This window comes from Streptomyces sp. NPDC015171, from assembly GCF_043079545.1.
Taxonomy (GTDB): Bacteria; Actinomycetota; Actinomycetes; order Streptomycetales; family Streptomycetaceae; genus Streptomyces.
In genome coordinates this window covers 129,406-242,078 of the sequence record NZ_JBIBUO010000007.1, presented here as the reverse complement: position 1 = coordinate 242,078, position 112,673 = coordinate 129,406, and the positions used below count along the sequence as shown (strand labels likewise).

Sequence of the window (112,673 nt, the reverse complement as noted above, 5' to 3'; positions counted from 1 at the left end):
GCGATCTGATGCCTCCGTCGACCACCCGCGGGCAGGTGGAGAAGGCTGTGAGGACAATGATCGAGCGAGGCCGGCGGGTATCGGATCCCGGGCGCCGGATCCAGACCTTCGAGAAGAGGATGACCGTGAACGGTATGTCGGCCCGGTATCGGCTCATCGTCGACTCCGGGGACGGAAACCGCGTCATCACCTTCTTCCCGGTAGGAAAGAGCTACACCCCGTGATCACTGTGCAGTTCACCGTACGGCCCGGCCAGAGCGACGCCAGCGGGTTCGACCTGGGCGACATGGCCGTCACCGGGGAGCATGGCACGGCCGACTCGGCCGGCCACGTCCCCGATCAGGGCATGATGATCTACCTTTCGGTCGTCCAGTTGCTGGACAGCCTGGGTGCCTTCATCCGGGGCGACGCCCGTGTGCTGACCTTCACCGGTGCCGACACCTCCTTCGGCCTTGTCGTGCGACGGACCAAAGACGGCCTGTCGGTCGCCGACGAGAACGGCGTCGTCGCGCGGACGGCGGCGCCGGAGCTCGCTTCCGCCGTGCTGCGCGCGGCAGAGGACCTGCGGCCCGCCCTCCCTCCGGAAGATCCGGTCGCATCCGACTGGGAAACTGCCCTCGCCGCATTCCGTCCTCTCGTACCGAGCAGGAAGGGGTGAGTGCCGGCCGCCTGGATGGCGAAGGCCAAGGAAACGTCGAGCACGCTGCCCTGGACTTACTGATCGTTTCAGAATGAGGTCCGAAGGCGGCGGAGGCAGATGAGGCTGCAGGCCAGGTCGAGCAACCCTTGGTGGAGATCGGCGCGGCGTTCGTAGCGGGTGCGGAGCCGTTTGAACTGGTGCAGCCAGGCGAATGCGCGCTCGACCACCCAGCGGACCTTGCCCAGTCCGGAGCCGTGGGCGACGCCCCGTCGGGCGATCATGGGCTTGATGCCGCGTTTCCACAGCAAGCGGCGGTACTTGTCGAAGTCGTAGCCACGGTCGGCGTACAGACGCCTGGGTTTGAGGCGGGGACGTCCCCGAGCTCCCCGAATCGGCGGAACCGAGTCGAGCAGGGGCAGGAGCTGGGTGATGTCGTGCCGGTTGCCGCCGGTGAGCGTCACGGCGAGCGGGGTTCCGTGGCGGTCGACGATCAGGTGGTGCTTGGAGCCGGGACGGGCACGGTCGACCGGCGAGGGGCCAACGTGCTCCCCCCTTTGAGGGCCCGCACGTGTGATCCGTCCACGGAGCAGTCGTCCAGGTCCAGCAGGTCGGCGCGGCGAAGCTCGGCCAGACACCGGCTTCGGTCCAGTCCCGCAGCCGGCGCCAGGCCGTCACGCCGGAACAGCCCACGGTCTCCGCCGGGACGTCCCGCCAGGCGACACCGGTCCGCAGCACGAACAGGACGCCAGCGAGTGCCGTTCGGTCAGGGAACACGCAACCGCCCGGGATGTCGGTGGCGTCGTTCGGGAGCGGGTGGCAGCAAGGGGGCCACCCGCTCCCACAGCTCGTCCGGAACAAGATCAGCACGCACTCGGACACCTTTCCGACCAAGATCGTCGAGTGCAAGTCCCGCGGCGTCTCATCGTGATTTGAGCGCAGGGTCTGGCGTCGTTCGCCGGTTCGAGCTCTCAGCCTGAAGCGCCCTCCAGCGGCAGGTGGTCTCGGTAGTACTGCGACTCCAACCACTCCTCCTTCACGAAGAGCGGACGTGTCAGGCGCGCTGCCCCGACCGGCTGCGAACGCAGAAGAACCCCGAGGTCAGTCAGGGAAAGTGAGTCATCAGGCGTGTAGAGCAGGCAGTTCCCATGCTCCGCAGCGTGGTCCAGCAGGAACTGCTCGCCCTGCTCCGGATCGCTTCCTGCCAGCGGGAAGCCAGACAGGAAGACCTGCGGACCGGTGACGGCATCCAGCGCAACGCAGGCGAGCTTGCCTGCATCGTAGAACGCTTTGACCCCATCCGGGAAGTCCTCCTGCGCATACGGACCGCCAACCCGTTCCCGCGGTCCAGGGACCAAAAGTGCTTGGGCGACCTCGGCTGGAGACATCCCGAACTGCAACGGACCCACGCCGGCTCCCGACCGCAGCTCCCAGCACCCCCGCTCCGTATCCGTGCCCATCCACCCACTCCTACGTCCGACCAGTCCGACTTTGCTTCTGTTGCTCAGACCGCATGCGTACGGCCATGGGCCAAGATGCCAACTCAGCTGTCCAAGTGCCAACGGGAGTGCTGCTCTCGGCCGGAGTCATTCTGAAACGACCAATAAGTGGATCAGACCCCTGATCTAGTACTACAGCGTCGGGGTGGCGGGATTTGCACCCACGACCTCTCCGTCCCGAACGAGGTTCGGTTGGCGATCCTGCCAGCCGCGATGGCGTTCCCGCAGGTCAGATGGGTGGGCTCGGTTGGTGTGGCGTGGCTTGGAAGGGGCTCGGGGAGCAGCTTGGCTCCCAGGTGGCTCCCAGCAGGAAGCGGTCAGCGTGTGCCGTCGAGCTTGCGCATTAGCTCGGTGACCAGCGCGTGGTCGCGAGCGGCGTCGAAAGGCTCGGACGGATCACGCAAGATACGGCCTTTCAGGGACCACTCGTTTCGTTCGGTCTCCCTGGCTGCGAACGCGCTCGGCCCTGCGGTACACCACAGAGAGCACCTCCGGGAGGTCCTACGGGGCCGGTGCGATGGCCTGCGGCTGCTCCGTGATCACGTCCTGCGAGCTCGGACGCATTTTGACAGCCAAGCCTCGCACCCAATCCATCCTGAGACGATCAATCAGGCGACTGGGAATAATCATTCTTCAACGTCGAGGGGAGTGGTGCCGCCGGGCGGCCGGGCTGATCGGTGACCGCCGCGTAGCGCCGCGCCAGCAGGACGATTCGGTTGGTCAGTTTTCTCGGAGCTTCCAGCCTCGCGGCGGCACTCTGTCACTTGCCAACGCTGACGTCGGTGTTCGAGGACGGCCTTCCAGAGCTCCAGGCGGTGGCGAGAGTCCTTCGGGAACGTGAAGCGGAGGACCCCCAAGACAACGGCAGCCACCAGCACGGGTGCGGACCCCGGGTGGGCGGTGAGGAACGGCATGGATCAGCCCTTCCCATCGCAGAGGTCGAGCGAGGCGGTGCCCAGCACCACCCGGTAGGTGTCACCGTGGCGGGTAAATCGCGCGCCCTTGACTCCGGCCTCCCGGTGGGTCAGGGCCATAGCCAGGTCGCGGGGTTCTGGATAGCCGGTCCACCGGTACTCCCATGAGTCGCCGGCGCCCCAGAGTCGACGTACGGGACCGTGCTGGATGACTTCTGGTTCCTTGCGGCGTTCGACTCCGGGGCGCTCCAGAGGGTCCCAGGACAGACTGGTCGCCCAGTGGCCACGCCGGTCAACCAGGTTGTAGCGGGAAACGAGACCTGCCAGCAGAGTGGTCGCTTCCCCCGAGATCGGGGGGACCGCTGCCAGTGCGCGACGCTCCTGCGCGGTGAGGTCGTTGTCCAGCGTGAGATAGGGGTGCCGGGGCACGAGGCTGCGCCTGTTGCCGCGCCGACATCCGGCCGGGTCACCGGTGATGGTCAGCAGTGCACCGGTGGGCAGATGGCGCAGACAGACGGAGCGCTGCCCATGGCACGTGTAGCTGGCCTCGTGCCGTAGTCCGGGGACGCCGCGTGAGTCGGCCCCCTCGTTGGCCAGCAGCCGGGTGGCCACGTTCTCCGGGGCGCGCTCCGCGACCATCACCAACTGGTCCCTGCGGGGCGACATCACTGGGTCGTACGAGGCGACAACCGAGTAGTTCCACTTCGCAGTCGGACCGGTGTACACGTTGCCGTTGAAAAGCGCGAGCGCTAGTAGGGCCCGGAAGGCGCGCTGGTCGTCCGAGCAGTCGTCCAGGCCCAGTCCGCGGGTGTCGCTGCTGATCGCGGATCGGGCAGCGGCTTTGCTCTCCCCGGTGTACTGGACGCGAAGTGAGATCCGCTTCTTGGGCGCCATGGTGTGGACGGGGAGTCCGCCCAACTCGCGCGCGGCGGTCAACCGTGCCTGCTGGAAGGGGATGACGTCCCCGGACTCGCGCCGGATACGGCGTGCGAGTGCGGCGATGTCCCTGTCGAGCGTCATGTCCGGCTCCCGGTGGGCGCGTATCAGTGCTCCCGCCCACTGCGCCCCATAGGAGGAACGGCAGTTTTCAATCACGCGCGCCCGGCGGCACTTTGCGCCCTCAACCCTGGGTAGTTGCGGGAGGAACCCAGGTCCGACGTAACGGCGAGCGTGGTCGCCTGAGACCGGAGCATAGCGCCTTGAAGGCGTGTGGGCGAGGTATGAATCGGAGACCCCAACCGCACCGTCATCGGCGGCCCACCTGCGCGCAAGGGCGTCAAGTGAGGAGATCCGGCTGAAAGCCTGCTATCGCTGAACTCAGTTACGTGCATTCAGTGGCAGCGGGGGCGCCTGCGCCGCACTGGAGGCGGAACGCGAGGCGGCCGCCAGGGAAGGCTGCTGCCTGCCTGTCGCTCGTGCTGCCCTGACCGACCGACCCGCATCTGCTCCAACCGCCCCTTGCGCCCGTGGCTACGGGGGGCGGAGTCGCGCCCGCGCGACCCCCTTCGTGCTCTTCGTATTGGAAGTAGCTACGAGATAAAGTAATTTGACATGCTATTAGTAAGTCGCAGGTGGGGGAACCGCGGCTGGCCGAGGGGGAGGGACCAGGGCATGGCTTATCCACGTGCGGTGGGTTGGCTCCTGGCCAGTCTCGGCTGGGTTCCGGCGAGTCTTGAGGCTGACGCATAAGCATGCAGGCCCCAGGCACGTTTGAGCGTGGTCAGAGAGTAGGGGTCCAGGCCGCTGGCGTCCCGGAGTTCGCCACGGTCAGGTTCGCCCTGCCCGGAGATCACCCGGGGTCATGGGACCTCATCCTGGTCGACGACGAAGACCGTCGTCACGAAGTGAATCTGGCAGCTGGAGACACGGAGACCGGGAGCAGCTGAAGGAGCGCACGGGGTCGGAGCACCTCGGGTACGACGGGTTCTGCCGGGACCGAGGGCTGGCCTTCGACGAGGGGCGGGCGCTGCGGTTCCGGACGCCGGACGAGGGTGAGACCGTCGTGGTCGACCTGGTCCGCGGGGAGCCGGCGTTCCCGAACAGCGCGATCGAGGACTTCGTGATCGCCCGTGGCGACGGGTCCCCGGTCTTTCTGATCGCCAACGTCGTGGACGACCTGGACGAGGGAATCACGCAGGTCATCCGAGGCGAGGAGCACCTGTCGAACACCGCGAAGCAGCAGCTGCTGTGGGAGGCGCTCGGTGCCGAGCCGCCCGTGTGGGCGCACCTGCCGGTGATCGTGAACGAGAAGCGGCAGAAGCTGTCCAAGCGCCGGGACAAGGTGGCGCTGGAGGACTACCTCGCCGAGGGTTTTCTGCCCGAGGCGATGGTGAACTACCTCATGCTGCTCGGCTGGGGCCGGGTGACGACCGGGAGATCAGGCCGTACGAGGAGCTGGAGCAGCTCTTCCGGATCCAGGACGTCAACACCGCGCCGGCCTTCTTCGACGTGAAGAAGCTGACGGCGTTCAACGACGAGTACATCCGTGCCCTGTCACCGGAGCAGTTCGCCGCCGCCTGCGCGCCGTGGCTCGTCGCCCCGTACGCGCCGTGGCGGCCGGAGGCGTTGGACAAGGACGTCTTCGAAGCGGCGGCTTCCCTGGCCCAGACCCGGCTGGCGCTGCTTTCCGAGATCACCAGCTATGTGGACTTCCTGTTCCTCGACGAGCCGGTCGAGGACGAGGCGTCGTGGAACAAGGCGATGAAGGCAGGCGCCGACGCCATCCTGTCGGACGCCCGCGCCGAGCTGGCCGACGTCGCGGAGTGGAAGGCGGACGACCTGAAGGCCGTCCTGCTCGCCGTCGGCGAGAAGCACGGGCTGAAGCTGGGCAAGGCCCAGGCGCCCATCCGGGTCGCGGTCACCGGCCGGACGATCGGACTCCCGCTGTTCGAGTCCATGGAGCTGCTCGGCCGGGACCGCGTGCTGGCCCGTCTGGACGCGGCCAGCAAGAAGCTGGCCGCGCAGGCTTAGCCGCTGCTCAGGCGACCTGCGCCAGGAGGTTGCCCCAGGCGTCGCCGAAGTAGGTCAGGTCGAACCGGGCCAGGGCCTCGTACCCCGCCTTGGCCTCGGCGTGGCGTGTCGCCGCACGCTGCCGGACCTGTGCAGTGAGGCGGCGGAGGTCCGGGGCCGGCTGGCCAGCCAGCGCGGCGAGGTCGCCCAGGCCGGCCACCGGCCGGATGAGGCAGGGCAGGCCGAGGAGTAAAGCCTCGGCGGCGCAGCGGCTCCAGCCCTCCCGCATCCGTGGGAGGAAGACACCGACGTCACAGGCGCGCAGCAGACGCAGGTACCGCTCGCGTTCGACGTCGTAGTGCGCGCTGTCGAGGCCGATGGTGTTGCTGCCGCTGGTGATCACCCGCAGTCCGGGAACGCTGGCCAGTGCTGCGGAGACCTCCTCGGTCCCTTTCCAGTGCACGGCCTTGCCCGCGTAGACGCCGATCACGTCGGGTCGTAGGCCGAACTCGGCGTGCACTCGGCCCGGTCGTAGCCGCGTGCCTGCTCGATCTCGGTCATGTCGAAGGCGTTGTAGATCACCCGTACGTTGCGGACGCCTCGGGCGCGGAGCTGGTCGGCCCAGTACGGGGCGACGCACACGACGGCTGCGCACTGTGGCAGAACGCGGAACAGCCTCTCCCAGAGCATCGCTTCGATGGGGGCGGAGTTCGTGTTGGAGCGGTTCGTAGTGGTGCAGGAGGAACACCGTGCGGGCGCGCATTTCGGGTGTGAACAGCAGCAGGCTGAGGTCGTCCCATACGCAGGTCAACGATCTTCTGCGCGCCCGCGCTCCGATAGCACCGCCTCTTGCGGTATGAGGGCGGCGTACTCGATGCCGATGTGCTGGCCCGCGCCCCTCGGCATCACATGCTGATCAACAACGCGCCACGCGAATCCCGGCCGGTGCCTTGCTCTCAGTCACCCGACGAGCGCCCTCGGGCGAGGGCAAAGGTCAGGATCCGCAGCCCTGTGGGAATCTCCGTGGTCTCCACATGCGCCAGACCGGCGGCAGAGGCCAGTTTCTGGTACTGGCCGAGGGTGCGTTCCCGGCCGCCCAGGAAGAGGAACACGCCGAGGTCCATCGCGGTCATCGCATAGGGATCGCCCTCGTCCAGCAGCCTCTCGACCACCAGGACGAGAGTGTCCTGCGCAGCTGCACGGGCGCAGTTGCGCAGGATGCGTACCGCGTCGTCGTCGTTCCAGTTGTGCAGGACGTTCACCAGCGTGTAGATGTCCCCTGGCGGCAGCGGCTCAAAGAAGCTCGTGGCCATGGCCGTGAACCGGTCGCCGTGGTCGGCGGCGGTCGACCTTTCGGTGGCCAGGCGGACGGCGTCCGGCAGGTCGAGCAGGGTCGCGCGCAGGCGCGGATAGGCGCTCATCAGTACGTCCACTAGGACGCCGGTACCGCCGCCGAGGTCCACCACGTGCCCGTCAGCGGGCCATGGGTACGACTTGACCAACTCGGCTGCGAAGCTTTCCGCGTGGTCGCTGCGGAGCCCGTCGAAGGGCGTGCCTGCGGCGTGGGACGCGAGATGCTCGTAGAACGGCTTGCCGTGCAGCTCCGGGTAGGGCGGGCGACCGGTGCGCAGAGCCTGGAGCAGGTTCGTGGCCGCGGCGTCCAGGTGGGCGCCGATGCCGGACTGGTCGAGCCAAGATCGCAGGCGCGATGGGTGACCGTGCAGTAGGGCGACGGAGAGACTCGTCAGCCCGTACACGCCGGGCCGGGGTTCGTCGAAGACCTGGCGGCAGACGAGGAACCGCATGAGCCGTTCGAGGAGGTCTGGGTCGGCCCCGGCCTGTTCAGCGAGGGCCGGCAGACGGTCGTGGCCGGCGATGATGCGGTCCGCCAGTCGCAGAGTTGCGGCGGATCGCAGGGCGACGGGGGCCAGTCCGCTCACGGCTTCGGCGAACTGGTGGGCGGCGAGATCGTCGTTCATTGCGTGGCTCCAGGGGGACTGGTGACGGATGGCTCGCCTACGAGCGGCCCCTCGATCCGGCCGCCCGGCCGTTCGCGGGTCTGCTCGCCGAGCAGCAGGCAGTAGCGTCGGCTGGTGCGGACGAGCTCGTCGTGGTCGCCGGCCGCCACGATCCGGCCGTCGTCGACGACGAGGATCCTGTCGGCGTCGCGGACGGTGGAGAGCCGGTGGGCCACCACCAGCACGGCGGTGTGCTTGTGCAGGCCGCGCAGCCCGGTCAACACGGCGGTCTCGTTCTCGGTGTCGAGGCCGGAGGTGGGCTCGTCGAGCAGCAGCAGCGCGGGCCTGCTGAGCAGCGCACGTGCGATGGCCAGGCGCTGGCGTTCGCCGCCCGACAACAGTGCGCCGTGTTCGCCGACGGGCGTGTCGAGGCCCTGCGGGAGTTGGTCGACCAGCCGGTGCAGGTTCACCTGCCGCAAAGCCTGATCCAGTGCCTTCGGCGAGGTTTCCCCACTGAGGGCCAGGTTGTCGCGCAGCGTGCCGTGCAGCACGGCAGGGTTCTGTTCCACCAGGGCCAGCAACGAGCGGGACTGTCGTAGCGTCAGATCCTCGGCTTGGTGGCCGAGATAGCGGATCGAGCCGCGGTCGGCGTCGTGCAGTCGGCAGATCAGGGACAGGATGGTGGACTTGCCCGCGCCGGACGGCCCGACCACTGCGGTCCGGGTGCCCGGCGCGAGTGCGAAGCTGACCCCGCGCAGCGCCGGTCGTCCGTCGTAGGCGAAGTGCACGTCGTGGAACTCCAGGACCGACGTCCCCGGGGATGCAGGGCGCACCTCGGCGCGGGTGGCGGGCTCGGCCGGCTCGGCGTCCCAGGCGAGGCAGTCGTCGATGCGTTGCAACGCCCCCATGGCCCGCTTCAGCGTGGTGAGGCCGTCCAGCAGGTTGCCGAGCGGCATCACCAGATAGGTGGCGTACAGCAGCAGGGCGATCAGGTCGCCGAGCGCGAGGCTGCCGTCCGCGACCCGGGCGCCGCCGAGGACCAGGACCAGTAGGAAGGAGCCGCTCGCGGCGAGCTGGGTGACCGGCGCCGCCGCCGCACCGAGGCGGGCGCCGCGGATGCCGGCCCGTCGGGCGGCCTCGGCGGAGGCGAGGATACCTGCGGACTCGGACTCCTCGACGCCACTGACCCGGATGGTGCGTACGGCCGTCAGCCCCCGCTCGAGGTCGGCCGCGAACGATCCGACGGCCGTCTGCGCCTGCTCGCCCGCCGCCCTGATCCGGTCCAGGGCGGTGGTGACGCCGAGCCCGGCGACCACGAAGACGCCCAGCACGGCGAGGAAGAGCAGCGGGTCGATCCTGAGCATGAGGACGGTGGCGCCGACCACGGTGAGCACGCCGACGGCAATCTCGACCAGGCTGCGGTTGACCGCGTCCCGCAGCGCGGCGGTGTCGGTGGTCGCCCGTGTGATCAGGTCACCGACGCGATGCCGTTCCAGGACAGCGATGCGCAGCCGCAGCAGGTGGCCCACCATCTGTCGGCGCATGCGCAGGACGACGTTCTCCCCGGCGCGTTCCAGCAGATAGCGGCCGAGTGTGTCGACGACGGTCTGGGCTGCGAAGAGGCCGAGCAGCACGGCTACCGGGCCGGTCAGCCCGCCGCCGGTGCGGACCCGGTCGATGACGGCGCCGGCCAGCAGCGGCTGGGCCAGTCCGAGCCCGGACGCGGTGACGACGAGCAGGCCGGCCGCGCCGATGCCGCGGGACTCCGGACGGACCAGTGCGAGGAGACGGCGCAGACCGGCTCGTGCGTCCGCGTCGGCACCGGCGTCCGCACCGGAAGCAGTGGCCTGGCCGGTGCTAGCCATGGCCCGCTCCGACTCGCATGAGTGCCCGGTAGTCGTCGGGGGTACCGGGCTCGGCCACGATGCGCCCGTCGGCCTCCAGCCACGCGTGCGCGGCGAACGGCGGGGTGGCACGCACGCCGACGCACCACTGTGGCCAGGCGCCGCCAAGGCGGCAGAGCAGGGCAACCGCGATCGAGCGGGGCAGGCAGCCCTGCCACCCGGCACAGCGGGCACTGGCTCCGACCACCTCGCGGTAGTACTCCTCCACCTGCCGGTGGGGGACGGGACGTGCGTCGGTGGCGAGCCGTTCCAGGACGGTGCGCAGCCGACGGGGTGACAGCCGGGCCAGGAGCAGTCCGCTGACGACGGCCGCCCGGACGGTGACCGCCCGACGGGGGCCGCTGGGGCGGGCCGTGGGCACGGTCATGCCGACGCTCATGAACCCGCCAGTCCGGCTTGACGCAGTTGGTCGACCAGGGCCGTGAGATCCTCTCTCGCGCGCTCCTCTGTCACGTCGTACTCAGCAGTGATCGCGGCCACGACATCGTCGGTGTCGCCCCCGGCGAGGAGGCGCTCGGCGGCCACTCGGCCGGTGGGATTCAGCTGGAAGTAGCGCCCGGCACGCTCGTCGAGGAGGACGGCGCCGTAGTCGGTGGCCACCAGGGTCACGTCGTCACGTAAGCGAAGGGGCATGGGTGTTCTCCTGAGGGGTTGTGGTGCGGTCGACGGCCCGCAGCCAGAGTTCGCAGGCCACCGTGGTGAGCAGGGCGCCGTCGTCCAGCTGGGGCGCTTCGGGTTGATCGCACAGTGTGGTGAGCCGTTGCGCGTCCACCAGCCCGCGAGCGGCAAGGCGCGAGTCCGCCCAGAGACCGGCGAGGTCGGTGGCGTGCTCGCGGACTCCGAGGGCGAGGTCCAGGTCCCCGACGCCTTTGGTGGTCCGGGCGAGCAGCCGCTCCGGGAGGATGCCGGCCATGGCCCGGCGCAGCAGCGGCTTGTAGACGTGTGGCTGGACCCGGTCCTCGATCCGTATCGAGAGCGCGGCCTCGATTACCCGGTCGTCCAGGAAAGGAGCCGAGATCGGCAGGCCGGCGCGGCCGGTGATGTCGGTGAGGGCCCGGACCAGCCGGGCGCCGTCACGGATGCCGTCCAGTTCAAGGTGCCGGCCGGGTGTCGGCGCCAGTGGACGGGCGGTGGCCGCGGCCCGGCCGAGTTCACCCCGCACCAGGTCGGCGGCGTACGGTGTGACCCAGTCCGGGAGGGTTGCCGGCACGCCCCAGGTAAGTAGCGGGGTGCGCCAGTCCGCAACCCGTCCGCAGCTGACGGCGGAGCGGGCCAGCCACCGGCGGTAGGAGCCACGCCGGGCCAGCTGACGGGCCGTGTCCGGCCAGGGCCAGCCGAACATGCTCCGGTAGGCGGCGATCCGGTGAGCGGCGGCCATCGGTCGGGTGCGCAGCAGGTCGATGGAGAGGGTGGGCAGACCGACGAACAGGTGGTCTCCACCGTGGCCGGTGAGGTGGACCTGTGAGCCGGTCTCGCGGGCCAGCGCGGTAACGGCGAGCACCCGCGACCGCTGCGCGATCGCGATGGAGGGCTCGTCGATGCGCTCGGCCGCGGCGTCCGCGAGGCTGTCGTAGGTGAGCGGGAGACGTTCGGCGGGCAGGATCCGGTGGTCGAGGGCCGGATTCAGTCGCGCCGCGAGGGCTGCCCAGTCGTGGTCGTCGTCAAGCGGATCCCGACTACCGGCCGTGACAGCCAGTACTGCCGGGGCGCTCAGCCGTGTGCGCTCGCGCTGGGCGAGGTAGCTGACCGCGGTCGAGTCGAAGCCGCCGGAGAGTTCGGTGCTCACCGTCGCGCGGCCGGCCAGATGGAGGCGGACGGAGGAATCCAGGGCCTCGCGCACCGACGTGGCCCCCTCGGTCGCCGGGCGGCTCGGGAGAGGCGGCTGCCACCACCGACGTGTCGTGACGTACTGCCGACCGTCGATCCGCAGGTAGCTGCCCGGCGGTGTGGAATTGATGCCGTGCCAGGTGGTGCGTTCGCCGAGCGGGTGCGGGAGGGGCTCCAGCAGGCGCAGGGCCAGGGCGGCCTCGTCCACGGGGGAGCCGACCAACTCGGCCAGTGTCTCGGCCCGGTCGCCGACCAGCAGGGTCGCACCCCGGCGGGCATGGAAGACCCGACGCACGCCTGAGGCCGTGCCCTGGACTCGGATCACGCCGCCGATACAGGCCATCATGTGAAACACGCCGGGGAGTGAGGCCAGGAGGCGGTCCAGCTCGGCGATGTCCCGGCAGCGGCCCAGTGCCGCCTCTAGCGGCTCGCGCTCGACCGGGCCCGGGCCGATGAGGACCAGGGCGTCGGCGCCGGCACGTATGTCGGTGAGCCGGCCGTGCGGGAGCTCGGCGAGGATCCAGGGGCGTCCGGACGGGTGGGACACCAGATGGGTGGGCCGGAAGGGAAGGCACCCGGCAACAGCGGATGCCGCCTCGTGGTCCGGCAGCATCACGAAGCGGTCGGTGCTGCCACCGAGTGCCTTTGTCACGCTAAGCGCCCTCTCACGGGATGAGTCGGCCGACCAGCTGGTCGGCCTTGAACCTGCCGAACCCGGCGGTGGCGGCGGCGAACGCACCGCGTGCCGTGAGCTTCGGAGCCTGGTAAGGCTTCTTCATCGCAATCACCCCCTCTGCATGTTCGGGCCATTGGCGGCGACATCCATCCTGCTGGTCGATTCCCGCTCCGCCCACTGTCGTCTGCGACAGTCCTTGGGCGTACGCCGCAGCCGCGAGGCAGACTTTCAGGCGAGTGCGCAACCCGAGCTTCGCTTGAATGCTCATAATGTGCGCACGGACCGTTCGCTCTGTGACAAAGATTTCCCTGGCGATGTCCATGTTGGTCGGACCCTCCGCCAATAGCGCGAACACTTCTCGCTCTCGCTCGGTGAGTCGGCCCACGCGCCGAAGGGCGGTCATCCACTGGGGCGCGTCCGTTGAATCCCAAGAACTCATCGTTCCCCCTTTGGTCTCAGATCGAACGGTATTTCGATCATCACAGAGGGATCCGGAGTGTCGGGATCCGTGGTAAAGATTTCGCCAAGCCTGAGCCGACGATTTTTCGCCACGCGGTAGCAGTGCATGGCGGGAGCAGAGCAGAGGCAGGTGTTGGAGGTCGTCCGAAATTCGTGCGGTGGACGCCCGGGCTGAGAAAGGAAAATGGCGCGGCCGGTCCCCTGTCGGTCGTTGTTCCACAGGAAACCGGCCAGCGCCGGATCAGGAGCCGTCGTCTGCGTGCGAGCGCGACCGGGCCACCCAGTACGCGCCCTGGCTGATCATCAGGATCCCGACGAGCTGCGGTCCGTGCCGCACCAGCGAGTTTTCGCCGAAGGGCAACCAGCCCAGAGTCGCGACTGCCACCAGCGCGATCCCAAGTAGCGCGAGTGCCGCTCCCCGCACCAATAACTGGCGCGCTGTACGTGGATCTGTGGACTTACTCCCCCTGTCGATGCCGTCGGGCAGGTCAGGATTTCGCGAGGTCATGCCGCGATCCTACTTTTCGGTTGGTGATCGACCTTCGTTATCGGCCACCGAATCGTCGTCGAGGTAGCCGGCAGCCTGGAGCGTGAAGAGCCGCGCGTACGCCCCGTTCAGCCGCATCAGCTCCCGGTGGCTACCCCGCTCGATCAGCGCCCCTTGTTCCAGAACCAGGATCTCGTCGGCCATCCGGACGGTGGAGAACCGGTGAGCGATCAGGACGGCGGTGGCGTCGGCGGCGATCTCCTGGAGCTTGCCGAAGATCTCGGCCTCAGCCTCGGCGTCGATCGACGCGGTCGGCTCGTCGAGCACCACCAGTGGCGCCCTGCGCATGAACGCGCGAGCCAGTGCCACCTTCTGCCACTGCCCGATCGACAACTGTCTACCGCCCTCGAACATCTTCCCCAGAACAGAGTCGTAGTCATCCGGCAGGCGGCTGAGGAAGGCGTCGGCGCTACTGTCGCGGCCAGCCCGGCGTATCCGTTGCCTGTCCGCCAGGTTCGTGATCGACCCGAAGCCGATGTTCTCCGCAGCGGTCATCTCGTACTGGACGAAGTCCTGGAAAATGACGCCGATGTTGGCTCGCAGGTCCGCAAGGTCGTACTCCTGGATCGGCACCCCGTCGATCAGAATCTCCCCGGATGTCGGCTCATAGAGCCGGCCGAGGAGCTTGACCAGCGTGGTCTTACCGGCGCCGTTGTGCCCGACGATAGCCGTGCAACGGCCGGCCGGGATCATGCAGGACAGCCCGGAGAACACGGGACGCTCCGTCCCGGGATAGGTGAAGCTGACGTCACGGAACTCGATCCCGTGTTCCAGCTTGGCCGGGAACCTGCGGGTGCCACCGCTGATCCGGGACTCGGGCAGGTCAAGATACTCGAAGACGTTGCCGACGAACAGCACGTTCCGGTACAGCTCACCGATACCGAACAGCACACTGTGCGCGGACGTCTGGACCAAGTTGATCGCCTGGGTGTACGCGGCGAGCCGGCCCACCGCCGCAGCCGTCGCCGTGGTCGCCAGCGCGTACACCAGTGCGCCGGAGGAGACCAGGACGCTGACCAGGCCGAGCGGAAACGCCGCGAACGCCTGCTTCCTGGCCAGCACCCGGTCGGTCCCGTAGAACTCCTCGCTCAGCGCCCGGTACCGGCCGACCAGTTCGTCGCCCAGGTTGAACAGCCGGACCTCTTTGAAAGTCCGGTCGGTGGTGGTCAGGTACTGCAGGTACTGCATCATCCGGCGCTTCGACGTGCGCTCGCGTTCCACCGTGTAGCCGCGCCGCCCGTAGATCAAAGACGCCGCGATCGACGGCGCGGGCGACACCAGAATGAGCAGGCCGACCCAGATGTTCCAGGACAGCAGCACGCCCGCCACCGACGCCAGTTGGACGGTGTTCTGTCCGACCTCGATGATCCCCTGGAAGATCTGGAACGGACGGCTCGAGCCCTCCCGGTTGGCCCGCTGGAGGACGTCATAGGTGTCGGCGTTCTCGTACTGCTCCAAATCCAGCCGGGTCGCCTTGCTCATCAGCCGTTCGTTGACCCGGTAGGTGAACTGCAGTTGGAGCAGCATCCGGGCGTACTGCTCCCAGGTGCCGAACAGGTGCGCAAGGACCGCGAGCAGGGCCAGCAGACCACCGTTGACCAGCGCTGTACGGGTGGTATCGCCACCGACGCGGATCGCGTCGACGACGCTCTGTACCGCTGCCTGCGTCACCTTGATCTGCAGCGACGGCAGCAGTCCGGTGATCAGCGTGAGACCGAGCACCACACAGACCGTCCGCGGACTGATGCGCCAGAACAGCGCGACCACCCGCATGCCTGAGCGGACACGCGGCCAAGAGGCCGCTGCCCTTCCGGTGCCGCTCATCGGGCCTCCACCCCGGCCGGTACGCCTGCGGGCCTGGCCCGGATCGCGTCCAGGGCGAGGCGCCACAACCCGTAGCAGTACTCCTCCTTCTCCCGGTCCACGCCGAGCAGCCGGTTGCTCTGCATGTGCGTCAGGCTGACCAGCACTGCTTGCTCGACCGCCGCACCCCGTGGCCCGGGGTGATGCCGGCGCACCGCCTGCCGCATCCCGGCCACCACCGCCCGCTGCACGTCGAACAACGGCGCCAGCGCCTCGCGGTGGGCCGCAGCGAGCGGGTCCGGGTGCGCCGCCCAGGGCGCCAGCAGGTTGGTGAGGTAGCGCCGGTCGCGCCGAAAGCCGTCGCGCATGGCTGCGGTCAGTTCCGGCAGCAGCGGCGACCGCTCGGGCGGTGTGTCGTACCAGTCCTGGTACAGCGCCTGGTGGGCGTGGACCATGAGGTGTTCCACGGAGGGTGGACCGTCCTCCGTCCGGGCCCGCAGCAAACCGATGGTCAGGTCGCTGTTCGCGGTGAAGAGCCGTTCGGCGTCCGCGATCACCTCGATGCCGCCGTAGCGTTCTATCTCCCGCTCATAGGTGTCGAGTTGCACGTGCCGGGCGGTTCCCGCGCCGACCAGCTGGTGCCCCCAGCGGACCGCCTCCAGCAGCACGTCCTCCCGGGCGTCCTCGTCAGCCGCGTGGAAGCGCACCCGCAGATGGGCCTCGGGGTCGACATACCGGACGTAGAACCAGCGGTCGATCAGTGCCCGCTCCCGCAGCCCGTCGACCAGTTCGGCCAGTGGGCCCGTGATCAGGTCGTCCTGGGACGCGCCGTCGCAGTAGACCTTCAGGTACGTCCACTCTCCACCGGGCGGGAACCGCCGCAGCGAGCTGCGCAGGCCGACCCGCTCCCCGGACTGCACCAGTCGCCGGTGCGCGGCCTCGGGGGTGCGCGGCGTCCCTGGTGGAATGCCGGCCTCCTTGCTCAGTACGACGGGCACCACCAACTCGCTGACGTAGGGTCTGCCGTCCGTGTCCCGCAGCCACAGACCGTCCATCGTCGGCAGCATCTCGTGCAGCTCCAGGAAGGCGGGCGAGCCGTCGCGCAGCGCCGACAGCGCCTCCCGGTGCAGTTGCCGCCTGCCCAGCGGGCTGTCCAGGTCCACCAGCAGCCGGTTGTCCAGCTGGACGACATACACGTACCGGTCGATGGTCCAGCGCTCGCGCAGCCCCGCCAAGGTCGCGTCGAAGCGCGCGCTGTCCTGGTCGTCCGGGCCGGCGACCAGCTCACCGGGTCGCAGGTTCCACTGCGCCGGGCGGAGCACCACCCTGCCCCGGCACACCTGCGGCAGGAACGGCAGGGTGTCCAGGTCGTGCCACTGGAAGCCGGACGGTAGTGCGAAGCCGTCCCAGGATGCCTCAAGAACGAACCGGGCCGCGTTCGGCGCGCTGGTCCCGACCAGCATGTGCGTCTGGTGCGCGACCACCTCCCGGCCGAGGCGCAGCGAACGCAGGTAGAACCGCTTCGGGGTGGCGCCCACGACGATGTCCGAGAGAGGGATCTGCCGCTCGGGCTCCATCGTCGGCTGTGCGTTGACGAGGATCTCGTACTCCCGCGTGACCGGGTGGGCCGCCACATTTGCTCCGACGGCGAAGGCCGGATGGTAGTTCACCTCGGCGTGTATCGCGTCGCCGTCCCGGTCCTGTGCGTCGGCCAGGTACCGGCGAAGCTCACCGACTGCCTCTGTGCCGAGGACGCCGCCGAAACGGCCCAGTGACCGGCCACCGAAGGCGACGCCGTCGGCTGCCACCACCAGCTTCCACTCCCCGGCGTCCAGCGCCGCCGGGGAGGCTGCCTGCACTTGGCAGAACAGGTCGACGGCGGACAGTGGGGGTTCGCCCGAGGCGCTCGGCTCCCAGACCGTCAGCCGTGCCAGATCTTCGTCGGAGAGGGTGAGGGTGCGGCTGCCCGCGCGCAGACAGTCGGCGAGGAGCCGGGACAGGTGGCGCTGCTGAGTCTCGGGCCGGCCCGGGTAAGACGGGACGCGTGGGCTGCGCTCCGGGGCGGGCCGGGTGTACGTCGCCGGGGCGCCCAGCCCGGTACGGGCGTCGAGCAGTTCCAGCAACGGCACCTCGGTGTCGGTGCCGTACCGCTCGACGAACCGCTCGTGGTACTCGGCCAGGTGCGGCTGCCGGACGGGGTGACAGCCCAGCCGCATCAGCGTCTCGACCGCCTCGGCGGCAGCCGCCCCGATCGCCCGGTGCACGGCCGGCTCACGCACGCCGAGTCGGGTGTCCACGTGGAACGGAACAGCCGCCTCACCCTCGTGAATCTCCCGCTGCCGGTCCGCCGCCTGCCGTAGCAGAGCGGACCGGGCACCGGCCATGGCTCGATCGCTGCGATCGAGGAGGTCCCGCAGTTCCGACCACGCGTCAACGTTTCCGGGTGCGGCGCGCTCGGCCAGCAGCCGGTGCAGATGTTCCTCGGGCCGGAACTCGGTGTGCGGCGGCCGCAGATCGGTCAGCAGGTAGCGGGACTCGTGCAGCATCAGCAGGAAACCGCGTGCGGCCTCCCGGTACTGCGGGCCCGTCTCGGTGGTCAGCGTCTCGACGAGTTCACCGAACGGGACGGGCCGCGCGCACAGCTGCGCGATCCGGCGCAGCATCGGGGTGGAGGCGATGGTGATCGCACGGCTGTCGCTCTTGCCGTAGACGTCCGCGTAGGGGAGTACGAAGCGGTCGTCCAGATCGGCGATCAGCGGGTTCCAGAACAGCCGCGACCGGGCCAGCAGCTCCTGGTCGGACTCCAGGACGCTGAGGTGGTCCAGTAGCCATCGCATGTCCGAGCGGGTCTGGGTGGCCGCCTCGGCCGGAGCGAGGACCGCGGTGGTCGAGGCGGCCAGCGGCACCAGGGCCACTCCCGCAAACGCGCCGAAGGGTGTCGGCCGGCTGCTCATCCGGCCGATGTAGCGAGCCAGGCTGGACAGCAGCCGCTCGGTTCGTCGCCCGCGTTCGGCCGGGTCGGCCGTGTATCGGTCCAGTGCCCGTACCAGGTCGGGGCTGGCGATCTGCAGGGCCTCCCGCACCTCGGGGCGCCTCGCGATCTCCAGGATCCGGTCCCGGCCGCCGCTCAGCTCCGTGAAGGTCTCCACGCTCTGCATCGGTGTCCTCAGCAGGGTGAATCCCGTCGGCTCGTACAGGCTGTGCTTCACCGTCCTTGTCCTTCCCCGCTGCTCAGCCATGGAGCATCAGGCCGTTCCACCACGTCTGCCGTCCGCCGCGCGCGGACAGCAGGCTCAGACCCACGCCGGCTGCGCCGGTCAGGAAGCTCGGATCGTCCACGAAGTTCCCCGTGGACTCCTCGTCCCGCACGATCAGCGGCTGCGCCGAATCGCAGTGCGTCAGCAGTCGCTCGGTCAGCCACCGGACGTCGTCCCGGGCCGCCGCGTCGCCGGTCTGTTCCTCGACGAAAGCGGCCACGCAGAGCAGGCCCGCCACGCCGTGGCAGATCGTCGGCGAGGACACCGACTCGGGCACAGCTCGGACACGGGCCATAGCCGCGCGGTGGGCGGTGATCGCGGTGGACCGCAGATCGGCGTCAGCAAGCGCCGCACCCGCCTGTAGCAACGCGACCACCACGCCGGGAGTGCCGTAGCACCAGGCGGTACGGGTCGGCACTGACTCGACCGGGTTCGGCGTGCCGGCCTCAGTCAGCGGCACCCCGGCGGGCCAGTCGGGCCCGAGCCGGTCCGGCGTCGACCATTCCAGCAGCCGGTCCGCGAGCCGACGCAGGGCGGAGCGGACACCGGGGCCGTCGTACCCGGCGCGGTAGGCGGCGGAGAGGGCCGACAGCACGCCGGGGATGCCGTGCGACAGCCCGGTGTTGTAGTAGCCAAAGGGATACTGTTCACGGTACTCCGGGAGCGGGAACAGCTCCGGCGGGATCCGGCAGGCCAGATCTTCCCCGTCCGAGGGGCCGACCACCTTCAGGAGATAACTCACCAGGATGTCGACGGCGTCCCGATGCCCGGAGAGGGCCTCCGGGGCGGAGAGCAGCGCCACCAGCACGCCGGCCGCCCCGTAGACCACATCGTAGTCGGTCGCCGCGTAGCCGCTCTCGCGGACCGGCCATGGGTGGTCACGTACTTGTTCGGCCACTTGCTGCCAGAGTCGGCTGGCGCTCGTCGCGTAGCGGTCGTCGGTCTGCTGGAAATCCTCGACGGCCAAGGCCAGTCCTGAACTGCCCAGCAGGACCGAGGTGTTGGTGAGTGGATGGGTGTGGGTGCTGCCGACCGCGCTGTGCAGCTGGGCCTGTGCCCGGGCGAGCCACTCCTCGGACGACACGCCGCCTGTCGCGATGGCGGCGTCGGCCACGCGCTCCGCGGCTTCCGCATGCCTCGCCAGCGCGAGTTGGAGCAGAGCCACCCCTGTGTGTCCCTTGCCGAGCGATGCTCCGCCCCACTCGAAGGGGTTCCTCGCGCGTGTGGCGGCTCGCTCCACGGCGTTCGCCACCAGCTTCTCCTGGGAGAGACGCTCCCCGATCAGGGCGGCCTGGGCGTGGGCGGTGGCGTACGGGTCAGGGCGACTTGGGAAATTGAGATGGTTCGACAACATGGCCACCCGTTCTCTGGTGCGTGTTCCTGGTCCCGGAGGTCAGCACAGGCGTGCCGGCCACCCCGGAGGGGCGGCCGGCACGCCTCACAGGTGCCTCAGCAGCCGATCGGGCACTGCGTCACACAGCTGAGGAGGGTGCAGTGGGCCTTGACCGAGGGGCACTTGGTGGTGCAGCCGAGGCAGGTGGCCGTCGGCCACGGTTCCGCCGCGCTCTCGCCCTGCGAGGTCACCTTGACGTCGAGCACGAAGGGGTCGGCGACGGCCTGTGCAGTTGCAGACATGGTGCGGTTCCTTTCCAAGAAAAAGGGACGTTCGATGCTGCTGCCGGACACCCGGAATCTAAGCCGACGTGCGTATTCGGATCAACGGAAGAACGTGCCTGGAAAGGGAATTGAGAAACTCGCCATATGCCGCTTTCGACAATAGGCCGCAGATGCCGGACCATGTTAGTGCGAAGCAGTGCGACCGGCCCAACGATCCAGCATCGCCTTGGCCCTGGACGATGCGGGCGCGGGCAGCGCGGCAAGGGATGCCGTACCATGCGTCGCACCTGGGACGGTGAACTCCGCCGAGTCCCGGGTGCAGGTACCCACGGTGAACCGCTCGGCGCCCCAGGGGTCCTCCTGCCCGTAGACGAACATCAGCCGTTCGCCGTGGCGGTCGATCCAGTTCTGGATATCGCGCATCGCGCCACTGTCAAAGGGCCGACCTCGTAGCCCCGGAGGCAGGAAGTTCCGGATCCGGTACACGTCGGGGTAGCGGCGCAGGTCCGTCAGCCAGGAGAACGCCGGTGACGGGCTGCCGAGTTGGGTGGCTGCCTGGTAGTAGTAGCCGACGTGCGCGGAGATCCGCTGGTCGGTGTATCCGTCGAGGCCGTCGAGGCTGAAGTTCAGCCAGCCCCACAGAGTGTCGACGGAGGCGCTCGGTGCCGGCACCAAACCGCACTGCCGGTCCCCCCAGAGCATCCAGAACGAGAAGACCGACTCCATCGTCAGGTATTCCACCGCCCGGTCGGTCGTCCTGAACGTCCGGGAGAAGGTGAGTCCCTGGGAGTGCGCCCAGGCATCGAGCCGCGCCCCCAGTTCGGCGCGGTGCTGGAGCAACTGGCGACTCACCCGCTCCACACCGGCCCGGCAGGTCGGCTTCCCGACCGTGGCCAGGAAGCGGTCATAGGCACTGTCGTCGGCATCGTCCACGTCATTGGGGGCGACGTACGCGACGGTGCCGGCCACGTCCCTCGGGTGGAAACGGCGGTAGTAGACGGACGCCATGCCACCCTTGCTCATCCCGGTGCTGATCCAACTGCCCTGGTACACACGTTTCAGAGCCGACACCACTGCGTGGTAGTCGTTCGCCGACTGCCTGATGGTGAGCGTGCTCCAGTCGCGTGAGCGCGGTGTCGAGGGCCCGAAGAACCGGTGCTCGATCTTGAGTTCGTTACCGTCCAGTAGCCGGGTTGGCTCGCTCAGCGCCTGGCTCTCATCGAGTTCGTACCCTGTTGAGTAGAGGACGGTCGGCGCGGAGAGCGAGCGATGGATGAGGTTCAGCCGCTGCTGGAACGTTCCCTTCCTGTGGTCCCGGTGGTCGACCCACTGCCGGAAGTCCATCAGGTACTGCCGACGGCCGCCGTCCAGAGGCCGTTGCTGCCTCACCGTCAAGCCGGGCACCTTCGCAAGCAAGGGCGCGATGTCTGACGGCACCCTGGCAGTCGCAGCCGCCTCGGCGGCGGGTGCCGGGACGGCGACGGCGAACTGCACCACGGCCAGTAATAAACCGACCACCATGGATATCGGACGGATTCTCGTCCCGATGTGTGTCACAGCTTTCCTTCCCTGAGGTGTGCGCTGACGGGAATGAGGGTCCGACTCTACGAAATGAGCCGCCCCCACCCTGCTTCATTTCCGGGACGTGCGTGGAGGACGGGAGGGAATTGATGGACGCAGGTGGCCGAAATGGACGCTGTCGCCGAAAGGAGATCCGAGCGCGCCGACCCGGTCGCCGTGTGGGCCGACGGGTTGGCTCGTGGCGTGGGGGAAGCGCGCGTGAGGGCTCCGCCGCCGCGTCGCCAGTCACCGCAGTGTGGCGCACTTCACTCACTGCGATATTCGAAGGATCCCCTGGCGCCTCAGGCGATAGCCCCCGTGTGGGCGGCGGTGGGAGCCGCCTGGGAGCCGGATTCCGAAGTTGGCTCCCAAGCGGCTCTCAAAGTGACCCCAGGAACCACTCAGGGGCCCGACCCGCTAAGCGGATCAGGCCCCTGATCTAGTACTACAGCGTCGGGGTGGCGGGATTTGAACCCACGACCTCTTCGTCCCGAATGAGGTTCGGTTGGTGAGACTGCCAGCCTCGATGGCGTTTGCGCAGGTCACAAGTGTCGGATCGGTTGTTTTTGGTTGGCCTCGATGGGGCGTAGGGAGCGGGTTGGCTCCCAGATGGCTCCCAGCGGGGCCAACACTTCACGTCTCAGGTACTGGCCGGACTGCGGCTTCCTTGCACGCTTCGAAGGGAGCGCGGTCAGCTCTCAAGCAGACGTTGGAGTGCTCCAAGGACAGTCGGGCATCCGGAGCTGCGGCTCTGCCGTCGAACCGTCACCTTCCTCGGCCGCGAGGACGTTCTTACGTCCGATCGGTCCATCGGAACCCTTACTGACGCGCCCTACCACCGTGAGCACTCGCCACGGGGCACTGGCCGCTGGCCGCCAGATAGGTGCGGACCGGAACAACGTGCCGGCAAGCAGATTGACCATTTACCCTTCGGGCAGCATAGGCAAGCGAATACGGACCGTCGCGCCGCCCAGCTCGCCGTAAGCGTCAGCTGAGACGTCACCCTCCTCGACCACAGGCCATCGACCGCACATATCGGATACCGCATCCCTTACTACAGTGAGCCCGAGGCCGGTACTCTTTCTCCCCTCGCCGGTCACGCCAGGTCGCCACATATCGGCGAGATCAACGTCGATGATACCTGGGCCCGAGTCCGAAAATTCTAGCACTGCGCGATCTCCGGCAATGCCAGTTCTGACCAGAATATTTCGAACATCAAGGTCGTTAGCCTGCGCCAAAGAAGTAACGGAGTTGATGGATAGGTTCCAGACGATCGAGTTCAGGTCTGAGGTGGAGCCGGCCACAAGGATCGACTCGTCTCGGATTTCTTCGATTAGGGTAATTCCTTGTTTTTCCAGTAGGGGGCGTAGAGCGCTCAGAGAGCGCTTGACCGCCTCATTGAGATCGAGAGCTTCGACTCGAAACCTCTCGCTGTGGATCGCCGATGCTGCGCTGGTGAGTGCCTGACTCTCTGCTGCGCCTACTGCTTCGGCTAGGGGCAGAGTAGCGAATGCCGAGGAAAGGATGCCCCTGGTAGCGAGCCACCTGTACAGAAGGCGTTCCAGTGGGACGACCGGCAATACTGGCTCGTGCCGCCGGATAAGCGGGCTCGGCGCCAGGGGAAGAAGTTCTGCCTGTCCCTCATGCTCTGTAACTGTGCTGTGGTTCCTTGAAGCCTTGTGTGGTGGCTTATACTGAACGCTAGGACCGGACTCGCTACGGCTTGTAGGTGCGGGCTTCCCTAGCCTTTCGCTATCCCGGATCCTCTTCCTTTCCCTGGCTGCCCAGTCTGTGGCGCTCCGGGCAAACTCTCGGAGTTCGATAAATGCAGAGTTCTCCTGGAACCCCATCCGGTCCGTCTTAGGGATGAGGAGTCCGTCCGGGTCTTCTACTGATACTCGTCCGACACTAGTGTTCGTTGATGGCCTCAGCTCAGGGCTGCGGGCGCGGAGTAGGTTGAGATCCAACCAGTCGAATCCCTGATCTCCATAAGGGTGCACGCGTAGCCCTCGGTGGAACAGGTGAACACCACCTACAACTCGAAGCCATGGCCGCAGGTCTGTATACCGTCGTTTTGATCCGCGAAGCTCGAAGGATCGCTTGTTCAACAGGAACATCCACAGCTCGAAGGATGCGGCTGGTGCCTGATAGCGGAGAGGAGATTGCAGGCGCCCGCTGCTCGTCTCTGGTGCAACGTCGATGTGGTCGCCCCGAGTGATTACCTGACCTCGCCAATCATAAAGGACAGCACTCGCGTATCCATCTTCGTCGAGATGGGCCTCCAGCTTGTACTCGCATTCGTCGAAGAAGCTGTGGTTCACTGCGCTGGATACTTGCTCGAATTGTGGAGCGATAAGCGTTGCAGTGAAATTTGTGACCTCGTCGTTGAAGAAGCCAGTGAGGAGTCGCATGGCGCGTGCGAGGCGCTCCATCTGCTCCTTGTCGAAGCCTTGCTTGAGACGATGAACGGTGAGCGACGTGCCAGCAGCCTTCGAGGTTGGTCGGCTCACGATCTCAAGCTCCACCTCCTCGACGGACCGGACCGCTTCGTAGTCAGACCAGTCAATGACCAGGGAGTGCTCCACGCCGGGCTCACTGCGGGGACGCGACACCAGCTCTACGCGGCGCCCAAGACGGAGTGCTGCCAGCCGGCCGAGGCCCTTCTCTCCAATCCGGCGTCGACTGGAGCGACTGTCTGGCGTTCCAGGCTTGGACGACCTCCCGATGAGAAGAAATCCTTCGCGGATCTCTTCGGCCGTCATGCCGTCACCGTCGTCCTCAACCACGAGGGTGCCGCCAGGTTGCGTGGCGTTGTGAAGCTGGACGACGCTCCTCGTCGCGTCCGCGTCATATGCGTTACGGACCAGCTCGATCACGCCGAGGTCGGGATGCGGAATCAGCTCCTCACCCAGACGAATCAGAATTTCCGGTGCAAAGCGCAGGTGAGTACTCAAGCTTCCCCCTTCATGACAGATCCGCCTGGTTCACAAGATCTCTGGAAGCATGCAGCGTAGCTATCTGAAAGCACGTAGCAGGACTCGTGGCCAGATAACTCCCGTACGCGCGGGCACAGTTGGCCGATTTTCGACTGTGGCGCACCCTGTGGTATGGACACGACACGGCCGGAGATGTGCTTGCGCCACCCGGTGCTGACCCGAAAGTCGGGGCGTATGCCCCATGAGCGTCTTTCGAGCGGCTCTTCGTAAGACGCCGCCTTTGTTGCCGGCATCTGCGGCGGTACGGCAAGCAGGTTAGCGAGTGCCGCGACATCCATCCGATGTGTGCCCCAGGCAGACGAAGGAACGTGCGACCTCTACGAAGGTTCCGTCTGCGCGCTGACTTATGGCGGCCCAGCGACGAGTAGGTGATCGCGGTACTGCATTCGCTGATCACCGACGCACTCGCCGGCACTGCTGATGGAACGCTCGCCGGTGACCGGCCCGGTGTGGCGCTGCTCGCGGCAGTCAAGGGATAGCGGATGGCGGTGCCCTGTACCCGGCTCCAATCCCTGGGTGCAGGGCACGCGCAGTCCGGCTCGCGGCTATGCCGCTGAGACTCATGCGTACAGCCCCTGCTGGCATACATGACGCACTTGGCTAGCTGGGACCCAGCCTGGCTACGGGCCAGGGCTTGCGCGCGGCTAGCCAAGCTCAATCTGGCCCACGCTCGCCGTCAGCACTCTCGATCACCTGTATGATCGTGGCGTGAAGTCACCCGCTGAGAGCGGGTGCCAGCAAATTTTCGGTGACCACAGCGGTGGGGAAACGCCCGGCAACATTCCGAACCCGGAAGCTAAGCCTGCCAGCGCCGATGGTACTGCGAGGGGGACCTCGTGGGAGAGTAGGTCGTCGCCGATCTATCGTTGAGGGCCGTCCCGCCTACATGTGGGACGGCCCTCGTCATTCAGCCTAGTCGTCGTAGGGGCCCAGGAAGCGCTCCCCGTTGAAATGCACCATATGTGTGCTATCTTCTGCGACCCAGACCTCTGTCTCCCAAGCGATATCGGCAGCGAACTGCCGAAACTTCTTCTTGGTCTGGAATGCCGTGACGAACACGAGCCCCGGCCGGGCGCCAGCGAAGAGGTCCTTGAGCTGTGCAACTCGGAGGCTGTTGACCGGTCCGGTCGAGGTGACGGCCTCGACCAGCACCAGCCAATCCCTCTCCGTGTAGTGGATCACCACGTCTGGCATCTTGCCGTGGGGGTCTACGGCCACACCTAGCTCGGCGAGGTACTCCGGTCTCTCGACGATCCACTTCGACCCAGTGTCTCCCAGGTACACGACTTCGCCCCCCGGAGTAAATTGGGGTGCGAAGGATTCAACGACAGCTCGGATCAGTTCGCTATGATCACCAGGACTCAGAGACCTCATGCTGCCGTCAGGAAGCACGACCGGGACACGATGAGCCTCTCGTTCGGCAGCCCATTTTTCGCGCAGCTTGCCCCATTCTTTATGGAACTCTTCTAGGGCGTCATTCCATGAGGGCGTGCCAAAGGTGGCAAGCGCCTTTATGGCTAGAGGGCTAGGGTGGTAGCGGTTATTCTTATCGTTGGTTGCCCTATCTGGGGCATCGGAATTCTTGAAAAGTATGCCTGCAGAGACCAGTTGATGCACAGATTCTTTGCGGACCGACTCTCGACTGTTCGGCGCATACCTGGTCGGGTCTTTCGTGCCCTTTGGGATGTCAGGATAGTGCTCGGCCATCCAGTCCATGCATTCAGTGATTCCGAGAGTATTGATCTTGACCTCCGCCCAATCCTGTGTGGGGCTGAGGTCGAACATCGCGAGCAACACAAGGGCAGTCCGGGTGTTCTGCTGTTTTAGCGGCATTCCAAGAGCCGCCAAAATTTCCTTCGCTTCCCCCAGCTTTTTTTCCTGGTCTTCTCTCGTCACTTGCTCGCCCTCCCCAGGCAATCGAGTGCATAAGCCGGGGTTACCCTACAGGGCGCTTCGGGCGGGGCTGCCCACAGGACCCGCCAGTCTGCATGTATCGACCGATATAGTTCGGCCAACTCGCCGCGAATCAGCCAGTGGCCACCAGGGGTCGCCAGCTCGATGCGGCGCTTGATCATTACTGCAGGTGGTGCTCAACCATGTCGTCGATCCTCTCTTGGTGTGGCAAGGCCCCGTGCGGCCAGTCGCGACCGATGGCCTCTAGCTGGCTCTTGCTTGGATAGCGAAGGTTTCTGAGATCGGTTGCGTTCACCTGAGTGTGGCCGTTGAACCGCCTGATGAAGCGATCCAGGAGGGTGGAATTCAACCAAAGGCATAGACCGCGTGCGAAATCGCGAGAAAGTCCTTCGCCGTTACTATGGAATACATTTACGTGATTTTCGAACCCGATCCGCTCACATCGTGTGTTTTCTGGATCGAACGCTGCGGCGACAACGCGACGCTTTTCCTCCTTGGAAGATAGGCGCTTCACGACGACGTAGTGGCCGGGCGGAAAGGTCAACTTTCTGGTGTCATCGTTGAGCACGATGGCATTATTTTTTTTCGCCTCGGGAACGGGCCAAGCGATTTCACCGTCACGCATGTGGAGGGGGTAGATGAGAGGTACTGCTCCATCAACTGGATTGGGTCGCAGATGCTCCTTGCTGCGGAAATCTACTACGCGTCCTGTCGATACTTGGCAGCTAATTTCTGGCAGTGTAGCTTGAAGGCTCGCATGGGCTGCGGCGAGTTGGACGTCTTCCTCGTCAGCACTGATGTGGATGAAATGCTCCGGATCTGACGGGTGCACCATGTCCTCGTACAGGACTGTGCGGCTGCGGACCTCACTTGAGTAGCTGCGACTGCTCGAAATCGTGACCGGTCCTCGGTCGGGAGAGTCAGTGCGAGTGGCTGAAAAAATAACATTCTCTTGAAGTACGTCCGTGTCGGCGAATACCTTATTTCGAGCCTCGAATACATGTACATGGTCGATGTGCATGCGATCAAGGAAGTATCGACGGAATGGCCGGAAGTAAGGGCCGTTGGCAAAGCTACGGGGCGTGATCGCCATCAGCTGCCCACCCGGTGCAAGCAGGTGAGTCCCGAGAGCCATGAACGCCGAGTACAGGTTGGACGTCTCTGTGCAGGCGGCTGTCACGGCCTTGCGCTCGCGGGAGTTGGCGGCGAGCTTCTTGTACGGGGGGTTCATGATTACCAGGTCGAATGGGCCTCGGCGCTCACCGAAGATCCCTTCCGCTTCCGTCGCCCAGGTAATGAAGTCACCTCGCACTAGGTTCACCTCAATGTGGCTGTCGACCGCGTGTGCTGCATTGACGCAGTCTTCCAGCGTGGCTACCAGGCTGTCGTGCAACTGGGGGTCGACTTCGCAGACGGTGACGTTGATCCGCGCGCCGGGCAGATCGCGAAGGATTCGTGTCACAAGGGACGCTGTGAGCGAGCCAACGCCAGCACCAGGATCCAGGATGCGGATGGTATCCGCAGCTTCTAGCCGGGCCAGTGAGGCAATGAATTCCGCAGCGGGCGCTGGTGTGAAGTACTGGCCCAGCTTCGCGCGCTGCTTGGCATCGAGCGCGGAAGACAGCTCCTGCCTGCGAGCTTCGGTGCGGAGTACGAGATCCGTTGCGACCTCTGGTGCTTCTGTTGCCATGCGGCACAGCCTAGCCATCGGAAACCGGCACCGATGGCCCTGTGGATAACCGCATCAAGGTGATACCCCAGTCCTGCGGCTAAGACGTGTTACGTGCGGTCACGGTCTTCTCACCATCGGATGACTTCATGATCTCGCCGGTGTGGTGTCCGCAAGGTCTCGTTAGTCGCGGCACGAGGTGGCACCGGGAGCGCTGAACAGATCCGAGCTGGCCACTGCCGTCAGGGACGAGACAGAGGTAGCTAGGACGGCCAAAAGACGTCCGTGCCGACGTACGTTGGATGGTCCTAGGAAGAGGTCCCGCGTCGGTACCCTGGTGCGCATGTCTACTGCCCCGGTTCGCGTTCGTTTCGCCCCGTCCCCGACCGGCATGTTCCATGTCGGTGGTGCACGGTCCGCTCTCTACAACTGGGCGGTGGCGCGACAGTCCGGCGGCAGGTTCGTGCTGCGGATCGAGGACACCGACGCGGCCCGGAACAAGCCGGAGTGGACCGAGGGCATCATCAGCGCGCTCGCGGCGATCGGTATCCATGGCGAGGATGCGGCTTTCGAGGGGCCGTACTTTCAGTCGCACAACGCCGAGCGGCACCGGGAAGCGGCTCAGCAGCTCTTCGCGGCCGGCCGGGCGTACTACTGCTACTGCACCCGGGAGCAGCTGAAGGAGCGCACGGGGTCGGAGCACCTCGGGTACGACGGGTTCTGCCGGGACCGGGGGCTGGCCTTCGAGGAGGGGCGGGCGCTGCGGTTCCGGACACCGGACGAGGGGGAGACCGTCGTGGTCGACCTGGTCCGCGGGGAGCCGGCGTTCCCGAACAGTGCGATCGAGGACTTCGTGATCGCCCGCGGCGACGGATCCCCGGTTTTTCTCATCGCTAACGTCGTGGATGACCTGGACGAGGGAATCACGCAGGTCATCCGGGGCGAGGAGCACCTGTCGAACACGCCGAAGCAGCAGCTCCTGTGGGAGGCGCTCGGTGTCAAGCCGCCCGTGTGGGCGCACCTGCCGGTGATCGTGAACGAGAAGAGGCAGAAGCTGTCCAAGCGCCGCGACAAGGTGGCACTGGAGGACTACCTCGCCGAGGGCTTCCTGCCCGAGGCGATGGTGAACTACCTCATGCTCCTCGGCTGGGGCCCGGGCGACGACCGGGAGATCAGGCCGTACGAGGAGCTGGAGCAGCTCTTCCGGATCGAGGACGTCAACACCGCACCGGCCTTCTTCGACGTGAAGAAACTGACGGCGTTCAACGGCGAGTACATCCGCGCCCTGTCGCCGGAGCAGTTCGCCGCCGCCTGCGCGCCGTGGCTCGTCGCCCCGTACGCGCCGTGGCGGCCGGAGGCGTTCGACAAGGACGTCTTCGAGGCGGCGGCTTCCCTGGCCCAGACCCGGCTGGCGCTGCTTTCCGAGATCACCAGCTATGTGGACTTCCTGTTCCTCGACGAGCCGGTCGAGGACGAGGCGTCGTGGAACAAGGCGATGAAGGCAGGCGCCGACGCCATCCTGTCGGACGCCCGCGCCGAGCTGGCCGACGTCGCGGACTGGAAGGCGGACGACCTGAAGGCCGTCCTGCTCGCCGTCGGCGAGAAGCACGGGCTGAAGCTGGGCAAGGCCCAGGCGCCCATCCGGGTCGCGGTCACCGGCCGGACGATCGGACTCCCGCTGTTCGAGTCCATGGAGCTGCTCGGCCGGGACCGCGTGCTGGCCCGTCTGGACGCGGCCAGCAAGAAGCTGGCCGCGCAGGCTTAGCCGCTGCTCAGGCGACCTGCACCAAGAGGTCGCCCCAGGCGTCGCCGAAATAGGTCAGGTCGAACCGTGCCAGGGCCTCGTACCCCGCCTTGGCCTCGGTGTGGCCCTGCCGCCGCGCGCTGCCGGACCTGTGCCGGGAGGTGGCGGAGGTCCGGGGCCGGCTGGCCAGCCAGCGCGGCGAGGTCGCCCAGGCCGGCCACCGGGCGGATGAGGCAGGGCAGGCCGAGGAGTAAAGCCTCGGCGGCGCAACGGCTCCAGCCCTCCCGCATCCGTGGGAGGAAGACACCGACGTCACAGGCGCGCAGCAGACGCAGGTACCGCTCGCGTTCGACGTCGTAGTGCGCGCTGTCGAGGCCGATGGTGTTGCTGCCGCTGGTGATCACCCGCAGTCCGGGAACGCTGGCCAGTGCTGCGGAGACCTCCTCGGTCGCTTTCCAGTGCACGGCCTTGCCCGCGTAGACGCCGATCACGTCGGGTCGTAGGCCGAACTCGGCGCGGCACTCGGCCCGGTCGTAACCGCGTGCCTGCTCTACTTCGGCCATGTCGAAGGCGTTGTAGATCACCCGTACGTTGCGGACGCCTCGGGCGCGGAGCTGGTCGGCCCAGTACGGGGCGACGCACACGACGGCTGCGCACTGTGGCAGAACGCGGAACAGCCTCTCCCAGAGCATCGCCTCGATGGGGGCGGAGTTCGTGTTGGAGCGGTTCGTAGTGGTGCAGGAGGAACACCGTGCGGGCGCGCATCTCGGGCGTGAACAGCAGCAGGCTGAGGTCGTCCCACACGAAGGTGCCGGTGGTGCCGTGCAGCGCCCGTATGGAAGGTGCCAGGCGGGCGAGGTGGCGGAGCTTGCGCCAGCGGCGGACCCGGTAGGTCCGCTTGTGGTCCGGGACCGTGCGCCATTCCACGTCGTCGGCCGTCACCTCGTGGAGCATCCGTAGGTAGACCCGGCCGCCGGTCCGGCCGACCGGCTCCATCGAGTAGACGACCCGTTTCACGGACGTACCTCCTGTCTGTGGTGGACGTACTCGGCGTGCAGGCGCGCGTGCATGGTCTCCAGATGGGGGTCGAGGTCGCGGGCGGCGTCGGCGAGGGGGAGGTGGAAATCGCCCAGGGTCTGGAGGAACCGTCGGCGTCGGTCGAGGTTCGGGGACGCGGCGAGGTCGCGCAGGTTGTGCAGGCGGTCGGCGAGCCGGACGAGGAGGTCCTCGGGCGGGAGTGCGGCCTGTTTCGTGCGCCAGCGGGTCTCGTCGCCGACGGACTTGGGGCGCTGTTCGAGGCGGTGGTCGGCAGTCATGGCACGCAGGCGGGCGGTGAACGGGCCGCCGAGGTGATGGACGAGCAGTGCCTCCGACTCAGGGGACACCTCCAAGGCGTCATGGAGGAGGGCGAGGAGGAGGGTCTCGGGGTGCCGGACGCCGATCTCCGTTCGCAAGAGCCTGACGACGGCCAGCGGGTGCTCCAGGTATGGCGTGCCCTGGTCGCGGGTGTGGCCGTCGTAGACCGTGAGAGCGAGGCCGGCGGCCACGCGGGCGCGGGACTGCTCGTCCGGGCTCCACGCGGCGGCACCGAGCACAGTCAGGACGTGGTCGAGATCGATGGGGTCCATCCGCCTCACCTAGTACGAAGGGACGCGGCACGGGGGTCAGGGACGTGGTCGGCGAGCAGCAGGGTGTCCCCGACGGCGAGGGCGTCGAGGCGCAGGTGCACCGCCGCTGCCACGGCTTGCTCAGCGGTCCGCAGGATCGGGGTGCCTTTGCCGTTGAAGGATGTGTTCAGCAGCAGCGGCAGTCCGGTGAGGTCGCGGAACTGCTCAAGGAGATCGCGCAGGCCCCGGTGGGCGGCGGCGACGGACTGGACGCGGGCGGTGCCGTCGTGGTGGGTGACCGCAGCGACTCGGTCGGCTCGGCACCGTCGGACGGTGGCGACACGGTTCATGAAGGGGTCGCCCGCCGACATGAACCATTCCGTGGCGTGCTCGGCGAGGACGGCCGGCGCGAACGGGCGGTACGCGGCTCGCTTCTTGATCGCGTTGAGCCGGTCACGCGTGGCGGCGTGACCGGGGTGCGCGAGGATCGAGCGATGGCCGAGGGCACGCGGCCCGAATTCGAGCTGCCCCTGCACCCAGCCGACGATGCGGTGCTCGGCGAGCAGTGCCGCCACTGTGGGCGCCAGCCCGAGCCCGAGGTGGGGCAAGGCGTGATAGCCAGACGGCACCGTTGTCGTCGGCAGCGCGCCCGGATCGGGGCCCCAGGCCGCGTCGGTCGGCACCGGCACGCGCTCCTGCCCCAGCTGGTAGTGCCAGCCGTAGAGCGCGGCGCCCAATGCTGTGCCGGCGTCGTGCGGGGCCGGTGCCACGAAGAGGGTGTCGAAGCCGCTGTCGGCGGCCAGTTGGCCGTTGAGGTGGGAGTTCAGGGCGCATCCGCCCGAGAACACCAACGCTGAGGCTCGAGTGAGCCGTTGAAGGTGGCGCGCGATGTGGACGACCGATTCGGCGAAGACCTCCTGGACAGCAGCGGCCAGGTCGGCACGCTTGTGCTCCGGCTGTTCCGCGACGTTGTCGGCGGTCCAGGCCCGGCCATTGAGCAGCAGCGGTGTGCTGCTGTCCGCCGACCCCCACGGGTGATCGATGCGGATCTCGCCCTCGTCGCCGAGCCGGACCAGTTCGCGGACGTGTGCTCCGTAGCGCTGAGGATCGCCGAAGGCCGCGAGCGCCATCATGCTGCCCTCGGGCTCGTCGCCGGGCGGGATCACCCGCCGGGCGAGGTTCCGGTAGAAGTGCCCTAGGGAGGAGTGGACGCGCCGGGGCCCGACCGGGCCCGGCACGACGGCCGGCATCCCCTGGTAGAGGCGATCGATGCGATCAGGCCACAGGTCATACCCCGTGATGCGCTCTCGGCCAGGGCCGAAGTCGGAGCCCAGGGAGGAGCCGCCGGCGTCGATGACGAGGCCCGCGGCGTGCTCGTGCCCGGAGAGCAGGTAGCCGGAGAGCACGTGGGCCGTGTGGTGGGAGAGGAGACGGAGGTGTTCGCCGAGCGGCGCGGGCAGGAGGGCGGCGAGTTCCTCCCGCTCCTCGGCCAGCCACCAGCCGGCCGCGGGGTGGGGACGCATGGAGGCCGCCCAGACGGCGTCCACATCCTCCGGTTCGATGCCGGCCGCCTCCAGGCACCACTGGAGCGCGCGGGTCGGGGCCGTGAGGGTGCCCTTGCGGGCGGGGTGGTTGTGCTTGACGCCGCTCCAGCGCTCCTCTTCGGCCGCGTAGATGCGGCCGTCGACGACTAACGCGGCGGCCGTGTCGTGGTGGAAGTTCAGTCCGAGGACTGCGGGCATGGTGGTGTACCTCCCGATCAGACGGTGAGGGCGGGGACGAGTGCGGCGCCGGAGTCGGTGTACTCGTGGCAGCGCAGGCAGAACCGGAAGTGGTGCGCGCGCGGCGCGAACACCTTGGCCGCGAAGTCCTCGTCCCAGATGCTGAACTCGCTGTCGTCCTTCGCCATGGCGTTGAAGCAGCGGTAGCAGGACCCGTCCATCTCGATCATCAGGTGCTGGTCGAGGTAACGGTCGCAGAGGCCACGCAGCTCGTTCGCGGGCTGGCCGACGTCGACGTGGTGCACGTGGTTGGTGACGTGGACGGCGCCGTACTTCTCGCACAGCGTCCCGAGCTGCGTGAGCCGGGTGGCACTGATGCCTTCCAGGACGCTGTTGACGACCACGGTCTTGCCGGCTTCGCGGAGGCGGGGCACGACGGCGTGCACCTCGTCGTAGTTGCCGTGTTCGTCGTCGCAGCCGATGAGGATCTGGTCGTAGGAGCGGAGCGTCGCCTCCATGATCGGCTGGTTGCGGGCCAGCGTGATGGCGTTCGTGCCCAGGACCATGACCTTGTCCGGCAGCCGCGAGCGGGCGGCGTCGCTGAGCGCCGGGAAGTCCCGGTGCACGGTGGGTTCGCCGCCGTTGATGTGCAGCTGCTGGAAGGGGATGGTCTCCAGCCGGGTCAGGATGGTGGAGAACAGATCCAGGGACATGTTCTCGCCCTGGGCGCCGTCGGCGAAGATGCAGAAGTCGCAGTGCCGGTTGCACTTCGTGGTGATCTTGACCTTCGCCGTTTTGAGAGTGCGAGGATCCGGCGCACGCGCGGTCATGGCGAATCTCCTTGGGTCAGAGGTGGACGTCGTCGGGCGTGAGGCTGAGGAAGTCCTGGACGGTGGTTTTCTGCTGGTGCCAGCGCGTGAGGGTTGCGCGCAGGGTGTCGACGGTGGTCGGTCCGGTGGGGATCAACGCCGCCATCCGGGCGGCCAGCCGCTGGGCGGCAGTCGCCTCGTCTGCCGCGAGCACGGTCAGGGTTTGCGCGGCGGAGCGAAGTTCCTTGGCCTCCCGCCGGATCAGGTACTCGGTCGCCACGCCGGGCGGCGGATCGAGGTAGTACAGCCAGCGGGCGACGCGTACGCGGAGCATCCCAGCGGTCATCACCCAGTCGGTACGGGCGTGCTCCTGGCCCTGGCCGTCGGCCCGGTCGCTGTCGGGAACGCGGCGCATGGCCGCTTCCAGGGCGACATGGGCCGCGCGGAGCAGGTGGCGCGGACTCCGTGGGCGGGTACCGGAGAGGTGCTCCGGGTGCCGGAGGAACAGCTCGGCGTATCCATCCAGTCCCTCCGGGCGCCACTGGGTGAGAGCCGCCGTCTTTCCGGGGCAGCGGGTCCGTGTCGCGAGCGCGGCGGCGGCGAACCAGCAAGGGGCGAGGTAGTGCCAGGCCACGCAGTGGCGCCGGTACGCGGCGATGTCCTCGACCACGTTGTCCGTGCTGTCCGCAGCGAGCTGGTACCGGCCGCCCATCCGGGCTCGGAGGATGCCCTGGTAGAACCGCTCATCGACCTCGCACCAGGGCGCCATCTGGGCGCGTGACTTCCAGCGCTGGAAGTCACGCGCGCTCCCGCTGATCAATGACCAGGTCGCGAGTTCGGGCGCGGACACGAGCCGCCCGTCCGCCTCGGTCACGGTGAACGCGAAGCCAGGCGGGTGCTCCAGAAGACGTCGATGGAAGACTTCCCGGCCGACCGCGGCGGCGTGTGCGGCGGCCAGGCGGTGGTTCCAGTCTTCCCAGTCCGCCGGTGCCTGGGGCAAGAGAACGCGTACATCGATGTCGGAGTGTGGAGCCATCAGGTCGGCCAGCTGCCACTTGTGGGTGAGCATCACGGCCCCGACGCCGTGAGCGTCCAGCTCCCCTTCGTACAGAGCGCCGAGCTCCTGGTAGAGAGGCGGCGCGTCGACCACAACCATCACCGCTCCCCGGTGGAGGCGCGGGCGCAGGAGGGGCCGGCTGCCCCCGTGGGGAGGACGGGCAGCAGGGGCAGGACCGGGGTGCCTTCCGGGCGCTCCATCCGGTCCCAGCGCAGGTCGTAGTCGACGTAGTGGAAGCCCTGCCAGGCGTCGTTGGTGTTGCGGTCGAGCATGGCCTGGAAGAGGTGAGCGAAGGCGTCGCCGAGGGTGCCGTCGGCGAGGTGGGGCTTCAGGGGGATGTCGCGGTTGTGCAGGATGCAGGGTCGTGCCACTCCGGTGGGCGTGATCTTGATCCGGTTGGCGTCGGAGCAGGTGGCGCAGCTGGAGTTGGAGATGAAGCCGATCGACCCTGCCCAGCCATCGGGACGGAGGTACTGACCGGGGCTGCGGACGCCCAGCTGGTCCCGGGGGACTACGCCGGCGTCCGCGAACCACTCGTGGAGACGGTCGCGGACCTCTGCCTCGGTGATGAACTCGGTGTCGAAGAGCGCCTGGGCAGGGCCGATGTTCTGGAGTTCGATCAGGCGGACGGCGACGGGCAGGTCGCGGGCGAGTTGGGCCACGGCGAAGGCGTCGTCCAAGTAGGTGCGCTGAAGAACGCAGTTGATCTTCACTCGCAGGCCGAGGGAGAGGGCGGCGTCGAGGGTGCTCCGGGTGGTGCGCGGGTCGCCCCCGCCCATGATCGCGGTGGACCGCGCCGGGTCGAGGCTGTGGAGGCTGAGGTTGAGGTAGGTCAGGCCGGCGTCGTGGAGCTGTTCGACGCTCAGCCCCCGGCGCAGGTTGCCGTGGCTGGTCATGCCGATCGCGGCGTCGGGCCCGAGGCCGTCGGCGAGGCCCGCGATGACGTCGAGGATGTCGGCGCGGAGGGTCGGTTCACCGCCGGAGCAGTGCGCCTTCCTGATCTCCCAGGCCCCGGCCTCGGTGGCGATGGCCGCGTAGTCGGAGGCGGTCAGGGGCCGGTCTTTGTGCCCGTAGTCCGGCATGCACCGGGGCTTGCAGAAGACGCAGTCCAGGTTGCACAGCGAGTTCAGGGTGAAGGCCAGGTAGGGATGGTTGCGGCCTGCGGCGGCGAAGGCGGCGGCCAGGTCGTCGTGGTCTGCGGTGGGCATTGGTCAGCCTCCTACGAGCGGAGAGCGGGTGGCGGGCGCCTCGGACAGGCCGTTGAGGGGCTGGCCCGAGAGATAGCGGTGCAGGTTGTCGGCGAAGAACGACACCGCCTCGTCCATGTACGCGCGGCAGAACACCGAGCTTTTCGGGGTGAGTACAACCCGGGGGTGGAGCCGCAGCGGATGGCGGGCGGGAAGCGGTTTCGGATCGAACACGTCCAGGGCCGCGCCGCGCAGGTGGCCGGTGTCGAGGGAGGCCAGGAGGGCCGATTGGTCGACGGTCGCCGAGCGGCCGAGGTTGAGGAAGAGAGAGCGGGGCTTGCACGCCGAGAAGAGGTTGTGGTCGAAGTAGCGATCCGTCGCCGGGGTCGCGGGCAGCAGATTGACCACTACGTCGGCGACGGACACCGCCTGGTGCACCGCCGTCGTGTGCACCCACGTGATCCCGCCCTCGGAAGCCGCAAGTGGTGTGCGGCGCACTCCGATGACGTTCATGCCGAAGGCCCGAGCGGCCTGGGCGAGGTGGCGTCCGACGCTGCCGCAGCCGACGATGGCCATCGTCGCCCCCGCCAGGTCGAAGAACTCCTCGGCCAGGTCGTCCTTCCACCAGCCACGGTTCCGCTGGACTCGCTGGCTGATGAACAGCCCGCGGGAGAAGCCCAGGACCAGGCCCATGGCGTGCTCGGCCATGGGCCTGCCGTGGAATCCGTACGAGCGGGTCAGGGCCACCCCGACGGAGTGCGCCTCGGCGACCGGCAGATGGTCGGTGCCGGCGGCCGGGGAAGCGATCCACTTCAGATGTGGCGCGGCGAACAGCCACGAGGGCGCGAATCGCCACCCGAAGTAGACGTGTGCGTCGGCCAGCTGGTGCGGCACGGCATCCTCGGTCGCCCTGCGGAACTCGACGCCGGGGAAGGCGGCGGACAGCGCACGCTCGTGCTCGGAGGACAGCCGCCAGAAAGAGTGCGGGGACTCCAGGCTGATCAGCACCACCGGCTGTCTCATCGCGCGCGGCCCTCCGCCGTGGCTGACCGCGCCAGCGCCCAAGGGGCGATGCGGTCCATGACGGAACCGACGCTGGCCTCGTAGTCGTGGCGGGAGCGAACCAGGGTCGCCCCGGCGCTCCGGAGCCGATCGCGTTCTCGGGGCAGGACGGTCAGGGCCCGGTGCAGGGCGAACGCCAGGGACCTGGGGTCCTGCGGAGCGGCCGTGAAGCCGGTCTCGCCGTCGATGACGGTCTGAGCCAGGCCGCCGGCCGTGGTCGCGACCACCGGGCCCGCACCGGCTGCGAACGCCTCCAGGGGTATCCGGCCGAAGGGCTCCTCGCGAGAGGGAACGATGACCGCGCGCAGGGCCGGGCTGTGCAGCCAGGCACGGATCGCGGGGGTGAAGCGAGTGATCAGAGTCGCGTCCAGATCGTGTGCGCGGATGTGGGCCGCCAGGTCCTGCTGGTACGAGGAGGGGGGCTTGTGTTCCTCCGAGGTCACGGCAGCCAGCAGCAGGTGAGGAAGGGGGACACCGCGTTCCTTCAGCAGGCGCAACGCTTCCAGCAGGTCTTCGAAGCCTTTCGTCGGGACTGCGCGGCCCATGGCGAGAAGGAATCCGGCGCGGGCCTTGGAAGGCAGCGGCAGAGCCGTGGTCGGCCTGACCATCTCCTCACGGATCAGTCCGTTCGGGATGCTCACGATGCTCGACCGAGGGACGGCGTAGTTGACGACGAGGTGGCCTCGCATGTGGGAGGAGATAGCCCCGACGCGCGCACCTCGGAGTGTCGCCGCCCGCAGGGCGTCCCGCTCCCAGCGGACGCGGGAGACGTCCTTGGGCCGCGTCAGCGCGGTCGTGGAGCGAGGCACGAGCAGCAGGTCCGTGGTTGGCGACGTGTAGGGGGCGAGCCCGAGGAACGGGATGTCGAGGCCGACGAGGAGGCACCGGCCCGCCCGCGCGGCGATGCGTATGGCCGCCTCGCCCGCCAGGTCGCACAGCTGAACCGAGCCGCGGACCGAGTCCGGCGGCGCGTTGACCTTCGGGATCGTGATGACCTCGGCTGCGACCTGTCGCAGCATCTGCCGCACCTCGCCGGCCCACCGCTGATCGTGCGCTCCTGCGGTCTCGGGCACGTGCGGGGTGATCACTGAGAGGCGGCCTGTCGGCAGGAGCCGGGCCAGTGCCGTGAGGAAGGCGCGGTTGCTGAAGCCGGTGCCCGACTCCGCGCCGTAGAAGCCCTCGTGGAGAGCGACGACGACCCTGGGCTGGCGAGCGGCCTCCGGTGCGGCCGTGGGTGGGGGTGGTGGGGTCGCATGGTCGATGCGCACTGTGTGGTGCCTCCTTGGAGGACGGGTTTGGGCAGGCGTGGACATCAGGCGCCGGCGGACGAAGAGCACGGCCTGTGGGTGAGTCGGCACCAGGCACGAGACCTGTTGGCGCCAGTCGTCAGTGACCAGGCATCGGCCAAGGCATCGACGATGACCAGCCCCCGTCCTGATTCGGCCTGCTCGTCAGGAGCGGTAGGAGAAGCGGGTGCGGGTCGGGAACAGCCGCCGTCGGTGACGGTGATCTCGATCTCCAGGCCGCCACTGGCCAGACTCCTGCGGTCGACGCACAGAACCAACGGCGGACTGCCCGAGACGAAGGCGTTCGTCGCGAGCTCCGACCCGATCAGGCGGGCATCGGCAAGTACGTCCGTCTCAGTGCCACGCAGTGCCAGCGTCACGGCGCCCCGGGCGACCTCGGCCGCTTCCGGTCCGTACGGCAGATCCGTGATCAGGGAGGTCGTGCCCTCTCCAGCGACAAGCCCGTCTCCGGGGGCGGAGGTTGGTCGTCCGGCGTCACGGTCCAGGACACCGCCCGGTCGGCCTGGGGAGGTGCTCGTGTGCTGTCTCAAGGCCCACCTCTTTCTCCGTCGGCTCGGAAGACGGGCGCCTCCGCCGGGATCCAAGAACACAGGAGAGGGAAGGTCAGACAGGACCCGATCAGTGGGTCAACTCGGTCAACTTCCGTGCGGCGGTGGTGAATCGTCCGTCCAGGGGCATCACCATGGGGCTCGCGAAGTGATGGACGAACCACTGGAGCGAAGGGTGGTCGCACGTGGCACCGCAGACAGGCGAGCCCAACGTCGTACTGGCGGGGTGCCTCGACGAACTCGGGTGGAGCCCGAAGGCGCTCGCTCGCAAGCTCAACCGGGTCTTCGGCGCAGGGACGGTGGCCGAGTCGGCGCCGTACCACTGGCGGGACGCCGGCTCCCTGCCGCGCTCGCCGTTGCCGATGATGGCCGCCTACGTGCTCTCCCAGGAGCTGGGTAGGAATGTCTCGGTGGCCGAACTGTGGCAGGGCCGTGTGGGCGACTCGTCAGCGCTGGTCCCGGCGGACACGGATCTCGCGCGGCCTTGGACCGCGCAGGGCATGGAGGCGATCGTGGAGGACTGGGTGATGGGAGGGCTTGTCGACCGTCGTCGGTTCCTCGCGATCTCGGGCGCGGGACTCCTCGCGATCGTCGCCCAGTACCTCGACGGCACTGCGGGACGCGGTCAGTACACGCCTCGAATGACGTCGTCGCTCGGCACCGATCCGCTCGTGGACCAGGTCGAGCAGCACCTTCCCATGCTCCAGTTGCTCGATGACGAGCACGGAGGGGCACGTCATCTGCCGTACGTTGGAGCCCAGTTCCGGGCCGTCGGGCTGCTGATTCGCGAAGGCGGCCACCCTCCGGCTGTCGCGAGCCGTCTGATCCGCGCGCTGGCGGAGATCGGCCAGTTGGCCGGCTGGATGGCCTTCGACGCGGCCGACCACGGACTGGCTCAGCGCTACTTCGTCACGGCGCTCCGGGCCGCTCATCAGGTCAATGACCTTCCCCTGTGCGCCCACATTCTGGGCGACCTGTCCTTCCAGGCGGCGAGTCGAGGACACCCCGCGGACGCCATCGCCCTCGGAGAGGCCGCCCGCCGTGCGAGCGATGCCGCTCCGCTGGCCGTCCGGGCGTCCGTCCTGTCCCGGCTCGCCTACGCGTACGCCGCCGCCGGCCGTGACAACGACTTCGCCCACACTCGTGGCGCTGCCCGCGAACTGATCGCAAGCCGGGACGGCAGCCAAGAAGAGCCGCGCTGGATGTACTTCCTCACCGACAACCACCTGGACTGCCAGGCTGGTTACGGCCTCATCCAGATGGGTCGTGCACAGCAGAAGGCGGAGAGCGGAAAGAAGAGCCGTCGCTTCCTCGCCCAGGGGACCGAGATGCTCAGGTCCGGGGCGTACGACGTGCCGCGCGGCGACCCAAGCCAGCGCCGAGCCATGTTCGAGGGAGCCTGGCTGGCCCTGGGGCACAGCGCGCACGGAGACCTGGAGGCAGCCTGCGAGATCGGCCGGATCGCCGCCGACCGCCTCGATGCCGTCCGCTCGCCTCGCAGCGCGGCGCTGCTCCACCATCTTGCCGCCGACCTCCGTCGCCGACAGCGCAACCCTCACGTGCGCGGCTTCCTGCCAGCCCTGGAGAACGCCCTCGCCCAACACGCCCCATCGACGCAACCCGGCCGTTAGGGTCAGGTTCATGACCGCAAGGGAGCGCGTTGTCGTCGTCGGGGCTGGGGTGGCTGGGCTCACCACGGCCGTCGTTCTCGCCGAGGCCGGGGCTTCGGTGCACGTGATCGCCGAGCAGGTGCCGGGGGGCACGTCGCTGGCGGCCGGGGCGATGTGGGGGCCATATCTGGTCGAGCCGAAGGACAAGGTCGACCAGTGGGGACAACGGTCCCTGGAGGTCTTCCGGGAACTGGCCCAGGACCCGGCGACGGGCGTCCGGCTCACCAGTGGCATCGAAGCGTCCCGCACGGCCGAGGCCGCGCCGGACTGGGCCACAACCTTGCCAGGTTTCCGACCGTGCGAGCGGGCCGAACTCCCGGCCGGGTTCACGGCGGGTTACCGGTTCACCGTGCCACTGATCGACATGCCCACCTACCTCGACTACCTCCTGCGCCGACTCCGCGATGCCGGGGGTGTGGTCGAGCGGCGACGGCTGACCTCGCTATCGGACGCCGGTCCGGCTTCAGTGATCGTCAACTGCGCGGGCTTCGGGGCACGCGACCTGGTTCCGGACCCTGACCTCCGGCCCATCCGCGGCCAGCACGTCGTCGTCACCAACCCCGGGCTGACCGAGTTCTTCTCCGAGGACACCGGCCTCTCCCCGGACCTCCTGTGCTTCTACCCCCATGGCGACACCGTCGTCCTGGGCGGCACGGCGATGGACGGCGAGGGCGATCTGGCCCCCGACGACAAGGCGGCTGCCGGCATCCTCGCCCGCTGTGCCGAGGTCGAGCCCCGCCTCGCCGAGGCCCGTGTCCTGGAGCACCGGGTCGGCGCTCGACCGACCCGCGCCACGGTCCGTGTGGAGGAAGAGGTGGGGGAGGACGGCACCGTGGTCGTGCACAACTACGGGCACGGAGGTGCTGGCGTCACTCTGTCGTGGGGGTGCGCTGAGGAGACTCGGGATCTGCTGTCGATCGCGTGATCTGCACGTGGAGGAACAGACGTTGCGACGTCCGCAGCGCGGGATCGCTCAGGGCGCCCCGACACGCTTGTAGCCGAACCACAACCGGCCACCGGTCTGCCCGAGCACCTCGTCCACGACGGCCACGAGGGTCTCGACTCTCCCGTCCAGTACCTCCTGTAGGCCGTGGTGGAGGCGTGTGCTGAGCCCTGGCGCGGTTGTCTCAAGGCGGCGTGCCAGCCACTTCCCACCGCCACCCCACGAACCGCCAACGGCCAGTGCCAGCTCACCGGTGCGTCGCACCAGTTCGGTCGCGATGAACAGGCGCTCGCTCTGGTCGTCGCTTCCCGCGAGGTCGTCGAGGAGGTCGGTGATCGCGTAGCGGCGGTCGTCGATCTCTTCCGACGACACCGGGGGTGGTCCGGCGGCGGTCAGCTTCCGGGCCTGTGCGGCGAGGCGGGCTCCGAGTCCATCGGTGTCGAAGAGCAGCAGCCCGTCGGCACACATCCACAGCAGCGGCGATCGGCGCTTGCGCAGCTCCCTTTCGACGTAGGCGTGCCACGTCGCCTCGGTGTGAACGAACATTTCCACCGGCCAGTCGGCGTACTGGAGGCTCGCCCGGTAGGGGGCTGGGGCTCCGTGGAGCAGGACCACGACGTCGAGGTCCGACGTGGCCGTTCGGCGGCCCGTCACGACGCTGCCGCCCAGGAACGCGGCGCGCGCTTCGGGGTGCTGTTCATCTACGACGGCGCGTGCGGCCTCGATCGCCTCCATGGGGCAACTATCAGCACTGCCCACACCGGGCGCACGCCGTTTTCCGCAGCTGGACAGTGAGGTCTCGCGCTCTGCGTCTCAGTTCGCCGGGGGCAGACAGCAAAGATCCACGAATGACTGGTCAGCGCCGCAAGGGCATGTGAACCTGGACGACCTTCTGGCAAAAAGACCAGTTCAGAGAGGTGATTACTCGTGACTGCGGCACCCCAGGGCCCCGGATTCTCCACCAGCGTCGAGGCCCTGCGGCTGCGTGAGTGGCTGCTCGGACCAGGCCAGGCCACGCTCGTGATGGATCAGTTCTCCGCCGACGACTTCCACCTGGTCGTCGACGACCGCGCGGACGTACACGTCAACTCGAAGGATGGATCCTTCTATCTCGGATGGTTTCCGTCCGGCCGTCCTGGTACCGACGGGTTGGGGTGGAAGATCGCCGTCACCGGTACGGCCAAGGTGCGCGGCTACCAGATCTCCTTCGACACCGAGACGCCGGCCGATGTCGTCGCTGCCGCAGTCGCACGCGTGCTGGAGACCTCCCAGCAGCTGTGACTGCCAGAGGCTCCAGCCCCTCGGGCACCCTCGACGTGCGCGCTAGCGGCATCAAAATCACCAAGCTCTTGGAGGCGTTCCTGCATCCCGACTTCCCGATCAGCCCACCCAGCCCGGCGAACGTCCCGTCCGCGTACTGGGTCGGTCCACGGCACCTGGCCGGTGACGACGGACGCCTGTACGACGCCGTCGCCGATACGTTCGCCGGCCTTGGCTGGACGAGCCTGACGATCGTCCGCGGGCGCCAGCAGCCGGACGAGGCGCTGGAGGACCGACAGGTCCTGCGCAGCACCGTCCTGCACATCAGTCCCGACTCCCTGCGGTGGGCGCAGTGGGTCTTGCTGGACGAGCCATTCCACCTGGGGAACCTGCCGATCGCCTGGCAAGTGTCCGCTCGTTCGGACCTGCGCAGCCCGCTCGCCCAGTGGTCGGCCTACTTCACCCCCGAGGTCCCCGGAGAGGTCCTCGGCACCTTCCTCACCGCGCTCGACGCCCGCGATCAGCCTGCCCTGCCGCTCGGTGGCCCCGAGCTGGTCCTCGACGCGGTTACGGCGCACGGGTGGCTGCGGGACGTCGACCAGCCCGGCACGGGCGCGGTGGACCCGACGTTCGCCTCCCACGTCCGCCTCGGCGAGGTGCCGCCCCTCATCCAGGACGGCGACCCCCTGGCACTGGTGGCTGAGGCGGACGAGGCGGCCCTGGCCGGGTGGCAGGCGTGGGCGGAGCCGGTGCTCGGAGCGGGCTACCTGTGGGCGGCGTCCTTCGGCCCCAGCGTGCCGCACGACCTCGTCGCCGCGTTCGTCGGCTCCCTGCCGAAGAGCACGCGCGACCGGCTCCTGCGCGCTCCAGCCAGCTGAGGGCTATCCAACGCATCGAAGCCGGGCCTCCTCTCGGGGAGGCCCGGCTTCATGCTGCTATGCCTTGGTCGACGTCCTCGTGGCGTCACGGCCTGGGGTTGCTGGGAGCGGTCCGTCCCCGCGCCCGGTGTGTCATTCAATGTGACGAGTCGTACCGGCTATCGCTTGGCACGCACCCGCCTCTGTGTCAGATGCCGGCTCGGTCTCGGGAGCCGGTAACCAGCGCGTTGGGCACGCGCCGGCGTGGGGCCCACGGGCAGAAGGCGTAGGGGGTGAAGGGACGGACTGGGTCGACGATGAGCCCGAGGAGGTGATCGAGCTCGGCTCGCTCGTCCTCATTCATGAGCTCGACGGCGTTGCCGAGCCTCTTCACGGCGAGCCGCTCCCAGAACGGGGCCAGAAACTGGTCGAGGGCATCCGGAGCTTCGTCCATTGAGCGCAGGTAGTCCCGGTATCGCTTGAGCTGTATCTCAATCTCTTCGAATTCGGCGTGAGTAGCCCTGCGGAGTCGGCTCAGCTCGTCCTTGCTGAACGGGCGTCCGTTGAGGTGGCACCACTTGCTGTTCTCACGCTGGCGCTCGACGTCCGTGTCGCAGAGTAGGACGACGATCTCCGGTCGGGCTTGGGTCTTGGGCATACGGGTGCTCCTCATGGGAGTGGGTGGGTGGAGGCATCAATGGTCCGGAGGATCGCCGCTTTGCCCAACCGGCGATCGTCGGCTATGTTGCGCCGCTTTCCGGTCAGCGGCGGCGGTTGGAATGCTTCACAGTGCCCTGCGTCAGCGGCGTGCTGGGCGCCGAGGGCCCCTGGCGTCCACTGCCTTGGGCGGGCGTCTCGTGGGAACTTTCGGGCAGGGCGGGCAGGTGGGCGCTGCGTCGCAGGCGCCAGACGAGGACATCGCTGATGGAGGTCGCGGTGTCGACCTCGCGCCTCCGGGCAGCGTCAGCCAGCAGAGCTGCCGGGTCGTGGCCGGCTCTGCGGGCGTCGTCGAGTGTGGCGGCCAGGGCAGGCCAGCCGTCCTCTGTCCGGATGCGTTCGGCCAGCTCCGGCAGCACCTAGTGGAGAAGGTCGGCTTGCCGTTGCCGAACACGCGGGGCCATACGGCGGCCTCGCTGTGCGAGGGCGGCCATGGATTCACCTGCGGCGGCCTGGTAGGCGGCGCGCAGATGTTCGGCGGCTCGTCGGGCTGCTGCGGCCTGCTGGCCGTGGTGCTTCTTCGCGTGCCAGTTCGCCGCGGCCATGGCGAGGAAGAACGCCATGTCGATGAGCATCGCGGTGGTGGCGCCATCTTCCCCTCGGCCCAGGGCGGGCCCGCTGTGGACGAGATCGCGGGCGGCCTGGCGCAGGGCCCGGTCATGCCCACGTGCGGCTCTCACGTGGGAACGGCTGGCCCGCTCGAACGCGAAGGCTGCCTCGCGGAGTTCAGCGCGGGTGTGGGCGGCGGAGGTCTTGGCGAGCGCGTCCAGGATCTCGCCCGCCGCGGCGATCTGGGCAGCTGCCGTGCCGTCGTCGCCGTGGTCGATGATCATGAGGGCCTGCCAGGTGGCGGCGGAGGCTCGGCGCCGCGCGAACGCGGGGCCGGTCACGTCCGGCAGGGCAGGCCGCTCCGGCCCTGAGCCGTCCGCCGAAGCGGCCTCCGGGGGCAGCGCCCAGCGTTCACGGATGCGGGGCAGGGACAGATCGGGCGCCAGCGTGGAGCCCGCGTAGAACACCGGCTCCTTCTCACCGTTGTGGTCGTCGGGCAGGGCGACCTTGTAGCCGAGCAGGTCGCCGGAGGGCGCGATGCGCTTACGGATCAACAGACCGGCGGCGGCCAGCCGGTCGAAGAACTCCTCCGTGGAGGCGGTGCCGGCGACGGCGCGGCGCACGGTCTCACGCAGTTCCTCACGCGCGGTGCGCTCGCGGTCTTCCCGTTGGGCTTTGTGGCGTTCGGCGCTGGTGGGCCGCTGGGCGGCGGTGCCGTCGCCGGCGTGGAGGCGGCGCAGCCCGTAGTCGTTCTCGATCTTGCGGGCTTCGGCCTGGGAGCGTCTGCCGTCCTGGCGCAGGCGGGCCTGGCGGCCGTCCTCGCGGACGATGGTGGCGATGATGTGGATGTGGTCGTCGGCGTGCCGGACGGCCGCCCAGCGGCACGCGGCGTCGTCGCCGTCGGGGGCGATACCGGTGGCGGCGACCATCCTGCGGGCTATCTCGCCCCACTGCTCGTCCGACAGGATCGGGTCCTCGGGGGCGGCGCGTACCGACAGGTGCCACACGTGCTCGGCGGGCCGCCGGCTCTCGGGCAGGGCCATGACCGGCTGGTCGAGCAGCCGCTGGAGATCGCCGTACGTGGCGTCGGGGTCTCGGCCGGGGTCGGGGGCAAGGCCGTCCCATGCGGCCACCAGGTGCGGGTCGATGTGCTCCTCGTGCGTGCCGGGCCCGTATAGGTAGTGGAGCAGGCCGATGGTGCGCGTGCCCCTGGTGTGGACGCGCGGTATCACGCAGCCGTCCTGTGGTCCAGGTGCTGCTGGGTGAAGGCGTCGACCCGCTTGGCGGCGCGCTGGACGGCGGCGAGGACGGCTGCGGCCTGCGGGGCGTCGGCGCCGGAGTTCAGCGCTTTGGCCACCTGGTTGAGGTTGTTGCCGATCTGCCCGAGGTGCCGCCGCAGCGCGAACAGCTCCTGCAGCATCTCTTTCTCACCCGCGATGTTCGCGGCGGTGCGGTTGAGGTCGCGGGCAGCGTCGAGAGCCGCGCGGGCAAGGAACCCGGCGACGCTCATATGGCACTCGGCGGCTGCTCGGACGAGGAGTTGGTACTCGTCGTGGTTCATGCGGCAGCTGGGCTGGCGCACGCGTTTCTTCTTGTCGCGCAGACGCTCACGCTGCTGCACACGGGGCTTCGACGAAGAGGCGTGAGCGCAGTCGGTGCTGTGGCACGTGCGCGGTTCCTCCCTCTCAGGATGCGATCCGCCCTCGGTCGCATCCTCAACGATCGGCGTCCCCCGGTGCCGATCCGCTCCTGCCACCCCCGGGGCGGGGGAGGCAGGAGCATTGCTCCCGACGGGAGCAATGCTCCTGCACCAACTTGCTCCCGATGGGGCAGGGGTGATCAGCAGGGATTCCTCGTGGGGCCTGGGGTCTTCGTGGTGCGGGGCGTGCATGGGGCCCTTCGGGTCGGGGTCTGGTCGGAAGTGCTGGTGCTGCGGGGATCAGCGGAGTGGATCGCCGGCTGCGGCCTTGAGCTGGGCCTTGAACTCGCGGACGACTCGTCCGACGCCGTCGCTGGAGACGGTGTAGCCGGCGGCGCGCAGGGCGTCCTCGACCCGGTCGCGGCCGACGCTGCCGGTCTCCTCGTGCATGCGGCGAGCGTGCTTGAGGATGACCTCGTCGGAGGCACGGGCTTTGCCGGCGTCGCGCTTGTTCCGGGCAGCCCCCTTCCGTTCGCGCTTGCCCGACACGCTGCCCGAGCTGTTGCCCGTGCGCGGTCGGCTGTCCTGCGTCTCTGCCCGTGCGGGCAGCCCGGGCACCGGGCGGGCAGGCTGCGAGCGGGCAGCCGGAGGCACCTCGTCGTCCCCCGGGTCTGATGGGTGCGGTCGGGCAGCGTCCTCTGCCCGCGGCAGTGCTTCCGGGCGGGCGGCGCGCGGGCGGTTGTGCCCGGATTCAGGGGCAGGGGACGAGGCCGGGATGTGCCAGCGCGGCGGCAGTGTGATGAAGGCGAGGCCGAGGGCCTGCTTGCGGGTGGCGAGCTTGCGCAGCAGCAGCTCGTCCTGGAGCGGATCTCCGTCGACGCCGGCCCGCTCCAGCGCCTGGTGCAGTCGCTCTGTCAGGCGTCGTTGCCGTCGCTTGCCGCGCTGTCGGTCGGTCATCGACTCGGCGCGCAGGATCAGGGCGACGGCTTCGCTCAGCGCGCGCTCGCGGATGAGGCGGGCGGCATCGGCGTCCTGGTCGGCGATGCCGAGGCGGGCGAGCAGGCGCTCGCGGGCCTGGCGGACGAGGACGGCGGCCAGGCCGCGCGAGGCGGCGTCAGGGGCGCGGTGGCGCAGCTCGATGCCCATGGCCAGGTGCCACAGCATCGCGGCCATGACGGGGCCGACGAAGGCTCGCACGGTGCCGCCGACGAGCCCGGACTCGGCGTAGGCGGGCAGAACCTGGACGGCGGTGATGACCCAGGTGAGTGTGCCGGGCAGGCCGGGAGCCCGCTTCGGGCCGTTCAGGTTCTGCCGCGCCATCAGGGCGGTGGCGAACAGGGCCAGCTCGGCGGCGGCGAACATCGCGACGCGCTCGGCGGTGCCGTCCATGTCGAGGTAGTCGGCGGCGAACCGCCAGCTGGTGTCCGCGCTGTAGGCGGTGCAGCCGAGCGCGGCCATGGCCGCGACGGGCACCGCGACGGTCCCGCGCCAGCGTTTGCTGCCGGGCGGCCGGCGGCGCTGCTGGCGAATCAGCCATCCGGCGAGCAGGCCCAGCAGCACGAGAGAGATGAGGAGCGCCAGGGTTGTCACCGGGGAGGTAACCCAGTCCGGGCGGAGCGGCGTGTCGCTGTTCCGGGTGGCCAGGGAAACGAGGGTCAGAGAAGGCAGGAGGGTCTCCAAGGTGTAGAGGAACCGGGGAGGGCCGGACGATCACGGCGGAGCGTTGAGCGGTCCTGCCGCGCGGGCCGGCGCAGGCCAGGCGTGAGCGCGCGCGGCGCGGCGAGGCAGGTGGGGAGGCCAGTCAGGCGGAGGGCGCGGTGCGGCGTCGTCGGTCGGGGCCTTTGAGGATGACGCGCTCGGTCATCTCGGCGAGGCGGGAGGCGACACGGTCACCGAGGGCGACGCGTAGCTGCTCCGTCGGGAGGTTGGTGGTGATGAGGGTGGGGAGCATGTGCTCGTACCGGAGATTGATGAGCCGGTAGGTGAGCTCCTCGGTCCACTCGCTGGTCTTGGCCGCACCGAGGTCGTCCAGGCACAGCAGCGGGCAGCGTGCCAGGGTCTGCAGTTCACGTTCGGCGTCATGGCCGGCGCGTGGACGCAGGCGAGCGTGGAAGTCGGCGGTGGTGGTCGCCTCCCAGCGCAGGCGGACGCCACGGGCGAGAAGGGTGCGGATGGCGCCGTACGCCTGGTACGTCTTGCCCGTGCCCGTGGGGCCGGCGATCAGCAGCGACGGGCCTTCGGCGATGCCCGGCCCGCCGGGGCCGGGGCGTCCGGCGCGAGCGATCTCGTCGGCCCAGGCGGTGACTTTCGGGTGGTCGGCCAGGGCGCGGCGGTAGCGGGCGGGGATCCTGGCGTCGGCGAGTTCCAGCGCGGTGACGGGCTCGGCGTGCCCTTCCTCGACGGTGGCGGTGGCGAGGTCGATGCCGCGACTGGCAAGGATGCCGTTGAGCCGGTCGGCGAGCGGGCCGACCCGGTGGGGCTCGCGGGTGAGGGTGGCGGTCAGAGGTCACCTCCGTAGGCGGCTTCGACATCGGCGGGGTTTGTCCACGCCCTGTGGACAACTGGCGCTGTGGGGGCCGCGTTCATGGCTTCGTGCACGAGGCTCGGCAGCGTGCTGGGGTGCAGGCCCTTGGCACGGTGCCGTTCTAGACCGGCCCGTATGTGATCGGGGGCTATGCCCTCGTCGAGCAGCTTGCGCACCTGCTGGCCGAGATGGCCCAGGACGTCCTTGGGTGGCCGGTGTGCGCAAGAGGCGGCGTACTCGGCGATGAGCTGGTTGGCCGAGACGGTGCCGGGTGCGGGGGCGCTCGCGCCCCCCGAAGGGGTATCTCCTAGATCCATGATCCTAGGTCCTAGATCCGGACCGTGAGGCGTCAGCGCTCCCTCGCTGAGCCCTCCCCGCTGCCTCACGGAGGACTCACGGAAATCGCTCTGACCGGCTACTTCGTCATCGGTGACCGGATTCACCGCAGGCTCGCGTATTCGCCCGGAGCCCTCACGGAGGGCTCCGTGAGGCTGCGGTGCTGGCTCCGTGATGCCGACCCCCGCAGCCGGGGCGCCAACGCCGGGCGCGGTGCGAGCCGGGGTGTCGTGGTGCGGGCAGGCGGGAAGACGGCTCGCGCTGGGGCGGTTGATCTTCTGATGCTGCCGCCAGGTGACGATGTGCAGGTAGCGCTTGTCGCCCGGGCCCTTGTAGCGGCATATCAGCCCGGCGTCGGCGAGCTGGGCGAGGTCCTGCTCGACAGCGCCAGGCGTGTGTTCCGGGCGCAGTACCCACAGCTGCCCGGCGATGATCGCGGCGTGGTCGCGGTGGCGCCCCTGGTCATCGGCCTGGGTGAGCAGGCCGAAGAAGGTGCGCTCGGCGGTCAGGGAGACGGCGGCCAGGGACTCGGAGACGAAGGCTTCCGGCTTGATGGTGCGGATTCGTGCCAAGAGGGGCGGTCCTCACTCGGTGGCCGGTGGGCTGGGTGCCCACGGTTCACCGTCGATCGGGGCGGAGACGGGCGTGAAGGGCGGGGATGTCCGGCCGTTGGCGCGGGAGCGTTGACGGCCGCTCGCGCTTTCCGGGCGTCGTCAACATAGCCACACCCACGGCGCGCAAGTCCAGCCCTATCCGACGCAATCTCTCACGGCAGAAATGCCGCTGGAATTCGAGACGGAGAGGGCGGTGCGAAAACGGTAGGGCACGATCGGCGGTTGACCAAATAGTTGCCCCGCGTCCCGAGCCAGAAGGATCACATCGGCAAGCCGTTGACGACCTGTGAGCGACGAAGCTACAACACAACACCCCACGTCAGAGAGGGTCTCTTGTGTGGGGGGTCGTTCGGGGATCCGGCCTTGCGTAGCACCCCGACCGCCTCGCTCACCGATTGGGCGCGGCGCAACATAGCCGACGATCGCCGGTTAACCAAACCGGCGAATGCACGCTACAACTGGAGCCATGGCAGCACGATCTCTGGAAATAGGGCCCGCAGGAATACTGGCGGCTCGCACCATCGAAATCCTCCGCACGGAACGCGGCCTTGGGCAGCGCCAACTCGCCGCGCGGTGTACCGCTTTGGGCCGGCCTATGTCCAACACGATGCTGTCCCGCATCGAACTCGCCAAGCGGCGATGCGATATCGACGACCTCGTCGCCATCGCCGAAGCCCTGCAGGTATCACCCCTCGCCCTTCTCCAGGGCCCGGGCGCCACCTGAACCGCTCACGCATCCGCCCCCGCCCTCGCGACCAGGAGCCGCCCCCTTGCACCGATCCACGCCCGCGCCCGTCCCTCACAGGCCGTCCGACGCCCCTCCACCCCGCCTCTACCGCCCCGAGGAGATCGCCGACACCCTCGGCTGCTCGGCCTGGTGGGTCAAGGACCGCGCGCGACGGCGCCTGATACCGCACACCCGGGTCGGCCGCGCCTACCGCTTCACCGCCGAGCATCTCGCCGAGATCATCCGCCTCTACGAGGAGCTGCCGGCACAGCCTGCGCAGACAGCCGCGCGGGCGACCGAGCCGCTCTCCGAGCCCGGCACGCAGACCCACTCCGCGCAACGTCGCCGCCCTGCCGTGGCGCCAGCGACTCGCCTGCGGGCCCGCCCGCCGCGTCGACAGCAGCAGTACAGCACTGTCGCGTGACCCGATCGCATCTGCCGTAGGCGAGAACAACGAATAGGGGGACAGCGGGACTTGGGTTTCGCGGAGAAGCGTGGAAACTACTGGCGCGGCCGGTACAAGGTCGCGCCCGGCAAGCACAACACGGTCGTCGACGAGAACGGCAAGGCGATCAGGTTCGCCACCAAGGGCGAGGCCCAACGGGCAGCGGCCGAGGCCGAGAACAAGTACCGTCGCGGCGACTGGCGCGACCCGGCGCTAGGCCAGGAGACCTTCGGCGAGTACGCGAACCGCTGGTACGAGGCCCAGGACCTGGCGGCCTCGACCATGCAGAACTACAAGCGGCACATCGAGGAGCACCTGCTCCCCGAGTTCGAGGACAAGGCGCTCGCCGGCATCCTGCGCACGGACGTCGACCTGTGGGAGAAGAAGGAGAAGGCGCTCTACGCGGCCTCCAGCGTCAAGGCCTGGCGCTCGACGCTCCACCTGATCTTCGAGGACGCGATCGACGAGGGCCTGATCACGTCCAACCCAGCCGCTCGGCGGCGCGGACGCGGCAAACGCGCCGGCCGCTCCCGAGACCGTGGCCCCGAGAAGGTGGTCACCGACGCTCTCGGCATCCTGCTGACTGCCGAGCGCGCTGCCCTGCTCTCCGGCCGCGACGACGAGTTCGTCGCCGTGGTCCTCAAGGGGTACACCGGCATGCGCTGGGGCGAGATCGTCGGCCTGGAGACCGCGTTCGTCCGCCCTGGAGCTGTCCGGGTCGAGTGGCAGCTGTACGAACTCGACACAGGGGAGTTGGTGCGCTGCCCGCCGAAGGACGACAGCTACCGCACCATCGACTCGATGGACTGGCTGTCCGCGCTGGTCGCGAACCACATCGCCCGCACGAAGCCCAAGCCGTGCCCCTGTCACGGCAAGACCTACGTCTTCCAAGGGCAGGGCGCGGCCCGCACAGGGGGCCACCAGGGCGCGAAGCTCGTCGACATCGCCCGTCGTGCCGGCGTTTCGACCGGCACGGTGTCCAACGTGCTCAACCACCCCGAACGCGTCACCGAGGCCACGCGAGAGAAGGTCGAGCAGGCCATCGCGGATCTCCGGTTCGTGCGGGGCGGCGTCGTGCCGGAGCGTGCCGCCCACTGGCGCAGGAACGGTTTCGCGACCTGGTTGTTCACGCCGGCGGTCTCGGGCTGGTACCCGAAGAAGGCACCGCAGGAGCCACGGCCGGTGCCCCTGCTTGGAGAGCCGTGGCCCGGCGTCCCGGCACGGGGGCGGGGTGCCAGCGACCGGGCCGACGCCTGCTGGCTCCCGATAGCCAAGGGACTCACGCCCCACGGCCTTCGCCACACCCACCGGACGATGATGGAGGACCTGGGAACCGAGAAGGTGCTCATGGACGAGCGCATGGGCCACATCGACGGCTCGGTCTCGGCACGCTACGCCCACGTCACCCCAGGCATGCGCAAGCGCCTCATGCTGGGGCTGACCGAGCAGTGGGATACGGCACTTGACGCCCGCCTCGCGATGAGCCCCAAGTCACCGGTAATCATCCTCGATGGACTCCTGCGAGCGCGCCGGGAAGCGCTTCAGTAGCACAGGATGAGCGGTCTCAAGGGGGTATTCCGGCATGCGCAGGAGTGAGGACAGAGGGGTGAGGAGCCACCGGGCCTGACTGGGTTCAGGTGGGGTCATAGGAGGACCGCAGCGTCGTAGTGCCGTCGTTTGTGACGGCGGCAGTCTCCCGGCGGCGCAGGCTATAGAACCAGTTGGGTACGGGTGGCCCGTCGCGGCGCAAGAGGTAGGTGGCGTCCTGGAGACGCCGACATTCCTGGACGGGAACATCTCCGGGCCTGTCCTGGTGCTCGTCCCATACGTCGTGGATATCGTCTTCGACTTGTCGGCGCTTAGTGGACTGCTGCCAATGGCTTTGCGCGAGTTCGATGGTGTCGAGAAGCGCAGGTGTGTTGGGTAGGAACAGCGCCACGAGGAAGGTGAGCAGCGCCATGTCGCGTGCGAGGGCGAAGATCACGATCGAGAGGACCCACACGCTGCCGATGATCGCAAGAAACGTGCCGTAAGCATGGTGGTCTCGGCGGCTCCAGACGGCGCTCTGGCGCTGGCACAGGAGGACATCGCCCGGCCAGGGGGTGTCGCCCAGGTCGACGCTGTACCAGTCGAAGTAGGGCTCGCGGTCGCGGATGTGGCGGGCGGCTGAAGAGACGTCGTCCGGTACTGGTGGGCGCCCCGCGACTGCTTGGTTCCACGGCAGGTGGAAAAGCTTGGTGTCGTACAACTCCTGGATGTCCACCGCGCGTTGAGTGGCACTCCGCTCGAGCCCTGAGAGCACGGTCCTGCCCAGAACCAGCCAGACAGCAGCAATCGCTCCGCGGGTGCCCGTGCTTCCGGGGAGGAAGACCGCGAACAGAGGCGCGGTCAGGGCCAGAAGGACGTTTCCCCAGGTCTTGACGCGACGCCATCGCAGTGCCGTCTTGTACAGGTGGGAGTAAGCCAGCAGCCTGTTCAGGTGCTCTGGCTGGTCCTGGCGCTCCTTGATCTGGCCGGAGGCACCGGGCGGTACCGGCAACTGCTGACCTTGGGTCATGACTTGACGAAGAGAGGGCCGAAGAGTTCCTGCCACTTCGCCAGTGCCTCGCCAGTGCGGCCCGAGCGCTCCAGCCGGATCGCCTCGGTGCACAGGGTTTCCGCCGCGCGCAGGGCACGCTGGGCGGCTTCAAGCTTGCCGGGCTGGCCGTCGAACATGTCGGAGACGTGCGGGCCGAGGCGTGCCGGGTCCGGCCACCGCTGAGCAATGGCGCTGATGGCCGTGGTGAAGAACTGGCGCAGTTCCAGGGGATACGGTCCCACCCAAGGGCCTGTGAGGAGCTGCAAGGCCATGACCTCGATGAGGAAGGACGACTCGATGGGATGATCGTGGTTGCGGTTCCACGTCTTGACCATCTTGACAACGGGCTTCCATCGCTCGGAGAAAGCCTTGTTCGCCTCGGTCGCGAGTTCCGCGTGCACCTTGGGGTTGGTGGGGATCCACTCGGCGAGTACGTCGTCGGGGATCAGGTAGTGGTCGTCTTCGGCAAAGCCCGGCACGACGTCGAAGGAGACCACATCGCCGGTGAGGTCGTCGACGAGCTTCACTCCGAAGTCGACGCGTACGGCGCGCCGGTCGCAGCACACGCGATCCTCACCGTAGATAGGGGCCAGGACCTTGCGTACGGCCTCAAGAACCTCGTGGGGATGCAGGTCGAGGTAAGCCGTGTCCTTGAGGACGACCATGATGTCGACGTCCGCCAACGGCTTGGTCTTGGTGTCGCGCCGGTAGGCACCGGTGAGGAAGGTGTCCTCGACATCGAGAGCGGTCTCAAGTTCCTTGCGGATGCTCTGCTGTCGGTGGCTGGCTTTCTGGGCCTCCGTCTCGGTGATCTTCAGATTCCCGCGGAACTTCTCGAAGGCTTCGGGGATGCTCATCATGATGCTGTCCGGGTGTAGTAGGAGAGTCCGGCGCCCAGACTTCCGCCGCCGATGGCAGTGCCGACATCGTGACGGGTGAATCCGGTGGTGGACCGCAGGTTGGTCGTGGACCACCCGTGGACGTCCGGGCGTCCTGCGCTGGTGGTGGCGATGAAGCGGTAGTCACACTGCGAGGGGAAACTGCCTGCCTTGCGCACTGTGTAGTAGACGGTGTCGGGATCCAGCCACAAGTCACCGTCGCCGGTGGGGTAGTACCCGTAGTCGATGGTGAAGTCGAACCGCCCGACGAGATCGTCCCCGTACGCCAGGCGAGGGTCGTAGATCTCCATGACGAGGGCTCGCAGGTGCTGGGACTCGAGCCAAGCGGCGATACCGGCCTCCAGGACGGACCACTGACCGGTCAACCTAGCTGGGTCGAGGCCGCTCGATTTGACGATCTTACGAAGGCTGTTGATGAGCCCGGTGGCCACGTGTGTGGCCGCGTAGGCATGCGTGTTGACGCGGACGGCGGTGCTCATGGCGCCTCCAGCTCGGCGGTATTGATCACGATCCGCACCCCGTGCGCCTGGGCGCTCGCGGTGTCGTCGACGTCGTCGTCCAAAGACCGGACCGTGATCTGCGAGTGTCCGGCCAGGGCAGCGCGCAGTTCGTCGAGGTCATCCGCAGCGCAGGGCAGCGACAGCGTCCAACCCGGCTGGTCCAGAGGGCGGGACATCAACGGGGTTTCGTCCTCGGCGGCGTCGAAAGCATCGGCGCCGTGGACCGTACGGATCCGGATGCGTGGCCCTGTCACGGGCAGCACCACGATCGGGGCGCCGCTTGTGTACTCCTCGGCGATGATCACAGCACTCGGACCGCCGGCCGACAGCAGCATGGGTCGGGCCGGACTCCCCTCTGGCGCGAGAAGATCGACGATGGCTTGCCAGGTTTGGGACGAAGTGCGGTACGGCACGGACGCGATGCGACGGGCAGTGACGCTCATGAGGTCTCCCGAGCATGGCTGATGGCGGCCAGGAGGTCCTGAACGGTGACGCGGTTCGGGTCGCCTTGTGCCTCCGGATTGCGGGAGCACGCGGCGGCGACTGCCTTACGGAGTCGCCGACCGTCGAGTCCCTCGGCATGATCGGCCGCCACGACGAGGGAGTCGGCCGTCAACAGGGAACGAGCACCGGGAAAGGCGGCGGCGATCGCCGTGACGGTGTGCTCCAGGATCCAGCGGCGGGCTGTCCGGTCGGGGAGCGGAACACGGATGACGGTGTCCGCGCGGGAGGTCAAGGCCGGGTCGATAGCGTCGGGAAAGTTGCTCGTGGCGAGGACGAAGACGTGGGGGTGCCGACGCGCGAGGCGATCGAGTCCGACCAGGGCCGCGTCTACCGCACGGTGTACGTCCACCGGGTTGGCGTCCATGGACAGGGCTGCGCGGTCGGTCAGCAGGGTCTCGACCTCATCGACGAGCACAACGAGAGGGCCGACGCTCGCCGTTTCGTCGAGAACAGTGCCGAAGAGATTTTCCACGCTGCGCTGGCTTCGGCCCAGCGAGGCACTGGCCAGGGCGTGAGGGTCCACCTCGACGAACACCCAGGGGGGATCAGAAGGAAGACCTCGGGCGATCTTGTCGGCGAGTCCGCGGGCGACGGTGGTCTTGCCCACGCCCGGCTCGCCGGTGAGGAGGGTGATGCCGTGCAGGGGTACGGCATCGAAGGGGACGGCCTGACGGAGCTGGATGCCGGCCACAGCGCCGCGGAGCATCCGGTCCTTCATGTCAGTGGGCAGTGCGATGCTCGCCCATGCCTCTTGAAACTCCGTGTCAGGGAGGAGCCGGGCGTCGGCCACTCCAGGAAGCGAGGCATCAGGGAGGGCGCGGTGGCCGAGAGAGAGAAGTGCGGTGTCGCTCATCAGGCGGTCCTTTCCGGAACCACGACCAAGACGAACAGAAGTGCACAGCGGTACTGGAGATCCGGAATACAGCCAGCGGGACCAGCAGTGACTCAGACTGTACGGCATGTACCGAACGCGGTACAACCAAACTCCGGGGCGCATAGTGGAGGGGTGGAGTGATCAGCCCCAGGTGATCGTCTTAGAGTCGCCAGGCTACGGTGCGCTGGAAGGGATCCAGCGGAGGGAGGTGGCCGGGATGGACGAGCCCATCGATATCGACGCACTGCAGACGCTCGTGCAGCAACATCGTGCACATCTGGGTTTGAGCCTGCGCGCGGCGGCAGAACAAGCCGATGTGCCGTTCAACACTCTCGCCAGGGTCGAGAAGGGGCACCTGCCCGACCTCGCCAACTTCACCAGGATCGTCGACTGGCTGGGACTACCTCCTGAGCGATTCTTCCAACCGACGCGGCTTCGCACGGAGAGCACGCCGGACGTCATCGCCTATCACCTGTCGCGTGACCCCAACCTGACTGAGGCCGCTGCCGAGAAGATCGCTGGGCTGGTAAAGGAGCTCTACGGGAGCCTGGCTGTGCGCGAGACCGAGGTGAAGGTGCACCTCAGGGCGGCGTCGACCTTCACCCCTCAGGCCAGCCGTATGCTCACAGATCTGCTCAGCGCCATGCAGACCAAGCTGATGGCCTCCGGAGCGGGCGAATCCGCTCGGGAAGGTGGCTAGAGTGCGACGAGGATTCAAGTCGGAAGCAGAACGGCTTGCGGAGCGGGTGCGCGCCCAGATCGGTTTGCGCCCCGACGTGCCCCCGGACATCTTCCAACTCGCCGATCATCTGCGTGTCGAGGTTATTGATGCGCAGGAACTGGTCGGTATGGACAGCCTGCAGGAGCTGGAGCTGCTGCAGCCTGGGGCCTTTTCCGCCGCCACCTTTCATCTGCCGGGTGGTCGCACTGTCGCTGTCTACAACCCCTGCAATGAGCCCGCACGTACGAAGAGCGACATTGCCCACGAGCTGGCCCATGTGCTGCTCGGCCACGAGGTACGGGAAGTGCAACAGATCGGCGGGCATGCATTTTTTACGTGCAACCCGGAGCAGGAAGAGGAGGCGAACTGGCTGGCCGGCTGCCTGCTCTTGCCCCGGCAGCTTTTGCTCCGGCATGCGTATGCGGGAACCGATGCTCAGGCACTTGCGGCCGCTGCCGGGGTCAGCGTGCCTATGGCGCGTTTCCGGTTGAACACCAGCGGTGTCCTGCTCCAGGCGCGGCGTAGCCGAGCAGCTCGGGGCCGGTGAAACGGACTTGGCGAAGTCGGCCTGTTCGGCTTCCTAAAGGGAGGCGGGCTCCCGCTGTCGGGCCGACAGCAGTACGTACAACTGCGAGGAGCTGATGCGGCAGTACACCGCTCGTTCGGCTGTTCCGATCGAGGTAGCTTTCCGCGGTTCGGAGCCAAAATGCCTCACCGACCGCGACGACCTCTCCACGCCTGCGGCACGGGGTCCGGCTGTGGGGCCTCAGGTGCGGTGATGATGCGGCGTACGGTCCACCGCCTCTCGTGACCGCCCTCTTCGACGCACTCAAGCGTCACCTCGAGCTCGAACGGTGAAGGGGCCTCGTGCTCCATCTGGGCGATGAGGTCGATCCGCTTCCCCGGCGCCACGGCGGTGAACCGCTTTTCGCGTCCTTCCGACTCATAGCTGCCCGTGTCTGGCGCCAAGTGGCGGACGTCAGGTCCGTCGATCCGCAGGGTGAGGCTGGACAGAGGCGGCGCCTGCTCCACCGTGATGGTCGCGGTGACGAAGCGCTCCCCGATGTTGCCCCAGACCCACTGCGCGTCGCTCACTTGGAAGACCGGAGTGGCTGCTTCGTCCCGGGCCTGCCGAGCATCGTTGAGGGCCTCCTGCGCGACACGCGACTGCTCGCGCGCGGACCAGCCCTGCCAGATCGCGACGGCGGCGGCTCCCACAGCGATCCCCGCGCCGACCCATGAACTCAGGTCTCCGGCTTCCACTCGTGTCCCCTCCCCGTGCCATGCCGCTCTGAGGCGGGCTCCGAAGCTCCGGTCTACCCACAAGCGCGGAAGCCGCAGGGAGCCAGATTCCGAACTCGGCTCCCAAATGGCTCCCAAAACGGTCCCCAGAACCACTCAGGGGCCCGACCCGCTAAGCGGATCAGGCCCCTGACCTGGTACTACGGCGTCGGGGTGGCGGGATTTGAACCCACGACCTCTTCGTCCCGAACGAAGCGCGCTGCCAAGCTGCGCCACACCCCGATGTCGCTGCTTGTCGCGGCGACGTCGTTTACTTTAGCCCACCGGAGGCTCTGGACGAAATCCGGTTAGACGCGGTGCCGGATCGGGGTCGGGCGGGTGTGGTCCAGGGCTACCAGGAGGACGCCGAGGGCGTAGATCGCGAGGCCCAGGAGGAGGGCGTTGGCCAGGGTGCTGCGGTAGCCGTGGGCGGTGACGTCCAGGAAGGGGTAGAGGTAGCGGGCCGGGTCCGAGGGCGGGAGGAAGGCGGCCCGGATGAGGGAGAAGGCGAGGAAGGCCAGGGGGTAGAGGAGCCAGCCCGCGGCCTGGCGGAGGTGCAGGCGGGCCGCCGGGGTGAGGAAGAGCCAGTCCAGCAGGACCGCCGCCGGGACCAGCGTGTGCAGGACCTGGAGGGCCGCCCACTGGCCGTGCCACCGCTCCGGCGCCGTCGTCGCGCCGGTCATGGAGAACGGGGGTGTCGTGTGGGCCAGGAGCAGCTGGTAGACCAGCGCTGTGACCAGGGCGTAGAGGAGTACGGCGCCGGTCACGGCGGAGGGGAGCGGGCGGCGGGCCCGCCAGGCCCGCCGTGCCGACAGGAGCATGACCACGACGACCAGGATGTTGGTCTGGACGCTGAAGTAGCTCAGCATGCGGGCCGGGGTGCCCAGCAGCAGTAGCTCCAGCGCGACCGCGCAGGCCGCCACCACGGCGGTCGCGAGGCGGAACACTCCGATCATGGGGCGGCGCAGCGGTGCCACCACCGCCGTGGCCGGGACCGGTGCGGGCAGCAGCAGGGGCGGGCCCGGGACCGCGGGCAGGTCCGGGATTTCCCTGGGTATCGGGGCGGTCATGCCCCTCACGCTAGGAGCGGGGGAGGGGCGCGGCCATCCGGACTGGGCCGGGTGGGTTACGGCGCCCCGGCGACGGCTCCGCCGCGCCCCGGCGACGACTCCGCCGCCTCCCGGACCCTGACCGCTCCGGTGTCCGTCCCCTACTCCCGACCCACCAACGTCAGCAGCGTCGCCTCCGGCGGGCAGGCGAAGCGGACCGGGGTGTAGCGGTTGGTGCCGCAGCCCGCCGAGACGTGGAGGTAGGACGTACGGCCCTCCGCCGTGTGCGTGGAGAGGCCCTTCACCCGGTCCGTGTCCAGGTCGCAGTTGGTGACCAGGGCGCCGTAGAAGGGGATGCACAGCTGGCCGCCGTGGGTGTGGCCGGCCAGGATCAGGGGGTAGGCGTCCGCCGTGAACGCGTCCAGCACCCGCAGGTACGGGGCGTGCACCACGCCCATCGAGAAGTCGTACGGCTCCGACGGGCCCCCGGCGACCCGGGCGTAGCGGTCGCGCTTGATGTGCGGGTCGTCCAGGCCGGTCAGCTCGATGGAGACGCCCTCGACCTTGAGGACTCCCCGCGTGTTCGTCAGGTTCAGCCAGCCCGCCGCGTCGAAGCCGTCCCGCAGGTCCTCCCACGGGTTGTGGATCGCGCCCACGGCCGGCGCGTTGCCGTTCAGGCCGTGGCGTCCGCTCGTCTTCTCCAGCAGATAGCGGGCGGGGTTGCGCAGCTTGGGGCCGTAGTAGTCGTTGGAGCCGAAGACGTACGCGCCCGGGAACTCCATCAGCGGGCCCAGGGCGTCCATGACCTCGGGGACGCCCTCGGGGTCCGACAGGTTGTCGCCCGTGTTGATCACGAAGTCGGGGCGCAGCCCGGCCAGCGACTGCAGCCAGCGCCGCTTCTTGCCCTGGCCGCTCACCATGTGGATGTCGGAGACCTGCAGCACGCGCAGCGGGCGCATGCCCGGCGGCAGGACGGGCACGGTGACCCGTCGCAGGCGGAAGGAACGGGCCTCGAAACCCACCGCGTAGACCAGGCCGGCGGCCCCGGCCGCCACGACTCCCAGGGGAACTCCGTATCGCGCGCGCATGTGCCCATCGTGTCAGACCGGTTGACCGCGGCGAGAGGGGCCGCCGCCGGATACGCGGCGGGACCGGCCGCCGGATAAATGAACGGGCGTACGACCTCGTACACCTGCGACAATCGGGGGCATGACCACCACGCTCAAGTCGAAGCTGCACGACGACCTCAACGCCGCGATCAAGGGTCGGGACGAGCTGCGCTCCTCGACGCTCCGGATGACGCTCACCGCGATCACCAAGGAGGAGGTCGCGGGCACCGAGAAGCGGGTGCTCTCCGACGACGAGATCATCAAGGTGATCACCCGCGAGGCGAAGAAGCGTCGTGAGGCGGCCGACGCCTTCACGCAGGGTGGCCGTCCCGAGCGGGCCGAGCGGGAGAAGGCGGAGGGCGAGGTGCTCGCCGAGTACCTGCCCAAACAGCTGTCCGACGAGGAGCTGGGCGAGATCGTCGCCCAGGCCGTGGCGGAGGCGAAGGCCGCCGGTGCCGAGGGCCCGCGGGCCATGGGCGCCGTCATGAAGATCGTGAACCCGAAGGTGGCCGGTCTGGCCGAGGGCGGCCGGGTCGCCGCCGCGGTGAAGAAGCTGCTCCAGGGCTGAGCCCCCGCGCCGCCCCCACCGGGCGCCACTCCGGCTCCCCGGGCCTCCGGGGCCCCCGGGCTCACCTGTGCCACGGCCGCGGGGCCGCACCCCATTCGGAGGTGCGGCCCCGCGGCCGTGGCACAGGTGCCGGAGGCGGGAGGAGCTAGTGGCGGCGGCGGCCGGTGCCGGTCCCGCCGTTGCCCTGGCCCTGGATCAGGTTCTCGGGGACGGAGAAGGTCGGGGTCGGGAACGTACCGCCGGTGCCGCCGCCGGTCGTGCCGCCTGGGGTGCCGCCCGTGGCGCCGCCGTCAGCGGCGCCCCCGCCCGTCAGCCCCCCGATCAGCCCCCCGATCAGTTGTCCCGTGTTGCCGTTGTTCCCGTTGTTGCCGTTGTTCCCCTCGTTGTCCCCCCGGTCGCCTTTTCCCCGGCCGTCCTCGGAGTCCCCGTCGGGGATGTCGATCAGGTTGAAGTCCGGAGCCGGCTTGTCCTCCAGCGCTCCGCTCATCATGTCGCGCCAGATCGGGCCCGGGACCTCACCGCCGTAGACCTTGTCGTGCGGGACTCCGCCGATGGTGATGCTGGTCATCTTGCGCTTGTGCTGCGGGTCGCCGACCCAGACGGCGCCCGCCATGTTCGGGGTGTAGCCGACGAACCAGGCCGCGTAGCGCTCGTCCGTCGTACCCGTCTTGCCCGCGCTCGGCCGGCTGCCGAGACCGGCCTCCTGGCCGGTGCCGTCCTCGACCACGCCCTTGAGGAGCGTGCTGATCGTGTCGGCGGTCTTCTCCGACATCGCACGCGAGCAGGTCGACTTCGGTACGGCCAGGGACTTCTGCTCGCTGCCGACCTTCTGGGTGATCGACTCGATGGCGACCGGGGTGCAGTACATGCCGCGCGAGGCGAAGGCGGCGTAGGCGCTCGCCATCGTCAGCGGGGACATCTCCTGGGTGCCGAGCGCGATGGAGGGGGCCTGGCGGATCTGACGGCCGTCCGCGCGCTGCACACCCATCTTCTTGGCCATGTCGATGACCGGGCAGATGCCGATGTCGCTGATCAGCTGCACGTAGTAGGTGTTGACCGACTTGGCGGTCGCCTCCTTCATGCCGTACGGGCCGCGCTCCTCCTCGTTCTCGTTGGTCAGCTTGGTGGGCTTCCTCGGGTCGTCGCGCCACAGCTTGCCGTCGCACGCGGAGACCGGGCTCGGGTACGTCATCTCGTACGGCGAGGAGTACTCCTGCGTCGGCGGCTTGCCGCCCTCGACGGCCGCCGCGGCGACGATCGGCTTGAACGTGGAACCGGGCTGGTAGCCGACCCCGCCGCCCATGTCGTGGTTGACGGACAGGTTGATCGTCGTCTCGTCGTTCTTGATGTTGACGCCGTACGGGCGGGACTGGCCCATGCCGAGGACCTTGCCGGTGCCGGGCTCGACGAGGGTCGCGGCGGTCGCCACGGCGTCGCTCTTGTAGACGTGGTCCTTGATGGACGCCTGCACGGACTCCTGCGCCTGCGGGTCGAGCGTCGTACGGATCGTCAGGCCGCCCTGGTTCCAGAGCTTGGCCCGCGCCTCCTTGCTCTTGCCGAAGACCGGGTCGGTGAGGACGACCTGGCGGACGTAGTCACAGAAGAAGCCGGCGCCCTTCACCGCGGTGATGCAGCCGTTCTTGGGGCGGCTGGTGTGCAGGCCGAGCGGCTTCTCCTTGGCCTGGTCGGCCTCCTTCTGGGAGATGTCGCCGACCTCGGCCATGCGCTGGAGGACGGTGTTGCGCCGCTTGGTGGCCTCCGCCTCGTCGTTGACCGGGTCGTACCGGCTCGGGGACTGCACGATGCCGGCCAGCAGCGCCGACTCCTGGACGTTCAGGTCCTTGGCGTGCTTGGAGAAGTAGCGCTGGGAGGCGGCCTCGACGCCGTAGGCCTGCTCGCCGAAGAAGGTGATGTTCAGATAGTTCTCGAGGATCTTCTTCTTGCCGAGCTTGTCCTCGATCTGGATCGCGTACTTCAGCTCGCGGATCTTGCGGCCCAGGGTCTGCTGGGTGGCCTCGGCGACCTTGGTCGGGTCGTCGCCGGCCTCCTCGATGAAGTAGTTCTTCACCAGCTGCTGGGTGAGCGTGGAGGCGCCCTGGGCGACCCCGCCCTCCTGCGCGTTCTTGTTCAGCGCGCGCAGCACGCCCTTGAGGTCGACGGCCCCGTGCTTGTAGAAGCGCGAGTCCTCGATCGCGACGATCGCCTTCTGCATGTACGGCGAGATGTCCTTGAGATCGACCACCGTACGGTCGCGGGAGTAGACGGTGGCGATCTGACCGCCCTGGTTGTCCAGGATCGTGGTGCGCTGACTCAGCCGGGGGCTCTTCAGATTGGCCGGGATCTCGTCGAAACCCTTGACCGAGCCCTTGGCCGCTAGGCCCAGCGCTCCGGCCGCCGGCAGAGCGATACCCGCCATCACGGCTCCGGCGAGCACACTGACACCGAGGAACTTGGCGGCCTGCTGCATGGGCGACAGACCACCACCCGAGCGCTTCTTTGGCATGGGGGCAGCCTAATCCGTACTCCTGAGCGTTCCGAGGGAGCGACGGGTTCTCGGGATGTTCGGGTGCCGGATCGTGACGTACCGCCGGAAAGCCCGCGGGCCGCGTCGGCCCGCGTCACGGCACGGCAAAGGGGGGTGGCTACCTTTCCATTCGCCGGACACGCGCACAGGCCTTGGCCTAAGCTGCTCTCAACTGTCACAGCAGTGCGGTCGCGTTTCTATACGTCCGACGACCCCGAATCGTTTCGGACGTAGCCCGGAATTCCTGGGGCACGTACCGGCTCCCGGTGGGGAACTAGCCCGGATCCGCCCCGTGTGTCGCCTGATGCCCGGTGTGACGTATCACAACTGTCCCGGTTTGCCGGGATGGTCGCGCATGTCGCCAGCTCACTCCCGCGGGTGATCTGCCGCTTACCCATAGTCCGTTCGGGCCATTCAAGATTGGGCCCGAAGGGGGTGTTGCGCTGTCCCCACCTTCCGTAACGTCCTCAACTGGCGGCGGTGAATATGCCGCTGCCGCCGTGGGGGAGCCTCGATTCGGGAGAGGACGGCGCCGGTATGGGCTGGGTAACCGACTGGAGTGCGCAGGCTGCCTGCCGCACTACCGATCCGGATGAACTGTTCGTTCAGGGAGCAGCGCAGAACAGGGCCAAGGCGGTGTGCACCGGATGCCCGGTACGCACGGAATGCCTGGCCGATGCGCTGGACAACCGCGTCGAGTTCGGCGTGTGGGGAGGCATGACGGAGCGGGAGCGGCGCGCTCTGCTTCGTCGGCGGCCCACCGTGACCTCGTGGCGCAGATTGCTGGAGACCGCCCGCTCGGAGTACGAGCGAGGCACCGGGATCGTGCCCCTCGACAACGACGAGGTGTACGAGAACTACGCGGCGGTGAGCTGAGGAATCCCCTCGGGGCACCCAGGGGCATTCCAGGGGCATATCGCTCCGGCACGGCTGGCTCGCCGTGCGACGGCCTGGTCTCACCACGCCCGGCAGTCACTCGCGCGTCCGCGCGACGCCCGGTGTGTGCGTGCCGCCGGGCGGCGGGATTCGGCAGACGCGCGCACCCGTGTGTGCGTGTGTGCCTGCGCGTGTCGTGCGGAGTCGCGACGTCACCGGCGCCTCCGCGTGTGCCGCGGAGAACCGTGACCGTCACGGTCATGTCCGCGTGTCCTCGTACATGCCCTTGTGCGCCGTGTGCGTGTCCGCGCGCATCGTGCACACGCGTCCCCGCGCCCCGTACGCCCATGCGTGCTGCGTGTGTGCCTATATGTGCTCCGGACGCTCGGCCGCCAGCCGGTCCCCGATGTCGCGCAGACCCGTAAGGTCGTGGACGTCACCGGGCAGCGCGGGCACTTCGACCACCGCCACCTCGGGGTGGCGGGCGGTGAAGCGGTCACGAGTGCGCCGCTCGCGCGAGAGCAACTGCATACGCTCGGCGTGCAGCCTCAGCAGCCCCGCGGTGAACTGATCGACGGAGCGCTCCGCATCGGCGGGGGAGCCTTCTTCGGAATCGGCGGGGGAGCCTTGTCCGGAAGGAGTGGCCGCGGCCTCGGATGCGGGAGGTCGTGAACTGTCGTACGTGTCGGGAGAGTTACGAAGTCCAGCTTTCCCGCCCGCCTGATCGACAATGCGGGGGTCCTCAAGATTTTCCGCGGCGGTGAGCGCCCGCTCGGCCGACAGCCGGCCGGCACCGCTGCCGTGGACCCGGTTGAGCACCAGACCCACCAGCGGCATGTCCTCCGCGGCCAGCCGCTCCACGAAATACGCGGCCTCGCGCAGCGCGTCCCGCTCCGGGGCCGCCACCACCAGGAACGCCGTGCCCGGCGCCTGGAGCAGCTTGAAGGTGGCGTCCGCGCGCGTACGGAAACCGCCGAAGGTGGTGTCCATCGCGGCCACGAACGTCTGCACGTCCTTCAGCAGCTGACCGCCCAGCAGCTTGCCCAGTGTGCCGGTCATCATCGACATGCCGACGTTGAGGAAGGCCATCCCCGCACGGCCGCCGAGCTTGGCCGGCGCGGTCAGCAGGCGGATCAGCCGGCCGTCCAGGAAGGAGCCGAGCCGCTTGGGCGCGTCCAGGAAGTCCAGCGCCGAACGGGACGGCGGGGTGTCGACCACGATCAGGTCCCACTCGTCCCTCGCCCGCAGCTGGCCCAGCTTCTCCATCGCCATGTACTCCTGCGTGCCCGCGAAGCCCGCCGAGAGCGACTGGTAGAAGGGGTTCGCCAGGATCGCGGCGGCCCGCTCGCGGTCCGCGTGCGCCTCCACGACCTCGTCGAAGGTGCGCTTCATGTCGAGCATCATGGCGTGCAGCTCGCCCCCGCCCTCGGTGCCCTTCACCCGCCGGGGCACGTTGTCGAGGGAGTCGATGCCCATCGACTGGGCCAGCCGCTTGGCCGGGTCGATGGTGAGCACGACCACCTTGCGGCCCCGCTCGGCCGCCCGCAGCCCGAGGGCCGCGGCGGTCGTCGTCTTGCCGACCCCGCCCGAGCCGCAGCACACCACGATCCGGGTCTTCGGTTCGTCCAGCAGCGCGTCGATGTCGAGCCGGCGCGCGGAGGAGAGAGGGGAGCGGGCGGCGTCCTGCGCCTCGGCCGGGTCCGGACTCATGACAACCCCTGCTTCCGCAGCTCGGTGGCGAGTTCGTACAGGCCCGCGAGGTCCACGCCCTCCGCGAGCAGCGGCAGTTCGTGCAGCGGCAGGTCCAGCTCGCCGAGGGCCGCGCGCTGCTCCTGCTCCAGCGCGTACCGCTCGGCGTACTCCGCGGCCTGCTCCAGCAGCGGGGTCACCAGCTTCTCGGCGTTCCCGCCGCGCCGGGCACCGCCGAGGCCGGCCGCCGAGAGGGACCGCGCCACCGAGGAACGCTCCACGGTCCGCGCGAGTTCCAGGTCGGCCGCGTCCAGCATCCTGGGCCGGACCATGTTCACGATGACCCGGCCCACCGGCAGCCGTGCCGCCTGGAGTTCGGCGATGCCGTCGGCGGTCTCCTGGACCGGCATCTCCTCCAGCAGCGTCACCAGGTGCACCGCGGTCTCCGGGGACTTCAGCACCCGCATGACGGCCTGTGCCTGATTGTGTATCGGGCCGATCTTCGCGAGGCCCGCCACCTCGTCGTTCACGTTCAGGAAGCGGGTGACGCGGCCGGTCGGCGGGGCGTCCATGACCACGTAGTCGTACGCGAACCGCCCCGACCTGTCCTTGCGGCGCACCGCCTCGCACGCCTTGCCGGTCAGCAGGACGTCTCTGAGACCCGGTGCGACGGTGGTGGCGAAATCGATGGCGCCGAGCTTCTTCAGCGCCCGGCCCGCGCCGCCGAGCTTGTAGAACATCTGGAGATAGTCCAGAAGGGCCAGTTCCGGATCGATGGCGAGGGCGTACACCTCACCGCCGCCCGGCGCGACCGCGATCCTCCGTTCCTCGTACGGGAGTGCCTCCGTCTCGAAGAGCTGGGCGATGCCCTGCCGGCCCTCGACCTCCACGAGAAGCGTCCGCTTCCCCTCGGTCGCGAGGGCCAGCGCGAGTGCGGCGGCGACCGTCGTCTTTCCGGTCCCGCCCTTGCCGCTGACGACCTGGAGCCTGCTCACACCTTCGAGACTAACCAGTCCGGCCGACAGGCACGCGGGAGGCTGTGGATAACGGCGCCCGCGGCCGTCGTCCTGTCCCGTGCGTCACAGCGGCTACAGTCGGCCCATGACCAAGTGGGAATACGCAACCGTGCCGCTGCTCGTCCATGCCACGAAGCAGATTCTGGACACCTGGGGCGAGGACGGCTGGGAGCTCGTCCAGGTCGTGCCGGGCCCCAACCCGGAGCAGCTGGTGGCCTACCTGAAGCGGGAGAAGCAGGCATGAGCGCGGTCGAGGCCAAGCTGGCCGAACTGGGCCTGACCCTGCCGGACGTCGTACCGCCGCTGGCCGCGTACCAGCCGGCCGTGCGCTCCGGGGTGTACGTCTACACCTCCGGCCAGCTGCCGATGGTGGAGGGCAAGCTGCCGGTCACCGGCAAGGTGGGCGCCGAGGTCACGCCGGAGGAGGCCAAGGAGCTGGCCCGCACCTGCGCGCTGAACGCCCTCGCCGCCGTGAAGTCGGTGGCGGGCGACCTGGACCGCGTCGCGCGCGTGGTGAAGGTCGTCGGCTTCGTCGCCTCGGCGGCCGACTTCACCGGGCAGCCCGGTGTCGTCAACGGCGCCAGCGAACTGCTCGGTGAGGTCCTCGGCGACAAGGGCGTGCACGCCCGCAGCGCGGTCGGCGTCGCGGTCCTGCCGCTGGACGCGCCCGTCGAGGTCGAGATCCAGGTCGAGCTGGCCGGATAGCCCCGCGGTACGGGCCCGGCGGGACCGGGTACCTCTCGAACATTCGCTCTGCACGGGATAGCCTCCGGCCATGGCGAACGGTCAGTGGTACCCCCCGGAGTGGCCGGACCGCATCCGCGCGCTCGCGGACGGCACGCTCACCCCGGTGTCCCCCCGGCGCGCGGCCACGGTGCTGCTCCTGAAGGACACTCCGACCGGGCCGGTCGTCCACATGCTGCGCAGACGCGCCTCCATGGCCTTCGCCGGAGGCGCGTACGCGTATCCGGGGGGCGGTGTCGACCCGCGGGACGACGACCGCCGGATCCGCTGGGCGGGCCCCACGCGCGCGTGGTGGGCCGAGCGGCTCGCCGTCGACGAGACGGGCGCCCAGGCGATCGTCTGCGCGGCCGTGCGGGAGATGTACGAGGAGGCCGGGGTACTGCTCGCCGGGCCCGGCCCGGACACGGTCGTCGGCGACACCACCGGCGACGACTGGGAGGCCGACCGGGTCGCCCTGGTGGCGCGTGAGCTGTCCTTCGCCGAATTCCTTGACCGGCGCGGCCTGGTGCTGCGCTCGGACCTGCTGGGCGCCTGGACCCGGTGGATCACCCCGGAGTTCGAGGCCCGCCGCTACGACACCTGGTTCTTCGTGGCCGTCCTCCCCGAGGGGCAGCGCACCCGGGACGTCTCCACGGAGGCCGACCGCACGGTGTGGATCCGCCCCGAGGAGGCCGCCGCCGGGTACGACAAGGGCGAGCTGCTGATGATGCCGCCCACCGTCGCCACCCTGCGCCAGCTGCTCCCGTACGGCACCGCGGCCGAGGCGCTGGCCGCGGCGCCCGCACGCGACATGACGCCGGTGCTGGCGCGGGCCCGCCTCCAGGACGGCGAGATCGTCCTGTCCTGGCCCGGGCACGACGAGTTCACCAAGCACGTCCCGACGTCCGGTGCGGCGGAGCGGACGGCGGCGCCGGCGTCCGGCGGGGCGGCCCCTCGCACGAGCGCTCCGGCAGCCCCGACAACCACCCCGTCGACCACCGGTGGAGGCCCCGCATGACCGACGCAGCAGCCCTGCCGGGCCAGCCCCGGGGCGGAGTCCTCTCGGGCCCGGCCACCGAACGGGCGGTCAACGTCCTGGCGCCCAACCCCTCCGCGATGACCCTGGACGGCACCAACACCTGGATCGTCGCCGAGCCGGACTCCGACCTGGCCGTGGTGATCGACCCCGGCCCGCTGGACGAGGGCCATCTGCGCAACGTCGTGGACACGGCCGAGAAGGCCGGCAAGCGCATAGCCCTGACCCTGCTCACCCACGGCCACCCCGACCACGCCGAGGGCGCCGCCCGGTTCGCCGGACTGACCTCCACGCGCGTGCGTGCCCTCGACCCGGCCCTGCGCCTCGGCGACGAGGGCCTGGCCGCCGGGGACGTCATCACGGTCGGCGGCCTGGAGCTGAGGGTCGTACCCACCCCGGGGCACACCGCGGACTCGCTGTCCTTCCATCTCCCGGCCGACCGGGCCGTGCTGACCGGCGACACCGTCCTCGGGCGCGGTACGACGGTCGTGGCGCACCCCGACGGCCGGCTCGGCGACTATCTGGACTCCCTGCGGCGGCTGCGGTCCCTGACGGTGGACGACGGCGTGCAATTCGTCCTGCCGGGCCACGGGCCGGTCCTGGAGGACGCCCAGGGCGCCGTCGAGTTCTATCTCGCCCACCGCGCCCACCGGCTCGCCCAGGTGGAGACCGCCGTCGAGAACGGCCACCGGTCCCCGGCCGAGGTCGTCGCCCACGTCTACGCCGACGTGGACCGCTCGCTGTGGCCGGCGGCGGAGCTGTCGGTCCGGGCCCAGCTGGAGTACCTCAGCGGGCACGGGCTGATCTAGTCGGGGCGCGGTGCCTTGACGCCGTGCACGCGCGCGTACTCCCCGGCCAGCCAGGGGCCGAGGTCGTCGACGTAGGACCGCAGGAGGTCCGGGTCGCCGACGGGCTCGTGGCCGTACCGCGCCGCCGTGCGCACCTGCGCGGCCCGCTCCGGGTAGTACATGGCGAACACCTCGGCCATCTCCCCGAGATCGCTGGTCCAGCCCTGCCAGCGGGGCATGACGAGCGTGAAGCCGGTACGGACGAGGTGCCGGGACATGAAGCGCACGAGCGGCCGGCGGGCCGGCTCGCCGGCCGCGCCGCTCCCGGTGCCCTCGATCCGCTCCCGCCAGCGCGGCAGCCATCGGGCGAGGTCGCCGTTGGTCTCGCGGGCGAGCAGGGAGTCGGGGCGGTAGCGGGGCAGGTACTCGGCGAGGTCGTCGCCGAGCAGCGGGGTGCACAGGCAGGCGACGAACCAGCCCAGGTCGTACCGCTCCAGCTCGCTCAGCAGCCGCTCCCGGCCGTACAGCAGCGTGCCGACGCCGTCAATCTGCGGGAACTCCTTGTCGACCGCCGCGCCGAGAGCCCGTACGGCGTCCCGGTCGGCCTCGGTCGGCTCCTCGCGCAGCGCGACGAACAGGTCCAGATCGCTGCGTCCCACGCGCGCGGTGCCGCGCGGGACCGACCCGTAGAGGTACGCGCTGTGCAGCCGCGCTCCCAGGACGTCCAGGATCCGGTCGCGGGCGGCGGCCACCACCGGGCGGAAGGCGGCGGGCACGCGCCCGAGGGAGCCTTCGCGCGCGATACAGCCCTGGGCGTCGAGCCCCTTGGGTCGGATCGTGTCGGCCATGGGAGAACTCTGCCCGCCCCCGGCCCGTCCCGGAGCGGCGGCCCACGGAAACGGCCGCCACGACGACAGGGGCCGCCACCGCCACGCGCCGGGGCCCGCCCTCATGCGCCAGGGCCCCGCCGTCATACGGCAGGGCCCTGGTACGTACGGCTGTGGCCGGCGTCAGCGGGAGCGCTTCGCCAGCCGCTCCACGTCCAGCAGGATCACGGCGCGCGCCTCCAGGCGCAGCCAGCCGCGCTGGGCGAAGTCGGCCAGCGCCTTGTTCACGGTCTCGCGGGAGGCGCCGACCAGCTGGGCCAGTTCCTCCTGGGTGAGGTCGTGGACGACGTGGATGCCCTCTTCGGACTGCACGCCGAAGCGGCGCGAGAGGTCCAGCAGGGCGCGCGCGACACGGCCCGGGACATCGGAGAAGACCAGGTCGGACATGGCGTCGTTGGTCTTGCGCAGCCGGCGGGCGACGGCGCGCAGCAGGGCGGTGGCCACCTCGGGGCGGACGTTCAGCCAGGGCTGGAGGTCGCCGTGGCCGAGGCCGAGCAGCTTCACCTCGGTCAGCGCGGTCGCCGTCGCCGTACGCGGGCCCGGGTCGAACAGCGAGAGCTCGCCGATCAGCTCGCCGGGGCCGACGACGGCGAGCATGTTCTCGCGGCCGTCGGGGGAGGTGCGGTGGAGCTTGACCTTGCCCTCGGTGACGACGTAGAGCCGGTCGCCCGGGTCGCCCTCGTGGAACAGGGAGTCGCCACGCGCGAGGGTCACCTCACTCATGGAGGCACGCAGCTCCGCGGACTGCTCGTCATCGAGCGCCGCGAAAAGCGGGTTGCGCCGCAGAACGTCGTCCACGAGTTCTCTCCTTGTCGACCTGCTCAGGGGATCTTGCTCCCCCTTGGTACCAGGGGACCGTGTTCCCCATTTTGCCGGACGGTCCAAACAGTGTGATCTGTCACAAGGATGCCGCACAGGTGTCCCGGGGTAAGCGTCAGGGGTCCAATCGGGGTCCGCTCTGCCGGGTCCGGAGCGGATGTCGGTGCCGGGCTTTAGGCTGGCCGGGTGTCCAAATCGCCGGTGAGAGCACAGGCCAAGGGGGCTGGGCAGGTGGTTGTACGTCGTGATTCCGCCGTGGGCGAACACGCTCCCGACGGAAGTAATAAAACGGGCAAATCGGCTAAAAAGCCTGTCGGGGTGCCCGGTGGAGCGCTTGCCGGGGCCGAGGAGAGGCCCGCGAAGAAATCGCCGCCGGCGAAGAAGGCGGCGGTCGCGAAAAAGGCGGTGACCGCGAAGAAGACCGTGCCGGCGAAGAAGGCGGTGTCCGCCAAGAAGGCCGCGCCCGCCAAGAAGGCCGCGCCCGCCGGGAGCGCCGCGAAGAAGGCCGCCGCCGGCAGAGCCGCGCCCGTCCGGAAGATCGCCGTCAGCCCCCCGTCCGGCGAATCCCGCACCGCCCTCGTCCGCCGTGCGCGCCGCATCGACCGCGAGCTGGCCGAGGTGTACCCGTACGCCCACCCCGAGCTGGACTTCGAGAACCCCTTCCAGCTGCTGGTCGCCACCGTGCTGTCGGCCCAGACCACCGACCTGCGCGTCAACCAGACCACCCCGGCGCTCTTCGCCAAGTACCCCACCCCCGAGGACCTCGCCGCCGCCGACCCGGAGGAGGTCGAGGAGATCCTGCGCCCCTGCGGCTTCTTCCGGGCCAAGACCAGGTCGGTCATAGGGCTCTCCAAGGCCCTCGCCGAGGAGTTCGGCGGCGAGGTGCCCGGAAGGCTGGAGGACCTGGTCAAGCTGCCCGGCGTCGGCCGCAAGACCGCCTTCGTCGTCCTCGGCAACGCCTTCGGCAGGCCTGGCATCACCGTGGACACCCACTTCCAGCGGCTGGTCAGGCGCTGGCAGTGGACGCAGGAGACCGAACCCGACAAGATCGAGGCCGCCGTCGGCGCGCTCTTCCCGAAGAGCGACTGGACGGACCTGTCCCACCACGTGATCTGGCACGGCCGCCGGATCTGCCACGCCCGCAAGCCCGCCTGCGGCGCCTGCCCGATCGCCCCGCTCTGCCCGGCCTACGGGGAGGGCGAGACCGACCCGGAGAAGGCGAAGAAGCTGCTGAAGTACGAGAAGGGCGGCTTCCCGGGGCAGCGGCTCAAGCCCCCGCAGGCGTACCTCGACGCGGGCGGCAGGCCGGCGCCGCCGCTGGGGGCCGCGTGACGGAACGATCTCGGGACCCTCGGGCGTTGGAGAGGGCAGAGCGACGGGGGTGGCGATGACGCGGGCAAGTGACACACAGGGCGGTCCGGTGGCGCTCAGCAAGGAAGGACTGCCCGACTGGCTGGCGCCCGTCGTGCGCGCCGCCGAGACGGTCGAGCCGCTCCAGCTGAGCCGCTTCCTGCCGCCGGAGAACGGCTCGGGGCGGCAGTCGGCCGTGCTGGTCCTGTTCGGCGAGGGCGAGCGGGGCCCCGAGCTGCTGCTCATGGAGCGCGCGGGTTCGCTGCGCTCGCATGCGGGCCAGCCCTCCTTCCCGGGCGGCGCGCTCGATCCGGAGGACGGCGATCCGCAGGGCGAGGGGCCCCTGCGGGCCGCGCTGCGCGAGGCCGAGGAGGAGACCGGGCTCGATCCGTCCGGTGTGCAGCTCTTCGGCGTGCTGCCCCGGCTGTACATCCCGGTCAGCAGATTCGTCGTCAGCCCCGTGCTCGGCTGGTGGCGCGAGCCCAGCCCGGTCGGTGTCGTCGACCCCAACGAGACCGCGCGGGTCTTCACCGTCCCCGTGGCGGATCTCACGGACCCCGCCAACCGCGCCACCACCGTCCACCCCAGTGGCCACAGAGGTCCGGCATTTCTGGTCGAATCGGCCCTGGTGTGGGGTTTCACGGCCGGAGTGATCGACCGCCTGCTGCACTACGCGGGCTGGGAGCGCCCCTGGGACCGGGCGAAGCAGGTCCCGCTCGACTGGCACGCATGACAGGGTGATCCCCGTGCTGGATTCCCGGGGGACACTGTGTCCTCCCGTCACCGCGTGACGGGCCGGACACCGGCCGAGGTGCCGGGAGCGGAGTGAGTAGGCGAGGCCTGAAGCAGTGAACGTGCTGGACATCCTGTTGCTCGTCGCGGCCGTGTGGTTCGCGGTGGTGGGCTACCGCCAGGGCTTCGTCGTCGGCATCCTGTCGGTGATCGGTTTCCTGGGCGGCGGCCTCGTCGCCGTGTACGCGCTGCCCGTGATCTGGGACGCCGTGACCGACAAGGCCGAGGTCGGCACGACCGCCGCCGTCGTCGCCGTGGTCGTCGTCATCGTCTGCGCCTCCGTGGGCCAGGCCCTGACCACCCACCTCGGCAACAAGCTGCGCCGGCACATCACCTGGTCCCCGGCCCGCGCCCTGGACGCCACCGGCGGCGCGCTGGTGAACGTCGTCGCGATGCTCCTGGTGGCCTGGCTGATCGGCTCCGCCCTGGCCGGTACGACGCTGCCGACCCTCGGCAAGGAGGTCCGCGGCTCCAAGGTGCTCCTCGGTGTCTCCCGGACGCTGCCGGCGCAGGCCGACACCTGGTTCGCCGACTTCTCCGCCGTGCTCGCGCAGAACGGCTTCCCGCAGGTGTTCAGCCCGTTCTCCGACGAGCCGATCAAGGACGTGCGGCCGCCCGACCCGGCCCTCGTGAAGGGCCCGGTCGCCCTGCGCGCCCAGCGCTCCATCGTCAAGGTCACCGGCACCGCCCAGAGCTGCGGCAAGGTCCTGGAGGGCACCGGCTTCGTCTTCGCCGACCGCCGTGTGATGACCAACGCGCACGTGGTGGGCGGGGTCGACGCGCCGCGGGTGCAGATAGGCGGCCAGGGCCGCAAGTACGACGCGAAGGTCGTGCTGTACGACTGGAAGCGCGACATCGCCGTACTCGACGTACCGGACCTGAGGGCGTCCGCGCTGCGGTTCACCACCGAGGACGCCGCCGGCGGTGACGGCGGCATCGTCGCGGGCTTCCCGGAGAACGGCTCGTACGACGTGCGCGCCGCGCGGGTGCGCGGGCGCATCACGGCGAACGGCCCGGACATCTACCACCGCGGCACGGTCCGCCGCGACGTCTACTCCCTGTACGCCAACGTCCGTCAGGGCAACTCGGGCGGCCCGCTGCTCACCCCGGACGGCAAGGTCTACGGCGTGGTGTTCGCCAAGTCCCTCGACGACGCGGACACCGGCTACGCCCTGACGGCGGACGAGATCCGGCCCGACATCGAGCGCGGGCGCACGGCGAACGAGCAGGTGGGCACGGACAGCTGCGCCCTGTAGGGCGGCGCGGTGGCGTCAGGCCCGCGGGTGACGCAGGCGTACCGAGACCCAGCGGGCCCGGCGGCGCAGGATGCGCGGAATCCCCACCCGCAGTTCCCCCTCCCCGATTTGCCGGGTGCCTCGCTGAGGCGTGCTCAGACCCGAGGCCGAGCGGCGGTTGCGGGGTGCGTCACTGTAATCGTGCGTCCAGCCCATACCCCGACGTGTGCCCCCGCCCCAAGGTCGGTAACCGCCCGCGCGCTCCCCAATTGGCCTATGCGCAAGGCATGTGGCCGTTCGACGGACAGCTGTTCAGGAACCGGATACTCCACGCGTCGGCCGGGTCACCGCGCGGTCACCGGTCCGGCTCGGGATCCTTGAGCCAGTTGATCAGCTCGGCGGAGAACGCCGCCGGGTCCTCCTCGTGCGGGAAGTGGCCGAGGCCGTCGAACAGCCGCCAGCGGTACGGGGCTTCGACGTACTCGCCCGAGCCCGCGGCGCTGCGGGTGCGGGTCACCGGATCGAGCGAGCCGTGCAGATGCAGTGTCGGGACCCGCACCGGCCGTTTCATCCTGCGGTAGAACTGCACCCCGTCCGGGCGGGCCAGGGAACGCACCAGCCAGCGGTACGGCTCGATCGAGCAGTGCGCGGTGGACGGGATGCACATGGCCCGCTGGTACGCCTCCACGTCCGCGTCCTGCGGCGGCTGCGGCCCGGACCAGTCCCGGATCAGCCGGCCCACCAGTGCGCCGTCGTCGGCGGCCAGTTGACGCTCCGGCAGCCAGGGCCGCTGGAACCCCCAGATGTAGGAGTTGGCGGCCGTCTGCCGGGCGTCCCGCAGCATCGCCGCGCGCCAGCGCCGCGGATGCGGCATGGACACCACGGCGAGGCGCCGTACGAGCTTGGGCCGCATGGCCGCCGCCGTCCACGCCAGATAGCCGCCGAGGTCATGGCCGACCAGCGCCGCGTCCGGCTCGCCGAGCGAGCGGATCACCCCGGTGACGTCCAGGGCGAGGTTGGCGGGGTCGTACCCGCGGGGCGTGCGGTCGCTGCCGCCGACGCCCCGCAGGTCCATCGCCACCGCCCGGTAGCCCGCGTCCGCGAGCGCGGCCAGCTGGTGCCGCCACGTCCACCAGAACTGCGGGAAGCCGTGCAGCAGCAGCACCAGCGGTCCGTCGCCGAGCTCGGCGATGTGGAAGCGGGCGCCGTTGGCGGCGACGTCCCGGTGCGTGACCGGCCTCCCGTCCGGGAGGTCGATCCGCACGGGCGAGGGGGCGGCGGGGTCCGTCATGATGTCGAGCGTGCCACAGCTTCGATGGCCCGGGGACCCCGGTCCTCGGGCAGCTCCGGGCGCGGGTGCGGCTTGGCCTTCTGCAGGACGCCCGCCGTCTCCTTCATCGAGGCGGCCACCTTCTGCGGGCCCTGCCCCTGCTTGGCCTTCTTCGCGAACCTCAGGCCGACGAGCGCGAGGAGGCCGGCGACCAGCACATTGGCCGCGAAGGACAGCACGAAGCAGATCGCCAGGTTCCAGTGGCTCCAGGTGCGGATGCCGTACGCCAGCGCGAAGTTGAGCATCGGCAGGGAGAACACCAGCACCGCGCCCGCCATCGAGAAGGCGCCGCCGCTCGTTGCGCCGCGCTTCACGTCCTGCTTGAGCTGCGCCTTGGCCAGGGCGATCTCGTCGTGCACCAGCGCCGACAATTCGGTCGTCGCCGAGGCGAACAGCTGGCCGATGCTGCGTTCGGCACCGACCGGGCTGCCGTCGGGTGCGCTCATCGCGTTCTCCCTCAGAGGTCTCTCGTGCCGCACGTGTGCCGTGCCGGACGGCCGTGGCCCGTACCGTGGCCCGGGCTGCCGTTCTGCGCGTGCGGCGTCTTGTTTTGTACCGTCTCGTCAGATCATGCCGGACGGTCGCCCTCCTCGCCTGCCCCGCCCGGTACTTCCGCAAGCCCGTGGCGTGCCGCGTCCGCCCGCTCGGCGGCGAGCCGGCGGTGTTCGGCGGCCTTGTGCTCATAGATCTCGGCCATGCGGAGGTGGTACGCCGGGTCGTCCTGGGCGTAGACGTCCGGCACGCCGTCGAGGTCCTCGTCGCGCTCCTCGTCCTCCCACAGCCTGCGGTACCTGGCGTTGCGCAGCTTCAGCAGCACCGTCGCGCACACGGCCGCGATCAGCGATCCGACGAGGACGGCGGCCTTGACCTCGCTCGTGAGCACGGCGTCGCCGTCGAAGGCCAGCTCGCCTATGAGCAGCGAGACCGTGAAGCCGATCCCGGCCAGCGAGGCCACCGCGAAGATGTCCGCCCAGGCCAGCTCCTCGCTGAGCTGCGCGCGGGTGAAGCGGGCGGTCAGCCAGGTGCCGCCGAATATTCCGGCCGCCTTGCCCACGACCAGGCCGAGCACGACGCCGAGCGTCTCGGGCTGGGTGAACACATCCCCGAGCGCCCCGCCGGTTATCGACACACCGGCGCTGAACAGCGCGAACAGCGGTACGGCGAGCCCGGCCGACAGGGGCCGCACCAGATGCTCGATGTGCTCGCCCGGCGAGTGCTCCTCGCCCTCCCGGGTGGTGCAGCGCAGCATCAGCCCCATCGCCACACCGGCGATGGTGGCGTGCACGCCGCTGTTGTACATCAGCGCCCAGACGACGACCGCCAGCGGTACGTACACGTACCAGCCGCGCACGCCCTTGCGCAGCAGCAGCCAGAAGACGGCGAGGCCGGCGGCGGCCCCGCCGAGGGCGGCGAAGTTCAGCCGGTCGGTGAAGAAGACGGCGATGATCAGGATCGCGAAGAGGTCGTCGACGACGGCCAGGGTGAGCAGGAAGGCGCGCAGGGCGCTGGGCAGCGAGGTGCCGATGACCGCGAGGACGGCGAGCGCGAAGGCGATGTCGGTGGCGGTGGGCACCGCCCAGCCCTGTGCGGAGCCGTTCCCGGCGAGGTTGGTGAGGGTGTAGACGAGCGCCGGTACGGCCATCCCGCACAGCGCCGCCACCACGGGCAGCGCGGCCGCTCTGGGGTCACGCAGGTCGCCCGCGACCAGCTCGCGCTTGAGCTCGATGCCGGCGACGAAGAAGAACACGGCGAGCAGGCCGTCGGCGGCCCAGTGGGCGACGGACAGGTGCAGGCCGAGGGCCTCGGGGCCGAGGTGGAACTCGCCCGCGCTCGCGTAGCTGTGCCGCAGGGCGGGGATGTTCGCCCAGATCAGCGCGGCTATCGCGGCCAGGAGCAGCAGGACGCCGCCGACGGTCTCGGTGCGCAGCGCGTCCGCCACGAAGGTCCGCTCGGGCAGGGACAGCCGGCCGAGGACCTTGCGGGGGGCGGCGGGGGTGCGGGGCGCGGGCACGGGAGACCTCCGAGGGCAGGCGAAACTCACATGCCGACCAGACTTCCCGGCGCACCTGATGTGCCGCTCCTTGACGACACTTTGTTTAGTTTACCTAAAGTCGCGCGCGCCGGGGCCGGTGATCTTCACGGTAGACGGCCGAGGGGCACCCGGCACGTTCACGGCCGGGTGCCCCTCGGGGGTGCTGATCAGTCCTCGCGGTGCGCTCAGTCCTCGCTGGGGGAAGCGGGCAGCTTGGCCTGGATGAAGTCCATGACCGTGGAGTCGGTCAGCGTGGTGACGTCTCCGAGCTGGCGGTTCTCGGCGACATCTCGCAGCAGACGGCGCATGATCTTTCCGGAGCGGGTCTTCGGCAGCTCCGCCACCGGCAGGATCCGCTTGGGCTTGGCGATCGGTCCGAGCGTGGCGCCGACGTGGTTGCGCAGCTCGCCGATGAGCGCCTCGTCCTCCGACGCCGTGCCGCGCAGGATGACGAACGCGACGATGGCCTGCCCGGTGGTCTCGTCCGCCGCGCCCACGACGGCGGCCTCGGCGACCGACGGGTGGGAGACCAGCGCCGACTCGACCTCGGTGGTGGAGATGTTGTGCCCGGAGACGAGCATCACGTCGTCCACCCGGCCCAGCAGCCAGATGTCCCCGTCGTCGTCCTTCTTCGCACCGTCCCCGGCGAAGTACTTGCCCTCGAAGCGGGACCAGTAGGTGTCGAGGAACCGCTGGTCGTCGCCCCAGATGGTGCGCAGCATCGACGGCCACGGCTCGGTCAGCACCAGATAGCCGCCGCCGCCGTCGGGCACCTCGTGCGCCTCGTCGTCGACGACGGTCGCGGAGATGCCGGGCAGCGCACGCTGCGCCGAACCGGGCTTGGTCTCGGTGACGCCGGGCAGCGGCGAGATCATCATGGCGCCGGTCTCGGTCTGCCACCAGGTGTCCACGATGGGCGTCCGGTCGGCACCGATGTGCTTGCGGTACCAGATCCAGGCCTCGGGGTTGATCGGCTCGCCGACCGAGCCGAGGACGCGCAGGCTGCTCAGGTCGAACTTGGCGGGGATGTCGTCGCCCCACTTCATGAACGTCCGGATCGCGGTCGGCGCGGTGTAGAGGATCGAGACCTTGTACTTCTGCACGATCTCCCAGAACCGGCCCTGGTGCGGGGTGTCCGGCGTGCCCTCGTACATCACCTGCGTCGCGCCGTTGGCCAGCGGGCCGTACACGATGTACGAGTGCCCGGTCACCCAGCCGACGTCGGCCGTGCACCAGTACACGTCCGTCTCCGGCTTGAGGTCGAACACCGCCCAGTGGGTGTAGGCCGCCTGGGTGAGGTAGCCGCCGGAGGTGTGCAGGATGCCCTTCGGCTTCCCCGTCGTACCGGAGGTGTAGAGGATGAAGAGCGGGTGCTCCGCCTCGAACGCCTCCGGGGTGTGCTCGGCGGACTGGCGGCCCACCAGCTCGTGCCACCACACGTCCCGCTCGCCGTTCCAGGCCACGTCCTGCCCGGTGCGGCGCACCACGAGGACGTGCTCGACGCCGGCCCCCTTCTCGATCGCCTCGTCCACGGCCGGCTTGAGCGCGGACGGCTTGCCGCGCCGGTAGCCGCCGTCGGAGGTGATGACGACCTTGGCGTCCGCGTCCTGGATCCGGGTCGCGAGCGCGTCCGCCGAGAAGCCGCCGAACACGACCGAGTGCGCCGCGCCGATCCGGGCCGAGGCCAGCATCGCGATCGCGGTCTCCGGGATCATCGGCATGTAGATGGCGACCCGGTCGCCCTTCCGCACACCCAGCTCCAGCAGTGCGTTGGCGGCCTTGGAGACCTCGTCCTTCAGCTCCGCGTAGGTGATCGAGCGGCTGTCGCCGGGCTCGCCCTCGAAGTGGATGGCGACGCGGTCCCCGCGCCCGGCCTCCACATGCCGGTCCACGCAGTTGTACGCGACGTTCAGCTCGCCGTCCTTGAACCACTTCGCGAACGGCGGGTTCGACCAGTCCAGCGTCTCGGTCGGTTCTTTGGCCCAGGTCAGCCGGCGGGCCTGCTCGGCCCAGAAGCCGAGCCTGTCAGCCTTGGCCTGTTCGTACGCCTCCGCGGTGACGTTGGCGTGCGCGGCCAGGTCGGCGGGCGGCGCGAACCTGCGTTCTTCCTTCAGCAGGTTGGCCAGGCTCTCGTTGCTCACGACATCTCCCATTCCAAGGGTGTCCGTTGTGTCCCAGGCCACAGCTCATCAGACACGGGGGTCCGATGACAAGGGCGAGCCCGAAAATTGGTTTAGACCTTTCCTCCGTTCGTCGTCCGGGCCCGGCCGGGTGCCTCCTCACCGCCCCCGACACCTGCTCTGACGTCCTCGAACACCGCCCCTTGCGCCGCACCCGAGAGCAGGTACGCCTGGGCCTCGCCCACGTGGAAATACATGCCGTGCAGCTCCAGTTCGCCCCTCGCCAGCGCCCGGGCGACCGGCCCGTGCGCCCGCAGGTGCGCCAGCTGCTGGACCACGTTGGTCAGGCACAGCCGCTCCACCGCGTCCGCGGGCGCCCGGCCGGCCAGCCGGGGCAGGCCGCCGCGGTCGCCGGCCACCCGCTCCAGACTCGGCCGCCCGTGCCGCAGCCACCGCTGAAGCGGACCGCCCCCCGGTCCGGCCCCTGCGGCCAGCAGCGCCTGCATCGCTCCGCACCCGGAGTGCCCGCACACCGTGATGGAGCGCACCCCGAGCACATCCACCGCGTACTCGACGGCGGCGGCCACCGAGTCGTCGCCGTGCTCCTCGCCCGGCGGCGGCACCAGGTTGCCGACGTTGCGGACGACGAACAGATCGCCGGGACCGCTGGCGGTGATCATCGACGTGACGAGCCGGGAGTCGGCGCAGGTGAGGAAGAGCTGCGCGGGGCGCTGGCCGTCCCGGGCGAGCCGCGCCAGCTCCTCCCGCACCAGCGGCGCGGTGTTCCGCTGGAACGAGCTGATGCCGCGGGCCAGTTCCCGGCCCGCCTCCTGCCCTGCCGGGGCGGCGGGGGCCCCGTCGAGACAGGACTGGTGGTTGCGCCAGGCGGTCCAGGGGCGGCACCGGCACTCGGCGGCCGGGGCCTGCTCGGCGGTCCGGATCCCGCCGCGCCGGCCCGTCAGCTCGGCCGTCCCTCCGCGCGCGGTGTGGGCGCTGCGCCAGTCCTGCAGTGACTCGTACGCCGCGTGGTCCATGAACGAACCGCTCAACTCCACGACGGCGTGGGCGCCTTGGGGTACGAGATGCAGGGCTCTGCTCAGCCGGGGCACCGCGAGGAAGGTCAGCTGGCCTCGGACGTGTACGTGATGGACTCCCTTCTTCTGCTCGTGGGTGATGCGGGTGCGGGCGAGGCGGTGCAGGGCGATGGCGACGGCCACGGCGACGCCGAGGAACACGCCCTGCAGGACGCCCAGGAGGACCACGCCGAGTGCGGTCGCGGCGTAGACCGGCACTTCGCGGTGGCGCGTCACCGTGCGGATGTGGTGCAGGGACACCATCTGGATACCGACGGCCATCACCAGGGCGGCGAGGGAGGCGAGCGGGATCTCCTCCAGGACCGGGACCATCAGCAGCGCGGCGACTACTACGAGAACGCCGTGCAGCATCGTGGAGTTCCGGCTGACCGCACCGGAATTCACATTCGCCGTACTGCGCACCGCCACACCCGCGATCGGCAGCCCGCCGAGGGCCCCCGAGACGATGTTGGCCGCGCCCTGACCGAGCAGTTCCCGGTCCAGGTCGGAGCGGCCGACACGGGACTGCGGGCCGGGGCGGGCGGCGATCAGCTTGTCCACGGCCACCGCGCCGAGCAGCGACTGCACGCTGCACACCAGGGTGGTGGTGAGCACGGCGGCCACGATGCCGAGCACCGGCCCCTCGGGCAGCCCGGCCAGGGCGTGGCTGCGCCAGGACGGCAGATCGACCCGGGGCAGCGCAAGACCGGCGAGGGCGGCGGTCGCGGTGGCTCCGGCGACCGCGACGAGGGCGGCCGGCACCCTGCGCAGCAGCCGCCCCGCGCGGCCGGGCAGGCGCGGCCAGGCCCGCAGCAGGGCCAGGGTCAGCACGCTCATGGACACGGCGGCCGGATGCAGATCGGCCAACTGGGCGGGCAGATCACGCAGGTTGGCGAGGACGGAGCTGTCCGGGCTGCCGCCGAGCACGATGTGCAGCTGGGCGATGGCGATGGTGAGGCCGATGCCGGCGAGCATCCCGTGCACCACGGCCGGGCTGACCGCGAGCGCCCCGCGCGCCACCCGGAGGCAGCCGAGGCCGAGCTGGGCGAGCCCGGCGAGGACGGTGATGCCGCAGGTCGCCCGCCAGCCGTAACGGTGGATCAGATCCGCTGTGACCACGGTGAGTCCGGCGGCCGGCCCGCTCACCTGCAAGGGGCAGCCCCCCAGCCGGCCGGCGAGCACGCCGCCGACCGCCGCGGCGACGAGCCCCGCCTGGAGCGGGGCGCCGGTGGCCAGGGCGATGCCGAGGGAGAGGGGCAGGGCGATCAGGAAGACCGCGACGGCGGCGGACAGGTCGGCGCCCTCGACCGGGAAGCGGCGGCGCGTCCGGCCGGGGCCGTGCGGTGGGTGGGGGTGCTGGGCGTGAGGGGGTGCGCAGGCGGACATGTTCCCGTCTCCTCCGGTGCGGCGCGGTCGCGGACTGGGTGGGACCCGTGGTGATGGGCGGGGCTCGGTCGCGGCCGTGGGTCACGGCGTACAGCGGCGGGATGGATCAACGCTCGGTAAATGAACCGTAATGCAGAGTAAAGGTAGAGCATAGCTTTTCAGGGCAAATGGGGCAGAGTGTCGCCCTCCCGAGTGAATAAATCATTTGATCGGCTTGTCGTACTAATTCCTTCTCAGTTCTGTGCGACCTTGACGGCGCTGTCGGGACAAGCCCGGCACATCACCAGAAACGGCCCTCGTCAGTGTTCGCCTGAGAGAAGGAAGAAGGTGGGCGGATGGCCGCCACCCAGAGGATCGCCGTCGGCGCCATGGTCGCCGCGGCCTGTGCGGCGTCGCTCGCCGGTTGCGCGACCGACTCCGAAGGCACGAAGGAAGGTGCGCCCGGCCCGGAGAGAGGGGCGCCGGCGCCCAACAGCATGCTCCGGCTGATCGGCGACGGATCCACCGCGTACACCGGGGGGCAGCCGCATCTGCCCAGGCCCGAGCGGCTGGGCCACGGGCAGAAGCCCCCGCAGTTCGTCGTGTTCTCCTGGGACGGCGCGGGCGAGGACAGCCAGAAGCTGTTCTCGCACTTCCGCAAGGTCTCCAAGGAGAACAACGCGACCATGACGTACTTCCTCAGCGGCGTGTACATGCTGCCGGAGGAGAAACGCGATCTGTACAAGCCGCCGCAGCACTCGCCGGGCAGTTCCGACATCGGATTCAACGACGAGCAGGGCGTCTCCGACACCCTTGAGCAGGTGCGACTGGCCTGGCTCGAGGGCAATGAGATCGGCACCCACTTCAACGGCCACTTCTGCGGGCCCGACGGCGGCGTCGGCACCTGGTCGGTGAACGAGTGGAAGAGCGAGATCTCCCAGGCCAAGAAGTTCGTGAAGTCCTGGAAGTCCAACACCGGCGACACCCGGGCGGCCCCGCTGCCCTTCGACTACGACAAGGAGCTGATCGGCGCCCGTACCCCCTGCCTTGAGGGGCAGAAGAACTTCATGAAGGCGGCCCGGCAGCTGGGCTTCCGCTACGACTCCAGCGGAGTCAACGACCAGGTCTGGCCCAAGAAGAAGGAGGGCCTGTGGGACCTGTCGATGCAGTTGGTGCCCTTCCCGGGCCACACCTATGAGCAGCTGACCATGGACTACAACTTCATGGTCAACCAGTCCGGCACCGACACTCAGGGCGACCCCGACAAGTTCGACTACTGGGGCGACCAGATGCGCGACGGCCTCCTCAAGGGCTTCTACCGCGCCTACGACGGCAATCGCGCGCCCCTGATCATCGGCAACCACTTCGAGTCCTGGAACGGCGGCACCTACATGCGTGCCATCGAGGACGTGGTGAAGGAGGTGTGCACCAAGCCCGAGGTGCGCTGCGTCTCCTTCCACCAGCTGGCCGACTGGCTGGACGCCCAGGACCCGCAGACCCTCGCGAAGCTGCGCACCCTGGAGGTCGGCGAGGCACCCCGGCAGGGCTGGGCGTCCTTCCTGTCCGGCCGTCCGGCCCCGGCGCCCAAGGGTGTCCCCGGGGCGCCGGCGGTCAAGCAGTAGGCGTCAGACCGGCGTCGCCACACTCTCGCCGAGCACGAAATGGGGGTCGACCTGCGCCGCCAGGTCGGCCCCGGTGCGCTCGTTGCCCCAGGACTCGGCGTTCTTGAGGTGGAAGTGCACCATCTGGCGGGTGTAGCGCTCCCAGTCGCGCCGCTCGTAGGTGGCGTCGGCGGTGGCCCGAAGGGTCTCCAGGGCACGGGCGTTGGCCTCCTCCAGGAGGTCGAACCGCGGCGGGCGGCCCTTCTCCATGGCGCGCACCCAGTCCGAGCGCCCGACCGTCACCAGCAGGTCGTCCCCGGCCTCCGCGCGCAGGAAGTCGATGTCGTCCGGATCCTGGATCTTGTTGCCGACGACCTTCAGGGCGACGCCGAAGTCACGGGCGTACTCCTTGTACTGGCGGTAGACGGAGACCCCCCTCCGGGTCGGCTCGGCGACGAGGAACGTCATGTCGAAGCGGGTGAACATGCCGGAGGCGAAGGAGTCGGAACCGGCCGTCATGTCGACCACGACGTACTCGTCGGGGCCGTCGACGAGGTGGTTCAGGAACAGCTCCACCGCTCCCGTCTTGGAGTGGTAGCAGGCGACCCCCAGGTCGGCGTCCGTGAAGGGGCCCGTGACCATCAAACGGACGGCGCCGCCGTCGAGTTCCACCGGACGCGCGCAGGCGTCGTAGACCGGGTTGGGTTCCCGCACCCGGACCAGGCGCGAGCCCTCGCCGGGCGGGGTCGTCTTGATCATGGTCGCGGCCGAGGCGATGCGCTGGTTGCCGCCGCGCAGGTAGTCCTTGATCAGCGGCAGCCGGTCCCCCATGGCGGGCAGTGCCGCCGCCTCCTCCTCGGTGAGGCCGAGCGCGGGGCCGAGGTGCTGGTTGATGTCCGCGTCGATGGCGACCACCGGGGCGCCGGCGGCCGCGAGATGGCGGATGAAGAGGGAGGAGAGCGTGGTCTTGCCGCTGCCGCCCTTCCCGACGAAAGCAATTTTCATGTTCACCAAGCGTAGTGCGATGGTCGCTGTATGTGGCAGACGGGAGTGAAGAAGACCACTCCTTCGAGGGGGAGGGCGATGGGGTGCGTAGGGTCGCACTCATGAGTACGACAGGCGCGACCGCCGATCCGCTCGCGGCCCTGGGCTCGCTGCCCGGTGTGGCCGAGTCCGTGGAGTCCGTGCGCAAGGCCGTGGACCGGGTCTACGGGCACCGGGTCATGCGGCGCCGCAGCAACGAGATCACCTCCGAGGCGGCCCTGCGCGGTGCCCGCGGTTCGGCGGCGCTGTCCGGCGCGGACTGGGCTCTGGAGGAGGTGCGGCGGCGCACCGACTTCAGCGTCGACGCGGAGGCCCGTGTCATGGGCGCGGCCCTGCGGCTCACCGCCGAGGCGGGACAGCTGCTGTCCATCTGGCGCCAGTCGCCCCTGCGGGTGCTGGCCCGGCTGCACCTGGTGGCCGCGGCGAGCGACGACGACCGGGTCGGCCGGCCGCGCCTGGCCGGCGAATCCGTGGACGAACCGCTGATCGAGCTGGCGCTGCCGGACGCCGCGGAGGTCTCGGGGCGGCTGGACGGGCTGGCTGACCTGATCATCGCCGGCACCTCGGCGCCCGCGCTGGTCACGGCCGCCGTGGTGCACGGCGAACTGCTCGCCCTGCGCCCCTTCGCGTCCGACAACGGCCTGGTCGCGCGCACCGCCGAGCGGATCGTGCTGATCGGCAGCGGTCTGGACCCGAAGGCGATCTGCCCGGCCGAGGTCGGTCATGCCGAGCTGGGCCGCGCCTCCTATCTGGCCGCCCTTGACGGGTACGTCTCCGGCACCCCCGAAGGCATGGCGGCCTGGATCGCCCACTGCGGCCGGGCGGTCGAGCTGGGTGTGCGCGAGTCGACGGCCGTGTGCGAGGCGCTGCAGCGCGGCGCGGCCTGAGCGGCGCGGCCTGAGCGGCGCCCCCGGACGCACCCGGTACGTCCCCGTACGTCCCCGGAAAAGGGTTGCGGCGGTACGATTTCTCGTACCGCCGCTGGCATGCTCACCCGGTTACCAAGCGTCCTCGATATATGCCCATCAGGTCGGGATGCTTTGCCCGTGACCTGGTGCGGCTGGCCCGTAATCGACGGGTCGACGTCGCGTGGGTGCCCGGTGTTCATGCGGGGTCCGTGGGCCGAGTGCGTAGTGGTAGGTGATCCTCTCGGATGTCCTCTGGTCTCGCGGGCCTATGTTCTTTGTACCGCGAGCCGGGAGGAAGCGGAACCCCTACCTGCACTTCTTTACTTTCGGGTTCAAACGGGATGAAACGGGCGCCTGTCAGAGGGTGCCCCGTCGGCGATTGGCGTACCAGACGAGACCGGCGGTCGCCGCCGCCGCGCCTACGGCCGCCGCCGCGACCAGGGTCGGCCGGGGCGGGACGGAGAAGGCGGGCAGCCGCTTCTTGAGCGGGACCGGGCGGCGGAAATCCAGAACCGGCCACCCGTGCGCGAGCGCCTCGCGGCGCAGCGCCCGGTCCGGGTTCACGGTGTGCGGGTGCCCGACGGCCCGGAGCATCGGCAGATCGGTCGCCGAGTCGCTGTAGGCGTAGCAGCGGTCGAGGTCGTAGCCCTCGGAGACGGCCAGCTCCCGGATGGCCTCGGCCTTGGTCGGGCCGTAGGCGTAGTACTCCACTTCGCCGGTGAAGCAGCCGTCCTCGCCGACGACCATGCGGGTGGCCACCACGCGGTCCGCGCCCAGCAGTTCGCCGATCGGCTCGACCACTTCGGCGCCCGAGGTGGACACGATCACCACGTCCCGGCCGGCCGCGTGGTGCTCCTCGATGAGCGAGGCGGCCTCGTCGTAGATGATCGGGTCGATCAGGTCGTGCAGCGTCTCGGCGACGATCTCCTTCACCTGCTGGACGTTCCAGCCGCGGCACAGTGCGGACAGATACTCGCGCATACGCTCCATCTGGTCGTGGTCCAGGCCGCCGGCCAGGAAGACGAACTGGGCATATGCGGTACGCAGAGCGGCCCTGCGGTTGATCAGTCCGCCTTGGTAGAAGGACTTGCTGAAGGTGAGCGTGCTCGACTTCGCAATGACCGTCTTGTCCAGGTCAAAGAAGGCCGCTGCGCGGGGCAAGGAGTGGTTTTCCACGTCCCTGAGCATAGGCGCCCACCATTCGGCGTAAGGTGGGGCGCGTGGGTTTGCCTGAGAGGGCTCTCGGGTACACCATGGAAGTCACGGATCGTTCGCGACCGTGCTAACCCGGCCCGACTCCTCCCCCCCCGAGTCGGCCGTGGGGACGACCCCCGCTCTCCCCCCCGGCGGGGGTCGTCGCATGTCCGGACGCGTTTTCCCGCTCCTCTCCTCCCCTCGCGCGGCTGTATGGCCGGCCTTGCGCCGCCATGGCCGCGCTCTCCGCATGCCCGTGATCGGTCACTGAGGGTAATCGACAGGCTGCTCTGCGGAAGTCGCACAGGGGTCAGTACAGGGGTCACCGGTATGGGTGACGGAGATATTCACAGGATCGGAGTTGTCCACAGTTATCGACCAAGATCCACATCTTTTCGCAGATCGCTGCACCGTGATTCCCACGCACTCCGGCCACGGCGAGTTCGGCCACGGCGAGTTCATGGCCGGTTTCGATTGCCGGAGCGCGTAGGGCCGGTTCCTATCGGCCGTTCATATGGAGGCCGCTCGCCGGTTCTTCACACCTTTGGGAATCGCGTGGCCGCAGGGGCCGCGCGGCCCATGCAGCGAAGGGGGATCACCCGTGACCGGAACCGTCACCCACGACCCGCCGCCCGGCCCCGCACCCCGGCCGGGACGGCCGCTCATCCTCACCGAGGACGCCGTGCTGCTGGACGATCTGCTGCGGCTGTGCGCGGCAGCGGGCGCCACACCCGAGGTCCACCACGGCGTTCCGGAATCCGGCGGCGGCTGGACGGACGCCCCGCTCGTGCTTGTCGGCGACGACGCCGCCGGCCGGGTGGGAGCGGCTCCCCGCCGGCCCGGGGTGGTGCTGATCGGCCGCGACCAGGACGACCCGGAGGTATGGAAACGAGCCGTTCGGATCGGTGCCGACCACGTCCTGATGCTCCCGGACGGCGAGCCGTGGCTGGTCGACCGCATCGCCGATGTGGCCGAGGGCATCGGACGCCCGGCCCTCACCGTCGGGGTGATCGGCGGCCGGGGCGGCGCCGGAGCGTCCACGCTCGCGTGCGCGCTCGCCGTCACCTCCGCGCGCGAGGGACTGCGCACCCTTCTGGTGGACGCCGATCCGCTCGGCGGCGGACTCGATGTACTCCTCGGCGGCGAGGGTGCCGAGGGGCTGCGCTGGCCCGCCTTCGCCGCATCGCGCGGCCGGGTCGGCGGCGGCGCCCTTGAGGAGTCCCTGCCGGAGCTGCACTCCCTTCGTGTGCTCAGCTGGGACCGCGGTGACTGCGTCGCCGTTCCGCCTGCCGCGGTCCGCGCCGTGCTGGCCGCCGCCCGGCGGCGCGGCGGCACGGTCGTGGTCGACCTGCCCCGCCGGCTCGACGACGGGGTCGCCGAAGCCCTCGCCCAGCTCGACCTCGCCCTGCTCGTCGTCCCGGCCGAACTGCGGGCGGTCGCGGCCGCCGGCCGTGTCGCCTCCGCCGTCGGCATGGTCGTACGCGACCTGCGGGTGGCGGTCCGCGGGCCGTACGCACCCGGCCTCGACGATCACGAGGTGGCCGGGCTGCTCGGCCTCCCGCTGGCCGGCGAGGTGCCCGTGGAGCCGGCGCTGCTGCGCTCCCGGGGCGGCGCGAAACCACCCGGCGCGGCGGGACGCGGACCGCTCGCCCGGTTCTGCGCGCACTTCTGGGAGCGCGCGCTGGTCGAGGCGGGAGGCACCCGATGACCCTGCCCGGACTCGGCCGGGCCGACGGCGCGGCCCTGCTCGACGGTGTCCGCCGCCGGCTCGCCGAGAGCGGTGCCGAACCGACCCCCGCGCGCGTGGCCCAGGCACTGCGCGAACAAGGCCGGGTGCTCGGCGACGCCGAGGTCCTCGGCGCGGCCGAACACCTGCGGTCCGAACTCGTCGGTACCGGCCCGCTGGAACCGCTGCTCGCCGACCCGGACGTCACCGACGTCCTGGTCTCGGCCCCGGACCGGGTGTGGGTGGACCGCGGCGGCGGCCTGGAGCTGACCCCGGTGACCTTCCCCGACGCGGCGGCCGTACGGCGGCTCGCGCAGCGGCTGGCCGCCGTGGCCGGACGCCGGCTGGACGACGCCAGGCCCTGGGCGGACGCCCGGCTGCCCGACAGGAAGCAGAACTAAAAACACCCTACCTCGCGGGAGGCAAGGGCATGCCAACTTGGCTCTTCGCCCTGCTCAGGTCTGTCCTGGCTTCGTGCATGAGATTGGCTTCTGGCTCAACTCCCGTGGTGACAGCTCGCCGTGCTGGACGAAGGCCGGACCACTGGGCCAAGATCGAGTTGAGGGGGGACGGAAAATTTGAACGAGAAGACTTTCACCGAGATGGCGAGCCGGTTCCTGCGCGCGTCCCTGGACTCGTGGCGCCAAGAGAACCACGCCTTCGCTGTCCTGCACGCTGGTGTCGGATGCGAACACATCCTCAAGGCCTTGCTGTGCCGTCACAACCCCTTGTTGATTGCCGAGAAGGGGGACCAGTCCTTCCGCTTCCACTCTCTTGGGCACGGGGACGCGAACGGCGTCAAGCCTCTATCTGAGGCCAGGACCATCGGCATACTCGAAGCCTTCAAAACTGCAGCCGTCCTCATGCACGGCCGTATGCCAGTGGATGAACGGACTTTTCGACCGTTCGCCGACTCCCGCAACGGCGTCGCGCACTCTGCCTACCTCGATGACATGGCCGTCAGGAAGGTCATCGAAACGGGTGTCCAAGTCGTCGAGTCTGTCCGCGCCGAGCTAGGCCTGGACCCGGCTGACTTCTGGGGCGAATACACGAGCGTCTTCGCAGACCTGAGCCAGGTTGCCTCCATGCCCGCCCCCGCAGGACCGGCCACACGGCCACTTCTGGAACCCGTCGCCGAACAACTTGCGCTCGCCGCGCGCGAGCGTGCCCGCTCAGCGATCTCGGTAGCCCTCAGCACAGGCCTTGAGGCCGCATCCTGGGACGAGGCCACCATGTCCAAGGAGCTCAACGGGGACATCACCCGCACTGCTCTGGACGCTGCAGTGGTCACCGCACTACGGATCGAGGGAGCCCAGGCCGGGCAAGCCGCCGAGAGGCTGCTCGTAGAGTACGGAGTGCTCCCGCTCCCTGCGCCGCTGGCCTCCCACGAGGACCCTGGCGTCATGCAGCGGTCCCATACTGCTGTAACGGTCAAGGTCATGATCGCTTCAGGTGTCATCGCGGGACTCATCGACGTGCAGAATCGCGACCGCGATATGCCCCTAGTTGACATGCTGATCTACCTCGACCAAAGAGGCTGCCTGATAGGCAGTCGGGCAGGCGGTGACCACGTGTGGTGGCGTGAGTGCCCGGCCTGCGGTTACGCCGGCAACGTGTACGGGGACCTCAGCCCCGTACCCTGCCGCTGCGATGAATGGGCGGTTTCGTGCATCCACCCTGGCGGGGTCGTCGACGTTGGTACGGTCGAGTCCTTCTCCTGCCCCTTCTGCGGCCTCTCCCTGAGCAACCGCGGGGAAGTCGCCACGGCGGGCATCGAATCGCGGACTGAAGCCCCGGAAGAAGATTGGTGAGCAAGCGAGTCGGCTGCACCATGAATAGGTCTAGGGGTCGTGCCCGGCCCTACGACTAGACCGCCCTTCGGGCTGGTGTTCTTCGGGCGCCTTCCCTCGGTCGCCACGCCGGCACCGTGGGCGGCTTCCAGGTGGTGGGGCCTCCAGTAGAAACGTCCTGGTAGGGGCCCTCTGAGCGTTATTTGGGGAAGCGCGGGTGTCACGCTCCCCGACAGGAAGCAGACTTAAACACACCCTACGCCATGAGGGCAGTTCTTGGGGTGCAAAGACTGAAGCCTCGCCCAGCAAGTAGCGGACGAGGCTTGGTGGTTGATGGTCAGTGGTTGGGCTGACGCCTGCTCAATCTTCCGTGCTCACCTGCCCGCTTCCAGTTCCTCCGGTGTAGGGCCATGCGGGCACTCTGCGGCATGGCTCGGGCATGCGTACACGGTCACGCCGGGGCCGCTCGGGCGCTCGATGTACCGGACCGCCACGGGTGCGTACGTCCACTGGTGACAGCGGCAGCACACTGCGCCGGAAGGCTCGCGGAGGGGTTCGGATCCGACCAGTGCGGCGACGAACCGAGGGGCGGTCACGCGACGGCTCTCTCTCGCGTCACGACGCTGCCGAGATCCATGGTCGGAAAGTCGTAGTCCACCCCGAGCGCTGCGAACTGGCTGGCCCAGAGCCGCTCACGTTGTACGGCGGGCAACCTTTGTTCCCACTCGTCCTTGAAGATGGCTCGGACTTCCTGAGAAGACGGCCCGGTCCACGGGCGGGACCACGGGTTTGTGGGGGTGGGGTCGGGCTCGGTGGTCTGCGCGGCGAAGTATTCGGCGCTGTGGCGTCCGGGCCGGCGAGGGGTGAGGGCGGAGAGCACCCAGGCAAGGGCGCGGGCTATAACATCGCGCATGGTCGTTTCAGCTCCCTTGAAGCTGTCTCGGCAAGCCCCGATGGACCGGGCCTAATCGGTCTGTCGGGGCGTCTTCGTGTTCGGGGACATCACGGTAAGCCAACACGTCTAACTCGTCTACCTGTCTAACTCAACTGCCCGTCTAAGTCGCTCAGGGGCCGCCCGTTGTCTACGCTCTGCCCCATGCCCGAGCGCTCCGAGAATCCGCACGCCCCGCGAGCCCCCTACATGGATGTGTTGGACGCTCTTACGGAAGAGATCAAGGGCAAGCGTCCGGGTGATCCGATTTCTTCTGAGGCGGAGCTGTGCGAGCGGCACGGCGTTGCGAGGGAGACTGCCCGCCGGGCGGTGCGCATACTTCGGGAAAAGGGGCTCATCGAAACCCGGTGGGGCAAGGGGTCCTTCGTTGCCGGTTCCGTTGAGCGGGGCGAGAACGAGCGCCAAGACACCTAGCACCGAGCCCCGCCCGCACGCCACGGGGGCAGCACACGGACGGGGCGGTGTGGTGACGCTTGGGCCGCGTCACCGACCAGCACACTGCGGTGTGCCGGGCTTACAGGGCGCCCAGGGATGCGCGCCACCGACCACGGGACAGGTGGCAGATCCCATCGGGCGTGATGCGGGCGCGAGCACCGAGTAGCGGCAATGCGCCTTCTGTGTTGAGCCGGTTCCGGATCCGCTCCAGAGCATCCCAGAGCCTCTGCGGGCCGCTTTGATGGACTTCTGGCGGGTCGGTCCATTCGCCGGACGCACGTGCCCATGAACCGTCGGGGTGTACGAGATAGGCGGTCCGTTGCCTTCCGCTGGTCTCGTAGCCGAGTTCGACACCAGGTGTGGTGATTTCCAGCATGGAGCGGAGTTCCCATGCGTTGCTCACGTCCACCACGGGGTAGCGCCCGGTCCTCTGGTGCTGCCCCTCAGCCTCACGGGTGAGCGCGAACAGCTCGGCTAGGGCGGGCGGGTAGTCGTCGCCGGATCGGGTGAGCATGAATCCCGCCATGTCCCGCTCTACCTGCCCGATCACGTCCCCGTTCCGATCCTTCCACCCAGTAACGATCAGGGACGTGCGCGCGAGCGTCGTTACGATGCGTCCCCCGGGGCTGAGGGCGGCGAGCACTGCCCGGAGTCCCGGCCCTGGCGACAGTGCCACCGTGCACACGATCCGGTCGTATGAGCCGGGTACGTGGGCGGCGGCGTCAGCTGCGATCATCTTCGGGTGGTAGCCCATGGATGCAAGCCGTTCCCCTGCCGCGCTGACTAGGTACGGGTCCACGTCCAGACTGGTCACGCACCCGTCTCCGAGTCGGTGACAGGCGTACGCCGTGAGTCCGCCGGCTCCGGTTCCTAAGTCGAGCAGGGACAGTCCGTCGCCGAGTCGGCCGTGTCGGAGCATCCGGATAACCAAGCTCGGCAGTGTGGCCGACGAGGTGGGCAGTCCCTCTGGCTGGTCGCTGGGCTTTGCCTGGTCGGCGTGCAGCGTGCCAACCCTGGTGATCAGTGACCGGTCTGCGTACGCGGCGTCCGCCCACACTTCCGGGTCGCTCGGCCCGTCCCGCAGCACCCACCATCCCGCGTCGTCCATCTCCCACCAACGAGGAACCAACAGGTGACGGGCGGTGCGCGCCACGGGGGCCAGCCATCGCGAGTCCGGGTCGGTCACCTGGTCCGCGAGGACGTGCGCCCTTGTCTCCCAATCCATGCCGCTGAACCTTCCAGGTCAGTACGCGGGATCACATGCTTCGGTGTTGGCCGGATCACAGTCGCCCGAGTCGTCCGGCGGGCACGCGGTCACGCGCGGGGGCGGAATGCTTGCCGACAGGTTCGCCCAAGCCTTCCCACGGAACAGCTCGGCGAGCCGTGTTTCCCGCACGTTGCCTGCCGGGAAGTCACGCGAAAGCACGCAACCGGCAAGATCCCCGTTGGGGAGGATGGCGGCCCGGCCCCTGGTGCACCTGCCGCACATCTCGTCCAACGTCGGCTTGGTGCCGGGCAGCGCGGCGCGACCCACGGCGCGCACGCGGTCCGTGTTGATGTGCTTCACGCCCATGGATTTCAGCTCGGCGTGGGCTTCGGCTACGCGCTGCCCCGGCAGGATGTCCACGATCCCGGCCCGGATCGTGATTCCACGGTTGACCGCGTCCCGGATGTTGCACCGTGTGCGGACGTAGCTGCCGTCCCGGCCTGTGATCTTGTCGTGTTCGGCGGGGTCGTCGCTGTAGTAGCTCGTACCGAGCGTCACCCCGTCACGCGTGAACAGGTCCCACCATTCGGGCCTGACGTGGAACAGGTTGGAGTACACCTCGACGTGCAGTCCGAGCGACAGCCCGAGTTCCGTGAACTCCCGCCAGTTCGGGTGAGTGGTCGGCTCGCCGCCGATGAGCTGAATGGTCCGGACGCCCAGAGCGGCGGCGTCCGTGATGACCCCACGCCAATCAGCCGGGGTCATCGTGCCGTGTGTTGCCTGCGGGTTGGACTCGGACAGACAGTGCGTGCAGGTGAGCTGGCACTTACCGGTGATCTCCAGTTCCAGGGACCGGATGCCGGTGACGGGGGATGCGGCGGGCGGTTCAAGGAGTGTGGTCACGTGCTGTTTCCTTCCGCTTGATGGGTGTGAGCTTCTGTGGCCGGACGGTGCCGCTACGCAATGAGCAGCAGATATCCGGCGAGAGATCCGGTGGCGCCCTCGTCCTGGTGCTCCTCGTCGCCCTGGTCGTCCGGCGGGGCCGGCTCGGTGGCCTCGGTGTTGCTGCCGGTGGGCTCGGACTTGGCGGGGCTGTGTTCGGTGGTCGCGGTCATCTCCGCGCCCCTTTCCTTCGGGCGGTCCCGGCCCGGTCGGGCTCGGGGCAGTGCCCGCCCCCTGTCACACAGCGAGTCAATGTGACGGGGGGCGGAGTCTTGAGCGGGCGGTTAGTTCCACCGCCACGGGTCCTCGGCAAGCACGTAAAGGGGGTGCGATAACCCGCCGATTCGGTGGCACATCGGCTCTGGTATCGACGGGGCGCGCTCGTCGGTCGGTAGTCCGATCGGCCAGACGGACAGGGTGTACGTGCAGTCCGTGTCCAGGAACTTCGCGAACATCGGATGCCCGCCCTTGAGGTGCTGGCGTGCTTCGTGTCCCTCGGCCTGGTCGGTGGCCCAGATCCTGAGTGCTGCGGGGCAATCCGGAAGGGGCATGCTCGCCACGAGCATGGACGGGTGTACCCACCCCGAAGCGAGGGGATCGAGGTCAAGCCGATCCGCGATGTGCAGTGCTTCGCTGCGGAGCCAACGCAGCGCGAGCACGGGGGAAATGGTGCGGTGGGTCGTTAGGACGTATTGGGTGCTACCTCCCGTGCCGCACACAAGCCCCTCGGCGAGCACTTCGCACCAGTAACCCGCGGGCTCCGGTCGGCTGGTCATGTCGGCCCCTGGCGCCACATGACCCACGGGCGCTCGATCACCTCGGCGCAACTCGTGTGCTCGGGATGCGTGCGCATGTGGCCGAACGTCCACCCCTGCGGATCGGTGGGGTCCTTACTCGGCGGCGATTCCTTGGCACACTCGGTGTCGTCGTCGTTGAGTGTGAGGCACCGAGACGCATACATCGTCAGTGGAGCGTCTTCGTCACGGTCTGGCCGAAGCGTCCAGTTGAAAAAGGCGAACTTGCGGCGGGCCTGGGTACTCACAGCAGCTCACCCCGGCTACGCGCATTCGCGCGGGCAGTCTCGGCATGCAAGCGCTGCGCGGGGTTCGCCGGCCGCACCTCATCAGGGGCAACCGACCATTCCTTGCCGCCCCCGACCGGACGCAGATGCCAGTACCCGTACGCCACGCCCCGGAACTCGCCGACCCGATCATGCGCGTCCACCACGAGCGTGCCAGGGCTGGGAACGTATGGGGTGCCCTGCCACTGGGCGGGGTCGTTCTTGCCGGACACGACCGCTCCTCTCCGTAGTGCTTCCACTACCAGGGCGATTCAGCGTGGCCTACAGTCGAGGTGTCTTCAACTTGCAGTGTTTGCACGGAGAGTTGGACGGTGGCCGTTGAACCGGAAAGAACTGGACCCCGGAAAGTCACCCGGAGCGGCGTTCGGGCAGCGTCTGCGCACGTTGCGGGATGAGCGGGGTTGGACTCAAGACGAGCTGGGCGAACAGATGGGCTACTCAGGGACGCACATTTCTGCCGTGGAAACTGGGCGTCGGCCCCCAACTCCCCGCTTCTCGCGGAGTGCTGACAAGGCCCTTGGCACAGGCGATCGGTTGGAGCGCCAAGAGAGGGCCGTACGGCACACAGCGCTGCTGGAGGGGTTCCCGGACTTCGTGGCACAGGAGGTACGTGCCACTGAGATTCGACTCTTTGAGTTGGGAATCGTTCCTGGGTTGCTCCAGACACCGGAGTACGCCGCAGCAATCACCACGGGCGCTGTGCGGCGCGGGGCCATCACGGAGCACCAAGCAACAGAACGGCTCTCCACACTCGCGGACCGTCAGGCGTCCCTAGAACGCACGCCGGCGCCCATGCTCTATGCGGTTCTGGACGAGAGTTGCATAAGGCGTACCGTGGGCGGCCCCCAAGTCATGGCGGCCCAACTGGACCGACTCGCAGCATTCGCTGAGCTGCCTTCCACGGTCCTCCAAGTGGCGTCGTACGATCTCGGCGAGCGTCGGGCGTTTGACCTGCCGGTGACCCTGTTGACCTTGCCGGACCGGTCCCACGTCGCTTATGCCGAGTCGGCGTTACAGGGCCGTCTAGAGCGAGATACGAGGTTCGTACAGCCCATGCTCACGGCCTACCATCAACTACAGGCCGAAGCGCTGTCGCAAGCGGCGTCGGTGGCCATGATCGAACAGCTTCGAAAGGGCACCCCGTGACGACCGAAGACCCGCAGTGGTTCACGTCCTCGTACAGCAGCAACGGCGGCCAGTGCATCCAGGTCGCCACAAACCTTGCCGCCACGTGCGGTGTGATTCCCGTCCGTGACTCCAAGAATCCGAATGGTGCAGTCCTGACATTCCAGGCTGAATCGTTCTCGTCCTTCGTAGCGGGTGTCAAGGTGGGAGAGATCGACACGGCTTGACCGCTCGCGCCTCGCGGTGCTGCTTGAAGACGGAGCCCTGCCATGCTCCGATGCCCGGAGGCATGGCGGGTCATTCGTGTGCTGTCCCGATCAACTCATTCGGATAAGTGGTTGACCGTTCCCGAACGGACGTTAGATGCTGGCCACTCATCCGGATGAGTGGCTGCCGGCTCAGTTGGTGGCTGCTCGTCCTCTTCGAGTTGAGAGGATTTCGATCATGGGGCATAAGGCTCTGCGGACGCTGGTGGTGTCGGGTGCACTGGTGGCCAGTGTCGGCCTGGTGGGCGTCTCGGCGGCGTCGGCCATGCCGGTGGATCCGGGCTACTCGTCGGGCGGCTCCGGGGCAGGTGCGTCGTATCCGGCGGATCGGTCGGTGTTCAAGTCGGCAACGGTGGACGGGTTGAGGGTGCGCACGGGGCCGGGAACGGATCGGGCGATACTCGGCCTGATCTACGAGGGTCAGCCGGTGCAGGTGATCACCTCTGCCCACGACGGCACGGGCCAGGTGTGGGATGAGGTGATGTTGCAGACCACCTCGGCGGGCGGCCTGCCTGCCGGCTACATCGGGTGGGTTACTGAGGAGTACCTCTACTGACCAACGGTTCAGGAAGGTGATCTAGCGGGCGGCCTCTCCCCTGTCTCGGCAGGGAGGGGCCGCTTCGGCGCTATTGCGGCGCGTCTCGTGTGAACTCCGTGTCAAAGGTATGGAGTTGGTGTGTTTTTTGCTTCGGTTTCATAATCTGACTGTCTGTAGCTGAGCGCTCGCAGGATGCACGGGCATAGGCTGCTGGCCTATGTGACACGTGTTCGATTCGATGCGCGGCGGACCCCTGTAGTGAACGGCGGCGCTGCTGGGGGGCCGGAAAGGGTGTGCGAACGTGAACGCTCAGGGGGAAGATTACGGCGGGGCGGAGGACGCCGTGTTCGTGCCCGGAGTTGACTACCTGTCGGGTTGGCGTGAGGCGTACGAGGCTGCCGAGGAACTGAACGCCAGCTTAGGCAAACTCGGTGTGGACGCGCGGGCAGTGCGGGGCGTACCTCACGCGGGGGCGCACGGTGAGCCCGTGGTGTGGCTGCGTCCCGAGGGTGCCCGGTTGATCGCGCGAGTGCTGCAAAGAGAGGGAAGGGGAGACAGGATGGGGCGGGACGACTGGCGTACGACGGCGGGCTCGCGCGTGTGGGTCGAGACGGACAGGCGTGGGGAGTTCATCCGGTGCGAGGGGTGCCGGCGGCCGATCCTGATCACGGGTGCGGGTCCTGCTCGGTTCGCTGCTGAGCGGCACGCACGGACGTGCCGGAACTAGCGTCTGGGGCTGCCTCGGTGTGGGGAGGCCGGCTGACTGTGGGGCGTCGGTTTCAGCACCTCATGACGGCGGCACTGTGTGAGATCGCGTGCGTGGTGACCTCACGCGCGCACGGATCTTGGCCACGACGAAACCTTGTTCGCGCGTGAGGTTGCCACGCGTGGGCGGGGTCCAGGGGTGCGCTGTAGCGCCCCTGGTACCACCGCCTGCAACCCCGTTCGTCGCGGCGCTGGATGCCATGGTGAGCGGCGTTGGCGTTCTCCATGAACCACCCCGTCCACCGCGCCGAGTTGGCGCCCGTGGTGGGGGAGTGTGGGGCCTGGCGGCCGTGTAGCTCACTATCCCCGGTGGCCGACTGGGCAGACGACAGAGCCCCCCGCGACGATTCCGCGGGGGGCTTCTTTGCTTGGTCGGGTGCGGTGGTGGTGTCGGGCGGCTGTCGCCCGGACGGGACCGGCCGGAGGCCGCACGCCCGGCCGAGGCGGCAGGGCCGCCCGGCGTGCCGCAGGCACGCCCTTGAGCAAGTAAAGAGAAGTTACTCCGATTCGGATCGTCGGCGGGCGGCGCGCTTGGCAGCTGGCTTCGTCGGGGTCACGGGGTAGGTGAGCTGGCACGTGGCGGCAGGGGCCTTCAACTCCTCGCACAGCAACGGGCGGTCCTGGTCGGCGTCGGTGGTCACGCGGTAGGTGATCAGGAGGGGGCTGGCGTCGCTGAGTCCGAGTGCGGTCCGCTCGTCGGGATAGGGGGCGCGGGCGGTGACATGCTCGGTGAACGACAGGCTGAGTCCAGCTTCGGCAAGCTGCCGGTACAGGTCGACGATCTCGGCGTCGGGCTGCTCTGCCAGCGTGGGCACGTCGGCGGCGGTGGCCATGGGGATCAGAACACGGTGGGCCATGCGGGCGCCGGTGGCCGGATCGTGGATCAGCCGGTCCACGTTGATGGCGTCCTGGTCCTGCTGGTCCAACAGCAGTGCCGGGGGGCCATCCAGGGCGGTCCTGCTGACGGCGGGCGGCTCCGCCTCGGTCATCTCCGGTAGGTGCCAACTGCCCTTTACATTGCGCTGGATGGACCGGTCAACACGGGTGGCGGGGAGGACTCCCCCGGAGGGAAGTACCCTGCTGCCCTTGCCCTGCATGGATTCCACCAGCCCCATGCGGCGCAGCTCGGCGACGGCGGCACGGGCCGTGTGCTTGCCGATGCCGTACATCTTCACCATTTCGGACTCGGACGGCAGGAGATCGCCGGCTTGGTAGCGGCCTCGCTTGATGTCCGTGGCCATGCGCTGAGCCACCTGCAAGTACATGGACGGGGCGCGTTCGATGTGCTCTCGGGCTGCCATGGCTTGTGTCCTTCTCGGGTCGACACTAGGTAGTTGAACGAGTAGTCGCTGTCGGTGTTGCGTGATATAGGCCGCTCACTCATGAGGATAAGTGGTTGACCTTCTGTCGCCTACCCCACCCCACTCATGCGGATAAGTGGTTGACCCGGTTCCTGGAGGCGAGTAAAGATGATCGCCCAAACTCATTCGGATGAGTGGCCGGGTGGGTGCTCTGTGGAAACGAGGTGAACCCCTATGGACAGCAAGCCGATTGATGTTGCTCGGCTCGGCGCGATTCGCTGTGTGATCGCTCCGGAACCGCGTCTTACGCCGGAAGGAGAGACGCGCAGGGACCGCGAGGGAAACCCGCTGTGGATCACGGGACTGTCGGTGCGGCAGGCGGAGGGACGGCGTACAGACGTCGTTCACGTGGTTACCAGTGGACAGCCGCAAGGTCTCTTGGAGGGAAGTGAGGTCCGGGTCACGAACCTGTGGGCCAATGACTGGGCGGTGGACGGCCGGACCGGTACGACCTTCCGGGCCGATGCGATCATCCCCGTATCGGGCTCGGCCGGCGGCTCCGCCTCGACGGCTCCGGCGGCTGGTCCGCGCGGTAAGTCGGCGGGCGGTGAGCCGTGATGGAGCGCTACTTCTGGCACCTGAACGCCCGGCAGGCGGACGGTATGGCCTGCGTGGTGTGCAACGCGGACTTCCTGAACGCCAAGATCACCTCTGTTCCGGTGGGGCGGTCGCCTGCGGATGAGTCACAGGTGTTCGCGTGCAAGGACCCGTGCGCGGCTGTGATCGCTGATGAGGCTGCCCGGATGGCCAAGGAGATGCGGGCGGCGGTCGGCGCTGAGGGGACGGACGGCGGGGACCTGGTGGACAGCGATGACCCGGTGTTTTGCGTGGATGGGCATTTCGGCTCGCTGCTGCGGGACCTGCGGACGCTGGCCGGTGCTGAGGCGCTGCTCGCCACCTCTGACGACATCCCCACCCTTCGCTTCCTCCTGGGGCTGACGGCCCGTCACGCCGAGACGGCCATGATGCGCGCCCGGCTCGTGCTCGCCCGGACCAAGGATGGAGACGGCTGATGCCTGCCTCCCTGGTGGTCTGGGTCCTGACGGCGCTGGTCCTGGTCGGCGTGATGACACAGCGCTGGTGGGAACCGCGTCTCGCGGCTCGGGGGATACAGGTGCGGCGGTGGCCGTGGCGCTGGTGGTTGGTCGGCTACCCCGGAACCGCGCTGCGGATCTTCACAACCTGGCGGCGGATGACCCACCTCAACGGGTTGTCGGTGAGTACGTCGCCGGACCGCCGGATCGTCGGCCGTGACCTCGTGGTGCAGGGACAGGCGCTGCGGCCCAAGCCTCCTCGGCTGTCCTGGCCGGCGCCGACGAAAACCGGGCTGACGCTGCGGGTGCTACTGCATCCGGGGCAGACTCCGGCGCCGTACTTCGCGGCGGCCCGTGCCATGGAACACGCCTGGCACGTGCACCGTGTGCGGGTCACCTCCCCACGCCGGGGACAGGTCCTCATCCATGTCACGGCCCTGGACCCGCTGACAGGTGACCTTGCGTCGGTCCGTTCGCCGGCTGCGGAACTGCTGTCGGCGAACGTAGGCCGGATCGAGGACGGCGACCCGTGGGTGATCGACCTGCGGCGCGTGCCGCACTGGCTGATCACGGGGGCCACACAGTCCGGGAAGTCGTCGTTGCTGGCGGCGCTGGTTCTCGCACTGGCGCCTCAGCCGGTCGCCCTGGTCGGGATCGACTGCAAGGGCGGCATGGAGCTAGGCCTGTTCGGCGGGCGGCTCTCCGCGCTGGCCACCGACCGGACACAGGCGGCTCGCCTGTTGTCCGGCGTGGTCGCTGAGATTCAGGCGCGCATGGATCGCTGCCGTGCGTGGGGCAAGCGGTCTGTCTGGGAACTGCCCGAGGAAGAGCGGCCGGTGCCCCTCGTCGTGATCGTGGACGAGTTGGCAGAGCTGTACCTCACCGACGGCTCTCGGGCCTCGAAGGACGAGGCGGAGCAGTGCGGAACGCTGCTGCTGCGGGTCGCCCAGCTCGGCGCGGCGCTCGGCGTCCACCTGGTCGTCGCCGGTCAGCGGGTCGGCTCCGACATTGGCGCCCGCGTCACCGCTCTGCGGGCCCAGCTCGGCGGACGCGTCGCCCACCGCGCGCACGACGAGGCATCAGCAGAGATGACCTTGGGCGACATCAACCCGGACGCCGTGATTACCGCCCTGAGCATCACCGAAGACGAACAGGGCGTCGCCGTAATCGCCATGGGCGGCCGGTGGATGCGCGCCCGATCCCGCCTCGTCACGACCGCCGATGCGGCCGGCATTGCCCGCATTGACGGCCCGGCGGACCCCTTCCTTACAAAGCCCGACCCCTTGACCTTGGAGAAAGGAGGTGCAGCGCAATGACACAGACACAGATATGGGTCATCGACTCATTCCTCTGCCTGTACGTGGTCCTCACCGCGCGGTCACGGGAAATCCGCTGGTATCAGGCAACCCTGATTTCCCTGTTCGGATTCCTGCTGGCAATGACGCCCTTCTCGTACCCCTTCATGGAAATCGTCTCAGCCATAGTCGGCCTCTTTACCGGCTGAACTCCCCGAATCGACAAGGAGAACACGAATGAACATCGCTACGCGCATCGTCGGTGCCGCTGCCTCGACCGCCCTTCTCGTCGTCGGCGCCCTGGTCGCTGCCCCGACTGCTTCGGCCGCACCCCAGAGCGCTTCGGCGGCGGCCCTCCCCAAGGTGTGCGACTGGGAATGGGCCTGGCCGCAGAAAGAGACCACCACGACGGCCGTGAACCTGCGCAGTGGTCCGGGTACGAGTCACCCGTCTCTCGGAACATTACATAAGGGTGTGCACTTCACCGAGTACTGCAACAAAAAATTCAACTGGGGATACGGCAAGGTCACCAGCGGACCGAACAAGGGGCGATGGGGCTGGGTGAAGGAATCATATCTCTGGCCGTGATGAAATCGGCCACTTCGCCCCGGGCCTTATTGGAAACGCAGAGACACTTTTCACAGATCATTCAAGCCGAGCTGAAGCCATAGCCGAGTAGAGACAAAGACGGAGCCAATCCATGAACGCCGCGCCTATTCCTCGTGAAAGGGGGCCTCCGAATGTCTGCGATATCAGATGAGGCGCGGCGCTCAGTGCTCAATGAGGCTGAGCGTCTGCGCCTTCTTTCGTCCACCGAGCGCGACCTTATCCGGCTCGTGCATGAGCCCGGATTCTCACGCTGGCTCGATCAGATCAAGTCTATTGGCGGCTGTGCCCACCCAATCTACCTTGCCGGGCACACCACTACCCGTGATGCCGTCACGGGGGAAATCCTGCGGCACTACGACACCAGCAGCGAACCTGGCGGCCGGATGCCGGTACGGTGCCGCAACCGGCGCGAGACGCGCTGTGAGCCCTGCTCCTACTTGCACGCGGGCGACACCTTCCACCTGGTCCGCTCCGGCCTGCTCGGCGGCAAGGGCGTCAGGGACGGCGTTCGGAATCACCCCCGGCTCTTCGTCACCCTGACGGCCCCCTCATTCGGCGCCGTGCACCGTGCTGACGACGGCGGGGTGTGCCGTCCTCGTAGGGATGGTGGAGTCTGCGAACACGGACGGTCTGTGGGCTGCGGGCAACGGCACATAGATACCGATCCCATCGTGGGCCAACCCTTGTGCCGGGACTGCTACGACTACCCCGGACACGTCCTCTGGCACGCATCGGCCGGCAAGCTCTGGAATCGCTATTGCCACACGCTCAGGCGGCATTTAGCGACAGCGGCAGGAATCACGCAAACCCGCCTGCCGGAACACCTGACGTTCTCGTTTGCCAAAGTCGCCGAATATCAGGATCGGGGCGCGGTTCACTTCCATGCCGTTATTCGGCTCGACGGGCCCGACGGTCCCTCGTCATCCCCGCCGCTGTGGGCGACAACCGATTTGCTGTCGGATGCCGTGCGGTCGGCTGCGGATCAAGTAGAGGTGCGCACCCCGTATTCTCCTGCGACCAGTGAGCGGGTCATCAAGTGGGGAAAGCAGCGCGACGTACACGTGATCCGCAGCGACGCATTCACCGAATCGGCCGTGTCCGATAGCGCCGTTGCGGCATACGTCGCGAAATACGTTTCCAAGAGCGTTGGCGACTCGGGCGGCATCGACTACCGGATACGGGTCTTCGACAGCATCCGCCTTGCCCCCGTGAATGCCCACCTGCGGGCGCTCATGGCCACCTGCTGGCGCCTGGGCGGCCTGCAAGAACTGAAGGGGCTGAACCTGCGGGCTTGGGCTCACACGCTCGGCTACCGCGGTCACGTGCTCACCAAATCGCGCCTGTACTCCACCACTTATGGCGCGCTGCGCGCAGTGCGGGCGGAATACCAGGGCGGCGGCGTGCTTGCCCTAGAAGACCGAGCGGCCGTCAGGGAATCAGCCTGGCGCTATGTCGGCTCCGGACACTCGCCGGCAGAGGCGGAAATTGCGTGTGGCATCGCTGAAGATCTCGCAACACTGAGAGAAATTAGAAGAGACTTGGTTGCTGGGGGGTGGGATTATGTTGCGTAGGGAATATGCGGGATGCTTCCACTCGGACCGCGTAGTCAGTGGTAGAAGAGAGGCGCTGCATGAATGGCGTGTGACGACGGATTCCCGAGACGTGGCGCAGGTAATGGCTTGTAAGTTGGGCGGCGAAGTGCGTGAAATCGAGGATGCCACGCATGACCGATGGGAAGTGTTGACGGAATCCTCTATCGTTGAGGTCTTGGTGAAGGAGGTCACCTGTGAGGGAATCGCCTTTACGTTGCCCGAAGAAGCTGGGGTCGGAGAATTCTCCTTTAGGTCCGAGATATGGAATCCCCATAAGGTGATTAAGGTGTCCGTCGATGGATCGCTTTCCGTGTCTTGCCAATTGAAGCTAGAGTCTGTGGAATTCAAAACGCGAACAGGTTTGACGGTCCTATATATTTTGCCGTCGCTTCAATTGACCACTCCGGGCGCTAGGTAATGATGTTAAAAGTGAGCCCCGGGCAAGTCTGTTTCCTTGCCCGGGGCTCACTTTGGCGGTGCTAGGCGATCTGGGAACGAATGTCGGCCCCTGTAATCTGAATGCGTTCTTCAGCGTTCGTGGGGAAGATCTCCACGCGCACCTCAAACCCGTTCAAGAGTTCTCGCCGGGCTACATTGTCCTTGCGGCTATGCCATTCATCCGCGACTGTCTTTCCCGTGGGAACCAGACGCATGCCTGCGGGCCGGTCAGGAAGCTTCTTCAACTCGGATATTTCTCGCCCCATTCGCGCGTACTCCTGCCGGTACCATTCTGCGTCGTCGTCGGAGTCGTACAAACCTGCTGACCGGTCGTCTCGAAGACGTTTACGGTCCGCTTCTAGTTCTGTGATGCGAGCGGCGTACCCGGTGCCGGGATCGTATTGACGCTTCATGAGTTGTCCGCTGCCGTACCTGGAGAGGAACCAATCGGTGACCTCCTGGTCAAGCCGCTCGCAAGTAATTACAGGTGCGGGCTTGCAGTCCTTGGATGCGGGCACTCCGCGTAGGCGTGCATTGCAGCAGTATGCGCTTTTCTGCATACTTCGTTTAGTCCTCCTGATGTGGGCCTTCTCGCTGCAATTCCCGCAGAATGCAATCCCTGTAAGGAGGTAAGCTCCCTTCGGAGTTCGAGGCTTATCCTGTTTGGGATTGGTCTTCGTGATCAATGCATCGCGAGTTGCTCGATCCCATAGAGGGGGAGCGAGCCGCGTGGGATGCCCGTCAGGTCCGATTACGGGGCGCCTTTTGTGCATCAGGTAACCGAGAGATCCCTCTCCTGTCAGTAACTCCTTTAGCGTGTCCGTACTCCACGGGCTTCCCTTTGTTTCACGACCGTTGGCCTTGTTGCGGTAATCCGCTGGCGACAGTACTCCCTCACGGCTGAGGCGTCCGGCTTCCGTGTGCACGGTTATCGTACCGGTTTCGTCGGCCAATATCCTTTCTGCGACCTTACGGAGGATCTTAGCCGGAATGGGGTCGATTTCTACGTGATCAACCTTGCCGGCCGGAGTCAGTCGTACGAAGCGATATCCGTATCGGTTCTTTTGCTTCGGCTGTCCGGCGGCGCGAGCCCGTACCGTCTCCTCGCGGTTTCTCTTCTGAATGGCCCGCAACTCCATTTGCGCACCAAATGACTCCATGGAAAGACGCATCTCATCGTTGGTGTCATCGAGATTCCACGGGCCATCGTGGCCGTAGGTGATGAGTAGGCGGCCGGACTCGTGAATTGCATACGCGGTGTTGAGTACGTCTCGCTGATTTCGGCCGATCCGGTCGACTGCTGCTCCCACGATGCCCGAGTAAGGGCCAGCCTCGCCACGGAGCCAAGGGCCAAGCCCTGGCCTCGTGAAGGGGTCTGTAGCGCCGGATACTTCCCAGTCATCTGCCCATGCGATGACGTGCCCGCCTACAGCTTCTGTGGCCGTGAGGACCTGCTCTAACTGCTTCTCGGGGCTGTTAGACGCGTCTGACTTCCGGGAAAGCCGGCGCACGCCCACCAAGCATCGCCCGCAGCCGTCGTAATCCGTAGTGATCACTCGGTTCATGATGTCGGAGTCCTCCTTGACCCGCATGTGTGTTTTGGCCTGCTTGCTGGACGGCACCCGGCTGCACGCGGTACTGCCGCCGGTCGCCGTCGGCTGCACCTGCCTGGCCCTGCGGGTGGTCCGGCCCCGGGCGTTCACCGTCGAGGAGCTCGTCACGGCGGGCACGGTGCCGCCCGGCGGCGACCGGATCCTGCGGGCACTGCTGGACGCCCGGCTGTCCTTCCTCGTCAGCGGTGGAACCGGATGCGGCAAGACGACCTTGCTGAGCACCCTGCTCGGGCTCGTCGGGCCGGGGGAACGGATCGTGCTCGCCGAGGACTCGGCGGAGCTGCGGCCCGACCACCCGCACGTCGTCCGGCTGGAGACCCGGCCCGCCAACCAGGAGGGCGCCGGCCAGGTCACCCTGGAGGACCTCGTGCGGCAGGCACTGCGGATGCGGCCGGACCGGCTCGTCGTCGGCGAGGTGCGCGGCCCCGAGGTCGTGCATCTGCTCGCGGCCCTCAACACCGGCCACGAAGGCGGCTGCTGCACGGTCCACGCCAACGCGGCGGCGGATGTGCCGGCCCGGCTGGAGGCGCTCGCCACGGCCGCCGGGCTCGACCGGGCCGCCCTGCACAGCCAGTTGGCGGCGGCGCTCTCGGTCGTGGTGCACCTCGTACGGGACCGGGCCGGGCGGCGCCGGATCGCCGAGGTGCATGTGCTGGAGCGGGACGCCACCGGGCTGGTGCGGACGGTACCGGCACTGCGCTGGGGCGAGCGGGCGTTCGCGCGGGAGCGGGGCTGGGAGCGGTTGCGGCGACTGCTCGGGGCGTCGGGCGAGGCCGGGGACGAGGGAGTGGGGTGACCGACGTGGTCGGTGAGATGTCGATGGGGAGCGCGCTGCTCTGTCTCGGCGCCCTGGTCTGGCTGCTGGGCGGCGGGCACTACGGGACACGGCGGGCACGACTCCTGCTGGCCGGCGGCGGCGCGGTGGCGGCAGGACCGCCCGTCTGGCAGCAGACCCTCGCGGAACTGAGGCGGCTGCGGGGCAGGGTGGGCGCCGAGTGGTGGGCGCTGGCCGCCGGTCTGGTGGTCGCGCTGCTGGGTGCCTCGGTGATTCCGGTCGTCGCGGGGGCGGCCGGGGTGCCGGTGCTGCGCCGGGTTCGGCTGGCCGGACAGGCCAGGCGCACCCGGGAGCGCCGGACCGACGCGGTGATCGCCCTGTGCGGGGCGCTCGCCGGGGAGGTGCGGGCGGGACGCCAGCCGGGGGAGGCGCTGCTGCGGGCCGCGCGGGACTCCGGCGGACTCGGCGACGCACAGGCCGCCGTGGTGGCGGCCGCGCGGTTCGGCACGGACGTGCCCGGCGCACTCGCCGCCGCGGCGCGGCAACCCGGCGCCGAGGGCCTGCTCGGACTCGCCGCCTGCTGGCGGGTGGCCGTGGACCAGGGCGCGGGACTCGCCGCGGGCCTCGACCGGCTGGAGGGCGCCCTGCGCGCCGAGCGGGACCAGCGAGCGGATCTGCGCGCCCAGTTGGCGGGCGCCAGGGCCACGGCGGTGCTGCTCGCCGCGCTCCCCGCCCTCGGCCTGCTCCTCGGCGCGGCCATGGGCGCTGACCCGCTGCGGGTCCTGCTGCACAGCGGAGCCGGCCTCGGCTGCCTGACGGCCGGGGCGGCCTTCGAGGCGGCTGGGATGTGGTGGGCGGCACGGATCGTGCGGAGGGCGGAGGCGGTGTGAGGGAGCCGGGCTCGGGGCTTGCGCCCGGGGTGGGCGGGAGTGGCGGACTGTCCGGGATGCCCGGGGAGGGTGAGTGGTCAGGAGTGTGCGGGAAGGGCGGAGCGGTCCGGGATGTGTGGAAAGGGTGGCCGGTATGAGCGGGGAAGTTGTCCACAGGCTGGGGATGGCCGGGATCGCGGCGCTGGTCCTCGGCTGGGGTGTGCGGCGGTTGGACTTGGTACGTCGGCGGCGTCGCGCGCGGCGTCGGGTGGCCGAGCTGCTGGGCCTCGAAGTCCCGCCGAGCAGAACGCCGTTCGTGATCCCCGACGCTGTGCGGCGGTGGCTGCCGCCCGCCGGGGCGGCACTCGGTGTGTGGGTGCTGATCGGCGGGGTGGCCGGGGCCCTGCTGGGGCCGGCCGTCGGCCTCGTGCTGTGGCGGTGGCGGGACCGGCAGACGGCGGACGTCGGGGAGGTGGTGATCGACACCGCCGGGGCAGCACGCCAACTCCCGCTCGCGGCCGATCTGCTGGCCGCCTGCATCGCGGCCGGTGCCGGTCCGGTGACCGCCGCCCGCGCGGTGGGGGAGGCCCTCGGTGGTCCGGTCGGACGGGCGCTGGCGCGGGGCGCGGCGGAGGTCCGGCTCGGCGGCGCACCGGCGGACGCCTGGCGGAATCTGGCCCTGCTGCCCGGCGCCGCGGTATTGGCGCGGTTGCTGGAGCGGGCCGACGAGTCCGGGCTTCCCGCGGTCGGCCCGGTCACCCGCCTTGCCTCGGACGCGCGCGCGGAGTGGTCGCGCGCGGCGACGACCCGGGCCCGCCGGGCGGCCGTACTGATCTCCGCGCCGGTCGGCCTGTGCTTCCTGCCCGCGTTCGTCGCGGTCGGAGTGCTGCCCGTCGTGATCGGACTGGCGGGCGGCGTGCTGGGAGGGGGGTGAGGCGCACGAGTGGGCGGACGCGCGGACGTCAGGTGAGCACGGGGAACGACAACAGGCCAGAACCTTACGGGGGTTGAGATGTTCAAAAAGATCAGGAAAGCGGCGGAGCGGCTGCGCGGGACGGGGCGTCAGGACGCCGGAATGGTGACGTCCGAGTACGCCATGGGGATCATCGCGGCCGTCGCGTTCGCGGTGTTGCTCTACGAGGTCGTCACCAGCGGCCAGGTCCGGACGGAGCTGCAGGCCATCGTGCAGAGGGCTCTCAGTGCGCGGATGTGAGCGGGACGGGGACCGGGGGTTCGTGACCGCGGAGGCGGCCATGGCGCTGTCCGTGCTGGTGGCGTTCACGATGGCACTGGTCTGGGGGCTGCTCGTGGTGGCGGCGCAGATCGAGTGCGTGGACGCGGCCCGCGCGGGCGCCCGGGCCGCCGCCCGGCAGGACCCGGCCGACTCGGTGCGGTCGGTGGCCCGGGAAGCGGCGCCACGGGGCGCGCGGGTGACCGTCGCGCGTGAGGGCGACCGGGTCCGGGTGACGGTGGTGGCCAGGCCGCCGGTGCTGAGCGGCTTGCCGTTCGAGGTACGGGAGGAGGCCGTGGCGCTCGCCGAGGACACCGTGGGGACGACGGTGGGAGTGGGGGAGGAGGGCCGTGGAGCGGGGGAGTGAGGCGGAGCGCGGGAATGGGGTCGAGCGGGGGAGTGCGGTGGAGCGCGGGAGTGGGGTGGAGCGCGGGAGTGGGGTGGAGCGCGGGAGTGGTGGTGCGGGTGGGGCTGGCGGGGGCTGGCGGCGGAAGGGCATGGACGGCTGTCCGGACGCGCCGGGTCGGGGGCCGCGCCCGGGGCGGCGGGATTCCGACCGGAACTCCGCCACCGTCTGGAGCCTGTGGGCGATCGCCGTGCTGCTCGTGGTGTTCGGCGCCGTGCTCGCTCTGGGGCAGGCCGTCGTCATACGGCACCGGGCGGCCGGCGGCGCGGACCTGGCGGCGCTCGCGGCGGCGGACCACTGGGCCGAGGGCGGCGCGGCGGCCTGCGCCCGGGCCGAGGAACTGGCGGCGGCCCAGGGCGCACGGCTGGTGCGGTGCGCGATCGTGGGCGACACCTCGGAGGTGACGGCGGCCGTGGGACGGGGGCCGTTCGCGGCGGAGGTCGGGGCGAGAGCGGGTCCGGCGGGTCCGGCGGGCCCGGTACCGGCCGCCGCGGCCCCCGGAGTGCCTTACGCGGCGCCGTCGGCCCGGCCAGGGCCGGTCGCGGTCCCGGACGGCTCTGTGGACGCCGGAGGGCGCATTCAGGCCGATGACCCCGGGCCGATGACCCCGGGCCGATGACCTCAGGCCGGTGACCCCGGACCGGGCCGGGTCCTCTGCCGGGTTCCGTGCCGCCTTCCCGGGCCTTCTCCGGGTCCTGTGCCGGCGTCTCAGGACCCGTTGGCCGTGCCCTGTGCCCGCTGCCGTTCCCGGCCCTCTCCCGGGCCCTCTCCCGGGCCTCCCGGCCGCTGTTCCCGGCCGTTCTCCGGCCCCTCCTGCGCTTGCTCCTCCGGTGCCCCTCGCAGGAGCACCGTGAGCAGCCGTACCGCCCCTCTCTTGTGCAGCGGGTCGTTGCCGTTGCCGCACTTGGGGGACTGGATGCAGGAAGGGCAGCCGGCCTCGCACTCGCAGGAGGCGATGGCCTCGCGGGTGGCGGCGAGCCAGGCGCGGGCGGTGTGGAAGGCGCGCTCGGCGAAGCCCGCGCCGCCGGGGTGGCCGTCGTAGACGAAGACCGTCGGGAGCAGCGTGTCGGGGTGCAGCGGGACCGAGACGCCGCCGATGTCCCAGCGGTCGCAGGTCGCGAAGAGGGGCAGCATGCCGATGGAGGCGTGTTCGGCGGCGTGCAGGGAGCCGCCGAGGATCTCCGGGATGATCCGGGCCTCGTCCAGCTGGTCCTCGGTCACCGTCCACCACACCGCTCGGGTGCGCAGCGTACGAGGAGGGAGGTCGAGCTTCGTCTCGCCGAGCACTTCGCCGGTGATGAGGCGTCGGCGCAGGAAGGAGACCACCTGGTTGGTGACCTCGACGGATCCGTAGCACAGGCGGCCCGAGCCCCACGGGATCTCGGTGTCCGTCTCCAGGATGGAGATCGACGTGGTGTCCCGGGCGACCGTGGAGTACGGCGGGTCGGCCTGCTCGACCAGGGCGACCGAGTCCTCCAGGTCCAGGGAGCGGACCAGATAGGTGCGGCCCTGGTGCAGGTGGACGGCGCCTTCGTGGACCGCGGAGTGCGCGGCGCCCGCGTCGACCGTGCCGAGCAGGCGGCCCGTGCCGCTCTCCACGACCTGCACCGGACGGCCGCCGGAGCCGCGGATGTCGGTGAGGTCGGCGGCCCGCTCCCGGCGGGTCCAGTGCCAGGCCTTGGTGCGGCGGCGGAGCAGCTTCGCGGTCTCCAGCTGCGGCAGTACGTCCGCGCAGGCGGGACCGAAGAGATCCAGGTCCTCCTCGGTCAGCGGCAGCTCGGCGGCGGCGGCGCACAGGTGCGGGGCGAGGACGTAGGGGTTGTCCGGGTCGAGGACCGTCGATTCCACCGGCTGGTCGAACAGGGCCTCGGGGTGGTGGACGAGGAAGGTGTCCAGCGGGTCGTCACGGGCGACGAGGACCGCGAGGGCGCCCTGGCCGGAGCGGCCCGCGCGGCCCGCCTGCTGCCACAGGGACGCGCGTGTGCCCGGGTAGCCGGCGATCACCACGGCGTCCAGGCCCGAGACGTCCACGCCCAGCTCAAGGGCCGTCGTGGCGGCGAGGCCGAGGAGTTCGCCGGAGTGCAGGGCGCGTTCCAGGGCGCGGCGCTCCTCGGGGAGGTAGCCGCCGCGGTAGGCCGCGACACGCCGGACCAGGGAGCGGTCCACCTCGGCGAGTCGCTCCTGGGCGATGACTGAGATCAGCTCGGCGCCGCGCCGGGAGCGCACGAAGGCGACCGAGCGTACGCCCTGCACGGTGAGGTCGGTCAGCAGGTCGGCGGTCTCCGCGGTGGCCGTGCGCCGTACGGGGGCGCCCTTCTCGCCCTGCAGCTCGGTGAGCGGGGGCTCCCAGAGGGCGAAGACCAGCTCCCCGCGCGGGGAGGCGTCGTCGGCGACCTCCACGACCGGCAGGCCGGTCAGCCGGCCGGCGGCGACAGCGGGCTCGGCGGCGGTCGCCGAGGCCAGCAGGAAGACGGGCGAGGCGCCGTAGCGGGCACACAGCCGGCGCAGTCGGCGCAGCACCTGGGCGACGTGCGAGCCGAAGACGCCCCGGTAGGTGTGGCACTCGTCGATGACGACGTACTTCAGCGACTTCAGGAAGGAGGACCAGCGCGGGTGGGAGGGCAATATC

At 69.0% G+C, this 112,673-nt stretch carries 102 protein-coding genes, 1 tRNA gene, 1 rRNA gene and 7 pseudogenes (1 of these 111 running past the window's edge); 44 read left to right on the top strand and 67 right to left on the bottom strand.

Annotated elements, in window-relative coordinates:
• The first annotated feature begins 8 nt into the window (after positions 1-8).
• Positions 9-224, top strand: coding sequence for a hypothetical protein (locus tag ACF073_RS21225; RefSeq protein WP_392072130.1), 216 nt, complete (start codon positions 9-11; stop codon positions 222-224).
• A gap of 5 nt (positions 225-229) precedes the next feature.
• On the top strand, positions 230-658 hold the full coding sequence (locus ACF073_RS21220) for a hypothetical protein (protein ID WP_392072128.1): 429 nt from the start codon (positions 230-232) through the stop codon (positions 656-658).
• A 68-nt stretch (positions 659-726) separates the two neighbouring features.
• Here the strand turns inward: ACF073_RS21220 and ACF073_RS21215 are convergent.
• The 3 genes and pseudogenes from ACF073_RS21215 to ACF073_RS21205 form a co-directional block, all read right to left on the bottom strand.
• Positions 727-1,511: pseudogene (locus tag ACF073_RS21215) on the bottom strand (IS5 family transposase).
• A gap of 97 nt (positions 1,512-1,608) precedes the next feature.
• Positions 1,609-2,046: a hypothetical protein gene (locus tag ACF073_RS21210; RefSeq protein ID WP_392072126.1), complete on the bottom strand. Its 438-nt coding sequence runs from the start codon at positions 2,044-2,046 to the stop codon at positions 1,609-1,611.
• 1,007 nt (positions 2,047-3,053) lie between these two features.
• Entirely contained in the window at positions 3,054-4,070 is a 1,017-nt protein-coding gene (locus ACF073_RS21205; RefSeq protein WP_392072124.1) for a hypothetical protein, read from the bottom strand.
• A gap of 853 nt (positions 4,071-4,923) precedes the next feature.
• Here ACF073_RS21205 and ACF073_RS21200 point away from each other — a divergent pair.
• Positions 4,924-6,020, top strand: a pseudogene (locus tag ACF073_RS21200) (glutamate--tRNA ligase); the annotation flags it as partial.
• A 7-nt stretch (positions 6,021-6,027) separates the two neighbouring features.
• Here the strand turns inward: ACF073_RS21200 and ACF073_RS21195 are convergent.
• From ACF073_RS21195 to ACF073_RS21130, 14 genes and pseudogenes are all read right to left on the bottom strand, one after another.
• Positions 6,028-6,915: pseudogene (locus tag ACF073_RS21195) on the bottom strand (glycosyltransferase); the annotation flags it as partial.
• Between the two features lie 40 nt (positions 6,916-6,955).
• Positions 6,956-7,978: a methyltransferase gene (locus ACF073_RS21190; protein WP_392072123.1), complete on the bottom strand. Its 1,023-nt coding sequence runs from the start codon at positions 7,976-7,978 to the stop codon at positions 6,956-6,958.
• Positions 7,975-9,822, bottom strand: a complete 1,848-nt coding sequence (locus ACF073_RS21185; protein ID WP_392072121.1) for an ABC transporter ATP-binding protein — start codon at positions 9,820-9,822, stop codon at positions 7,975-7,977. Before ACF073_RS21185 ends, ACF073_RS21190 begins: the two co-directional genes overlap by 4 nt.
• The gene (locus ACF073_RS21180) at positions 9,815-10,228 is read right to left on the bottom strand and encodes a lasso peptide biosynthesis B2 protein (RefSeq protein WP_392072119.1); all 414 of its coding nucleotides are present in this window, start codon (positions 10,226-10,228) and stop codon (positions 9,815-9,817) included. The genes ACF073_RS21185 and ACF073_RS21180 overlap by 8 nt, the downstream gene beginning before the upstream one ends.
• A gap of 8 nt (positions 10,229-10,236) precedes the next feature.
• Complete coding sequence (locus ACF073_RS21175) at positions 10,237-10,494, bottom strand: lasso peptide biosynthesis PqqD family chaperone (protein WP_392072117.1); 258 nt, start codon at positions 10,492-10,494, stop codon at positions 10,237-10,239.
• Positions 10,475-12,340, bottom strand: a complete 1,866-nt coding sequence (locus ACF073_RS21170) for an asparagine synthase-related protein (protein WP_392072116.1) — start codon at positions 12,338-12,340, stop codon at positions 10,475-10,477. The genes ACF073_RS21175 and ACF073_RS21170 overlap by 20 nt, the downstream gene beginning before the upstream one ends.
• 13 nt (positions 12,341-12,353) lie before the next feature.
• Positions 12,354-12,767 (bottom strand): LuxR C-terminal-related transcriptional regulator, encoded by a 414-nt coding sequence (locus ACF073_RS21165; RefSeq protein ID WP_392072114.1) that lies wholly within the window; start codon positions 12,765-12,767, stop codon positions 12,354-12,356.
• Between the two features lie 297 nt (positions 12,768-13,064).
• Complete coding sequence (locus ACF073_RS21160; protein WP_392072112.1) at positions 13,065-13,331, bottom strand: hypothetical protein; 267 nt, start codon at positions 13,329-13,331, stop codon at positions 13,065-13,067.
• 9 nt (positions 13,332-13,340) lie between these two features.
• On the bottom strand, positions 13,341-15,194 hold the full coding sequence (locus ACF073_RS21155) for an ABC transporter ATP-binding protein (RefSeq protein WP_392072110.1): 1,854 nt from the start codon (positions 15,192-15,194) through the stop codon (positions 13,341-13,343).
• Complete coding sequence (locus ACF073_RS21150) at positions 15,191-18,382, bottom strand: lantibiotic dehydratase (protein WP_392072108.1); 3,192 nt, start codon at positions 18,380-18,382, stop codon at positions 15,191-15,193. The genes ACF073_RS21155 and ACF073_RS21150 overlap by 4 nt, the downstream gene beginning before the upstream one ends.
• A 22-nt stretch (positions 18,383-18,404) precedes the next feature.
• Positions 18,405-19,784: a lanthionine synthetase C family protein gene (locus ACF073_RS21145; protein ID WP_392072106.1), complete on the bottom strand. Its 1,380-nt coding sequence runs from the start codon at positions 19,782-19,784 to the stop codon at positions 18,405-18,407.
• 95 nt (positions 19,785-19,879) lie between these two features.
• The gene (locus ACF073_RS21140; RefSeq protein ID WP_392072104.1) at positions 19,880-20,065 is read right to left on the bottom strand and encodes a hypothetical protein; all 186 of its coding nucleotides are present in this window, start codon (positions 20,063-20,065) and stop codon (positions 19,880-19,882) included.
• 165 nt (positions 20,066-20,230) lie between these two features.
• Positions 20,231-21,604 (bottom strand): S28 family serine protease, encoded by a 1,374-nt coding sequence (locus ACF073_RS21135; protein WP_392072103.1) that lies wholly within the window; start codon positions 21,602-21,604, stop codon positions 20,231-20,233.
• Positions 21,605-22,530: 926 nt separating this feature from the next.
• On the bottom strand, positions 22,531-24,561 hold the full coding sequence (locus tag ACF073_RS21130; RefSeq protein WP_392072101.1) for an ATP-binding protein: 2,031 nt from the start codon (positions 24,559-24,561) through the stop codon (positions 22,531-22,533).
• Positions 24,562-25,347: 786 nt separating this feature from the next.
• Here ACF073_RS21130 and rrf point away from each other — a divergent pair.
• Positions 25,348-25,464, top strand: a 5S ribosomal RNA gene (gene rrf, locus ACF073_RS21125).
• Positions 25,465-25,515: 51 nt separating this feature from the next.
• Here the strand turns inward: rrf and ACF073_RS21120 are convergent.
• Together ACF073_RS21120 and ACF073_RS21115 are read right to left on the bottom strand one after the other, a co-directional pair.
• A complete protein-coding gene (locus ACF073_RS21120; RefSeq protein WP_392072099.1) occupies positions 25,516-26,499 on the bottom strand; it encodes a BsuBI/PstI family type II restriction endonuclease in 984 nt (327 codons plus the stop codon).
• A gap of 178 nt (positions 26,500-26,677) precedes the next feature.
• Positions 26,678-28,207 carry an Eco57I restriction-modification methylase domain-containing protein gene (locus ACF073_RS21115; protein ID WP_392072097.1) on the bottom strand — a complete coding sequence of 510 codons (1,530 nt, stop codon included), beginning with the start codon at positions 28,205-28,207 and terminating at the stop codon, positions 26,678-26,680.
• A gap of 370 nt (positions 28,208-28,577) precedes the next feature.
• Between ACF073_RS21115 and gltX the strand changes: the two genes are divergently transcribed.
• Entirely contained in the window at positions 28,578-29,951 is a 1,374-nt protein-coding gene (gene gltX / locus ACF073_RS21110) for a glutamate--tRNA ligase (protein ID WP_392072468.1), read from the top strand.
• Positions 29,952-29,958: 7 nt separating this feature from the next.
• On the opposite strand, the pseudogene ACF073_RS21105 reads toward gltX, so the two are convergent.
• From ACF073_RS21105 to ACF073_RS21065, 9 genes and pseudogenes are all read right to left on the bottom strand, one after another.
• Positions 29,959-30,947 (bottom strand): annotated as a pseudogene (locus ACF073_RS21105) (glycosyltransferase).
• Positions 30,944-31,558, bottom strand: coding sequence for an HD domain-containing protein (locus ACF073_RS21100; RefSeq protein WP_392072095.1), 615 nt, complete (start codon positions 31,556-31,558; stop codon positions 30,944-30,946). The pseudogene ACF073_RS21105 and the gene ACF073_RS21100 overlap by 4 nt, the downstream one beginning before the upstream one ends.
• 5 nt (positions 31,559-31,563) lie before the next feature.
• On the bottom strand, positions 31,564-33,279 hold the full coding sequence (locus tag ACF073_RS21095) for a carbamoyltransferase (RefSeq protein ID WP_392072093.1): 1,716 nt from the start codon (positions 33,277-33,279) through the stop codon (positions 31,564-31,566).
• Positions 33,280-33,296: 17 nt separating this feature from the next.
• Positions 33,297-34,088, bottom strand: coding sequence for a radical SAM protein (locus ACF073_RS21090; RefSeq protein ID WP_392072091.1), 792 nt, complete (start codon positions 34,086-34,088; stop codon positions 33,297-33,299).
• 16 nt (positions 34,089-34,104) lie between these two features.
• Positions 34,105-35,223: a hypothetical protein gene (locus tag ACF073_RS21085; RefSeq protein WP_392072089.1), complete on the bottom strand. Its 1,119-nt coding sequence runs from the start codon at positions 35,221-35,223 to the stop codon at positions 34,105-34,107.
• Positions 35,223-36,332 (bottom strand): radical SAM protein, encoded by a 1,110-nt coding sequence (locus ACF073_RS21080; RefSeq protein WP_392072088.1) that lies wholly within the window; start codon positions 36,330-36,332, stop codon positions 35,223-35,225. Before ACF073_RS21080 ends, ACF073_RS21085 begins: the two co-directional genes overlap by 1 nt.
• 3 nt (positions 36,333-36,335) lie before the next feature.
• Complete coding sequence (locus ACF073_RS21075) at positions 36,336-37,334, bottom strand: D-2-hydroxyacid dehydrogenase (RefSeq protein ID WP_392072086.1); 999 nt, start codon at positions 37,332-37,334, stop codon at positions 36,336-36,338.
• The gene (locus tag ACF073_RS21070) at positions 37,331-38,641 is read right to left on the bottom strand and encodes a glycosyltransferase family 4 protein (RefSeq protein WP_392072084.1); all 1,311 of its coding nucleotides are present in this window, start codon (positions 38,639-38,641) and stop codon (positions 37,331-37,333) included. Before ACF073_RS21070 ends, ACF073_RS21075 begins: the two co-directional genes overlap by 4 nt.
• 44 nt (positions 38,642-38,685) lie before the next feature.
• Complete coding sequence (locus ACF073_RS21065; RefSeq protein ID WP_392072082.1) at positions 38,686-39,039, bottom strand: ATP-binding protein; 354 nt, start codon at positions 39,037-39,039, stop codon at positions 38,686-38,688.
• A 374-nt stretch (positions 39,040-39,413) separates the two neighbouring features.
• On the opposite strand from ACF073_RS21065, the gene ACF073_RS21060 reads away from it, so the two are divergent.
• Both ACF073_RS21060 and ACF073_RS21055 read left to right on the top strand, forming a co-directional pair.
• Positions 39,414-40,859, top strand: coding sequence for a carph-isopro domain-containing protein (locus ACF073_RS21060; protein ID WP_392072080.1), 1,446 nt, complete (start codon positions 39,414-39,416; stop codon positions 40,857-40,859).
• A 10-nt stretch (positions 40,860-40,869) separates the two neighbouring features.
• Positions 40,870-41,823: an FAD-dependent oxidoreductase gene (locus ACF073_RS21055; protein WP_392072078.1), complete on the top strand. Its 954-nt coding sequence runs from the start codon at positions 40,870-40,872 to the stop codon at positions 41,821-41,823.
• Positions 41,824-41,871: 48 nt separating this feature from the next.
• On the opposite strand, the gene ACF073_RS21050 is transcribed toward ACF073_RS21055, so the two are convergent.
• Positions 41,872-42,576, bottom strand: a complete 705-nt coding sequence (locus tag ACF073_RS21050; protein WP_266399254.1) for a nucleotidyltransferase domain-containing protein — start codon at positions 42,574-42,576, stop codon at positions 41,872-41,874.
• Between the two features lie 192 nt (positions 42,577-42,768).
• Between ACF073_RS21050 and ACF073_RS21045 the strand changes: the two genes are divergently transcribed.
• Complete coding sequence (locus ACF073_RS21045) at positions 42,769-43,122, top strand: DUF317 domain-containing protein (protein WP_392072076.1); 354 nt, start codon at positions 42,769-42,771, stop codon at positions 43,120-43,122.
• 68 nt (positions 43,123-43,190) lie between these two features.
• Complete coding sequence (locus ACF073_RS21040; protein WP_392072466.1) at positions 43,191-43,979, top strand: DUF317 domain-containing protein; 789 nt, start codon at positions 43,191-43,193, stop codon at positions 43,977-43,979.
• 187 nt (positions 43,980-44,166) lie between these two features.
• On the opposite strand, the gene ACF073_RS21035 is transcribed toward ACF073_RS21040, so the two are convergent.
• The 6 genes and pseudogenes from ACF073_RS21035 to ACF073_RS21010 all read right to left on the bottom strand — a co-directional run bounded on the left by ACF073_RS21035 (position 44,167) and on the right by ACF073_RS21010 (position 50,295).
• Positions 44,167-44,616, bottom strand: a complete 450-nt coding sequence (locus ACF073_RS21035; RefSeq protein WP_392072074.1) for a hypothetical protein — start codon at positions 44,614-44,616, stop codon at positions 44,167-44,169.
• A 103-nt stretch (positions 44,617-44,719) separates the two neighbouring features.
• Positions 44,720-46,456, bottom strand: a pseudogene (locus ACF073_RS21030) (relaxase/mobilization nuclease domain-containing protein).
• Positions 46,453-46,806 (bottom strand): plasmid mobilization protein, encoded by a 354-nt coding sequence (locus ACF073_RS21025; RefSeq protein WP_392072073.1) that lies wholly within the window; start codon positions 46,804-46,806, stop codon positions 46,453-46,455. The pseudogene ACF073_RS21030 and the gene ACF073_RS21025 overlap by 4 nt, the downstream one beginning before the upstream one ends.
• A 357-nt stretch (positions 46,807-47,163) precedes the next feature.
• Positions 47,164-48,453 (bottom strand): hypothetical protein, encoded by a 1,290-nt coding sequence (locus ACF073_RS21020; protein ID WP_392072071.1) that lies wholly within the window; start codon positions 48,451-48,453, stop codon positions 47,164-47,166.
• Positions 48,454-48,664: 211 nt separating this feature from the next.
• Complete coding sequence (locus ACF073_RS21015) at positions 48,665-49,366, bottom strand: ATP-binding protein (RefSeq protein WP_392072464.1); 702 nt, start codon at positions 49,364-49,366, stop codon at positions 48,665-48,667.
• Positions 49,363-50,295, bottom strand: coding sequence for a hypothetical protein (locus tag ACF073_RS21010; protein WP_392072069.1), 933 nt, complete (start codon positions 50,293-50,295; stop codon positions 49,363-49,365). The genes ACF073_RS21015 and ACF073_RS21010 overlap by 4 nt, the downstream gene beginning before the upstream one ends.
• A gap of 508 nt (positions 50,296-50,803) precedes the next feature.
• Here ACF073_RS21010 and ACF073_RS21005 point away from each other — a divergent pair.
• The 3 genes from ACF073_RS21005 to ACF073_RS20995 are packed head-to-tail and all read left to right on the top strand — an operon-like array spanning position 50,804 to position 53,057.
• A complete protein-coding gene (locus ACF073_RS21005; protein WP_392072068.1) occupies positions 50,804-51,061 on the top strand; it encodes a helix-turn-helix domain-containing protein in 258 nt (85 codons plus the stop codon).
• A 46-nt stretch (positions 51,062-51,107) separates the two neighbouring features.
• Positions 51,108-51,488 (top strand): helix-turn-helix domain-containing protein, encoded by a 381-nt coding sequence (locus ACF073_RS21000; protein WP_392072066.1) that lies wholly within the window; start codon positions 51,108-51,110, stop codon positions 51,486-51,488.
• A 51-nt stretch (positions 51,489-51,539) separates the two neighbouring features.
• The gene (locus ACF073_RS20995; RefSeq protein ID WP_392072065.1) at positions 51,540-53,057 is read left to right on the top strand and encodes a LacI family DNA-binding transcriptional regulator; all 1,518 of its coding nucleotides are present in this window, start codon (positions 51,540-51,542) and stop codon (positions 53,055-53,057) included.
• 85 nt (positions 53,058-53,142) lie between these two features.
• Here ACF073_RS20995 and ACF073_RS20990 read toward each other — a convergent pair whose 3' ends face one another.
• From ACF073_RS20990 to ACF073_RS20970, 5 genes are read right to left on the bottom strand one after another with little or no spacing between them, the layout of a single operon-like run.
• The gene (locus ACF073_RS20990) at positions 53,143-54,066 is read right to left on the bottom strand and encodes an S-4TM family putative pore-forming effector (RefSeq protein ID WP_392072063.1); all 924 of its coding nucleotides are present in this window, start codon (positions 54,064-54,066) and stop codon (positions 53,143-53,145) included.
• Positions 54,063-54,947: a CBASS oligonucleotide cyclase gene (locus ACF073_RS20985; protein WP_392072061.1), complete on the bottom strand. Its 885-nt coding sequence runs from the start codon at positions 54,945-54,947 to the stop codon at positions 54,063-54,065. The genes ACF073_RS20990 and ACF073_RS20985 overlap by 4 nt, the downstream gene beginning before the upstream one ends.
• A complete protein-coding gene (locus ACF073_RS20980) occupies positions 54,944-55,465 on the bottom strand; it encodes a hypothetical protein (RefSeq protein WP_392072060.1) in 522 nt (173 codons plus the stop codon). Before ACF073_RS20980 ends, ACF073_RS20985 begins: the two co-directional genes overlap by 4 nt.
• Positions 55,462-55,929 carry a hypothetical protein gene (locus tag ACF073_RS20975; protein WP_392072058.1) on the bottom strand — a complete coding sequence of 156 codons (468 nt, stop codon included), beginning with the start codon at positions 55,927-55,929 and terminating at the stop codon, positions 55,462-55,464. The genes ACF073_RS20980 and ACF073_RS20975 overlap by 4 nt, the downstream gene beginning before the upstream one ends.
• Positions 55,926-56,843, bottom strand: a complete 918-nt coding sequence (locus ACF073_RS20970) for an AAA family ATPase (protein ID WP_392072057.1) — start codon at positions 56,841-56,843, stop codon at positions 55,926-55,928. Before ACF073_RS20970 ends, ACF073_RS20975 begins: the two co-directional genes overlap by 4 nt.
• A gap of 238 nt (positions 56,844-57,081) precedes the next feature.
• Here ACF073_RS20970 and ACF073_RS20965 point away from each other — a divergent pair, with 238 nt between their 5' ends.
• Positions 57,082-57,564 carry a helix-turn-helix transcriptional regulator gene (locus ACF073_RS20965; protein ID WP_190016997.1) on the top strand — a complete coding sequence of 161 codons (483 nt, stop codon included), beginning with the start codon at positions 57,082-57,084 and terminating at the stop codon, positions 57,562-57,564.
• A 1-nt stretch (position 57,565) separates the two neighbouring features.
• Positions 57,566-58,132, top strand: a complete 567-nt coding sequence (locus ACF073_RS20960; RefSeq protein ID WP_190016996.1) for an ImmA/IrrE family metallo-endopeptidase — start codon at positions 57,566-57,568, stop codon at positions 58,130-58,132.
• Between the two features lie 164 nt (positions 58,133-58,296).
• Here ACF073_RS20960 and ACF073_RS20955 read toward each other — a convergent pair whose 3' ends face one another.
• From ACF073_RS20955 to ACF073_RS20940, 4 genes are all read right to left on the bottom strand, one after another.
• Positions 58,297-58,848 carry a hypothetical protein gene (locus ACF073_RS20955; protein WP_392072056.1) on the bottom strand — a complete coding sequence of 184 codons (552 nt, stop codon included), beginning with the start codon at positions 58,846-58,848 and terminating at the stop codon, positions 58,297-58,299.
• A gap of 187 nt (positions 58,849-59,035) precedes the next feature.
• Positions 59,036-59,109, bottom strand: a tRNA-Pro gene (locus ACF073_RS20950).
• Between the two features lie 65 nt (positions 59,110-59,174).
• Positions 59,175-59,936: a Pr6Pr family membrane protein gene (locus ACF073_RS20945; RefSeq protein ID WP_392072054.1), complete on the bottom strand. Its 762-nt coding sequence runs from the start codon at positions 59,934-59,936 to the stop codon at positions 59,175-59,177.
• Positions 59,937-60,076: 140 nt separating this feature from the next.
• Positions 60,077-61,003, bottom strand: a complete 927-nt coding sequence (locus ACF073_RS20940; RefSeq protein ID WP_392072052.1) for a metallophosphoesterase — start codon at positions 61,001-61,003, stop codon at positions 60,077-60,079.
• 121 nt (positions 61,004-61,124) lie between these two features.
• Here ACF073_RS20940 and ACF073_RS20935 point away from each other — a divergent pair, with 121 nt between their 5' ends.
• Positions 61,125-61,592, top strand: coding sequence for a GatB/YqeY domain-containing protein (locus ACF073_RS20935; RefSeq protein WP_392072050.1), 468 nt, complete (start codon positions 61,125-61,127; stop codon positions 61,590-61,592).
• Positions 61,593-61,737: 145 nt separating this feature from the next.
• Here ACF073_RS20935 and ACF073_RS20930 read toward each other — a convergent pair whose 3' ends face one another.
• Positions 61,738-64,095 carry a transglycosylase domain-containing protein gene (locus tag ACF073_RS20930; RefSeq protein WP_392072048.1) on the bottom strand — a complete coding sequence of 786 codons (2,358 nt, stop codon included), beginning with the start codon at positions 64,093-64,095 and terminating at the stop codon, positions 61,738-61,740.
• 558 nt (positions 64,096-64,653) lie between these two features.
• On the opposite strand from ACF073_RS20930, the gene wblA reads away from it, so the two are divergent.
• A complete protein-coding gene (gene wblA, locus ACF073_RS20925; RefSeq protein WP_063777071.1) occupies positions 64,654-64,992 on the top strand; it encodes a transcriptional regulator WblA in 339 nt (112 codons plus the stop codon).
• Between the two features lie 366 nt (positions 64,993-65,358).
• On the opposite strand, the gene ACF073_RS20920 is transcribed toward wblA, so the two are convergent.
• Together ACF073_RS20920 and ACF073_RS20915 are read right to left on the bottom strand one after the other, a co-directional pair.
• Complete coding sequence (locus ACF073_RS20920; protein WP_392072046.1) at positions 65,359-66,702, bottom strand: ArsA family ATPase; 1,344 nt, start codon at positions 66,700-66,702, stop codon at positions 65,359-65,361.
• Positions 66,699-67,676 carry an ArsA family ATPase gene (locus ACF073_RS20915; protein ID WP_392072044.1) on the bottom strand — a complete coding sequence of 326 codons (978 nt, stop codon included), beginning with the start codon at positions 67,674-67,676 and terminating at the stop codon, positions 66,699-66,701. Before ACF073_RS20915 ends, ACF073_RS20920 begins: the two co-directional genes overlap by 4 nt.
• 106 nt (positions 67,677-67,782) lie before the next feature.
• On the opposite strand from ACF073_RS20915, the gene ACF073_RS20910 reads away from it, so the two are divergent.
• The 4 genes from ACF073_RS20910 (at position 67,783) to ACF073_RS20895 (ending at position 70,265) form a co-directional block, all read left to right on the top strand.
• A complete protein-coding gene (locus tag ACF073_RS20910) occupies positions 67,783-67,941 on the top strand; it encodes a DUF4177 domain-containing protein (protein WP_009189813.1) in 159 nt (52 codons plus the stop codon).
• The gene (locus tag ACF073_RS20905) at positions 67,938-68,402 is read left to right on the top strand and encodes a RidA family protein (protein ID WP_392072042.1); all 465 of its coding nucleotides are present in this window, start codon (positions 67,938-67,940) and stop codon (positions 68,400-68,402) included. Before ACF073_RS20910 ends, ACF073_RS20905 begins: the two co-directional genes overlap by 4 nt.
• Positions 68,403-68,472: 70 nt before the next feature.
• Positions 68,473-69,438, top strand: coding sequence for an NUDIX hydrolase (locus tag ACF073_RS20900; RefSeq protein ID WP_392072041.1), 966 nt, complete (start codon positions 68,473-68,475; stop codon positions 69,436-69,438).
• Positions 69,435-70,265, top strand: a complete 831-nt coding sequence (locus ACF073_RS20895) for an MBL fold metallo-hydrolase (RefSeq protein WP_392072039.1) — start codon at positions 69,435-69,437, stop codon at positions 70,263-70,265. The genes ACF073_RS20900 and ACF073_RS20895 overlap by 4 nt, the downstream gene beginning before the upstream one ends.
• Here the strand turns inward: ACF073_RS20895 and ACF073_RS20890 are convergent.
• Both ACF073_RS20890 and ACF073_RS20885 read right to left on the bottom strand, forming a co-directional pair.
• Positions 70,262-71,092, bottom strand: coding sequence for a nucleotidyltransferase domain-containing protein (locus ACF073_RS20890; RefSeq protein ID WP_392072037.1), 831 nt, complete (start codon positions 71,090-71,092; stop codon positions 70,262-70,264). The genes ACF073_RS20895 and ACF073_RS20890 overlap by 4 nt on opposite strands.
• 162 nt (positions 71,093-71,254) lie before the next feature.
• Positions 71,255-71,929 carry a Crp/Fnr family transcriptional regulator gene (locus ACF073_RS20885; protein WP_030422469.1) on the bottom strand — a complete coding sequence of 225 codons (675 nt, stop codon included), beginning with the start codon at positions 71,927-71,929 and terminating at the stop codon, positions 71,255-71,257.
• A 339-nt stretch (positions 71,930-72,268) separates the two neighbouring features.
• Between ACF073_RS20885 and nth the strand changes: the two genes are divergently transcribed.
• The 3 genes from nth to ACF073_RS20870 all read left to right on the top strand — a co-directional run bounded on the left by nth (position 72,269) and on the right by ACF073_RS20870 (position 75,348).
• On the top strand, positions 72,269-73,282 hold the full coding sequence (gene nth, locus ACF073_RS20880) for an endonuclease III (protein WP_392072035.1): 1,014 nt from the start codon (positions 72,269-72,271) through the stop codon (positions 73,280-73,282).
• 55 nt (positions 73,283-73,337) lie between these two features.
• Positions 73,338-74,033 carry an NUDIX hydrolase gene (locus ACF073_RS20875; RefSeq protein WP_392072033.1) on the top strand — a complete coding sequence of 232 codons (696 nt, stop codon included), beginning with the start codon at positions 73,338-73,340 and terminating at the stop codon, positions 74,031-74,033.
• A gap of 115 nt (positions 74,034-74,148) precedes the next feature.
• On the top strand, positions 74,149-75,348 hold the full coding sequence (locus tag ACF073_RS20870) for a MarP family serine protease (RefSeq protein ID WP_392072031.1): 1,200 nt from the start codon (positions 74,149-74,151) through the stop codon (positions 75,346-75,348).
• 15 nt (positions 75,349-75,363) lie between these two features.
• Here the strand turns inward: ACF073_RS20870 and ACF073_RS20865 are convergent, their stop codons facing one another.
• From ACF073_RS20865 to ACF073_RS20840, 6 genes are all read right to left on the bottom strand, one after another.
• A complete protein-coding gene (locus ACF073_RS20865) occupies positions 75,364-75,543 on the bottom strand; it encodes a hypothetical protein (RefSeq protein ID WP_392072029.1) in 180 nt (59 codons plus the stop codon).
• A 139-nt stretch (positions 75,544-75,682) separates the two neighbouring features.
• Positions 75,683-76,618, bottom strand: coding sequence for an alpha/beta fold hydrolase (locus ACF073_RS20860; protein ID WP_392072027.1), 936 nt, complete (start codon positions 76,616-76,618; stop codon positions 75,683-75,685).
• Complete coding sequence (locus ACF073_RS20855) at positions 76,615-77,103, bottom strand: phage holin family protein (protein ID WP_392072025.1); 489 nt, start codon at positions 77,101-77,103, stop codon at positions 76,615-76,617. The genes ACF073_RS20860 and ACF073_RS20855 overlap by 4 nt, the downstream gene beginning before the upstream one ends.
• Before the next feature lie 122 nt (positions 77,104-77,225).
• The gene (gene nhaA, locus ACF073_RS20850; protein WP_392072023.1) at positions 77,226-78,668 is read right to left on the bottom strand and encodes a Na+/H+ antiporter NhaA; all 1,443 of its coding nucleotides are present in this window, start codon (positions 78,666-78,668) and stop codon (positions 77,226-77,228) included.
• Between the two features lie 206 nt (positions 78,669-78,874).
• On the bottom strand, positions 78,875-80,830 hold the full coding sequence (acs, locus tag ACF073_RS20845) for an acetate--CoA ligase (protein WP_392072021.1): 1,956 nt from the start codon (positions 80,828-80,830) through the stop codon (positions 78,875-78,877).
• A gap of 92 nt (positions 80,831-80,922) precedes the next feature.
• Entirely contained in the window at positions 80,923-83,268 is a 2,346-nt protein-coding gene (locus ACF073_RS20840; RefSeq protein ID WP_392072019.1) for a SulP family inorganic anion transporter, read from the bottom strand.
• Between the two features lie 335 nt (positions 83,269-83,603).
• Between ACF073_RS20840 and ACF073_RS20835 the strand changes: the two genes are divergently transcribed.
• Positions 83,604-84,869, top strand: coding sequence for a hypothetical protein (locus ACF073_RS20835; RefSeq protein ID WP_392072017.1), 1,266 nt, complete (start codon positions 83,604-83,606; stop codon positions 84,867-84,869).
• 3 nt (positions 84,870-84,872) lie between these two features.
• Here ACF073_RS20835 and ACF073_RS20830 read toward each other — a convergent pair whose 3' ends face one another.
• Positions 84,873-85,853, bottom strand: a complete 981-nt coding sequence (locus ACF073_RS20830) for an ATP-binding protein (protein ID WP_392072016.1) — start codon at positions 85,851-85,853, stop codon at positions 84,873-84,875.
• 101 nt (positions 85,854-85,954) lie between these two features.
• On the opposite strand from ACF073_RS20830, the gene ACF073_RS20825 reads away from it, so the two are divergent.
• The gene (locus tag ACF073_RS20825) at positions 85,955-86,779 is read left to right on the top strand and encodes an oxidoreductase (protein ID WP_392072014.1); all 825 of its coding nucleotides are present in this window, start codon (positions 85,955-85,957) and stop codon (positions 86,777-86,779) included.
• A gap of 378 nt (positions 86,780-87,157) precedes the next feature.
• Here the strand turns inward: ACF073_RS20825 and ACF073_RS20820 are convergent, their stop codons facing one another.
• On the bottom strand, positions 87,158-87,988 hold the full coding sequence (locus ACF073_RS20820) for an HAD family hydrolase (RefSeq protein ID WP_392072012.1): 831 nt from the start codon (positions 87,986-87,988) through the stop codon (positions 87,158-87,160).
• A 607-nt stretch (positions 87,989-88,595) separates the two neighbouring features.
• On the opposite strand from ACF073_RS20820, the gene ssd reads away from it, so the two are divergent.
• The 3 genes and pseudogenes from ssd to ACF073_RS20805 all read left to right on the top strand — a co-directional run bounded on the left by ssd (position 88,596) and on the right by ACF073_RS20805 (position 91,531).
• Positions 88,596-89,702: a septum site-determining protein Ssd gene (gene ssd / locus ACF073_RS20815; protein WP_392072010.1), complete on the top strand. Its 1,107-nt coding sequence runs from the start codon at positions 88,596-88,598 to the stop codon at positions 89,700-89,702.
• Positions 89,699-90,170: pseudogene (locus ACF073_RS20810) on the top strand (ATPase, T2SS/T4P/T4SS family); the annotation flags it as partial. The gene ssd and the pseudogene ACF073_RS20810, both read left to right, overlap by 4 nt.
• Positions 90,171-90,298: 128 nt before the next feature.
• Positions 90,299-91,531, top strand: coding sequence for a hypothetical protein (locus ACF073_RS20805; RefSeq protein ID WP_392072008.1), 1,233 nt, complete (start codon positions 90,299-90,301; stop codon positions 91,529-91,531).
• 571 nt (positions 91,532-92,102) lie between these two features.
• Here ACF073_RS20805 and ACF073_RS20800 read toward each other — a convergent pair.
• A complete protein-coding gene (locus ACF073_RS20800) occupies positions 92,103-92,423 on the bottom strand; it encodes a hypothetical protein (RefSeq protein ID WP_392072006.1) in 321 nt (106 codons plus the stop codon).
• Positions 92,424-92,606: 183 nt separating this feature from the next.
• Here ACF073_RS20800 and ACF073_RS20795 point away from each other — a divergent pair, with 183 nt between their 5' ends.
• Entirely contained in the window at positions 92,607-92,876 is a 270-nt protein-coding gene (locus ACF073_RS20795; protein WP_392072004.1) for a GntR family transcriptional regulator, read from the top strand.
• 100 nt (positions 92,877-92,976) lie between these two features.
• Here the strand turns inward: ACF073_RS20795 and ACF073_RS20790 are convergent, their stop codons facing one another.
• The 6 genes from ACF073_RS20790 to ACF073_RS20765 all read right to left on the bottom strand — a co-directional run bounded on the left by ACF073_RS20790 (position 92,977) and on the right by ACF073_RS20765 (position 96,339).
• Positions 92,977-94,122, bottom strand: coding sequence for a methyltransferase domain-containing protein (locus tag ACF073_RS20790; RefSeq protein ID WP_392072003.1), 1,146 nt, complete (start codon positions 94,120-94,122; stop codon positions 92,977-92,979).
• 18 nt (positions 94,123-94,140) lie between these two features.
• Positions 94,141-95,007 carry a radical SAM protein gene (locus ACF073_RS20785; protein WP_392072001.1) on the bottom strand — a complete coding sequence of 289 codons (867 nt, stop codon included), beginning with the start codon at positions 95,005-95,007 and terminating at the stop codon, positions 94,141-94,143.
• Positions 95,008-95,060: 53 nt separating this feature from the next.
• Positions 95,061-95,219, bottom strand: coding sequence for a hypothetical protein (locus tag ACF073_RS20780; protein WP_392071999.1), 159 nt, complete (start codon positions 95,217-95,219; stop codon positions 95,061-95,063).
• A 111-nt stretch (positions 95,220-95,330) separates the two neighbouring features.
• Positions 95,331-95,705 carry a hypothetical protein gene (locus ACF073_RS20775; RefSeq protein ID WP_392071997.1) on the bottom strand — a complete coding sequence of 125 codons (375 nt, stop codon included), beginning with the start codon at positions 95,703-95,705 and terminating at the stop codon, positions 95,331-95,333.
• Between the two features lie 113 nt (positions 95,706-95,818).
• A complete protein-coding gene (locus ACF073_RS20770) occupies positions 95,819-96,088 on the bottom strand; it encodes a hypothetical protein (protein WP_392071995.1) in 270 nt (89 codons plus the stop codon).
• Positions 96,085-96,339: a hypothetical protein gene (locus ACF073_RS20765; RefSeq protein ID WP_392071993.1), complete on the bottom strand. Its 255-nt coding sequence runs from the start codon at positions 96,337-96,339 to the stop codon at positions 96,085-96,087. Before ACF073_RS20765 ends, ACF073_RS20770 begins: the two co-directional genes overlap by 4 nt.
• 106 nt (positions 96,340-96,445) lie before the next feature.
• Here ACF073_RS20765 and ACF073_RS20760 point away from each other — a divergent pair, with 106 nt between their 5' ends.
• From ACF073_RS20760 to ACF073_RS20750, 3 genes are all read left to right on the top strand, one after another.
• The gene (locus tag ACF073_RS20760) at positions 96,446-97,273 is read left to right on the top strand and encodes a helix-turn-helix domain-containing protein (protein WP_392071991.1); all 828 of its coding nucleotides are present in this window, start codon (positions 96,446-96,448) and stop codon (positions 97,271-97,273) included.
• The gene (locus ACF073_RS20755) at positions 97,270-97,479 is read left to right on the top strand and encodes a DUF397 domain-containing protein (protein ID WP_392071990.1); all 210 of its coding nucleotides are present in this window, start codon (positions 97,270-97,272) and stop codon (positions 97,477-97,479) included. The genes ACF073_RS20760 and ACF073_RS20755 overlap by 4 nt, the downstream gene beginning before the upstream one ends.
• Positions 97,480-97,615: 136 nt before the next feature.
• Positions 97,616-98,074 (top strand): SH3 domain-containing protein, encoded by a 459-nt coding sequence (locus ACF073_RS20750; RefSeq protein ID WP_392071988.1) that lies wholly within the window; start codon positions 97,616-97,618, stop codon positions 98,072-98,074.
• A gap of 1,244 nt (positions 98,075-99,318) precedes the next feature.
• Here ACF073_RS20750 and ACF073_RS20745 read toward each other — a convergent pair.
• Positions 99,319-100,122 (bottom strand): GntR family transcriptional regulator, encoded by an 804-nt coding sequence (locus ACF073_RS20745; RefSeq protein ID WP_392071986.1) that lies wholly within the window; start codon positions 100,120-100,122, stop codon positions 99,319-99,321.
• A gap of 234 nt (positions 100,123-100,356) precedes the next feature.
• On the opposite strand from ACF073_RS20745, the gene ACF073_RS20740 reads away from it, so the two are divergent.
• The 6 genes from ACF073_RS20740 (at position 100,357) to ACF073_RS20715 (ending at position 104,691) form a co-directional block, all read left to right on the top strand.
• Positions 100,357-100,740, top strand: a complete 384-nt coding sequence (locus tag ACF073_RS20740) for a hypothetical protein (protein WP_392071984.1) — start codon at positions 100,357-100,359, stop codon at positions 100,738-100,740.
• A complete protein-coding gene (locus ACF073_RS20735) occupies positions 100,740-101,195 on the top strand; it encodes a hypothetical protein (RefSeq protein ID WP_392071982.1) in 456 nt (151 codons plus the stop codon). The genes ACF073_RS20740 and ACF073_RS20735 overlap by 1 nt, the downstream gene beginning before the upstream one ends.
• Positions 101,195-102,532 carry an FtsK/SpoIIIE domain-containing protein gene (locus tag ACF073_RS20730; RefSeq protein WP_392071980.1) on the top strand — a complete coding sequence of 446 codons (1,338 nt, stop codon included), beginning with the start codon at positions 101,195-101,197 and terminating at the stop codon, positions 102,530-102,532. Before ACF073_RS20735 ends, ACF073_RS20730 begins: the two co-directional genes overlap by 1 nt.
• Complete coding sequence (locus ACF073_RS20725) at positions 102,529-102,720, top strand: hypothetical protein (RefSeq protein ID WP_392071978.1); 192 nt, start codon at positions 102,529-102,531, stop codon at positions 102,718-102,720. The genes ACF073_RS20730 and ACF073_RS20725 overlap by 4 nt, the downstream gene beginning before the upstream one ends.
• A gap of 28 nt (positions 102,721-102,748) precedes the next feature.
• Positions 102,749-103,099 carry an SH3 domain-containing protein gene (locus tag ACF073_RS20720; protein WP_392071976.1) on the top strand — a complete coding sequence of 117 codons (351 nt, stop codon included), beginning with the start codon at positions 102,749-102,751 and terminating at the stop codon, positions 103,097-103,099.
• Between the two features lie 152 nt (positions 103,100-103,251).
• Positions 103,252-104,691: a replication initiator gene (locus ACF073_RS20715; protein WP_392071974.1), complete on the top strand. Its 1,440-nt coding sequence runs from the start codon at positions 103,252-103,254 to the stop codon at positions 104,689-104,691.
• Positions 104,692-105,191: 500 nt separating this feature from the next.
• Here the strand turns inward: ACF073_RS20715 and ACF073_RS20710 are convergent, their stop codons facing one another.
• Complete coding sequence (locus ACF073_RS20710) at positions 105,192-106,715, bottom strand: recombinase family protein (protein WP_392071972.1); 1,524 nt, start codon at positions 106,713-106,715, stop codon at positions 105,192-105,194.
• Between the two features lie 37 nt (positions 106,716-106,752).
• Between ACF073_RS20710 and ACF073_RS20705 the strand changes: the two are divergent.
• The 6 genes and pseudogenes from ACF073_RS20705 to ACF073_RS20680 all read left to right on the top strand — a co-directional run.
• Positions 106,753-107,559 (top strand): annotated as a pseudogene (locus ACF073_RS20705) (ATPase, T2SS/T4P/T4SS family); the annotation flags it as partial.
• A gap of 23 nt (positions 107,560-107,582) precedes the next feature.
• Positions 107,583-108,428, top strand: a complete 846-nt coding sequence (locus ACF073_RS20700) for a type II secretion system F family protein (protein WP_392072462.1) — start codon at positions 107,583-107,585, stop codon at positions 108,426-108,428.
• A gap of 133 nt (positions 108,429-108,561) precedes the next feature.
• Positions 108,562-109,341 (top strand): type II secretion system F family protein, encoded by a 780-nt coding sequence (locus ACF073_RS20695; RefSeq protein WP_392071970.1) that lies wholly within the window; start codon positions 108,562-108,564, stop codon positions 109,339-109,341.
• A 78-nt stretch (positions 109,342-109,419) separates the two neighbouring features.
• On the top strand, positions 109,420-109,620 hold the full coding sequence (locus tag ACF073_RS20690) for a DUF4244 domain-containing protein (protein ID WP_392071968.1): 201 nt from the start codon (positions 109,420-109,422) through the stop codon (positions 109,618-109,620).
• Positions 109,621-109,642: 22 nt separating this feature from the next.
• Positions 109,643-110,005, top strand: coding sequence for a TadE family type IV pilus minor pilin (locus ACF073_RS20685; protein WP_392071966.1), 363 nt, complete (start codon positions 109,643-109,645; stop codon positions 110,003-110,005).
• Positions 110,006-110,135: 130 nt separating this feature from the next.
• Positions 110,136-110,663, top strand: coding sequence for an Rv3654c family TadE-like protein (locus tag ACF073_RS20680; protein WP_392071964.1), 528 nt, complete (start codon positions 110,136-110,138; stop codon positions 110,661-110,663).
• Between the two features lie 89 nt (positions 110,664-110,752).
• Here the strand turns inward: ACF073_RS20680 and ACF073_RS20675 are convergent, their stop codons facing one another.
• Positions 110,753-112,673: the 3' portion of a DEAD/DEAH box helicase gene (locus ACF073_RS20675; RefSeq protein WP_392071962.1), read on the bottom strand. Its footprint extends 644 nt past the window's final position; 1,921 of the gene's 2,565 nt are visible here — the last part of the coding sequence; its start codon lies beyond the right edge, outside the window; it ends in the stop codon at positions 110,753-110,755.

What these genes read in the sequence shown, in the direction of transcription:
- ACF073_RS21225 (WP_392072130.1), top strand. Translation starts at nt 9, where the DNA reads ATGCCTCCGTCGACCACCCGCGGGCAGGTGGAGAAGGCTGTGAGGACA.
- ACF073_RS21205 (WP_392072124.1), bottom strand. Translation starts at nt 4,070, where the DNA reads ATGACGCTCGACAGGGACATCGCCGCACTCGCACGCCGTATCCGGCGC.
- ACF073_RS21190 (WP_392072123.1), bottom strand. Translation starts at nt 7,978, where the DNA reads ATGAACGACGATCTCGCCGCCCACCAGTTCGCCGAAGCCGTGAGCGGA.
- ACF073_RS21185 (WP_392072121.1), bottom strand. Translation starts at nt 9,822, where the DNA reads ATGGCTAGCACCGGCCAGGCCACTGCTTCCGGTGCGGACGCCGGTGCC.
- ACF073_RS21180 (WP_392072119.1), bottom strand. Translation starts at nt 10,228, where the DNA reads ATGACCGTGCCCACGGCCCGCCCCAGCGGCCCCCGTCGGGCGGTCACC.
- ACF073_RS21175 (WP_392072117.1), bottom strand. Translation starts at nt 10,494, where the DNA reads ATGCCCCTTCGCTTACGTGACGACGTGACCCTGGTGGCCACCGACTAC.
- ACF073_RS21165 (WP_392072114.1), bottom strand. Translation starts at nt 12,767, where the DNA reads ATGACCGCCCTTCGGCGCGTGGGCCGACTCACCGAGCGAGAGCGAGAA.
- ACF073_RS21160 (WP_392072112.1), bottom strand. Translation starts at nt 13,331, where the DNA reads ATGACCTCGCGAAATCCTGACCTGCCCGACGGCATCGACAGGGGGAGT.
- ACF073_RS21155 (WP_392072110.1), bottom strand. Translation starts at nt 15,194, where the DNA reads ATGAGCGGCACCGGAAGGGCAGCGGCCTCTTGGCCGCGTGTCCGCTCA.
- ACF073_RS21145 (WP_392072106.1), bottom strand. Translation starts at nt 19,784, where the DNA reads ATGTTGTCGAACCATCTCAATTTCCCAAGTCGCCCTGACCCGTACGCC.
- ACF073_RS21140 (WP_392072104.1), bottom strand. Translation starts at nt 20,065, where the DNA reads ATGTCTGCAACTGCACAGGCCGTCGCCGACCCCTTCGTGCTCGACGTC.
- ACF073_RS21115 (WP_392072097.1), bottom strand. Translation starts at nt 28,207, where the DNA reads ATGGCAACAGAAGCACCAGAGGTCGCAACGGATCTCGTACTCCGCACC.
- gltX (WP_392072468.1), top strand. Translation starts at nt 28,578, where the DNA reads ATGTTCCATGTCGGTGGTGCACGGTCCGCTCTCTACAACTGGGCGGTG.
- ACF073_RS21100 (WP_392072095.1), bottom strand. Translation starts at nt 31,558, where the DNA reads ATGGACCCCATCGATCTCGACCACGTCCTGACTGTGCTCGGTGCCGCC.
- ACF073_RS21095 (WP_392072093.1), bottom strand. Translation starts at nt 33,279, where the DNA reads ATGCCCGCAGTCCTCGGACTGAACTTCCACCACGACACGGCCGCCGCG.
- ACF073_RS21090 (WP_392072091.1), bottom strand. Translation starts at nt 34,088, where the DNA reads ATGACCGCGCGTGCGCCGGATCCTCGCACTCTCAAAACGGCGAAGGTC.
- ACF073_RS21085 (WP_392072089.1), bottom strand. Translation starts at nt 35,223, where the DNA reads ATGGTTGTGGTCGACGCGCCGCCTCTCTACCAGGAGCTCGGCGCTCTG.
- ACF073_RS21080 (WP_392072088.1), bottom strand. Translation starts at nt 36,332, where the DNA reads ATGCCCACCGCAGACCACGACGACCTGGCCGCCGCCTTCGCCGCCGCA.
- ACF073_RS21075 (WP_392072086.1), bottom strand. Translation starts at nt 37,334, where the DNA reads ATGAGACAGCCGGTGGTGCTGATCAGCCTGGAGTCCCCGCACTCTTTC.
- ACF073_RS21055 (WP_392072078.1), top strand. Translation starts at nt 40,870, where the DNA reads ATGACCGCAAGGGAGCGCGTTGTCGTCGTCGGGGCTGGGGTGGCTGGG.
- ACF073_RS21050 (WP_266399254.1), bottom strand. Translation starts at nt 42,576, where the DNA reads ATGGAGGCGATCGAGGCCGCACGCGCCGTCGTAGATGAACAGCACCCC.
- ACF073_RS21035 (WP_392072074.1), bottom strand. Translation starts at nt 44,616, where the DNA reads ATGCCCAAGACCCAAGCCCGACCGGAGATCGTCGTCCTACTCTGCGAC.
- ACF073_RS21005 (WP_392072068.1), top strand. Translation starts at nt 50,804, where the DNA reads ATGGCAGCACGATCTCTGGAAATAGGGCCCGCAGGAATACTGGCGGCT.
- ACF073_RS20990 (WP_392072063.1), bottom strand. Translation starts at nt 54,066, where the DNA reads ATGACCCAAGGTCAGCAGTTGCCGGTACCGCCCGGTGCCTCCGGCCAG.
- ACF073_RS20985 (WP_392072061.1), bottom strand. Translation starts at nt 54,947, where the DNA reads ATGATGAGCATCCCCGAAGCCTTCGAGAAGTTCCGCGGGAATCTGAAG.
- ACF073_RS20980 (WP_392072060.1), bottom strand. Translation starts at nt 55,465, where the DNA reads ATGAGCACCGCCGTCCGCGTCAACACGCATGCCTACGCGGCCACACAC.
- ACF073_RS20975 (WP_392072058.1), bottom strand. Translation starts at nt 55,929, where the DNA reads ATGAGCGTCACTGCCCGTCGCATCGCGTCCGTGCCGTACCGCACTTCG.
- ACF073_RS20970 (WP_392072057.1), bottom strand. Translation starts at nt 56,843, where the DNA reads ATGAGCGACACCGCACTTCTCTCTCTCGGCCACCGCGCCCTCCCTGAT.
- ACF073_RS20965 (WP_190016997.1), top strand. Translation starts at nt 57,082, where the DNA reads ATGGACGAGCCCATCGATATCGACGCACTGCAGACGCTCGTGCAGCAA.
- ACF073_RS20945 (WP_392072054.1), bottom strand. Translation starts at nt 59,936, where the DNA reads ATGACCGCCCCGATACCCAGGGAAATCCCGGACCTGCCCGCGGTCCCG.
- ACF073_RS20940 (WP_392072052.1), bottom strand. Translation starts at nt 61,003, where the DNA reads ATGCGCGCGCGATACGGAGTTCCCCTGGGAGTCGTGGCGGCCGGGGCC.
- ACF073_RS20935 (WP_392072050.1), top strand. Translation starts at nt 61,125, where the DNA reads ATGACCACCACGCTCAAGTCGAAGCTGCACGACGACCTCAACGCCGCG.
- ACF073_RS20930 (WP_392072048.1), bottom strand. Translation starts at nt 64,095, where the DNA reads ATGCCAAAGAAGCGCTCGGGTGGTGGTCTGTCGCCCATGCAGCAGGCC.
- wblA (WP_063777071.1), top strand. Translation starts at nt 64,654, where the DNA reads ATGGGCTGGGTAACCGACTGGAGTGCGCAGGCTGCCTGCCGCACTACC.
- ACF073_RS20920 (WP_392072046.1), bottom strand. Translation starts at nt 66,702, where the DNA reads ATGAGTCCGGACCCGGCCGAGGCGCAGGACGCCGCCCGCTCCCCTCTC.
- ACF073_RS20910 (WP_009189813.1), top strand. Translation starts at nt 67,783, where the DNA reads ATGACCAAGTGGGAATACGCAACCGTGCCGCTGCTCGTCCATGCCACG.
- ACF073_RS20905 (WP_392072042.1), top strand. Translation starts at nt 67,938, where the DNA reads ATGAGCGCGGTCGAGGCCAAGCTGGCCGAACTGGGCCTGACCCTGCCG.
- ACF073_RS20900 (WP_392072041.1), top strand. Translation starts at nt 68,473, where the DNA reads ATGGCGAACGGTCAGTGGTACCCCCCGGAGTGGCCGGACCGCATCCGC.
- ACF073_RS20895 (WP_392072039.1), top strand. Translation starts at nt 69,435, where the DNA reads ATGACCGACGCAGCAGCCCTGCCGGGCCAGCCCCGGGGCGGAGTCCTC.
- ACF073_RS20890 (WP_392072037.1), bottom strand. Translation starts at nt 71,092, where the DNA reads ATGGCCGACACGATCCGACCCAAGGGGCTCGACGCCCAGGGCTGTATC.
- ACF073_RS20875 (WP_392072033.1), top strand. Translation starts at nt 73,338, where the DNA reads ATGACGCGGGCAAGTGACACACAGGGCGGTCCGGTGGCGCTCAGCAAG.
- ACF073_RS20865 (WP_392072029.1), bottom strand. Translation starts at nt 75,543, where the DNA reads ATGGGCTGGACGCACGATTACAGTGACGCACCCCGCAACCGCCGCTCG.
- ACF073_RS20860 (WP_392072027.1), bottom strand. Translation starts at nt 76,618, where the DNA reads ATGACGGACCCCGCCGCCCCCTCGCCCGTGCGGATCGACCTCCCGGAC.
- ACF073_RS20855 (WP_392072025.1), bottom strand. Translation starts at nt 77,103, where the DNA reads ATGAGCGCACCCGACGGCAGCCCGGTCGGTGCCGAACGCAGCATCGGC.
- ACF073_RS20840 (WP_392072019.1), bottom strand. Translation starts at nt 83,268, where the DNA reads ATGTCCGCCTGCGCACCCCCTCACGCCCAGCACCCCCACCCACCGCAC.
- ACF073_RS20835 (WP_392072017.1), top strand. Translation starts at nt 83,604, where the DNA reads ATGGCCGCCACCCAGAGGATCGCCGTCGGCGCCATGGTCGCCGCGGCC.
- ACF073_RS20830 (WP_392072016.1), bottom strand. Translation starts at nt 85,853, where the DNA reads ATGAAAATTGCTTTCGTCGGGAAGGGCGGCAGCGGCAAGACCACGCTC.
- ACF073_RS20825 (WP_392072014.1), top strand. Translation starts at nt 85,955, where the DNA reads ATGAGTACGACAGGCGCGACCGCCGATCCGCTCGCGGCCCTGGGCTCG.
- ACF073_RS20820 (WP_392072012.1), bottom strand. Translation starts at nt 87,988, where the DNA reads ATGCTCAGGGACGTGGAAAACCACTCCTTGCCCCGCGCAGCGGCCTTC.
- ACF073_RS20800 (WP_392072006.1), bottom strand. Translation starts at nt 92,423, where the DNA reads ATGCGCGATGTTATAGCCCGCGCCCTTGCCTGGGTGCTCTCCGCCCTC.
- ACF073_RS20795 (WP_392072004.1), top strand. Translation starts at nt 92,607, where the DNA reads ATGCCCGAGCGCTCCGAGAATCCGCACGCCCCGCGAGCCCCCTACATG.
- ACF073_RS20790 (WP_392072003.1), bottom strand. Translation starts at nt 94,122, where the DNA reads ATGGATTGGGAGACAAGGGCGCACGTCCTCGCGGACCAGGTGACCGAC.
- ACF073_RS20780 (WP_392071999.1), bottom strand. Translation starts at nt 95,219, where the DNA reads ATGACCGCGACCACCGAACACAGCCCCGCCAAGTCCGAGCCCACCGGC.
- ACF073_RS20750 (WP_392071988.1), top strand. Translation starts at nt 97,616, where the DNA reads ATGCTGGCCACTCATCCGGATGAGTGGCTGCCGGCTCAGTTGGTGGCT.
- ACF073_RS20745 (WP_392071986.1), bottom strand. Translation starts at nt 100,122, where the DNA reads ATGGCAGCCCGAGAGCACATCGAACGCGCCCCGTCCATGTACTTGCAG.
- ACF073_RS20740 (WP_392071984.1), top strand. Translation starts at nt 100,357, where the DNA reads ATGGACAGCAAGCCGATTGATGTTGCTCGGCTCGGCGCGATTCGCTGT.
- ACF073_RS20735 (WP_392071982.1), top strand. Translation starts at nt 100,740, where the DNA reads ATGGAGCGCTACTTCTGGCACCTGAACGCCCGGCAGGCGGACGGTATG.
- ACF073_RS20730 (WP_392071980.1), top strand. Translation starts at nt 101,195, where the DNA reads ATGCCTGCCTCCCTGGTGGTCTGGGTCCTGACGGCGCTGGTCCTGGTC.
- ACF073_RS20725 (WP_392071978.1), top strand. Translation starts at nt 102,529, where the DNA reads ATGACACAGACACAGATATGGGTCATCGACTCATTCCTCTGCCTGTAC.
- ACF073_RS20720 (WP_392071976.1), top strand. Translation starts at nt 102,749, where the DNA reads ATGAACATCGCTACGCGCATCGTCGGTGCCGCTGCCTCGACCGCCCTT.
- ACF073_RS20715 (WP_392071974.1), top strand. Translation starts at nt 103,252, where the DNA reads ATGTCTGCGATATCAGATGAGGCGCGGCGCTCAGTGCTCAATGAGGCT.
- ACF073_RS20710 (WP_392071972.1), bottom strand. Translation starts at nt 106,715, where the DNA reads ATGAACCGAGTGATCACTACGGATTACGACGGCTGCGGGCGATGCTTG.
- ACF073_RS20700 (WP_392072462.1), top strand. Translation starts at nt 107,583, where the DNA reads ATGGGGAGCGCGCTGCTCTGTCTCGGCGCCCTGGTCTGGCTGCTGGGC.
- ACF073_RS20695 (WP_392071970.1), top strand. Translation starts at nt 108,562, where the DNA reads ATGAGCGGGGAAGTTGTCCACAGGCTGGGGATGGCCGGGATCGCGGCG.
- ACF073_RS20690 (WP_392071968.1), top strand. Translation starts at nt 109,420, where the DNA reads ATGTTCAAAAAGATCAGGAAAGCGGCGGAGCGGCTGCGCGGGACGGGG.
- ACF073_RS20680 (WP_392071964.1), top strand. Translation starts at nt 110,136, where the DNA reads ATGGACGGCTGTCCGGACGCGCCGGGTCGGGGGCCGCGCCCGGGGCGG.